Below are 113,328 nucleotides of genomic sequence, written 5' to 3' on the forward strand. Positions count from 1 at the left end.
ACTCCCTTGGTTTCAGGGGGTGGACAGCCTTCTGATCAAGTTACCGAGGTGGGCCGAGCTGGTGCCGGCCGCACCATCCATGTGATCGGACAAATCGAGGTCACGACACCACTGTGTGGGTCAGCGCGAGGTGGAGTCACGATCACGGGATGGAGAGGCCAACACCTACTCTGCCAGCCAGTCCCAGACCAGCCACTGTCAATACTCACAGCGCGAGGTTGCTGGGCCGCCGTCAGGCAGTAATCAGGGGGCGGTGCGGAGGGTTCTGGCCAGTTCGCGGCGCTCAGCCTGCTCCTTCGGGTCCGGGACCGGCAGCGACGCGATGAGACGCTTCGTGTAGTCGTTGTCCGGTGATCCGAGCACCTGCTCACCCGTGCCCTCTTCGAGCAGCTCACCGTGGAAGAGCACCCCGATGCGGTCGGAGAGCATATCGACCACGGCGAGGTCATGGCTGATGAACAGGGCCGCGAAGTCGAAGCGGTTCTGCAGCTCGACGAAGAGCTCGAGCACCTTCGCCTGCACCGACACGTCGAGAGCCGAGGTCGGCTCATCGGCGATGAGCAGCTCCGGATCGAGCGCCAGCCCACGCGCCAACGACGCCCGCTGGCGCTGACCGCCTGAGAGCTCGTGCGGATAGCGGGCCGCATACGCCTTCGGCAGCTGCACGGAATCGAGGAGTTCGAGCACTCGCTGCGACCTGTCGGACGGGCTCATCTCCCGCCGGTGGATCGCGAACGGTTCGGCGATGCACTCCCCGATCGTCAGGTGCGGATTGAACGAGGCCGCCGGGTCCTGGAACACAAACCCGATCCGTCGCCGGATCTTCGAGAACGCACGCTCCTTGAACCCGACCATCTCGTGCCCGAGCACCGCGAGGCTGCCGCCGCTGGCCCTGGTCAGGCCCGCGATCGCACGCCCGATCGTGGTCTTGCCCGACCCCGATTCGCCGACGAGTCCGTAGACCTCGCCGGCCTTGATGTCGAAGCTGACCTTCTTCACCGCGTGGAAGTCCGATTTGCCGATTCCGCCCGGATAGACGATGTCGAGATCGCGCGCGGTCACGATCGATTCGCGTGCATCTCTCTCCTTCGCCGAGGCGGTCCCGACCGAGGTCTCCCCCGCTGAGTCGGTGCGGCGTGAACCGGCACCGTCCGATGTCTCACCCGTCGACGACGGATCCCCCGCGGTCGCACCGGACCGGGGTTCCGCCTCGGCGGCGGCCGCCTTGCGACTGCCGGCCACGGTCGACCCGATCCGCGGCACTGCCGCGAGCAGCTCACGCGTGTACTGCTCCTGCGGATCATTGAAGAGCTGCTCGACGGACGAGACCTCGACGAGGTCGCCGCGCAGCATCACGGCCACGCGATCGGCGAGGTCGGCGACGACGCCCATGTTGTGGGTGATGAGGACGATGGCCGTGCCCGTCTCGTCCCGCAGTTCGCGCAGCAGGTCGAGGATCTCCGCCTGCACGGTGACGTCGAGGGCGGTGGTCGGCTCGTCGGCGACGATGAGCTTCGCGCCGAGAGCCAAGGCCATGGCGATGACGATGCGCTGCTTCTGCCCGCCCGAGAACTGGTGCGGATAGTAGTCGAAACGGCTTTCGGCATCGGGGATCCCGACCTGCTGCATGGCCGTGACGACGCGTGCCTTGAGGTCGGCCTTGCTCGCCTTCCTATCGTGGGCGCGCAGGCCTTCGGCGATCTGCCATCCGACCGTGTACACGGGGTTGAGCGCGGTCGACGGCTCCTGGAAGACCATCGCCACATCCCGGCCGCGCATGGCCCGCAGCTCATCGGCGGAGACGCTGAGCACGTTCTGCCCGGAGATGACGATGGCTCCGGAGCGCTGTGCTGTCTCCGGCAGCAGCCCGAGGATGGACCGGGCGGTCACGGTCTTGCCGGACCCCGACTCGCCCACGATCGCCAGCACCTCACCGGGTGAGACGCTCAGCGATACGTCTTTGACGGCGTGGACGTCCCCGCCGTCGGTGGAGAAGGTGACGTCGAGGCCGTCGACGTCGAGGATGCTGCCGGTCGCCGAGGCGGTCTGCTCGTGTTTCTGCTTGCTCATGCCGTGACCTCCGCGGACTTGGTGTTCTTGAGCTTGGCTTTGCGTCGCACGCGCAGACGCGGATCGTTGAGGTCGTTCATCGACTCACCGACCAGGGTGATTCCCAGCACCGTGAGCACGATGGCCAGGCCCGGGAACACCGCCGTCCACCACACGCCGGAGGTGACGTCCGGCAGTGCCTTGTTGAGGTCGTATCCCCATTCCGACGCCGAGGTGGGTTCGATGCCGAAGCCCAGGAACCCGAGTCCGGCCAAGGTCAGGATCGCCTCGGAGGAGTTGAGTGTGAAGATCAGCGGCAGGGTCCGCGTGGCATTGCGGAAGATGTGCTTGGAGATGATCCGCGTCTTCGACGCGCCGAGGACGATCGCCGATTCGACGAACGGCTCGGCCTTCAGACGCAGGGTCTCGGCACGGACGACGCGGAAGTACTGCGGGATGAAGACGACCGTGATCGAGAACGCGGCCGCGGCGATGCCGCCCCACGCACTCGACTGACCGCCGGAGATCGCGATCGACATGACCAGCGCCAACAGCAGGGTCGGGAAGGCGTAGACGGCATCGGCGACGACGACGAGGATGCGGTCGAGCCAACCGCCGATGTAACCGGAGATGAGACCGAGGATGACACCGGCGAAGATCGACATGACCACGGCCACGACGATGACGGCCACAGCCGTCTGGGCGCCCCAGACGACACGGGAGAAGACATCGTAGCCGCCGACGGTCGTGCCCCAGATGTGGGTTCCGCCGGGCGGCAGCTTCGAGCCGAAGTTGCCCTCGGAGGTGCCCAGCTGGTTGAACCCGTAGGGGGCGATGAGCGGAGCGAAGATCGCGCAGATGAGCACGATTCCGCACAGCACCAAGCCGGTGATGAGCATTCCGCGCTGCAGACCGACCGACTGCCTCAGGTGGGAGATGATCGGCAGGCGGGAGAACCAGGATTTCCTGGTTCGGTCGTCGAACGCCACTGCGGGGACACCGGAGCCGGGAGGCTCCTCGGCGAAGGTCTGGGCCGTCTCATCCGGGCCCGGGTTCTGTGGAGTCTCTGGAGTGGACATCAGTACCTCACTCTCGGGTCGATGAACGCGGCGATGACGTCGACAAGGAAGTTCGTGACCGCGACGATGACGGCGAGGAAGACGACGATTCCCTGGACGGCCACGAAGTCACGGGCGGTCAGGTATTCGGCGAGTTTGAAGCCGAGTCCCTTCCACTCGAACGTCGTCTCCGTGAGCACGGCGCCGGCGAGCATGAGCGCGATCTGCATGCCCATGACGGTGATGATCGGGATCAGCGCAGGACGGTACGCATGCTTGGTGACCAGGCGGTATTCGGAGATTCCGCGGGATCGACCGGAGTCGATGTACTGCTGTTCGAGCGTGCCGATGAGGTTCGTGCGCACGAGTCGGAGGAAAACTCCGGCGGTGAGCACGCCGAGCGCGATCGCCGGCAGCACCGCATGGGCGAGGACATCGCCGAGGACGGAGAAGTTGCCGATGCGCAGAGCATCGATGAGGTAGAACCTCGTCGGGCCGACGACACCGGACATGATGTACTCGGTCTCCGTGGTGCCGCGGCCGGCCACCGGCAGGACCGGCAGGAAGACGCCGAAGATGAGTTTGAGGATCATGCCGGCGAAGAACACCGGGGTCGCATAGCCGAGGATCGCGAGCACACGCAGTGCCGCATCCGGGGCCTTGTCGCGGTGGTAGGCGGCGAGCATGCCCAGCGGGATGCCGAGGATGAACGCGACGATGAGCGCGTAGAAGACGAGTTCGACGGTCGCCGATCCGTAGTTGAGCAGGATCGACGAGACGGGCTGGCCGTCGGAGACCGCGGTGCCGAAGTCGCCCTTGAGCAGGTTGCCCATGTATTCGAAGTACTGGACGAGGATGGGCCGGTCGTAGCCGGCGGCGTGGACGCGCTCGGCCAGCTGGGCCTTCGTCAGGCGTCCGCCCAGCGCTGCGGTGATCGGGTCACCGGTGATGCGCATGAGGAAGAACACCAGAGTGGTGAGGATGAAGATGGTGGGAATGATGAGGAGGAAGCGGATGAGGACATAGCGTCCCAGACCGCCTCCCGAGGGCTTCTTGACCGCGACCGAAGTCTCGGCGGCCTCTGCCCCTGGTTCGCTGATGGCAGCAGACATGTGTTCCTTATGGGATGTGTTTCGAGGCGCTCGCGGCGAGGGACGGGCAGAGGTCGCCTCGGTGAGGGGTCACTGCAGATGTACGGACCTCACCGCGAACGCGCCACGAGGTGCAGGCGAACCGGTCGGCTCACCTGCACCTCGTGTGGGTGATCACTTGCTCAGCAGCGGCAAACGGAACTGGAAAGCGGGGTCGAGGGTGTCGTCGACGCCCTTGACGTCCTTGCCGGACACGGCGATCTGGTTGCCCTGCAGCAGCGGCAGGGTCGGCAGTTCGTCAGCCAGCTGACCCTGGATCTTCTTCAGAGCCTCTTCGCGCTTGCCCTCATCGGCGATCGAGGACTGAGCGTTGAGCTCCTTGTTCATCGCCTCGTCACGGTAGTGGTTGGCGAGGAACGACGGAGTCTCATCCGTGTCGTAGAAGAACGGCACGAGGTAGTTGTCGGCATCCGAGTAGTCCGGGAACCAACCCAGCTGGTACATCGGGTAGACGTCGTCGGTGCGGTCCTTCGAGTACTGCACCCACTCGGTCGACTGCAGCTTGACCTTGAACAGCCCGGTCTTGTCGAGCTGGTCCTTCACCAGGGCGTACTCATCGCCCGAGGACGGACCGTAGTGGTCCGGGTTGTACTGCAGCTTGAGCTCGACCGGGGTCTTGACTCCGGCGTCCTTGAGCGCCTTCTTCGCCTTCTCGACATCGGCGCCGCCCTTGCCGTCGCCGTATTCGGACTTCAGCGGCTCGTCGGAGCCGGGCAGTCCGTCGGGCACGTGCGAGTACAGCGGGGTGAAGGTGTCCTTGTAGACCTGGCTGGCGATGGCCTGACGGTCGACGGAGTCGGCCATGGCCTTGCGCACGGCGAGCGCCTTCTTCTCATCGGCCTCATCGGTCTTCGCACCGAAGGGCATCGTGTCGTAGTTGAACACGATGTAGCGGATCTCGCCGCCGGGGCCCTTGTGGACCTTGAGGTCCTCGTTCTTGCCGAGGTCCTCGACGTCGGTGGCCGAGAGCGAACGCCAGGCCACGTCGATGGTGTTCTCCTGGACGTCGAGCTTCATATTGTTCGCGTCCGAGTAGTACTTCATCTGCACGGTCTCGGTCTTCGCGGGCTCGATGAAGCCCTTGTAGTCCGGGTTGGCCTTGTAGGTGATCAGCTCGTTGAACTTGAAGCCGTCGATCGTGTACGGACCGGCGAAGGCCTTGCCGTCGACGATGTCCTGATCCTTCGTGACCTTGTCGGCCGAGAACACGTCTTCGTCGACGATCGGTCCGGCGGCGCTGGCCAGCACTCCCGGCCAGGTCTGGTCGTTCTTGCGCTTGAGGTTGAAGACGACGGTCTTCTCGTCCGGGGTCTCCACGGACTTCAGTCCGCCCAGCAGCGAGGAGGGCCCGTTGGGGTCCTGGATCTTCAGCTGCCGGTCGAAGGAGAACTTCACGTCCGAGGACGTCAGTTCGTTGCCGTTGGCGTATTTGAGCCCGTCCTTGAGCTTGACCTCGTACTTCGTCGGCTCGGTGAAGTCAGCCGATTCGGCGATCGAGGGGTTGAGCTCGGCCGTGCCCGGCTTGTAGGCGAGGATATACGGGTAGATCTGCTGTTCGACGAGCGAGCTTCCGTTGTCGTACGCAGCAGCCGGGTCGAGAGCCACGACCTTGTCCGTGGTTCCGACCGTGAGCATTCCGCCCTTGTCGTCCCCGCCGCCGCCTCCGGTCGTCGAGGTCGAGCAGGCGGAGAGGAGCAGAGCTCCGGCTGCGGCGATGGCCACAGCCTTTGCACCGGTTCGTCGTTTCATGGTGTTCCTGTCGTTTCAAAAGTGCTCTTCGTGTCTTCTTTGCTCGAAGAGATCCGCACCACATCATACGGTTCCCGTCCCAAATAGTGAACTGACCCACATGAAGTGATCCAGTTCGCAATGACTTCGCAACAATTCGCCGAGGCGGCCCTGCCCGGCACAGCGAAACCTCTTTTGCCGGAACGGGAAACTGCGTCGGCGAATGCGATTTGCGTCACCGATGACAATCGGTTTGACTTATGAGGTGCATCACAGAGAACACATGGGAAACACTCGTGATACTGGCCGCTGAATCGCCGGCCGGCGCTCTGGCACAGACGCTAGATAAGCAACACCGTGTCGGCGATCCCGGCGCGGAAGAACGAATGGAGAAGCGTGTCCGCTTTCATCGACTGGCTCAACGGAGTTGTGTGGTCCTCCGCCCTCGTCTACCTGTGTCTCGGCGCGGGTGTCTATTTCACGATCCGCTCCCGCGCGGTTCAGATCCGCCAGATCCCAGCCATCTTCAGGCAGATGTACAGGGGCAAGAGCTCCAATGAGGGAGTCTCGTCCTTCCAGGCCCTCGCGATCTCTCTGGCCGGCCGTGTCGGCGTCGGCAATATCGCCGGCGTCGCCACCGCCATCGGCTTCGGAGGCCCGGGTGCCGTCGTCTGGATGTGGATCTCGGCCCTCCTCGGCGCTTCGACGTCCTACGTCGAATCCACCCTGGGACAGATCTTCAAGGAACAGGATCCCCGCACCGGTGAGTACCGCGGCGGCCCGGCCTTCTACATCGAGAAGGCCTACCGCCACACCAAGGCCCGCGGCCTGTTCAAGGTCTACGGCATGGTCTTCGCTGCCGTGACCGTCATCGCCATGTCCTTCATGCTGCCGGGCATCCAATCCAATGCGATCTCCGGCGCCGTCGAGAACGCATGGAGCGTCCCGACCTGGGGCACCGCCATCGCGCTCGTCATCATCATGGGCTTCATCGTCGTCGGCGGAATCAAGCGCATCGCGCACTTCGCTTCGCTGGCAGTGCCCTTCATGGCCGTCATCTACATCATTGCGGCCATCGCCGTGACGATCATCAACGCCGACCAGATCATTCCGGTCGTCCAGCTGATGTTCACCTCGGCCTTCGGCATCGATGCCGGACCGGAAGCGGCCTTCGGCGGCATCATCGGCATGGCCGTCCAGTGGGGCGTCCAGCGCGGCATCTACTCGAACGAAGCCGGGCAGGGCACCGGACCGCACGCGGCATCGGCCGCCGAGGTCTCGCACCCTTCGAAGCAGGGACTCGTCCAGGCCGGCTCGGTCTACATCGACACCCTGTTCGTGTGCTCGGCGACCGCGTTCATGATCCTCTCGACCGGCATGTACAAGGTCTTCGACGCCGACGAGACGACGATCATCGGCACCGGCCGCGGACAGATGGCCGAGGAGATCGCTGCGACTCCGGGCGAGAAGTGGCCGCAGGCGGGACTCGACTCGATGATCCACGGCTTCGGTGCCAGCTTCATCGCGATCTCGATCTTCCTCTTCGCACTGACCACGATCGTCGCCTACTACTACATGGCCGAGACGAACCTCGTGTACCTGCTGGGCAAGGTCAAGAACACCTTTGTGATCGCTGTCGGCAAGCGCGTGCTGCAGCTGCTCATCCTCGTCGCCGTCGCCGTGGGTGCGATGTCCACCGCGGGCAGCGCCTGGGCGCTCGGTGACATCGGCGTGGGCCTCATGGCCTGGCTGAACATCATCGGCATCCTCATCCTGCAGCAGCCGGCGTTCAAGCTCCTGCGCGACTTCGAACGCCAGACCAAGCACGGCCTGGACCCGGTGTTCGAGCCCGAGAAGATCGGCGTGCGCAACGCCGACTTCTGGGATCAGCGCGTGGCTCGGCTCAAGGCCGGCGAGGCGGTGCCGGAAGGCTGATGACCCTCGCGGTCGGCTGACGATTCGTCATCGCCGATCCGCGGGACACCACGAGGCCCGGGACAATGGCGTCCCGGGCCTCGTGCCATTCACAGTGGAATCTCGCCGAGAAACGGGCTGAGCGCCGAGACACGGGTGTGCACATGCGTTTCTCGACGCTTGGCCCGTTTCTCGACGGTTCACGGGGCAGGCTCTGCTGCCCGCCGGCTCACTTCTTCAGGCTGGTGCCTGCCGAGCCGAGGTTCTGGCAGGCTTCGACGACGCGTTCGGCCATGGCCTTCTCCGCCGCCTTGCCGTAGGAGCGCGGGTCGTAGAGCTTCTTGTCCCCGACCTCGCCGTCGATCTTGAGCACTCCGTCGTAGTTGCGGAACATGTGCTCGACGACAGGGCGGGTGAAGGCGTACTGGGTGTCGGTGTCGATGTTCATCTTCACGACTCCGTGGCGGACCGCCTCGGCGATCTCCTCTGCGCTCGAACCCGAGCCGCCGTGGAAGACGAGGTCGAAGGGATCTTTCTTGCCGACCTCGGCGCCGACCTTCTCCTGGATCTCACCGAGGAGCTCGGGGCGCAGCTTCACATTGCCGGGCTTGTACACGCCGTGGACGTTTCCGAAGGTGAGAGCCGTGAGGTAGCGGCCCTTCTCGCCGGTGCCCAGCGCCCGCGCGGTGGCCAGTCCGTCCTCGACGGTGGTGTAGAGCTTGTCGTTGATCTCGTTCTCGACGCCGTCCTCTTCGCCGCCGACGACGCCGACCTCGATCTCGAGGATCGAGTGCGCTGCCGCCGAGAGCTCGAGCAGCTCCTCGGCGAGGACGAGGTTCTCGTCGAGCGGAACCGCGGAACCGTCCCACATGTGCGACTGGAAGTAGGGCTCGCCGCCGTTCTTCACGCGCTCGGTCGACGCGGCGAGGAGGGGCTTGACCCAAGCTTCGACGGCGTCCTTCGGGGCGTGGTCGGTGTGCAGCGCGATGTTGACGTCGTAGCTCTTGGCCACCTCGGCGGCGAAGACGGAGAACGCGATCGCACCGCGCACACGGTCCTTGACCGTCGGCCCGGACATGTATTCGGCGCCTCCCGTGGAGATCTGCACGATGCCGTCGGAACCGGCTTCGGCGAAGCCGCGGATGGCGGCGTTGATCGTCTGCGAGGAGGTGCAGTTGATCGCGGGGTAGGCGAAGCCCTGGGTCTTCGCGCGGTCGATCATCTCGGCATACACTTCGGGGCTGGCAATGGGCATACTTGCTCCTTGGTCGGGGTCGGCCGTTTCTGCTGCCACCAGCCTACTCGTTCCGTCCTGCCCATGGCAGGAGGTCCCAACGGGACCTTCCCTCGCCGAGGATGCCCACCCCTGACATGGCCCGTGAACGTCGAAACCGCTCGACCGGTCGGTCGAGCGGTTTCGTCGGTGATGAGCCGCCTGGGCGAGAGACTCTGCCCGATGGGACAGTCAGGGTGTAAGCCTCGGACGGGCCGCCTCGGTGCGGGTCAGGACTCGGTGTCCGGAGGGGTCTCCGCCTCCCGGGTCGGGACCTCGCGGACGCCGCGCTTGGTCTCTCGGGAACCAGACTTCGATCGCTGTTTGCCAAGCAGACCCTGCGAACTGCTGAGGCGGTAGTCGATGCGTTCGTCGACCTTCTCGCCCAGGTATTCGTCGAAGTCGTCGGCCAGGTGCTCACCGACCGCACGGTAGCGAGCGGCCCGTTCGATCGCGGCGGTCCGCTTAGCCTCCTTTCCGAAGGCCTTGAGCGTGGACACACAGACAAGCAGCAAGATGATGGAGAACGGCAGAGCCGTGACCAGCGAACCCGCCTGCAGAGCGGTCAGTCCGCCGGCGACGAGCAGAGCGATGGCGATCGCACCCTCCATCACTGCCCACAGCACGCGCGACCAGATCGGCGGGTTCGGGTGTCCGCCCGAGGCGAGCATGTCGACGACAAGCGAACCCGAGTCCGAGGAGGTGATGAAGAAGATCGCCACGAGGATGATCGCGACGACCGAGAGGATCGAGCCCAGCGGCAGAGCACCGAGGACGTCGAAGAGTACACGTTCGGCGACGACGCCTTCCTCTGGATCGACGAGATCGCCGGCACCGAAGATCTGGCGGTAGATTCCGGTGCCGCCGAGCACGGAGAACCAGAAGAACCCGACGATCGAAGGCACGAGCAGGACGCCGGCGATGAACTCGCGAACGGTGCGGCCGCGGGAGATGCGGGCGATGAAGACACCGACGAACGGCGCCCAGGCGATCCACCAGCCCCAGTAGAACAAGGTCCAGCTAGAGTTCCAATCAGCGCCTTCCTGACCGGAGTAGGCTCCGATGTCGAAGGTCATATCGAGCACGTTGGCCAACCAGACGCCGAGCGATTCGACGAAGTTCTGGAACAGGAACAGGGTCGGCCCCAGCACGAGAACCGTGATCAGCAGGACGCCGGCCATCGTGAGGTTGATGTTCGACAGCCACTTGATGCCCGCACCCACACCCGAGACCACCGAGGCGGTGGCAAGGAAGGTGATGATGACAATGAGGATGATGAGGAACGTGTTGTCGTAGTCGCCGACAACTCCGATGTGCTTCAGCCCCGCGGAGATCTGCTGGACGCCGAGGCCCAGCGAGGTGGCGATGCCGAAGACCGTGCCGAAGATCGCGATGATGTCGATGAGGTCACCGACCCAGCCCTTCACCTTGTTGCCGAGCAGCGGTTCGAGCGCCCAGCGGATCGACAGGGGACGTCCACGACGGTGGATGGCGTAGGCCAGCGCCATGCCGAGCACGGCGTAGAGAGCCCAGGGGTGCAGTCCCCAATGGACGAAGGTCTGCGCCATTCCCATCTGCGCATTCTCGACCTCGCCGCCCGGCCAGCCGGGTTTCGGTCCGGTGGTGGCGTAGGTCAGCGGTTCTGCGACGCCGTAGAAGACGAGGCCGATGCCCATGCCGGCGGCGAAGAGCATGGCGAACCAGGACATGAGCCCGAATTCGGGCTGGTCGTCGTCTTTGCCGAGTTTGATCTTGCCGTACTTCGAAAAGCCGACGATGATCGCGAAGGCGACGAAGAGTCCGACGACGAGCATGTAATACCAGCCGAGCTGGGAGACGATCCAGTTCTGGACGGTCGAGATGACATTGCCTGTGCTCTCGGGCAGGGCCACGGAGAACACGACGATGGCAACGATGATGACCAACGCAGGCCAGAACACACGTGGGGCGATCATGCCCTTGCCGATGCGCACACCCTGACGCTGCAGCTTCTTCGTGATTGCGTCATCGGAGTCGGTGTCTCCGATGTGGTACTTCTCAGGCAGGTGCAGTTCGACGGGGTCGGGTTCGCCGAACAGCAGCTGCTCTTCTGGACCCGGGCCGAGCCCGTTACCCGGCTGGGAGTTCGTGTCGGAGTCGCTCACTTCGTCCTCCTGATCGAATGATGGGATTACCGCTTCACTCTGCCCCATTCCTCAGCCACCTTCAAGACAGCTTTCAGCTGGAACCCGCATGCCAGGGGTGTTATCCCTGGTCACGAATGGAGTTCATCAGTTCCGGAATCGGGAGACATTACTTAAGGGAATGAAAGTGCGAACGAGAGAATCAGCCCGAGATTGAGACCTCGTTTCGGACTCTGCATTCAGTACAGTGGCCTCATGGCCTCGACTCTGACTCCGCCCGGTTCGGGAACCGGTTCGGGCAATCGCCTGCGCATCTTCAACTGGGCTCTATGGGACTGGGGTTCGGCGTCCTTCAACGCCGTGATCATCACCTTCGTCTTCGCTCCGTATCTGACGAAGTCCGTCGCCGCCACCGAGGAGGCAGGCTCCTCGGCCTTGGGCTGGTCGATGGCCGCGGCCGGTTTCGTCATCGCCGTCATCGCTCCGGCCGCCGGCACCCGGGCCGATGCCGGAGGTCGGCATCGCCTGTGGCTGGGCGTGCACACGGCAATCGTCGTGCTCACGATGTTCGGGCTCTTCTTCGTCCGCGATTCCCCCGACTATCTGTGGCTGGGTCTGCTGCTCCTGGCCGTGGGCAGCGTCTTCTTCGAATTCGCCGAGGTGTCCTACAACGGCATCATGGTCCGCATATCCCACCCCGACAACGTCGGCAAGGTCTCCGGATTCGGTTGGGGCATGGGCTACGTCGGAGGGCTGGTCCTTCTCGTCATCCTCCTCGTCCTCGTCATCCAACCCGAGGTCGGCTTCCTCGGCGCCAGCGACGAGGAGGGACTGAGATTCCGCATCGTCGCGGTCCTGTCCGCCGTGTGGTTCGCGATCTTCGCGATCCCCGTCCTGTTCTCGGCACCGGGCGCGAAGGTCAAGGGCACCTCGGGCGGGCACCCGATCCGCGCGTTCCTCTCCGATTATGCGGGCCTCGTGCGTCGTCTCATCCGGATGTGGTCGAGCGAGCATCAGACGCTGCGGTTCTTCATCGCCTCGGCGGTCTTCCGGGACGGACTCGCCGCGATCTTCTCCTTCGCCGGTGTGCTCGCTGCCGGCAGCTACGGGTTCTCCGCCTCGGAGATCATCATCCTCGGCGTGGCCGCGAACGTCGCCGCCGGTGCCGGTGCGATGATCGCCGGCTGGTTCGATGATCGCCTCGGACCGAAGCCCGTCATCATCGCGGGCCTCGTCGTCATCATCCTCGGCGGGCTGCCGATCCTCTTCAGCGCCGAGGCGGCCGTGTTCTGGGTCTGCGCCCTGATCCTGAGCTTCTGCGTCGGTCCGGTCCAGGCGTCGAGTCGGTCGTTCCTGGCCCGCATCACCCCACCGGAATCGGCCGGGGAGAACTTCGGCCTCTACGCCACGACCGGTCGAGCCGTGAGCTTCCTGGGTCCGGCGATGTTCGCCCTGGCGATCATGATCTTCGGTTTCCAACGGGCGGGGACGCTGGGCATCCTCGTCGTCCTCGCCGTCGGTCTGGCCCTCATCATCCCGGTCCGACCCGACGCCCCGGCGCATTCCATGCAGGCGCGCACGGAGGCTTAGCCGGCGAGCAGCTCGTCGATCTGGTTGAGCGCTCCTGTCGTTCCTTCGACGGCACCCATCTCCACCACGGTGCGCAGTGCCTCGACGGAGTCGAAGATCGATTCATAGGTGGCTCGGGTCCCGTTCTCGGTCGCTTCGAAGCTGTAGACGCACCTGCTTCCGGGCATCGATTCGACGATGGCGAAGTTCTCATCGGCGAAGTAGTCGCGGAATTCCAGGCGCGTGGGACGATCAACAGCGGTCACCTCCCACAGTCCCCAGAACTTCTCACCTTCCGGGCTCGTCATGAAGTACGTGACTCTGCCGCCGGACTCGAGCGAATGGTCGACGACCGTGGCCGGGTACGTCGGAGGGCCCCAGATCTGCTCGAGCTGGCGGGGGTCGGCGTAGATCTCCCACACCCGGTCGAGCGGCGCCGCGAATTCGGCGACGATCGTCAGCGTCAGTGTCTCTTCGTCTGTGAAAGTGTCGATGACCGGCATTGCTGCTCCTCGAACATTGTGTTGGCTGGCTTCACGACCCGGCCTGGTGATCCCCGGCCAGAAGGTCGTCGATCCTCTGCACCCGGTCGACCCATTGGTCTTCGAGCTCGGCGAGCATGCTCCTGATGGCGCGAAGCGGACCCACCTCTGTGTGGGCGATCTGCGCTCGACCGACTCGGCGCTTCGTCACCAATCCTGCACGTTCGAGGACGGCGACGTGCTTCTGCACTGCGGCGAAGCTCATTTCGTAGTCGGCTGCCAGATCGGACACCGAAAGGCCCTCCCCCGCGACTCTGCGCACGATATCGCGCCGGGTCCGGTCGGCCAATGCCTGGAAGAGCGCATCCGCCTCGTCATCGAGAAGTCCTTTCATACAATCCATCATACAACCGAATGGTTGTATGTAAATAGAGGGAGCGGAATTTTCCGGCTGCGCCATTGACATCCACGATTGCACACGCGTTTAATATTAAACATGCGTTCAACGACTTCCGATTCCAGCCCGCGCCGCTCTCCGAACTCCTCCCCGGAGACGGCGCAGAAGATCCTCTCCGCCGCCGTCGCCGAGTTCGCCGCTCATGGGTTCACGAAGACAACTGTCCGCGGCATCGCCGCTGCGGCCGCGGTCTCCCCCGGGCTGGTCATCCACCATTTCGGTTCCAAGGACGGGCTGCGCAGCGCCTGCGATGATCACGTGTTCGACCTGATAACGAGCGCAAAGGCGCGCAATGCCGAATACGCCACCATGGCAGTGCAGATGATGTTCGACGACCCCGAACTGGCCACGGCAGTTGACTATCTCGTCAAGTCCCTGCTCGAGCCCAGCGACCACGGACAGCGCTACTTCGACCACTATGTCAACCTCGTCGAGTCCTATATCACCGAGGGATTCGCCGGATACACCTTCCGACAGAGCGAGGACTCCCACGGACAGGCGGCGACCATCGCGGTCATGGCTCTGGCACCCTCCCTGCTCGAACATCGTCTGCATTCGGTTCTCGGCACCGAAGACACTGCCGGAACGATGGCCCGACTCGCCCCGCATCTGCTCGATCTCTACCTGCATGGAGCGCTCGAATCCGTCCCCGACAACTCTGACCTAGGAGATGAGGAACCATGAGCACTGTGACCCGCACCCGTCGTACCGACGACAACCGAGCATCCGCCTCGGCGGCGATCTCGATGCACGAGGTCGTGAAGTCCTTTGGACGTGTCCGCGCACTCGACGGCCTCGACCTCGAGGTCGACCGCGGCGAGGTCCACGGCTTCCTCGGCCCCAACGGCGCCGGCAAGTCGACGACGATCCGGATCCTGCTCGGAATCCTGCGGCACAACGCCGGTACGGTGCGCCTCCTCGGCGAGGATCCCTGGTCGAAGGCGGTGCCCCTGCACCGCCGTCTGGCCTATGTACCCGGCGATGTCGAACTGTGGCCGGGGCTGACCGGCGGTGAGGCGATCGACCTGTTCGCCCGGCTGCGCGGAGGGGTCGACAGACGACGTCGCGATGAACTCATCGAACGCTTCGACCTCGATCCGCGGAAGAAGGGCCGGACCTATTCGAAGGGCAACCGGCAGAAGGTCGCGCTCATCTCCGCACTGGCCTCGGACGTCGAACTGCTGCTCCTCGACGAACCGACGGCCGGGCTCGACCCGCTCATGGAGGCGGTGTTCCAGGACTGCATCCGCGAGGCGAAGGACGCCGGCCGCACGGTGCTGCTCTCCAGCCACATCCTCGCCCAGGTCGAGGCACTGGCCGATCGGGTATCGATCATCCGCTCCGGTCGCATCGTCGAGACGGGAACTCTGTCCGAGCTGCGGCACCTGTCGCGGACGACGATCGCCGTCGGTCTCGAACACGATGCGCCCGCCCTGTCCGAGATGACCGGAGTCCACGACCTCGTCCGCGAAGGTTCGCGGCTGCATTTCAGCGCCGATACGGCGCAGCTGCCCCGTATCATGCGGGCACTCGGAGAGCATGATGTCGAATCGCTCACCGCGACCCCGCCGACCCTCGAGCAGCTGTTGCTGCGTCACTACGGCAAGGAGGAGTCATGAATCTGCTGGCCGCGCACACGGACGATGGGGATCGCCCCATCCACGGCGGTGGGCCCACAGCACCTCGGTCGTCGCGCCATCGTGGTGCACATGAACGCGAAGGGGCCGGCCGCCTCGGCGAGGGGAACCTGGCAGGGCTGGGCCATCTACTGCGGTTCATGCTGCGGCGGGACCGGCTGTGGCTGCCGATCTGGGTGCTTGCCCTGTCTGCGCTCACCGCGTATTTCGCGAATGCGATCGCCGTGGTCATGGACTCGGATTCGCTGCAGGCGATGACGGCGTTCGCGAAAAATCCGGTGATGGCGCTGATCACGGGTCCGGGCTACGGGCTCGACCAGGTGACCGTCCCGCGGTTCATCGTCGGCATGTACGGAGTGTTCCTCATGATCGGGGCGGCTCTGATGTCGATCCTCACGGTCTCTCGGCACACTCGCGCCGAGGAGCAGACCGGGCGGGCCGAGCTCGTCCGCGCGAGCGTCACCGGTCGGCATACTCAGCTCATTGCGGCCCTTGTGCTCACGGTGTTCATGAATCTCCTGCTCGCTGCTGGGATGGCGGCGGCGTTCGGATTCTCTCAGGCCGAACCGGATTCGTGGTCGGCGACGGTGCTGTTCGCGGTCGGGATCGGCGCGGTGGGCTGTGTCTTCGCGGCCGTCACCGCGGTCACGGTGCAGCTGAGTGCCTTCGCCAGGGCCGCCTCGTCGATGGCCGGCGCGGTGCTGGCGCTCAGCTTCGTCCTGCGCGGGATCGGCGATATGTCGCACGTTTCCGGAGGTTCGCTCGATTGGCTGTCGTGGTTCTCGCCCTTGGGGTGGGCGCCGCAGACGGCGCCGTTCACCCTCGACCGCTGGTGGCCGCTACTGTATTCGGCCGGTCTGTTCGCAGTCCTCGTCGTCGTGGCCGTGGTGCTGCAGTCCCGTCGCGATCTGGGTGCCGGGATCGTCGCCGAACGGCTGGGCCGGTCGCAGGCAGGACTGCTGCTGTCGACGCCGCCCAGTCTGGCACTGCGCCTGCAGGCATCGAGCCTGATCTGGTGGTCGCTGAGCATGCTGGTGATGGGGGTGGTGTTCGGTTCGTTCACCGGCCCCATGGACGAAGGCGCGGCGGGGATGCCGCCGGAGATTCTGTCGATCATGGGCGGACGGTCTGGCATCGTCGACGGGTACCTCGGCTATATGGCCCTGTACTTCGCGATCATCGTGGCCGCTTATGCGGTCATCGCCGCTGGCGGGCTGCGGTCTGAGGAGTCCGCGTTCCACACTGAGCCGGTGCTCGCCGCCGCGGTTTCCCGTGCTGGCTGGTTGGTGTCGTGGGCTGTGGTGACTCTGTTCGGGGCGGGGTGGCTGCTGGCTATGGCCGGTCTCGGCGAAGGGGTGGGGGCCGCGGTGTCGATGGACGATTGGTCCCTGCTGTGGCCTGCCCTGCTCGGACACCTCGCGCAGGCGCCGTCGATCTGGGCTCTGCTCGGCTTCGCCTAACTGCTCTATGGCCTCGCCCCGCGGCTGATGAGCCTGAGCTGGATCGTCTTCGGCGCCTCGGCGGTCCTCGCCCTCTTCGGCGGGCTGATGCAGCTCGACGATGCCATCCTCGATCTGTCCCTGTTCACCCATATCGGCCAATACCCGGCTCAGGATCTCTCCGCCGAGGCGGTGCTGTGGTTGGTCGGCATTACTGTGGTCCTCGTCGGGCCTGGGATGGTCGGGTTCCGGAGGCGGGACCTTGTGACGGCGTGAGAGCCGGGGCGGGTGCGTCCCGCCTGGTCTCAGGTATGCGTCTCCTCGGACTGAGAATCGGCAAGGAATCCGGAGGATCGGGCCCGGCGGAGGACCCCTGCACGGTTCGTCACCCCGAATTTGCGATACAGCGCCGAGAGTCGATTCTTCACGGTGCCAGTGACTTGGTTGAGTTCGGCTGCGATCTCCGCAACGGAGAGACCGCGAGCCAGGAGATCGATGAGCCGGGCCTCTCCGGCGTTGAGCTGCTGTTGATCATCGCTGCCGCATCGGCTTCGTCGATACCGTCCAGATCGATCCTGACGACACTTCCGGCCAGCCACAGCCCGGCGATGAGGTCGACCGGGGAGCGCACGGATTCTGCGGCGATGACGAGCTTGATCCTGCGCGCGTCCGTCAGTTGGGCCAGCACCGCCAGGGAGTGATCGTCGACGAGATCGGCATTGTCGACGACGACCAGAAAGTCTCCTCCCTCAGCTCGCCGTTCGAACAGATCACCGATCACCGACAGCGCTCGACCGGGCGGAAGGTCTGTGTCGATGCCTTCCCGGGACAGCAGGATTTCGAAGATTCCGAGGTTGCGCACCCGCGCGGTCTCCGATCCGCGCAGGCGGGTGACCGACAGATCGGGGTCGAGACGGGAGAGTGCGGCATTGAGCAGCGCGGTCTTCCCGACTCCCGCCGCGCCGACGATGAGCGCACCCAGATGCTTCTGTCCGGAGATCGCGTCGACGACCGTCGAGAGTTCGGATCCATAACCGAAGAGTCGTCGCGACGGTGCGACTTGGGGGATGCGCGTGGTCCTGCCTGACACGTTGCTCAGCTTTCCGTACCCCTGGGGATCTTCTGCGGCGGGGAATGCGGGGCCCAGCGGCACGGGGTCCGGCCGGAGGGACTCTCAATCGGATTCGACAATGGAATTCCTGAGTTAGTCTTACCACTCGCGATAGGTGTAGTAATACATTCTTGAAACAAAGTTAGCCGATTGTGATATGAACATCCGATCGGACAGGAGGGCCGCCTCGGCGAGGATCTCAGCCTCACCCACTTGTGAGCCGGAACACCGGACCGTACCATTGAAGGAAAGTTACTGAACGATCTATAAGGAGTTCACATGGACACACTACTGAATGCGGAAGAGCGCGATTTCGCGCAGCAGATGCGTCAGTTCTACCGCACGGAGATCCCTGAGGAACTCCGCCTCAAGGTCGCCACCGGCCAGGAGCTGACCAAGGAAGACATGGTCACCTCGCAGCGGATCCTCAACCAGCACGGCTATGCCGTGCCGAACTGGCCGGTCGAATGGGGCGGCCAGGACTGGACCCCCGTGCAGCGTCACATCTGGCTCGAAGAGATGCAGCTGGCCTGCGTTCCGCAGCCGCTGCCGTTCAACGTCTCCATGGTCGGTCCTGTCATCGCCACCTTCGGTTCGCAGGAGATCAAGGAGCGCTTCCTGCCCGCCACTGCGAACATCGACATCTGGTGGTCGCAGGGATTCTCCGAGCCCAACGCCGGTTCGGACCTCGCCTCCCTCAAGACCACCGCGGTGCGCAAGGGCGACAAGTACATCGTCAACGGTCAGAAGACCTGGACGACCCTGGGCCAGTACGGCGACTGGATCTTCAACCTCGTGCGCACCGATCCGGATGTGAAGAAGCAGGCCGGCATCTCCTTCCTGCTCATCGACATGAAGACCCCCGGCGTCACCGTCCGTCCGATCCAGCTCATCGACGGCGGGCATGAGGTCAACGAAGTCTTCTTCGACAATGTCGAGGTGCCCGTTGAGAACCTCGTCGGCGAAGAGAACAAGGGCTGGACATACGCGAAATTCCTCCTCGGCAACGAGCGCACCGGAATCGCCCGCATCGGCGGCTCGAAGGTCAACCTCGCCCGCGCCAAGGCCTATGCCGCGGTGACGAAGACCGCTCGCGGCACACTCCTCGACGATCCTCTGTTCTCCGCTCGTCTGACGAAGATCGAAGCCGAGCTCACCGCGCTCGAGATGACCCAGCTGAGGATCCTCTCGACCCAGGCCGCCGGGTCCGACAAGCCGGATCCGCGCTCCTCGGTGCTCAAACTCAAGGGCTCGCAGCTGCAGGAGGACATCTCCGAACTCCTCGTCGACGTGCTCGGCCCGCAGGGCCTCGACTTCGTCTCCGACCGCGTGCAGGGTCAGGGCCTGTCCGACCTGCCCAACGGCGCCGTCGATGCGCTGCCCGCCTACTTCAACACCCGCAAGGTCACCATCTACGGCGGTTCGTCAGAGGTGCAGCGCGGAATCATCTCGAAGGCACTGCTCGGTCTCTGAGATACCGACGCTCATCCGATCTCCCAAGAAGGACAACCATGGATCTTGAACTCAACGACATTCAGCAAGAACTCTCCAGCACACTGAACAAGTACCTGCGCACCGAGTACGACATCGCCAAGCGCGAAGAGATCCTTCGCAGCGACGAGGGCATCTCCCGCGAGAAGTGGCAGGCATTCGCCGAGATGGGACTGCTCGGACTCGCGATCCCCGAGTCCTACGGCGGCGCGGACATGACCTTCAACGAGGTGGCCGTGGTCGCCGAGGCGTTCGGGCGCTCGCTCGTCCTCGAACCGTTCCTGGCGACCGCAGTCCTCGGCGCCAATGCCGTCCTGCTCGGCGGCAGCGAAGAGCAGAAGCAGGCCATCCTGCCTGGTGTGGCAGAGGGCCAGACCTTCCTCGCTCTCGCAGCGCTCGAGCCCGGACTGCGCTACGCCGTCGACGCCCCGCAGACTCAGGTCTCCGGTGCCGACGGCAGCTTCACCCTCACCGGTGAGAAGAACAACGTGCTCGGCGGAGACGTCGCCGACCACTTCGTCGTGACCGCTTCGCAGAACGGCGAACTGGGACTCTACCTCGTCGCCGCCGATGCCGAAGGTCTGACCCGCGTCGCTCAGCGCCAGGCCGATGGCCTGGGCAGCGCGAACCTCAAGCTCGACGGTGTCGCCGCTCAGCGCCTCGACGCCGCCGATGCCAACGCCGTCCTGTCCGAGGTCCTCGACCTGGGCAACGCTGCGATCATGGCCGAGGCCGTCGGTGCACTCGAAGCCTCGCTGACGATGACCGCCGAGTACCTGAAGACCCGTGAGCAGTTCGGTGCTCCGATCGGTGCGAACCAGGCTCTGCAGCACCGCGCCGCAGACCTCTACGCCGAGCTCGAGTACGCACGCAGCATGGCGCTGTACTCGCGTCTGGCCGTGACCTCCGAGGTCCCCGGAGCCGAGAAGGACCGCCACCGCGACGTCATCGCTGCGAAGATCATCGTCGACCGGGCAGCTCGCAACATCAGCCAGGAATCGATCCAGATGCACGGCGGAATCGGTATGACCATGGAATACCCCATCGGTCACTACGCCAAGCGCCTGACGGTCATGACCCGCACCTTCGACGACGCGGATTCGCTGACCGCGGAGCTCGCCGAACTGGGCGGACTCATCGAGCCCCAGGCGGCCGACCTCAGCTGAGGCAGCGACCGAGTCGCTCCGGTTCCGCCGAGGACCCGAGCGACTCGGTCCGGCAGCACAGAAGCGCCGAGGCGGCACGAAATCATTCGTGCCGCCTCGGCGCTTCTTCGTGTCCGCTTCGCACAGTCAGCATCGTCCGTGTCTACTCCGCCCAACCCCGGCGAAGGTACAGCACCTTCGGCGCCTCACCCACCGGCTGATACGCTGCTGCGCCCGGCGGAGTTGGATTGTGGGGTCGATCCACGGTGATTTCCGCGCTCAGAACACCGTGGATCGACCCAACAATGGCATCAACCGCACCTGCCCGAGGAGGCCACAGCTTCCTCGGCGCGGGCAGCACCTCCGCCCCGACGAAACCGTCAGTTCACGGGCTGGTCGTACACGTGGCGGCGGACCCAGGAATGCATCGTGATCGCGGCAGCGGCTGCGGCGTTCATCGACCGCGTCGATCCGAACTGCGCGATCGAGAGCACGTCCCGACTCGCCTGATGCGCTTCCTCGCTCAGCCCCGGTCCTTCCTGGCCGAACAGGAGCAGGCAGCGCTTGGGCAGGTCGTAGGTTTCCAAAGGCACGGAGTCCGGGAAGTTGTCGATGCCCAGCAGCGGCACGTCGTTCTCGGCGCACCAGCTGAGCAGGTCGTCCACGCTCGGATGGTGGATGACGTGCTGGTATTTGTCCGTGACCATCGCCCCGCGCCGGTTCCAGCGGCGTTTGCCGACGATGTGCACGGCTGCGGCGTTGAACGCGTTGGCGGTGCGCACGACCGAACCGATGTTGAGGTCGTGCTGCCAGTTCTCGACTCCGACATGGAAGTCGTGCCGCGAGGCATCGAGGTCGGCCACGATCGCATCGTGCTTCCAATACCGATACCGATCGACGACATTGCGCCGATCGCCCTCAGCCAGCAGCTCCGGATCGAAGTGCTCTTCCACAGGCCAGGGGCCGGTCCACGGACCGACCCCCACCTGCGGTTCAGCGCTTTCGGTCACTTGTCGTCGCGGGACTCATCCGCCGACTTCGCGTCCTCTTCGTCCGTCGCGTCGGACTTCTCGTCCGACTTCTGGCTCGATCTCTTCGCGCCGGATTCCTTCGCCGAGGCGGCCGTCGACTCCTCATCGACCGCTGTGTCCGAATCATCGGTCGAATCCTCGGCGGTGTCCGAATCATCCGAATCGGCGTCGTCCGAGTCTGTCGCGGTCGAATCGGACTTCGCGGAGCTCTTCGGCGAGGCGACGGCACCGACCTTCTGTGCGCGCTTGCTCATCTTCACGGTCTTGCCGCCGCGTCCGCCTCCGGACAGCACCGAGCGCACGTACGCTCCCGAGGCCAGAGCGTGGAGGATGACGGCGAGGACGAGAGCGATGCCGGCGGCGACGAGGCCTTCCCACCAATCGGTCTGACCGGCGAAGGAGCGGCCGGCGATGCCCAGCGGCGAGGTGAACGGCGTCCACGACAGCACCTTCGCGACGGTGCCCGTGGGGCCGATGAGGACCGGGGCGAAGAAGCCCGCCACGGTGATGACGCCGATGATCGTGAGGAAGGTGGCACGTGCCTTGGACCCGACGACGGTCGACGCCCAGACCAGCAATGCGAAGACCGACCAGGCGGTGAGCAGCAGGGCCAGCGCGAACCAGCCGAGGCCCGGCAGCATGGCGAAGGCCAGAGAGGTCTTGCCCGACAGCGAGAGTCCGAGTTCGGTGATGACGGCCGCCACGACGAGGTGGACGATGACCAGGGTCAGCATGCCGGTGATCCGGCCCGAGGCCGAGGCGCGCGGCGGAATCGTGGCCGCGATGATCTCGGTGATCCGGTTGCGCTTCTCCAGGCGCAGGTTCTGGTACAGCGCGGTGCCCAGAGTGGCGACGACGAGGAGCGAGAGTGCGACCATTCCCCACAGCAGCGGAGTGGCCACGGCACCGTCGACGGCCGGGGTCTCGAGCAGCGTCGCCTCGGTCTTCGGCGCGAGCTTCTCGAGCAGGGCATCGGGCTGTTTGTCCAGCGCAATGATCGTCGGCTGTCCCTGACCGCTCGGGTCCTGGATGAATGCGGCGTCGACCTTGCCCTCACGCACGAGCTTCTCGGCTGCGGGCGCATCCTTCGCATCGGTGATCTCCACACCCAGCTGCTGTTCGTACATCTGAGCCTGCTCGCCGACTCCGACCATCGCCATGGTCGGGGTGCCCGAATCCTTCTGCGCATCGGCAACGATCCCGGAGACGATCGCGGCCAGTACGCCGAGGATGATCACAGCGGCGGTGACCAGGAAGTACGGGCCGCGCATGGCCGTGGTGCTCTCGCGATTCGACACGAGCCACGCGGCCTGGCGGCTGCCGACGTCGACGAATTCCGAGACCAGCCCGGTCTCCGGCAGTTCGTCAGGGTCGGGGGTGTCCTCGGCCAGTTCGAAGGGAACATCGTCGAGGCCGTCGGTGGCGTCGGACTCGTCCGCTTCCTTCGCGTCGGAGGCCTTCGCAGCTGGATCCTTCGCCTCGGTGCCCTGCTTCGCCGAGGCGGCCGACCCCTTGGTCGCACCGGTCGCGGTCGCCTCGTCGTCCGACTCGGCCTCGTCAGTGGTGGCCTCGTCTTCGATCACATCGTCGTCAACCGGAATACCGAGGTCGTCGATGCCTTCACCGGCAGTGCCCTTCGATACGCGCGGTTCCTGGGACTCGTCATTCGCACCATTGTCTTTGCGCGCCATTACAGAGCCTCCTTGTACTGCTCGGCCAGTGTCGGGCGGACACTTTCGAAGTTCTTCACACTCTTCAGCTCGGCCACGGCAGCGGCGGCTGTCTTCGCATCATCGGCACGGAAACTCACCGTGGAGCCCTCGCGCACGTCGCTGATTCCCGTCCGGGTCCTCAGCGCGGATGCGGCCGCCTCGGTGTCGGTCGTCTCGATCCGGTAGTGCGGGGCACCGAGCAGCTTCTCGACGCTGCCCGAGGCGGTCACCCTGCCCTGGCTCAGGATGATGACGTCGTCTGCGAAGGTCTGTGCGGCCTCCCAGTCGTCGGTGGCCAGGATGACGGGCGCTCCTGAGGATGCGTGGGCCCGCAGCAGGGCCGTGACCAGTCGCAGCGAGGCCGCGTCGAGGCCGGCGAAGGCATCGTCGATGACGACGACGTCCGGGTCGGCGGCCAGAGTCGCTGCGATGTCGACGCGGGCGACCTCGGCGCCGGAGAGGTTCTTCAGCGGAGCGTACCCGCGGTCGGCGAGTTCGAGGTGACCCAGCAGGGTCAGCGCATTGCGTTCTGCCGCACCCAGGGTGATCCCGTGCAGGCGGGCGAGGTAGACGATCTGGTCGAGCACGCGCATGTTCGGGTATCCGCCGCGTTCGGCGGGCAGATAGCCGAAGTTCTGCCGGTCGCCGAAGTCGAGTTCGAAGTCCTCGAGTTCGACGGTGCCCTCATCAGCGGCGATGAGGCCCATGATGATGCGCACCAGTTCGGTGCGGCCGGCCGAGCGGGTTCCCACGATTGCGGTGATCCGGCCCGCCTCGGCGGTGAAACTCGCCTCGTCCAGATATGTCCGCTTCCCTTTGCGCAGGGAAACCTCTTTCAGTGTGAGCACGCGTCATCCTTTACATCAAACAGTTCTTGGGGAGTGTCTCATCTATCGTGTTGAAATAAGAGACTTGTTTCAAACCACGCCCTCGATTTCGACAGAATTGCCAGTCGAGTCCCAGGTCGTGATCGGTGAGCCGATCCACATCGTGCAGGCCCACCTCGCCGAGGCGGGCCTCAGTCCAGTCCGAGATCCTTCGTCGACAGCGCGGTCAGGTACGGGATCCCCGTGGCTTCGACCCGTTCCTTGGCGCCGGTGTCCCGGTCCATGACCACGGCCACTGCGACCACCTCGGCGCCGGCTTCCTTGAGCGCGTCGACGGCGGTGAGCACAGAACCGCCCGTCGTCGAGGTGTCCTCGACGGCGACGACTCGCTTGCCGGCGACATCGGGGCCTTCGACGCGACGGGACATTCCGTGCTTCTTCGCCTCCTTGCGGACGACGAAGGAATCCAGCGGTGTGCCGCGCACAACCGAGCGGTGCATGACAGCTGTGCCGACCGGATCGGCCCCCATGGTCAGGCCGCCGACGGCGTCGATCTTGTCGAGCAGATCATGAACCTCGAGGAGGTCGAGGACGACGTCGCCGACGAGCGGGGCCGAGCGGTGGTCGAGGGTGACCCGACGCAGATCGAGATAGTAGTCGGCCTCCTTGCCGGAGGAGAGAGTGACTCTGCCGCGCACCACAGCGAGTTCGTCGATGAGGTCGAGCAGTTGTCGGCGAGTGTCAGAGCTGTCGGTCATGGTCTCCAGTCTAATGCGCGGGACGCGAGCCGCCGTTCAGCGCCGTCTCAGCGAGGGTGACCTGATCTGGAACGCGGTCGGAGTCGGTGCGGTCGGACCATGTGTGGCGGACCGCACAGATTGAGAGCGTGAGGATTCCGCCGTGGCCGCGTCCGTATAGATGTCATAAAGAATCAACGCAGGTTGGCACTTTCGGCCACAATGCGTTGTAGAGTGTCTACAACACCGTGCAACCCAGCCGGTCAAGTGCCTTCAGGAAGGACGTGAGCAACATGGGTTTCATCGCATATCTGATCCTCGGTCTCATCGCCGGAGCCATCGCCAAGGCGATTCTGCCCGGCAAACAGGGCGGCGGCATCTTCGCCACCCTCATCCTCGGCGTCATCGGCGCCATGCTCGGCGGCTGGCTCGGCGGCATGATCTTCGGTGCTGAGATGAATTCGTTCTTCTCACTGTCGTCCTGGCTGTGCGCCATCGGCGGCTCGCTGATCGTGCTCATCGTCTGGGGCTTCATCACCGGACGGTCGAAGAGCAAGACCGCCTGAGCCGGACTCCCCTGAGAGCTGCTTCGCGGCGGTCACCGTCACCGCCGCGAACGGCAGAGAAAAGGGCGAGCAGCTCCTGGTTGAAACCGGGCTGCTCGCCCTTTTCTGTGCCGTTGCTCGCCCTTTTCTGTGACGAAAGCACGCGCGCCCGCACCAGTCACAGCTGAAGCGGGTGTGTGGCACGCCCTTCTCTGAAATGCCCAGTTTCCTCAGTGCGCAATTCTGAGCAAGGTGTACCGAAAGTGGAATCCACTGTCTTCGGGTGGCCGCCGCGGGGCGGACCGGCCTCAGGAACTGCGGCTGACGATGCGGACGTCGATGTCGATGCCCCCGACGGGACCGTCGACCGCGGCCCGCAGGTCGACGGCGATGACGGCGAAGAGCTCATCGACGACCTCGGTCACGGCTCGACTGTCATCGAGGTGAGCATCGACCCGGATGCTGAAGTCCTCGTCCGTCCGCCATACCTCGACGCGCAGCGGTTCGGAACCGGACCTGCGCATCACTCGTGCAGCCGCACTGGCGATCATGTCGCGCAGCCCCGGCGCCAGACCGGTGACACCCTCGACTCCGGTGACTGAATCGGTCAGGCGGGCCGAGACCTCCGCCTCGTCGAATCCGCGTGGGGCCTCGTTCTCAGCCATCGGTTTCTCAGCCATCGGCGGCCTCCTCAGCAGCGAAGACGTCCTCGACGGTGATGTCGATCCGCATCGCGGGGATCCCCAGCTCCGCGGTCAGGGCATCGGCGACGCTGCCGCGGACCTCCTCGGCGGCGGGAACGAAAACCGTCCCCGCTCTCATCGCCACGGTCAGGGTGATGTCGACGGCGCTGCCCTCGGGATCTCCGGTCGGGGTGGCGGTGACGCTGCGGGCGCGGATTCCGGGCACGGCGTCGACGGCTCTGCGGACGATGCCGCGCACCTCGGCCGTCGAGATCCGAAAGGGGTTTCCGTGTTCGGTCGTCAGCTTCGTGGCCGGGGCCAGGGCGGCGTCCTCGCGCACGATCTGGAAGATGCGCTCGCGCAGAGCGACGGACTCTTCCGGGTCGGGCTCGAAGGCCCCCATGTATTCGTCGATGATGCCGCGCAGGTGGGCGTCCGTGGCGTCGACGGACTCGTCGCTCATACCCATCCTTCCATGCCCTCAGCGATGGCAGTCCGGGCGCGATGGATGCGTCCGCGCACACTGCCTTCGCTGATTCCCAAGGTCTCGGCGACCTCGGAGTAGCTGAGACCTTCCATCTGATGGAGCACCCACGTTACACGCTGCTCCGATGACAGAGTCTTAAGAATCTCGGAGAAGTGCTCGAGCGCCGTGCGGGCCTCGACGGAGCGTTCGACCGAGACGGCGCCATCGACGTGATGACCCAGCTCCTCGGGATCCGAAGCGTCGGAGGGCCTGGACGTGCGACGGCGCAGCACATCGGTGCAGCGATTCGAGGCCATCCGGTAGATCCACGTGCCGAACGCCGCGGGTTCGGTGAGGGCGTCCAGCGACTTCCACGCCTTGACGAGTGTGTCCTGAACGACGTCCTCGGCATCCTGTCGATCCCCGAGCGTACGCCAGGCGAAACGCAGCAGCTTCCGCTCGTATTCGTCGACGAGGGCTTCGAAGGAGGCGATATCTCCCTCGCGAGCACGCACGACCAGGGTGACGACGTCGAAACGATCATCTCCCCTGCTCATACCCTCATCGTAGGCCACTCAGAAAAATTTCTGCGAAGTCCGCGTGAGGATTTCACGACACCCGCGTCTGTACATATGTCAGCAACTGCGAAAGCAACGACGAAAGGGAAGAAGCAATGCCAGAAGCAAAGCAGTCACCGTCGAATCAGAACCCGACCGAAGACTCCGTGCGCAGCCCGCTCGTCACCGAGATGGGCACCACCACCATCGCCGAGAACGTCGTCGCCAAGCTCACCGGAATCGCCGCACGTGAAGTTCCCGGCGTCTTCGGCATGGGCAATGCCGCACGCCGCGCCTTCGACACGCTCACCGACCGCATTCCGGGATCGCAGACGAACGTCTCCGGCGGAGTGTCCGTGGAGAAGGGCGAGAAGCAGACCGCCATCGACCTCACCATCGTCGTCGAATACGGCACCTCCATCGTCGAGGTCGCCGAGGCGATCCGCCGCAACGTCATCCGCGCCGTCGAACAGGGCACCGGGCTCCAGGTCGTCGAGGTCAACATCGACGTCACCGACGTCCACCTGCCCGAGGACGACGAAGAGGCCCCGGACAAGGACTCGCCGGAACTCAACTGACCCTTATCCGCAGCACCACCTCGGCAGAAGGAATGCCATGTCGAAAACTCTCATCGGACTCCTCGTCGGCCTGACGCTGGGAATCGTCGCCTACTTCGGCGGCTTCCTCGCGTTCCTCGTCGTCGCCATCTGCGGCGGACTCGGCCTGGTCATCGGCCTCGTCCTCGACGGGCGCCTCGACCTCTCCGCGCTGAGCTCACGCTCGACGACGCAGAGGTAGCGCCGTGGCCCCAACACTCGACGACGCTCCCGCTCGCCGAGGCGGCCTGACGATCGCGGACAAGGTCGTGGAGCGCACCGCCGGGCAGGTGCTGAAAGATCTGCCCGGTGTCGGCGGCACGAGCTCGGGCCTCTTCGGAATCGGAGCGAGCTCCAGCCTGGACACCCGACCGTCCGTGGATGTCACCCTGTCCGGACGCAGCTGCACACTCGCCGTCCAGCTGGGCCTGGCCTACCCCACCCCCATCGCCGAGGCGACCGAACGGCTGCGCACCACGCTGAGTGCCGAAGTCGAACGTCTCACCGGAGTCACCGTCCGCCAGGTCGACATCAGCGTGCGGTGGCTCGCTCCGGATTCCTCCGGTGCGAATCGAGGAAGGAATCGCCTGCAATGAGCACACGCCTGCTGCGCAAGCGGCCCGCTCGCATCGGACCGGCCACGCTCTCAGCGATCGTGCTGCTGGCTCTGGCCGTGGGGCTCGGCTGGGCCGGCATCGCCGCTCTCGTCGCCACCGGATCCGCCGCTGCTCCACTGACCGGCACCTCCACCGCCGAGGCGGCAGGGGGACTGCATTGGAACTCCGCCCTGGTCATCGCCGTCGGGGTGGTCCTGGCTCTGCTCGGACTCGTCGCCCTCATCCTCGGCCTCTCCCCCGGAGCTCGCCGGATCCTGGGTGTGAGTGCCGACGGCTCCGACCACATCGATGACTTCGAGGTGGCCATGCCCACCTCGGCGCTGTCGCAGATCGCAGCGGCTGCCGCCGACGGAGTCGATGGTGTCAGCGGGGTCAAGGCATCGTCGAATGCGAAGTCGACGATCGTGACGTTCTCGACCCCGATCCGCGACTCTGAGCCGATCCGCGCCGAGGTCGAAGCCGCTGTGAAGGACCGCTTCGCCGCGATCTCGTTCGACCGCACCCCTGCGGTGAAGGTCCAAGCCAGAAGGAGCCAGTCATGAGACGCACGGCCGCCGCCGCGAACCGCACGGGGCTGATCATCCTCGGCCTCATCGCCATGGCTCTCGGGCTCGCAGTGCTCGCCATCGGCTTCGGTCTCACCGCGTCGATCGATCCTGCTCTGGAGGCGGGAGCCGATCTCGGTCCGGTCGCCTCGGTGCTTGCGCTGCCCTATTCGGCGCTCATCGCGGTGATCGCAGCACTCATCCTCGCCGTCATCGGACTCCGCTGGCTGAGTGCGCAGGTCCCGCGGAAGGACTTCGCAAAACCGTTCCGGATGCAGGCCGACTCCAGGACGGGCCTGACCACGGTCAATGCCGAAGTCATCGCCGAGGCGGTCGCCGCCGACCTCGAATCCGCCGACGGTGTCTCCGATGCCCAGGTGATTCTGCGCGGCACCGCACGCCGCCCGGAGCTGCTCATCCACGTCGCTGCCGATGAGCGCGCCGACATCGATGCGATCATCGCCGATACCGCGCAGCGCGCCGCCGGCAATGCGTCTCTGGCACTCGGTGCCCCGCTGAGCGCGGTGGCGCTCGAGATCGCCATCGCCCGCACCCGTTCGCGCCGCCAGCGCACCGTCAACATCCAGTAGCGGCCCGAATGCAGGTCACCATCGGATACTTTCCGACGTCAGAAATGTCCGTTCGCGACCCAGATTCGGGCGACGGTGTCCGATGGTGACCTGACGTCGGACAGAAGCCGCGAAGAACTGCTGTGAATGACAAGAACCCCGGGGCGCGTAATCGCGACATCCCGGGGTCCTCGCAGCACTCCCCTCGAGTACCCGGACGCATCCCCATACGTCCGTTATGTCCGCCCGATCCCCACCGGGCGAACATCATAATTTGACCACACTTTCGTGTCGCTTGTAAAGAATCTCACCTACTGTCTTGAATCCTGTCAAGACTCATAGCACAGAAGTGAACAGAATAAAACCCCTGGTCACAGGCTCAGACTCCGGTAGTTCAATCCTCAACCCGATTGAGCAGTGCTTGCGGGAAATTGCATATAGGTCACTTCTCGCGGGTGCGGGCGAAGGAGAATCCGTTCGACCCCCAGCGCATGAGCGGACGCGGCACTGCGGGGGCCACGAGTGCGGCCACGCGGTAGCCCCACCCCGGCACCGAGACGATCTTTCCCGCACGCGCATCACGCAGCGACTCCCGCACCACCTGATCAGCGCTGAGCCAGATCAGACCGGGCCCGGGACGCTCCACGCCGAGGCGGCTGTGGAATTCCGTCCGGATGAAACCGGGCAGAACTGCCGTGACCGTCACCGGCTCGTCCCTGAGCTCGCCGGCGAGTGCCTCGGTGAACACCAGCGTCGAGGCCTTCGAGGCTGCATACTGCCCCATCGTCGTCATTGCCGCCAGCGAGGAGACATTGACGATGCCACCGCGGCCGCGGGCCCGCATGCGCCTGGCCGCAGCCAGCGACAGCTCCCTCACTGCCCCGGTGAGCACCTGATCCTGATCGTTGAGTTCGGCGATATCGGAGCTCAGCAGGGTCTCCCGCAGACCATAGCCGGCGTTGTTGATGAGCACATCGATCCGCTGCTCCGCGATGATCTCGACGACGGCGTCGATGCCGTCACGGGTCGACAGATCGGCCACGGCCACCTCGGCGAGGATGTTCTGAGTGGCCCTCAGCTGCTCGGCCAGCTCCCTCAGCCGGGCTTCCTGCCGGGCGACCAAGACGAGGTCGTAGCCCTCAGCGGCCAGTGTGCGGGCATAGCCGCGCCCCAGCCCGGAGCTCGCCCCGGTGATGAGGGCACGCGGCCGCCGGCTCATACTGCTCCGCGGCCCCTGCGCACGGTCAGGGACTGCACCGCGGTGCCGACGGGACCGCCGGCGTCACTGAGCACGCTCGTCGTCTGGCCCAAGCCGGTCGGCCCGAAGGCGACCTTGGTGTCGAAGCCGATCCAGCCGGAAACGGGAAGGCGGGTGAGGTGGATGGAGAGGTCGACGTTCGGGAAGAAGGTCGTCTTCGGGTCCGCGCGGACGGCCAGACCGTTGGCGGTGTCGACGAATTTGACGAAGGCCGCGGTCGGCGGGTCGATCTCACCGTCGACCAGAGGGTAGGGGCTGCGCAGCCAGGACTGCGCGCAGCCGGGATGGGCGTCCGCTGCCTGACGGCCTTCGAGTGAAGCGATGTAGCCGCCTCCCCAACGGTTGGTGAACGGAATCTCGGGCACCTCGGACACGGGCGGCAGCGCCGACCATTCGTCGCCGGCGACCTCTTCTGTGTCCGAGGCCTGCAGTCGCCAGACTCGCGCGGTCACGCTGGTGCGCTCACCGTGGCGCATATGCGCTTCGACGAGTTCGATGGTGCGGCCGGGGCGGACGACGTTGACGTCGATGGTGAACTCACCGGAGTGGATGACGCCGAGGACGTCGAAGGTCACCCGGGAGATCAGCTTGTCACTGGGCAGCCGACGTTCGATCTCTGCGAGCACGATGCCGGAGGCCGGGGCCAGGTGCTGTTCGCCGGGCTGCCAGGCACCCTGGCTGTGCAGGGTCGAGATGAGGCGGTCCTCGGACAGGCGCACATAGTAGGAGTCAGGGCAGGCAGCCCCGTCGTGGCCGAGGTGTTCGTTGGGAGCTTCAGGCATGGTCCCAGCTTATCGATCCCGCACCGGTCGATTCTGCACAGGGGCCAGGCGATCGCCGGCACAGCCCACGAGGCAACTTCGCCCGCCGCGGCGTTTTCACCTCCGGCGCGGACGGCTTAGGGTGGGAGAGTGAGAATCGCTACGTGGAATGTGAACTCGATCCGCGCCCGCCACGACCGCATCGGGGCCTGGCTGGATCGTTCGGATGTCGATGTCCTGGCCATCCAGGAACTCAAGTGCAAGGACTCGCAGTTCCCCGAGGAGCTGTTCACCGAGCGCGGCTACGAGGTCAGCTATCACGGCCTCAATCAGTGGAACGGCGTGGCCATCGCCTCGCGCATCGGACTGGCCGACACCGGGATCGGTTTCAAGGACATCCCTGCCTTCGGCTCGGAAGAACCCGTCGTCGAAGCCCGGGCCCTGTCGGTGACCTGCAACGATGTGCGCGTCTATTCGCTCTATGTGCCCAACGGCCGCGAACTGGATCACCCGCACTACAGCTACAAGCTGGACTGGTACAAGGCTCTGACGGCCGATATCACCGCGCAGCTGAGCGCCGAGCCGGAGAAGAAACTCGTCCTCTGCGGTGACTTCAACGTCGCCCCGCTCGACGAGGACGTCTGGGATATGGCCGAGTTCGACGGCGCCACACACGTCTCGGATGCCGAACGCGCCGCCTTCGAGGACCTCCTCAGCGCCGGCCTGACCGAGGTCACCCGCCAGTTCACGCCCGGACCCGGCGTCTATACGTTCTGGGACTACCAGAAGCTGCGGTTCCCGAAGAGGCAGGGCATGCGCATCGACTTCCAGCTCGCCTCACAGGCACTGGCTCACACGGCGACAGCCGGCGAGATCGACCGCGAAGAGCGCAAGGGAAAGGGAGCGTCCGACCACGCCCCCGTCATCGTCGACTACGACGTCTGACTCACTCGTCTCACCCTTTGGCACCGGCGCGGCAACATTAGCGGCCAAGCCATAGACATCCTCGGCGTCTTCTGGTGAAGTTGAATCAGGAGCTAGGAAGGTGACGAGGATGTCAGCAACTGTCCGCGAATTGGTCGATGAAGCCTACGACCGGCGCGAGTCCACGTGGAGGGCCGCCCTCGAGACGGTCAACGACTGGGTCGAGTCCGCCTGCGCCGCATCGGCCCTGCTCTCCGGCGACCGGGTCCGCGTCGCCGACGGTCGGATCAAGGACCGACTGCGCACGGGCGAGAAGCTGCGGCGCAAGCTCGCCGATGCGAACGACGAGATCCACGAATCCGTCGAGGTCGAGAACCAGGTCGTCGACGTCGTCGGCGCCCGCGTCATATGCCGCACCGAACGCGAGCAGTCGGCCCTGTGGGATCTGCTCACCGAGGCGGGCGACGACGCGAACCTCTCCATCGCCGAGGTGCGCGACTACTCCGCGACCCCGAAGCCTTCCGGGTACCGTGGCCGCCACCTCATCGTCGAGGTTCCCTTCGACTCCGAGCCCTCCGTCCTCGTCGAACTCCAGCTGCGCACGATCATGCAGGATGCGTGGTGTGTCCTGGCCGAGGAGCACCTGTTCAAACCGGGCCAGGCCCTGAAATCCGATGCCCAGCAGGAACGGCTGTCTGTGATCCTCGCGGGCCTCATGGCGCAGGCCGATTCCGTGGCCGGCTTCATCGCCGACGATGTCGGCGCTTACCTGGGCATGGGCAATTCCGCTCAGCCCCGAGTCTTCAACGCGGCGGACGAATCGACCGATCCGGCCATCGAGGTCACGATCCGCGAACTCAACCACTCCTATGTCCTCGCCGCCGACGAGGTGGGTCGCCACGGAATCATCCGTCTGGAGACGCTCGGGCTGACTCCCGACAATCCGGAGCGCTCCGCCTTCCCTCATCCGGGCGACAAGCTGCAGGTGCGGATGGACGAGTCGAACACCACCCGGTACTTCATTCCTGTGGGGCGGCAGAGTTAGACGCGGGTGAGTCCGTCGAGCGTCCAGGCGAAAGTGTTCGGTCCGTCCCAGATCGTCACCAGCCACTCATCGGCGGTGAGGTCATAGCCGATATCGAGACGGTGCGCCTGCGTGTTCCTGCTGAGTTCGGATCTCACTTCGTCATGCAGCGCGGCCACATCGACATCAGGGAACTCGTCGGGGTCGAGCCATCTGTCCGACGGACTCTGATTCTCATCGGTTTCGACCGTCGGACGGTTGTCCCTGCGGAATCTGACGGTCATCCACTCGTCATTCTCATCCGACCCTTTGACGGCGAAGTCATCGCCCCCGCCCTCGATTCGTCGGATCATCGTCAGCCCCATCCCGCTCGCATGGTCGAGCGCGGTCGACACCGTGTCCTTCTGCCAGTTCTCCACCTGCACCAGATCGGTGGGAACGGACCTCCCGTCAGCTGTCTCCGGCGAAGGCGCGTCTCCAGCACCGGAGTCTGATCGTCCGGCCGCCGCGGCGTCGTCGTTGCCCTTCACCCACGTCCGGGTACCGGCCCAGGACGCGGCGGCGATTCCGAGCAGGGCGGCCCCGCCGAGGATGAACCGGCGACGGTCGGTCTTCTGCACTCTGTCGAGTTCCGCGTCATGCCATTCGAAGGGGAGGTCGGCGACGAGGCTGTCGAGGTCATCGAAACTGGTCGCCTCCTCGGCGCGGGCGATCCTGGTCTCGTGTTCCGCTGTCGTGAGTCGTTCGTCGGCGAGCGCTTGGTTGAGCGCGGAGAGATAGGGTGCGCGTTCGTCGCGGGAAGGGCGCCAGTCGTGCTTCTTCCTCAGCTCATTCATCTGTGTCTCTCAGCCCCCTTCAGCCTTCGTCCGACCGATAGATCGAGATGAGTTCCTGCCCGTCGCCGGTCCAGCGCAGGTAGCCCCCGTTCCTGCCGTATTCGCCGCCTTCGACGGTCACGGTGATCACCGGCTCCACAACCGGTTCGCCGCCCCCGTCCTGCCCGCGCGGTCCGCGCTCGACGCTCAGCTCGACCCTGCCGATCGTCGGACCGCCGAGCTCCTTCTGCGCCGCCTGCGACATCGCCGGGATGAGGTCGACAGCGAACTCGTCGAGCGTGAAGAGGTCGGTGTCCTTCGAGAGATGACCGGCATCGGCGATCCTGAGGTCCCCTTCCCCGTAGTCGGTGAGGCTGTCGACCCCGCTCGAGGTCTTCAGGCTGCGGGCCCTGGCTTCGAACACATCCGGGCCGATGGATACCTGTGTGAAATGGGTGTACCCCTTGTCCTCGATGTTCTTGAGCACGGCTTCGAGGGCAGCGGGGTCGTCGATGAAATCGGCTGCGGGCTCCGCCGGATCCGCGGACTCCGCATCGGCTCGGCCCCCGCCGAAGAGTTCGCCGAGTCCGCCGGCGACGACGAATCCGAGGGCCGCAGCGCCTCCTGCCAGCAGCAGTCGCCGGTTGAGTTTCGGGGAGTCCTTCTGTCCCTTCCGCCGCTGACGTCTGATCGCCTCGGCGCGGGTGAGGGTGGTCGGGAAATTCGACCTCGGGTCGGGGAAGATCCTCGAGCGCCTTCTGCAGATCCGAGGCGCGACTGCCGGTCTCGATGAGAGTGGAGCGACGCTCGAACTCCTCATCGTCGATGCGTCCATCGGCAAAGGCGTTCGACAAAGCAGTGCGGAAGGCATCACGTTCGACGAATGAGGGGCGCATTTCAGACACGACCCCATGATGCCACCGATGTAGTCGCGGGAAGCATCCGGCTCCCGCCGCGTGACGCCCGTCAGCCCCGAGTCCCTCTCATCCGCACCCCCGAACCCCACACCCATCCACACGCCCGCGGACCCGTCGGCCCGGCATCCGCTGCACCGACTAGACTTGCGTCCCATGGGAAAGAAGTCGAAGCGCTCCAAGGAAGAACTCATCGCCAAACGCCTCGCCAGGGCGCAGGCCACGGCATTCGTCGCACGTCCGTTCGCGGACCTGCCGTTCGAGGCCGACCTCATCTGCCTGCGCGAACTCGTGCCCGCGGCCACCGCGACCGCGAAGCTGAATGAGGAGTACGGCGGCCACGAGGTGACCATTGCGTCCCTGCTGCCCGCCGCGTGGCAGGCCTGGCGCCGCGACGACGGTGAGATCATGGCCGGAATGCAGGTGCCCGTGTCCTCGACCGACGCCTCCCGCGATGTCGCCCGCGGCATACTCGCCGCCGTCGACGCCGAACCCGGCACGTCGATCGAAGCGACGACCGAACCCGGTGAGGGTCCGCGTCTGCAGGACATCCTCGACACTTCGCACCCGTTCGAGGTCCGCGTGCTCGAGAACTTCGACTACTGGGCCCTGCCCGAGGCCGAGAACGACCCCGAGGTCGGCGCCGCCCTCCAGCAGGCCAACGACTCCGTGGCCCCGACCGAGAAGCTCGCCTCCGTCGACTCCGCCTACTGGACCGAGATGTCGGGCCGCACGTACGTGCGCTGGGCCCGTTCCGAAGGTGAGGACCGCATCGTCGACGCGATGGCCCGCCTGCAGGCCGAGAACGCCAACGACCTCGGCGGCATCGGCACCTTCCTCGGCTACTTCCGCGCACACGGGATCATCGTCCCCGCCTGGGAGCTCGAGTTCGGCACTCAGGTCGACGACGTCGAGGAGCCCATCGCCGCGTTCGGCAAGCGCATGGACGAAGCGCTGAACACGACCGAGCCGATGAGCACCGAGGCCCGCCGCGTCCGCTCGGGCATCGTGTCCCGCCAGCTGACCATCCACTGACATCCGCCGCCCCGCCGGCGGGGTTGGGCACGGAATCGTCGGTGCCCGGCCCCGCCTCGGTGCCGGTGACGGACAGGAGAACCCCCATGAGCGCACAGCCGCACCCTGCCCCCGAGGCGGTCGCCGCCGTCATCCCCGCGATGAACGAAGCCGACCGGATCGCTGCCACCGTGATCGCGGCCAAGCAGATCCCCGGCGTCGACATGGTCCTCGTCGTCGACGATGGGTCGCACGATGACACGGGAACCCTCGCTCGTCGGGCCGGCGCCGAGGTGATCACCCACCCGAAGAACAAGGGCAAGGCAGCGGCCATGATGACCGGGGCGTTCGCTCTGCGCAATCGGGAGATCTCCGACGCCGACCCGGGCGTAGAACCGCACCACCGGGCGCTGCTGTTCATCGACGGCGACCTTGAGGACTCCGCCGTGAACACCGCTCCCCTGGCCGCTCCCGTACTGGCAGGCGAGGCGGACATGACGATCGCGATCCTGCCTGCTCAGAAACGCAAGGGCGGGGGCTTCGGCTTCGTGGTGGGATTGGCGAAGAAGGGCATCGCCGAACTCTCCGGATTCGAGGCCACCCAGCCCCTGTCGGGAATGCGCTGTCTGTCACGGGAGGCCTTCGACGCGGCCCTGCCCTTCGCCGCCGGATGGGGTGTCGAGGCGGCCATGACCATCGACGTCGTCAACGCCGGACTGCGCGTGGCCGAGGTCGAATGCGACCTCCACCACCGGGTCACCGGCCGCGACCTCAAGGCGCAGCTGCACCGCGCCGCCCAATACCGCGACGTCGCCCGCGCAATCCTCGTCCGCCGCGTGCGCGCGAAGAAGGAGACCGGCAAGTGAGTCTGAACCGTTTCGCCTATCTCGGCCCCGAGGCCACCTTCACCGAGGCGGCCCTGCTCAGCTTCCTCGACTCCCGGAACCTACGCGACGGCGCATCCACGCACCCGATGCGCAATGCCGCCGCCGCACTCGACTCGGTGCTCGAGGGCGACTGCGATGCCGCCGTCGTGCCGATCGAGAACTCCCTCGAAGGCGGAGTCCCGGCCACGATCGATGCTCTGACCGAACACGGACGTCTCCAGATCATCGCCGAGGTGGTCGTGCCCGTCCGCTTCGTCCTCGCGGTGAAGCCCGGGACGACGAGGGAGGAGATCACCACATTCGGCTCCCATCCGCACGGTGAGGCACAGGTGCGGGCGTTCATGAACGAGAACTTCCCCGAAGCCGTCTACCTGCCGACCTCCTCGACCGCTGCGGCCGCCCGGGATCTGGCCAATGACGCCGGTGACCATGTGGCCGCAGTCTGCCCGGCCCTGGCCGCGCAGCGTTACGGACTCGACGTCGTCGCCGAGGACATCGGCGACCGCCAGGATGCTGTGACCCGCTTCGTCGTCGTCACCCGACCGGGTCCGCTGCCCACACCGACCGGCGCGGACAAGACGACCATCGTCGCGGCCCTGCGTTCGGACCGAGCGGGTTCACTGCTCGAACTGCTCGAACAGTTCTCCAGCCGCGGGGTCAATATGTCCCGCATCGAATCTCGACCGACCGGCGACGGACTGGGTCTCTATCAGTTCTCGATCGACCTGCTCGGACACATCCATGAGGCCCGGATGGCCGAGGCTCTGCAGGGCGTGCATCGGGCGGCGCTCAAACTGCACTTCCTCGGCAGCTACCCGAGCTCCGATGGTGCCGTGGTGCCGATCGATCCGACGACGTCCGACGAGTCCTTCACCGCCGCCGCCGACTGGCTGGAATCCACGCTGGGCGGCTGATTGCCTCCCTCACCGGGAGAGTCTGCGATACTGATTCCTACTGGCAAGTAAGCGACAGAGGAGTCGACGATGAGTTCTTTCGGCAGCACAGGCCCAGACAGCCGCACATCGCCCGATGCGATCATCGTCGGTGCCGGACTCGCCGGACTCGTCGCCGCTCATGAGCTCACTCTGGCCGGCAAGCGCGTGCTCATCCTCGACCAGGAGAACCGGGCCAACCTCGGCGGACAGGCGTTCTGGTCCCTCGGCGGACTCTTCCTCATCGACTCCCCCGAACAGCGGCGGCTGCGCATCCACGATTCGCTCGAACTCGCACGAAGCGACTGGGCCACCTCGGCCGGCTTCGACCGGGAGGATGATCACTGGCCGAGGAAATGGGCCGAGGCCTACCTCGAGTTCGCCGCCGGGGAGAAACGTCGGTACCTGCGTGACCTGGGCCTGCGCCTGACCCCGATCGTCGGCTGGGCCGAACGGGGAGGGTCCGGGGCGGGCGAACACGGCAATTCCGTGCCCCGTTTCCACCTCACCTGGGGCACCGGCCCCGAGGTGGTCCGGGTCTTCCGCGAGCCCGTCGAAGCCGCCGAGGATGCCGGCCTCGTTGAGTTCGGCTTCCGTCACTGCGTGGACGAACTCATCACCGAAGGCGGTGCCGTCGTCGGCGTCCGAGGGCGCGTGCTCGCGCCCTCCCCCACGGCGCGTGGGGTGGAGTCGAACTGCGACGAAGTCGCCGACTTCGAGCACCGCGCACCCGCCGTCATCGTCACCACCGGCGGGATCGGACACAATTTCGACCTCATGGAGAAGTATTGGCCGGTCGACCGCCTCGGCGAGTTCCCGGATACGATGCTCGCCGGTGTACCCGCCCATGTGGACGGACGGATGCTGCAGGTCGCCGAGGATGCGGGGGCGAGCCTCATCAACCGGGACCGTATCTGGGCGTATACGGAGGGCATCGAGAACTGGAATCCGATCTGGCCGGGGCATGGGATCCGCATCATTCCGGGGCCGTCGTCGATGTGGTTCGATGCCGAGGGCAACCGCTTCCCGGCGCCGAACTATCCGGGTTTCGACACGAACCGGACGATGAAGACGATTCTGGACACCGGGCACGACTATTCGTGGTTCGTGCTCAACGAGTCGATCATCCGCAAGGAGTTCGCGCTCTCGGGTTCGGAACAGAACCCGGACCTCACGGAGAAGGACATCCGGATCACCCTCGACCGCGTGCGGTCCTCGGATGCTCCGGGACCGATCGAAGCATTCAAGAAGTACGGTTCGGATTTCGTTGTAGCCGATTCATCCGAAGAACTCGTGACGGGGATGAACGAACGCTCCCGCGGACCTGTCATCGACCACGACCGGCTGGTCGAACAGATCGTTCAGCGGGACCGGCAGACCGAGCACGCCTATTCGAAGGACGCGCAGGTCCAAGCGATCCACAATGCGCGGGCCTACCTCGGCGATAAGATCGTGCGGGCCGTGAAACCACACAAGATCCTCGACCCGGACCACGGGCCGCTCATCGCGGTGCGGCTGAGCCTGCTCTCACGCAAGACACTCGGCGGGCTGGAGACGAACCTCGACGGGCAGGTCATTGCGGGCCGAGGCTCCGCCGGCGACGCGGACGGTGCGAGTGATTCGCGTGGCAGCGACGCGCCTGCGGGCGATGCACGTGCGGGCGGTCGCCGTGCCGGTGGCGGCACACCGATTCCCGGTCTCTATGCTGCCGGCGAAGTCACGGGCTTCGGCGGTGGCGGCATGCACGGGTACAACGCGCTCGAAGGAACGTTCCTCGGCGGGTGCATCTTCTCAGGCCTGCGCGCCGGGCGTGCGGTCGCAGCCGGTGAAGGATCGACGGGATCTGACGGGACAGCCGAGTCAGACGGACGCGGGACGGCCGCACGCGGAACGAGAGGAGAAGCGTGAGCACCGCGCAGGCAGATCTCACCGTCCTCGTCACCGGGGGCACCTCTGGAATCGGCAAAGCCGTCGCCGAGAAGCTGGCCGCGAAGGGGTGCATGGTGCTGGCGACCAGTCGGAATCCCGACCGCCTCACACCTGCCGACCGCATCCCCAGTGTCCGCTACCTGCGACTCGACCTGGCCGATCCGCGCGGCCCGGAGGCACTGGCCGAAGAGCTGGATGAACTGGGCGTGCTCGATGACATCGATGTGCTCGTCAACAATGCCGGAGAGAGCCAGTCAGGTCCCTTCGAAGAGCTTCCGGCCGAGGCGATCGAACGCCTGTTCCGCACGAACGTGTTCGGACCCGTTCGGCTGAGCCAGCTCGTGCTGCCCGGAATGCGGAATCGTCGACAGGGACGCATCATCATGGTCGGGTCGATGCTCGCGAGTTTCCCCCTGGCACACCGCAGCTCGTATTCGGCGGCGAAGGCGGCTCTGCGCGCCTTCGCCACGGCCGCCCGACAGGAGCTCTCCCCCTTCGGGGTGTGGGTGAGCACCGTCGAACCGGGATCGATCGCCACCGGCATCGGCCTGCGCCGGACGAAATACCTCGACGAAGGGTCGCCCTATACGGCGGACGTCACGACGATGCTCGAGCATCTCGATGCCAATGAACGTGGCGGCATTCCGGCGGAGAAGGTCGCTTCCACGATCGTCGATGCCATCGTCGCGCCCAGGCCGCGGGAGTTCTATGCCGTCGGCAGCCGGGCCCCGCTGCCGTTCCTGCTTAAGCGCGTCCTACCGAGGTCGCTGATGTCGAAGATCGTCGCCGCCCAACACGGCCTGAAGCGCTGAGCGGCAGGGCCGCCCGACGCCGAGGTGAGCCCTGACCGCCTACCCTGCTGGAACCAGGGCTCCTGCTGGAACTGGACCCTACTGGAACCGGGAGGGGATGAGATGCTGGGTCGTCGAGATCCCGAGCACCCGCTGCTGCCGCGTCAGGTTATAAGTCCGATCGGACTGCAGGTACGTGACGAGGAACAGCTTCGCCCGGTTCCCGCGCTTGAACATGCTCTTGATCTTCAGGCCGAGCTTCGCCGACACCAGCGCCTTGTCCTTCGCGACCCCCTCGATGACGACCTGGTCATAGCCCATCCGCGCAAAGTGTGTGACCACGGCGTCTTTGAGCCGGTACGGCATCGGGTCACCGATATTGAAAGGTCCCGCCGCCGACGGCACATCGAGGCAGGCGAGCGCGGCCCGCACCACATTGTCGACGTGGGTCAGGGTGAGTTTCTGCCGACCGCCACCGGGCAGACGCAGCACACCCTTCTTCGACAGTCTCGCGAGGAACGGCATCAGCATCGTCTCCCCCGGACCATAGACCGCCGCGGGCCGCAGGATCGCAGCATCGGGACGGATCCTCGCCACGAGCTGCTCGGCGAGAGCATGAGTGCGAGAGTACGCGTCGGAGAATTCGTTGGGATCCTTCGGCCCGGCTTCCTCCCACAGCTCGGAATGGGGTTCGGTCTCCGAATACACCGTCGTCGATGACAGGTGGACGACGCGCGCCTGCGGGAAGGCATCGAGGACATTGCGAGTGCCCGTCACCTTCACGTTGTAGAGGGCGTCATCATCGGCGCTGACCGACGCGATCCCCGCACAGTGGAAGACCGCTGTCACGTTCTTGGCCAACGAGGCCACCGACGCAGGAGCGGGTTCCAAGATGTCCCAATGTTGGAAATTCACCCCGGGAATCTCCGGGTCTCTCCGACACAGGGCATAGACCGTCTCATCCCGTTCGGCGAGCGCCCGTGCAATGGCACCACCGATGAAGCCGCTGGCTCCGGTCACTATCACCGCCACGACGGTCCCCTTCTCATCGTCACACCCACCGCCTCAGCGGCGGTGCTGCCACTGCGGTTCCCTCTTCGTCAGGAAGGCGTCGATCCCCTCCTGTGCATCAGCCGCGACAGCGTTGTCCGCCATCACCTGGGACATCCGCGCGTAGGCATCGGTCACAGGCAGTTCCCGCTGTTCGTAGAACGCGGCCTTTCCTAGGGCAACTGTAGCCGACGAGGCGGACGCGACCTTGAGCGCCAAGTCCAAGGTGGCGGACTCCAGGTCGGCATCGGCGACGACATCGGAGACGAGACCATACTTCAGCGCGTCCGCAGCGGTCACGAAATCACCGGTCAGCAGCATCCGCATCGCCTGCTTCGCCGGCACCGCACGCGACAGCGCCACCATCGGAGTCGAACAGAACAGACCGATCTTCACCCCGGGGGTCGCGAACCGTGCGGATTCGGCCGCGACGGCCAGATCGCATGTCGCCACGAGCTGACAGCCGGCTGCCGTGGCCACTCCCTGCACCTGCGCGATGACCGGCTGCGGGATGCGCTGAATGAGCTGCATCAGCCGTGCACAGACATCGAAGGTGGCCTGCTGGGACTCATGATCCGCCCCGCGGATCTCGGTGAGGTCATGACCGGAGCTGAACACATGACCCGCGGTGATGAGGATGACTGCACGCACATCCGTCCGGTCGGCCACCTCGGCGAGGGTGTCGATGAGGGATTCCATCACTTCAAGCGACAGCGCGTTGCGCGTGGACGGCCGATTGATCGTCACGGACGCGACCCCGTCGTCGAGCGGCGCGAATACAATTGATTCCGACATAGCCTCATTCTGCCAAAGGTCACCGGACCCGGCGCGGAATCTGCGCCAACATTTTCCGCCCGCCTCCGGACACATCCGTCCCGGTGGGAGCGGTTCGGAGGGACTGGCATGACCACGCTGCTGATGATCATCGGATTCGGTGCCGCCACCTCGGTGGTGGTCGGACTGGGACAGAAGCTCAGGCTTCCGTGGCCGGCACTCATGGTCCTCATCGGCGTCGCCGGCGCGTTCATCCCCACCTTCGCCGAGGTGGCCATCGACCCCGAGCTCGTCCTCCCCCTCTTCCTGCCGCCCCTGCTCTTCGCCGCCGCACAGAAGACGTCGTGGGCGCTGTTCGCGATTCGGTGGCGCACGATCCTCGGCATGTCCGTGGCCCTGGTCGGGGTCACCGTGGCCGCCGTCGCCGGGTCCGCGGTCTTCCTCATCCCCGGAATCACGATCGCCGCGGCCATCGCGCTCGGCGCCATGCTCGCCCCACCCGACCCCGTCGCCGTCGAGGCCGTGGCCAGCACCGTGTCGATCCCGCGCCGCATCATGTCGACCCTCCAGAGCGAGGGACTGTTCAACGATGCCGCCTCCTTGGTCATCTTCCAGACCGCGATGGCCGCGGTCCTCGCCGGCACCGAGGTGCACTACGCAGATCTGGCCGTGTCCTTCATCGTCTCCGCAGTCGTGGCGATCATCGTCGGCCTGGTTCTGTCCTTCGCCGCCTGGTGGGTGATGGAGAAGATCGACCATACGATCGCCCGGTCCTCGCTCATGCTCGTGCTGCCGTTCGGCGTCTACCTCGTGGCCGAGCACTTCCACGCCAGCGGAGTCATCGCCGTCGTCGTCGCGGCCCTCGAGGTGCGTCGCCGCGATGTCGAAGGCAACTCGGCGGAGCGGGTGACGCAGAATTCGACGTGGCAGGTCCTCGAGATGCTCATCACCGGAATCGCCTTCGGACTCATCGGACTCGATCTGCGCCTCATCGTCGAATCCGAACACGCCGACCTCGGGCGGGCGCTGCTCGTCGGCGGGCTCATCGCCGTTGTCGTCGTCGCCGTCCGTTTCGTCTGGCTGCTGCTGGGCACCGTCATCGAACGCAGGAGACGTGGGGAGGATCCCGACGCCGCGCCCCTGAGCGTCCGCGATGCGACCCTGATGACCTGGGGCGGGATGCGCGGCCTGGCCACGGTCGCCCTGGCCCTGTCGATCCCGGCCACCACGGGTTCCGGTGCCCCGTTCCCCGGCCGGTCCTATATCGTCGTCGCGGCCGCAGTCGTCCTGCTGGTCACTCTTGTGCTGGCCGGTCTGAGCTTCCCGACCGTCGTCGGCGTCCTCGGCATCGACGACGAAGCGGAGAAGGAGCACCAGGCGACGAGGGACATCGCTCTGCGCGCCTACAAGGCGGCGATGCGCGAGATCAAGAACGATGACAGCCTCCCCGACGAGGTCATCGAACCGCTGCGCGCGAGATTCAAAGTCCTTCACGACCAGCTCAGCGGAACCACCGACGAGCAGGCGAGCTCGGAGCAGGTGACGGCGTTCAAGGAACACCGGGAGCAGATGATGCAGGTGCAGAAGAAGGCCATGCAGTCCGCTCGCGCCGAGGTGCTCAAGGCGCGGCGTGAGCGCGGCACCGACCCCGAGATCGCCGATCGGGTGCTCCACCGCTTCGACCTCCAATCGGTCATCGCACGGTAAGCGCGGAACACGGGTCCGGCACCACAGTCCCGGGTCGGCAGGGCAACGGGGCTGGGCGGTCCCGGACACGGGTCCGGGCGGGCCGCCTCGGCGATATTCTTCCTCGAAACCCAAGGTTGAGTGGAATAGACTCAACTTTGTTGGTGTTGATCCTTTCGAGAGCTGAAATCAGCACAGATCTTCATGAAGGAGATGCGCATGGACGCACAGATGACAACGAAATCCCGGGAGGCACTGCAGACTGCGGTCAATGACGTCGTCGCCCGGAAGAACAACCAGATCGAACCGGCCCACCTCGTCGTCGCCCTGCTCGGCCAGCCCGATTCGCTGGCTGCGACCCTGCTGACGAAGGTCGGTGCCGACCCGCAGACCGTGCTGCGGTCCATCGGATCCGTGATCAGCGGGTTCCCCACCGTCAGCGGTTCCACCGTCAGCCAGCCGGGACTGTCCCGGGCCGGGCTCGAGATGATGAACCTCGCACAGGAGGAGATGACGGCGCTCGGCGACCAGTTCGTCTCGACCGAGCACCTGCTGCTGGCTGCCGCGGCCGGCAAGGACGGCACCGGTGAGGCACTGCGCTCGAACGGGGCGAACCGGGACGCGCTGCTCGCGGCCCTGCCCGAGCTGCGTGCCGGAAAGAAGGTCACCTCGGAGAACCCCGAGGAGACGATGCAGTCGCTGGAGAAGTACGGAATCGACCTCACCGCCGTCGCCCGTGAAGGCAAGCTCGACCCGGTGATCGGCCGCGATAAGGAAGTGCGCCGCGTCGTGCAGGTGCTCTCCCGCAGGACGAAGAACAATCCCGTCCTCATCGGTGACCCCGGCGTCGGCAAGACCTCCGTCGTCGAGGGCCTGGCCCAGCGGATCGTAGCCGGGGACGTGCCCGAATCGCTGCGCGACAAGACCCTCATCAGCCTCGACCTCTCCGCCATGGTCGCCGGTGCGAAGTACCGCGGCGAATTCGAGGAGCGGTTCAAGGCCGTGCTCGAGGAGATCAAGAACGCCGACGGGCGGATCATCACCTTCATCGACGAGCTCCACACGATCGTCGGTGCCGGTTCCGGCGGGGACTCCTCGATGGACGCGGGCAATATGCTCAAGCCCATGCTCGCCCGCGGTGAGCTGCGCATGATCGGTGCCACGACCCTGGACGAGTACCGCGAGAACATCGAGAAGGATCCTGCCCTGGAGCGGCGGTTCCAGCAGGTGTTCGTCGGTGAGCCCAGCGTCGAGGACACGATCGCGATCCTGCGCGGGCTCAGGGAGCGCTACGAGGCCCACCACAAGGTCACCATCAATGACGGCGCCCTGGTCGCGGCGGCGACGATGTCGAACCGGTACATCACCGGCCGACAGCTGCCGGACAAAGCCATCGACCTCGTCGACGAGGCGGCTTCCCGCCTGCGGATGGAGATCGATTCGGCTCCGGTCGAGATCGATGAGCTCCGTCGTGCCGTGGACCGCCTGAAGATGGAGGACATGGCCCTGGCGAAGGAGACCGACTCCGCGTCGATCGAACGTCTGAGCGCTCTGCGCGCCGATCTCGCCGACAAGGAGGAGGAGCTGCGCGGCCTCGAGGCCACGTGGGAGTCCCAGCGTGCCGGCCTCAACCGGGTGGGCGAGCTGAAGACGAAGCTCGACGAACTGCGTTCGGCCGCGGAGAAGGCTCAGCGCGATACCGACCTCGAGACCGCGTCGCGTCTGCTCTACGGGGAGATCCCCGCCGTGCAGCAGGAGATCGCCGAGGCCGAAGCCGCCGAAGCCCAGGCCGAAATGGGACAGAATTCGGATCAGATGGTCTCGGACAAGGTCTCGAGCAATGACATCGCCGAGGTGGTCTCCTCGTGGACGGGCATCCCCGCCGGACGCCTCGTCCAGGGCGAGGTTGAGAAGCTGCTCGGGGCGGAGAACATCCTCGGTCAGCGTCTCATCGGGCAGAAGAACGCCGTCGCCGCGGTCTCCGATGCCATCCGCCGGTCGCGTGCCGGTGTCGCCGACCCGGATCGTCCGACCGGTTCCTTCCTGTTCCTCGGGCCCACGGGCGTCGGCAAGACGGAGCTCGCGAAGTCGCTGGCGGACTTCCTCTTCGACGACGAGAAGGCCCTGATCAGGATCGACATGAGCGAGTACGGTGAGAAGCACACTGTGTCCCGCCTCGTCGGTGCCCCTCCGGGATACGTCGGATACGACGAAGGCGGCCAACTCACCGAGGCGGTCCGCCGGCGCCCGTACTCCGTCGTCCTGCTCGACGAAGTGGAGAAGGCGCACTCGTCCGTGTTCGACATCCTGCTGCAGGTCCTCGACGATGGTCGGCTCACCGACGGCCAGGGACGCACGGTCGATTTCAGGAACACCATCCTGATCCTGACCTCGAACCTCGGCTCGCAGTTCCTCGTCGACAAGAACCTCTCGACCGAGGAGCAGAGGTCCAAGGTGCTCGATGTCGTGCATTCGACGTTCAAGCCCGAGTTCCTCAACCGCCTCGATGACATCGTGCTCTTCGACGCGCTGAGTCAGACCGAGCTCGCGTCGATCGTCGATCTGCAGATCGAACAGATGTCACGCAGGCTTTCGGATCGTCGTGTCTCACTCGAGGTCACTCAGGGAGCCGAAGACTGGTTGGCCCTCGAAGGATACGATCCGGCGTTCGGCGCCAGGCCGCTGCGCAGGCTGGTCCAGCGCGAGATCGGCGACAAGCTGGCCCGCGCCCTGCTGGCCGGCGACATCGTCGACGGGGACACCGTGGTCGTCGACCTGCCCGAGGACCCCGAGTCGACCGGCCTGGAGCTGCGCCCCAAGCGGTGAGGCGCCCGGCTCGCCGCGCAGCGCGGGTTCTGAGCGCCCGGCCGCGGCGCGGCTCGGGTTCTGAGTCGCCCGGGTCGCTGCGCAGCGCGGGTACTAAGTCGCCCGCTCACTGCCCGACCCGGGTTCAGCCCAGTCTGAGGTGAGCAGCCCATGTTCAAATATGGGCTACTCACCTCAGACTGGGCTGTTTCGGTTTCGCCGGCGGCCGGCAGCGTGCCTGCGCAGCTCCGTCTGCAGCGTGCCGCCGGCGGCTGAATAACACAAAAGGTGTGGTGCATCAGATTCGGTTCTGATGCACCACACCTTTTGTGACGCTGGTCTGCACCAGCTGTGATGCGGTGTGTACGGAATGTGATGGGGTGTGCACGGAATGTGATGCAGCGCCGACAGCTGTGGCTGACTACTGTCTGCGCTGCTCGGATGAGGTCTTCGCTCCGGCCTTCGCGGCACTGCCCTTGGAACCACTGCCCTTGGAACCGCTGCGACCAGCGGAGCCGGACTTCGCCCGGGCGGACCCAGTCGAACCGGCCTTCGTCCCGGCACCGCGAGCGGTCGAACCGGACTTCTCAGCAGCCCCGGCGGCTGACCGCGGTGCCGACGACGCCCACCAGTGCCGCAGGTAGGCGCTGAGCTTCGCGAACGAGCGGTCGCGGATGAAGATCGCATCGACGGCGATCATCGTCAGCGAGAACCACGGCAGTCCCATGAGCAGCGCAATGCCCAAGTGGAAGGAAAGGATGCCCAGCAGCGCGATGATACGGGTGTAGCGGTTGAACAGCATGAATGGGAAGGCACACTGGAAGAGGATCGATCCCCACGAGATCGCCACGACCATCGGCCCCCACGCCGTCATCAGATCGGACAGGACCGGCCACGTGCCGAACTGCTGAGTGTGCAGCGGGTTGTAGACGGCGAAACCGTGCTGCCAGGCCGAGCCGCCGGCCTTGTACAGCCCACCGGACATGTAGATCGCGCACACCTGGAATGCGAGCACCACGATCGCTAAGTTGTTGGCCATGATGAGGGCCCAGCGCCACTGACCGCCGTCGTTGTCCGGGAACTCCGGATTCCGCGCCCGTCGTCGGGCGTCGAGGGACCACCTGCGGGTCGTATCGGCGAAGAGCATCGCGATCATGAACATCCGGTAGGCATTGTCACCCTGATCGCCGGCACCGTCGTTGAGCTCGATGAAGCTCACCCACAGCACGAGGTAGACCGGCAGGACGATCCGGGTGCGCCAACCGAGGATGATGACGATGGCCAGCAGGGCGAGTCCGATGATCATCGCAGTGAACAGCGGCGGGGTCGTCACCGCCTGGTGGAAGAGGGAGAAGAGCCAGATGGTCGGGAAGTCGCTCTTGGGTTCGGCGATCTCCCCGTTCCAGGCCGAGCCCACCCCGAACGCGTAGTGCCGAGCGCTGAAGTTCGTGAGGATGAGGCCGAGCCCGGTGAATCCGATGAGGATCCGCGTCACCGCGAGCCCGTACGTCGCGTGATACCGGCCGGTGAGCATCTCTTCGAGCCAGTTCCACCCGCTCGCGAGCTTCGTCCGCACCAGGGTCGTCACCGGGACGAGCCCGATTTCAGGAGCAGAGTCCTTCGCCGAGGCGGCCCTGTCGTTCTCGAGTTCGGCAGAGTCCGTCGCCGAGGCGACCGTGCCGGACCCCTGGTCCGTGACCTCTGCGTCGCGATCGTCACCGTCCCTGCGGTTCGTATCGTCACTGTTCACCGATGCACCTCACTTCATCGGAGGCGCAGAAGTACTTCGTGAACTCCTCCTGGGACTGATGATCCTCCACGACGAGTGCGCGCCACCCCACGGGGACGGGCTGGATCTTCGGACGCTTCGCGTCTTTGTCGTTGCGTTCGGCGAACGGCACGACATTCTGACGGGCGGCTTGGTATTGGACGCGCTGGACGTCGTCACCCCAGATGGCCTTCGCCACCTGCGTCGCATACGCCGTGGCCAGGTGTTCACTCTCCAGGTACTCAGGAATCGCGTTCTCCGGGTCCTCGTACTCCTCCAGCTTCGTCTCCAAACGGTCGACGGAATCGTCGCCCTTGAAGTAGTCGAGCTTGACGATGGCCTTCTGATCATCGGGCAGATCATCCCAGGAGCCCTTGATGTCCGAGGCCACACCGATGCCCAGTCCAGCCGACCGCGGTGGGAACAGCTTGTAGGTGGAATGATCGAGTTCGACGTCGGTGGCTCGCACCCATTGGGTGATCTCCTCGCCGCTGTCGGTCGTGATCACCGCACGCACGTCGAAGTAGTAGTCGCCATTGATCGGCTCCGGGGCGAACACGCTCCACGACTGCCCCCACATCGGGATCATGTACTTGGAGAGGAGGTCACCGGGAATCACCTCCCGCATCGTCGAAGCAGGGGCGATCCACAGGAAGCTGGCGAAGATATGGAAACCCGTGATCGCCATAGCGATGACCATCAGGGTCCGTTTCACCGCCGAACGTCGCCGAGGTGTGACCTCGGTCGGCTCATTGTCCATCTCGGTTCCGGAATTCTCTTGGGAATACGACTGCCGTCACCGCGGGTTCCACGCCTGGCAGGTCGCTCTGGAGATCCCCACGGTGACAGCGCACAGTGACTAGCGTACTTCAGCTGTGGGACCGCCTGCCCGGGTGTCAGCAGAATCATTCGCGGACACAGGGCCTGCGATGACTTGCCGCTTCGCGACGTACGGCCGAGGTCCGCACAGCCTCCCTCAGCCGGGTCCGCTCAGCCTCCCTCAGCCAGGTCCGCACAGCCTCCCGCAGCCGGGCCTGCTCGGCTGCCCGCAGCCAGGTCTACTCGGCTGCTCGCAGCCAGGCTTTGACCGCGTCGGTGGACTCGCCGAGCGTCGGCGGAGCCAATTCGTAGCTGGTCGGGGTCTCGGACAGCCGGATCGGGTTGGCCACGGTGGGGATGACGCGGTCTCCTGCGCCCGCCTCGGCGACGGGTTCGAGTCCCAGCGACGAAGCCAGGTCCACGCCTTCGGCGATCGAGTTGATCGGCGCACAGGGCAAGCCAGCCTCGGTAAGGATGTCGAACCATTCCTGGTTCGTCTTCTCACTCAGCGCGGCGATGAGTTCGGGCTCGAGCTCATCGCGGTGGACATTGCGGTCGGCGAAGTTCGCGAAGCGATCATCGGCAGCCCATTCGGGATGGCCGAGCACCTCGGCGAGGCGGGCGAACTGCTTGTCATTGCCGCACGCGATGATGATCTGCCCCTCAGCGGTGGGCATCGGCTGGTACGGGTAGAGGCTCGGATGCTTATTGCCCATAGCCTGCGGAACCACACCACCGGCCACATACGCCGAGGTCTGGTTCGCCAGCCCCGACAGGGCCGAGGACAGCAGGTTCGTCTCGACGAGCTGGCCGATTCCGGTGTCCTTGCGGTGGGCGAGCGCGCCGAGGATGCCGACCGCCGTGTGCAGCCCCGTGATCACGTCGACGACGGCGACACCGGCCTTGACCGGACCCGATTCCTCGGAGCCGGTGACGGACATGAACCCGGACAGGCCCTGGATGAGCAGATCGTAGCCCGGCTGCGGATTGTCCCGCCCGAAACCGGTCACCGAGGCGTAGACGATACCCGGGTTGCCGGAGCTGACGGTGTCAAAGTCAAGGCCGTACTTCGCCAGTCCCCCGGCCTTGAAGTTCTCCACGAGCACGTCTGCCCGCGCGGCCAGCTGCTGGGCCAAGGCGAGGTCGTCTTCGTCCTTGAAATCGAGGACGACCGAATGCTTGTTCCGATTCGCCGTGAGGAAATACGTCGCATCATCCCCTCGCCGAGGCGGTGCCCAGTGCCGTGTGTCGTCCCCGGTCTTCCCCTCGACCTTGATGACCGTGGCCCCGAGGTCCGCAAGCATCATCGTCGCGTAGGGTCCGGCGAGAACTCGGGAGAAGTCGGCCACGATGGTGCCGGCCAGAGGCCCCGTCCCCCGCCTGCCGAACATCTCCTGCAGATCCTGGTCTTCCACTTCCTGCCTCCTTCGCACACGATCGAACACTGACTCCATGACCGGCGGTCCGGTGTCCAGCTCCAGTGCCCCGTGTCCGGCCCGGTGCCAGATCTATGACTCCCTGCCAGACTATACGGACTCTCGTGACCGCCGACTGTCCCAGATGACTACGTGGACTCCCCTGGCAGGCACGGCCCCGGATGACGTCGGGCACGGGCACCGATGACTACGTGGACTCCCCTGGCCAGCCGGTGCGCAGATGCCGTGACGGACCTGCGAAATCCGTCGACCGCCTCGGCGACATTCTGGCTACACTCGGGGTCAGTGACAGGCCAAGCGAAGGGACGAACAATGACGTTGCACATGCCGGCGGAGACCGCCGCCCAGGATCGAGTCTGGATGGCGTTCCCATCCTCCGGCTACGCCCTCGGCGACACGGAGCCCGAAGCGGAGGCCGCACGTGCCACCTGGGCCGCTGTTGCCCGCGCCACCAGTGAATTCACCCCCGTCACGGTCGTCGTGACCAGTGCACAGACCGAGCATGCCAAGCGCCACCTCGGCGAGGGGATCGCGCATTCGATCACGCTCGTCAATGCCGAACTCGACGATGCGTGGATGCGCGATATCGGGCCGAGCTTCGTCGTCGACGAGGCGGGGGCGCTGCACGCAGTCGACTGGGTGTTCAACGGCTGGGGCGCCCAGGAGTGGGCGAGTTGGGATCACGATGAGCACATCGGGGAATTCGTCGCGGACCTCGCCGGAACACCCGTGGTGTCCTCGGATCTGCGCAACGAAGGCGGCGGATTCCACGTCGACGGGAAGGGCACGGTGCTCGCGACCCGCAGCGTCCAGCTCGATCCCGGACGCAACCCGGAACTGACCGAAGCCGATGTCGAGGCCGAGTTCGCGCGCACGATCGGGGCGAAGAAGGTCATCTGGCTCGACCGCGGACTGCACCGGGACAACCAGACCTTCGGCACTCGGGGACATGTCGACATCGTCGCCACCATGCCCAGCCCCGGGGTCGTCCTCGTCCACGATCAGCGAAATCCCGAACACCCGGACTTCGAATTCAGTCGCGCACTCAAGGAGCAGTTCGCGGCTGAGACCACGGCCGACGGCATCCCGTTCGAGGTCGTGCCGATTCCCGCCCCCGAGGTGCTGCGCGACGAGGAGGGCTGGGTCGACTACTCGTATGTCAATCATCTCGTCACCAACGGCGGGGTCATCGCATGCACCTTCGACGATCCGATGGACGCCGAGGCGGTCGCCGTGCTCGAGCGCGTCTACCCGGGCCGGAAGGTCGTCGGCGTCGATGCGCGCGAACTCTATGCTCGCGGAGGCGGAATCCACTGCATCACGCAGCAGCAGCCGAGCATCGACGATGCCCGCTGAGGACTGCGCGAATCCATACCCGCACGGGCCCGACACGGTATAAGCTGGGGCCGAGGGCACAATTCCCGTGCAGCTGCCACATCGTTGCCCGGACCTGTGCCGCACAGCAGAGCCGAATACGGTGACGTCTAGTTGCGAAGAGGAGCATGACCATGAAGAAGAGATTGATTCTCCTGGCCGGTCTCGGAGTCGGATTCATTCTGGGATCACGCACCGGGCGCCAGAGCTACGAACGGCTGAAGGCTCAGGCTCAGGATCTGTGGACCGACCCGCGCGTCCAGGACACCGTCGAGAAGGCCAACCAGTCGATCCGCGAGAAGTCACCTGCTGTCGCCGATGCTGTGCAGACCGCGGCCGACAGGGTCAATGCCGCCGCTGCCACGAACGATCCCGTCTCCGAATTCGACGGTGACGAGGATTCGGCCGCGGCGACGACAGCGGACGGTGCGGACGAGCAAGCGCCGTCGCCGAAGGCACAGGACTCGATCGCCGACCCCGAACGTCACCTCGATGACGAAGGACCGGCGGGAGTCGCCGACGATGACTGACCGTCTGCCGCGTCTACAGCAGTGAGCTCGTCAGTCGGGCCACGTTCTCCAGGTACTTCTTCAGCAGCGGCCGCGCCTGCCACTCCTCGACATTGAGTTCGACGGAATTCGGTGCGTAGCGTTCGGCTTCGAGGTCGTACATGCGCTGCGTGAATTCCTTGTCGACGATGAAGAGAGTGACCTCGAGGTTCATCGCGAAGGACCGTTCGTCCATATTCGACGAGCCGATGATCGAGACGTCGTCGTCGATCATGAGGAACTTCGAGTGCAGCACCGTCGGGGCGTGATACATGAAGATCCGAACCCCGGCCCGCACCAGTTCGTCATAGTAGGACTGCTGAGCTTTGTGGGTCAGCCAGTGGTCGCTCGTCTCACCGACGTAGAGGCGCACATCGACACCCGATCTGGCCTCTGTGGTCAGCGCGTGCAGCAGTGACTCATCGGGCACGAAGTACGGTGAGCAGACGACGACGCGGCGATTCGCGTTGTAGATGAGGTGGTTGAACAGGCGCAGATTGTTCTCGTCTTCGAAGCCCGGGCCGGACGGCACGACCTGAGCCTGGATGCCGCCGAATTCCGGGACTTCGAGCTCGAAGCTGTCGGGCTCCTCGAGGATCTCGTCGGTCTCCGAATACCAATCGGTGGTGAACACAGCATCGAGCTCTTCGACGACCGGACCGCGGCATTCCACCGACAGGTCCTTCCATTGGAAGCCCTTCCGGCGGTTGCGGGCCTTGTTGTAGGTGCGGTCGATGATGTTCTGCGAACCGGTGAATGCGACTTCGCCGTCGACGACGATGATCTTGCGGTGATTGCGCAGGTCAGGCCGCTGATATTCGCCCTTCCAGGGTCGGATCGGCAGGGCTCGGCGCCAGCTGATGCCCGATGAGTCGAGCCGCTTCACCAGGTCCGAATAGCCCGGGTAGCCCAGCGATCCCACATGGTCGATGAGGATCCGCACGCTCACCCCGCGCCGATGCGCGGCCAACAGCGATTCGAGCAGCCGCCTCGTCGTGTCATCGATGGCGACGATGTAGAACTCGAAGTGGACGTACCTCTGGGCCCGGTCGACGGCCTCGGCCATCGCGTTCATGCACTCATGGTTGTCGACGTGGAGGTCGAAGGAGTTGCCGTGGACCATCGGCAGGGCCCCGAGGTCGAAGTTGAGCTGCGCGGCGGTGCTCAGCGGTTCGGGCATATGGTCCTTCCGCCCGAGAATCGCCTGGTGGCGGATCTGATCGCGGAAGAGGTCGTTCATCTTCGCCTGCTTGTCCCGCCGCCGCTTCGGCAGCTTCGCCGATCCCAGAAGGAGGAACGCCGCAATGCCCACATAGGGGATGAGGAAGATCGCGAGCAGCCAGCCGAGCGCGACCGAGGGTCTGCGATTGTGCGGAATCCATCCGAGCGCGATGATGCGGATGATCAAGTCGATCAACAGCAGGATGATGATCAGCCAGTTCGGCCAGGCCTGGTCGATCGTGAAGAACGGATAGATCCCGAAACTGCTCATAACTTGCCCGTTCAGCCCCGTCCTGTTCGTCATCGGTCGGGTTGTCGGCCTCAGATGGAGGATGTCAGATTGTCCCCATCGTATCCTGCTCACCCCGCGTGCACGCGGCCCACCCCGCTGTCGGTCGCCGGCTCGAGTCCGGGCATACTGGAAGATGACATCAATTGCTGAGAGCGAAGGTGCTGATCGTGATTCGAGATATCAACCCCGAGGGCTCCGACCGTGCGGACACGGCCGACAGCGCGAGCCGCGGTCCCGATATCGCCGACCCCGAGTCAGTGCCGATCAGGCCCGCCGTCAGCGTGCTCATGCTCCGCGACGGGGACGAGGGACTCGAGGTCTTCGTCCAGCACCGCGTGTCGACCATGGATTTCGCCGCCGGTGTCGTCGTCTTCCCCGGCGGTCGCGTCGACCCCGTCGATTCCACGACCGCTGCCACCATCACCGTCCCCGAACCGCAGGTGCACACCTCCGCATGGTCCCGATCGACCATCGCCGAGGATGCCGAGGGCTGGCGCGTCCTGCTCGCCACCGCGGTGCGCGAGGTCGAGGAGGAGACCGGCGCGGTCCTCGATCCCGCCGGTCTCCTGCCCTGGGCGAATTGGGTGACTCCCGTGGGTCGACCCAAACGCTTCGACACGTATTTCTATACGATCGCGGCCCCGGAGCTCGACTCCGCTCACCATCAGACGACGGAAGCCCACACGAGCGAGTGGCGCTCAGTGACCGGAATCCTCACTGATGAGGGAGCCGGACGGCTGAAGCTCATGCGCCCGACATTCGTCCTGCTGCGTGAGCTCACCGAGTTCTCCACCGTCGCCGAGGCGATCGCCTCCGAGCGGATCATCGATCCAGTCCGACCGGAGTTCCCTTCCCAACGCGGTTCCTGAGTTCGGACCGCCGGTCACTGCCTGCGCAGCACGATGCGCGCGAGACCGACCTCAGCCCTTCGCGCGGGTCTTCATCGCAGCCAGGCGGGCAGCGACGACCTGTTTCTGTTCGTCGGTGCCCAGCAGCTCGGCGAGCGCTTCCTGTTCGGCGTCGAGTCCGGTGCTCAGCTCGGAGTCGTACGAGAGGTCGACGAGGCGTTTGGCCCACACCAGCGCCGACCGAGACTGTCCGGCGATCTGCCCGGCCAGGTCGAGAGCACGAGCGAGGGAATCCTCGACGACCTCGTCGACGAGGCCGATGCGCAGCGCTTCTTCGGCACCGATCGTATCGGCGGTGACGATGAGCTTCTTCGCCTGTGCCGGTCCGACGAGTCGCGGCAGCAGCTGAGTGCCGCACATATCGGGGATGATTCCCCAGTTGAGTTCCATGAGCGAGAGCTTCGCATCGGGGCCCGCCACGCGCATGTCCGCTCCCAGGGCGATCTGCAGTCCGCCGCCGAGCGCTGCCCCACGCAGAGCTGCGATGACCGGCACCTCGACCAGTGACCACACGTGCACGGCCTTCTGCGCCAGGGCCCTGGCCGAACCGAGTCGCTCTCCGACATCGACGACGGTGGCCACGGAATCCGCCGCACCCGACTCACCGGCAGCAGGGGCGTCCACGGCGGCAGTCTCAGCAGCCGCTTCCTCAGCCGACGAGCGGGTCGCGGCCCCCGCCTCGGCGATCCGCGCGAGTTCGGTGAAGTCGAGACCCGCGCTGAAGGCACGACCGCGGCCGGACAGGACCACGGCCTTGACCTCGGTCGCGTCCTTGAGCGCCAGCCCCGCCTCGACGAGGTCTTCGAAGACCTCTCGGGTGAGTGAATTGAGTGTGTCGGCACGGTCGATCTCGACGTGGGCGACGCCGTCGGTGATCGAGTAGACGACGGTGGAGTGCGTGGTCTGGGTCTGGGTCTGGGACATGGGCGGACCTTTCGGTGGCGGTGCCGGCGGGGTGGCGACCGGCGTCAGCGTGGCACCGACCGGCCGGAGCCCCGGGCGAGGCAAGGCAGCCCGGAATCCCTGAACGACCGATCAGTTGCGTTTCCTGAACCCTATCGGAGCTCCAGTCAGCGTCAAGACCAAGACCGCGATCAGGGACGCCGCGCACATGCCGACGACGCCGGGCCAGGCGAAGTCGGCGAAGAGTACCGCCGAGAGCCAGGCGCCGAGGCTCGTGCCGAGGTAATACACCGTGAGGTAGATAGCCGCCGATCGGGTCGAATCCACTCCCGGACGGGCGGCGCTGGCAGCCGCGGAGGCTCCCGTGTGTCCGAGGAAGAATCCGGCGGTGAGCAGCGACATGCCGAGGATGATCACCCCGAGCGAATCGACGAGCGTCAGTCCCGCACCGGCGAGCGCGATGACCATTCCGGCCAGGGTGATCCGGGTCCGCGGATACTTCGTGGCCAGGCGTCCGTAATACGTGGTGACGACGGTGCCGACGAGATAGATGAGGAAGAACAGGGCGACCGCGCCCTCGCTCAGGTGCCACGGGTCCTGCTGCAGGCGGGTGCCGAGCATCGTGAATGATCCGCCGAAGACGATCATGCACAGGAATCCGGTGAGGTAGATCCGCCACAGTCCGCCGCCCAGTGGAATCGCGCGCCGAGGCGGCTGTGCACTCCCAGCCCCATCGTCGCCGGCAGGGTGAGTGTCACCGTCATCGCCGTCCGCGGAAGCGTCAGCGACGTCGTCGCCCGCGGTGACAGCGTCACGGTCGGCCGCCTCGGCGATGGTGGGATCCGTGTCCGTCGGCTCGGGGACGCCGGGATCCGTGTCGAGGACGGCGCGGCTGCGGGAGGTGGGGAAGAGATCGTGTCGCAGCAGCCAGACGACGATGAGGCCGAAGACCAGTGACACGACCGCGGTGAACGCGAGCCCGCCGTGCCAGCCGAGGAATTCGGAGGCCAGACCGGTGAGCAGCCTCGAACACAGTCCGCCGATCGTATTGCCGGCGATGTAGACGCCGATCGCTCCGGGCAGGGCGGCGGGCGGCAGCCGCAGGGACAGGTAGGCCATGGCCGTGGCCGGCACCGAGGCGATCGCCAACCCCTGGAGGAACCGGACGGCGATGAGCAGCTCCGGGGTCGGAGTGAAGGGAAGGACGAGCGCGAGGATCGCCGCGACGATCACTCCCGCACCGATCTGCCGGGCGTGGCCGATGCGCGGGGCGAGCATGGAGAACGGGATGAGGAAGCAGGCCATGGCCACGTTCGTCGCGGATACGGTCAGGCTCGCGGTCGGGCCGTCGATTCCGTAGGCGTCCCGGATCGCCGGCAGCAGGCCCTGGGTCTCGTAGAGGACGAGGAAGACCGAGACTCCAGCGAGGAAGACCGCTGCGACGGTGCGCCGAGTGCTCGTCGGACTCGGCTCACCTGTGCTCATGCTCCCAACGCTATGCCTGCGACGAGCTTCGGCCCAAACGATTCCACGCTCCGGACCGTGTGAGACCGGACACCGCGGATGCGGCGCTGAGGCCGACCGCACGGTCGCACGGTCGATCTGCTGCGCGGATGCGGAGGATAACCCCATCGCCGAGGCGGCCCGCCGCTTCATAGGCTGAGACCATAAGTTCGACGAGCAGTGAATGGAAGACCACAGCGATGACGGCGACCAGCGAGATCCCCGTACCCAGCGAAGCTCCCGCGAACCGTCCTGCCGCGTCGCTTGAGTCCCCTGTGGAACACAGTCCTGCTGCTCCCTCCCCCGCTGTCTCCGCCTCGTTCCTCGAGTCCCTCGCCCCGCTCGACGATCGTGACAGGGACGCATCCGGTAACCGCTCCTTCGTCATCACGTGGCTGCTGTCCCTGCTGCTGGGCTTCCTCGGTCTCGACCGGTTCTATACCGGCCGGTACCGCACGGGCGCACTCAAGCTGGTCAGCCTCGGCGGGTTGGGGATCTGGTGGATCATCGATCTCGGCATCGTTCTGGCGGGCGGTCTGCGTTGTGGGCGGGGTCCGCTGCGCGGCTTCGCTCAGGACAAGGAGATCGCGTGGATCGCCACCGGATTCACCCTCATCGTCGCCTACTCGCTGCAGGTCGACGAACTGGTCGGGGCGCTGCTCACCACCCTGTTCTGAGTCTGCTTCCCAACGGTTCGCCGCCTCCTCAGGGCTGCCTTTCCTGAAATCTGTGCCGTCCAGGTCTACGCTCGAAGCAGGGACAGTTCAAGGAGGCACAATGAAACGGCAATTCCCCATTGTCCGGATGGTCAGCGGTGACTCGGCGGGCAACAGAATCGCTGGGGTGGCGGCGGCCGTATCGGCGCTCGGGCTCGGCGCACTCGCCGCGTGGGATCTCACTCAGAAGAAGCATTCGATCCTGCGCAACTATCCGATCGCCGGACACGCCCGGTTCCTGCTGGAGTCGATCCGGCCGGAGATCCAGCAGTACTTCATCGAACGCAACTGGGACGGGCGCCCCTTCAGCCGCGACACCCGCACCACCATCTACGAACGTGCCAAGGGCACCCACTCCGAGCACGCATTCGGCACCGAACGCGATGTCGACCGCACCGGCTACGAGGCGCTCATGCACTCGAACATGCCGATCCCCAATCCGCCCAGGCCGCCGCGAGTGCGCATCGGCGGCGACGAATGCACGCAGCCGTACGACATCTCGCTGCTCAACGTCTCGGCGATGAGCTTCGGATCTCTCAGCAACAACGCCGTCCGGGCCCTGAACAAGGGCGCGGCGATGGGCGGATTCGCCCACGACACCGGCGAAGGGTCCATTTCGCCGTATCACCGTGAACACGGCGGTGACCTCATCTGGGAGCTCGGCACCGGTTACTTCGGTGCCCGCACCCCGGACGGCCACTTCGATCCGGAGGTCTTCGCGGAGAAGGCGCAGGATCCGCAGGTGAAGATGACCTCGCTCAAACTCTCCCAGGGCGCGAAGCCGGGCATCGGCGGTGTGCTGCCGGGGCCGAAGGTCACCGAGGAGATCTCACAGATCCGCGGAATCCCCGTCGGTCAGACCTGCATCAGCCCTCCCGGGCACACCGTGTTCTCGACTCCGATCGAGCTGCTCGAGTTCATCCGGAGAATGCGAGAGCTCTCCGGCGGCAAGCCCGCCGGCTTCAAACTGTGCGTGGGTTCGCGCACGGAATTCCTCGCGATGGTCAAGGCCATGGTCGAGACGAACATCCTGCCGGACTTCATCATCGTCGACGGCTCCGAAGGCGGCACGGGTGCGGCCCCGCTGGAGTTCGAGGACAATGTGGGGCTGCCGCTGACCCAGGGGCTGACGATCGTGCACAATGCGCTCGTCGGGGCGGGACTGCGCAAGAAGATCAAGGTCGGAGCCTCGGGCAAGGTCGCCACGGGCACCGACATCGTCAAACGCCTCATCCAGGGTGCGGACTTCACGAACTCCGCCCGGGCGATGATGATGGCCGTCGGCTGCATCCAGGCCCAGGCCTGTCACACCGGAAAATGCCCCGTCGGCGTCGCCACTCAGGATCCGCGGCGAGCGCGCGCCATCGACGTGCCCACCAAGGCCGATCGTGTGCGCAACTACCACGACGGAGTCGTCGCCGAGGCGGTGCGCCTCATGGCGTCGATGGGCGCCGCCGCGCCGGACGAACTCGAACCGACGATGCTGCGACGCAACATCTCGGCTTCCGAGTCCTGGTCGTATGCTCGCCTCTACGATTGGCTGAAGCCCGGCGAGCTCCTCGACGACGCTCCCACGGAGTGGGCCGACGACTGGGCCACCGCCCGAGCCGACACCTTCACCATCCCCCACGGCCACAGCCGCTGACCCACCGGCCGGCCGCTGCGGCGCCGACCCCGATGTCCCTTCGAAAGGAATTCTCATGAGCACTCTCATTCTTCTCCACTCAGCCCTGGGGCGGACGTCCGGAATGGACGCCGTCGCCGAACGCTTCGCCCTGGCCGGCCATGCCGTCCATACACCCGACGTCTACGCGGGCAAGACGTTCGACGCCGCAGAGCCGGGAGTCGCCCACGCCCAGGAGGTCGGGTTCTCGACCCTCGTGGATCGGGTGAAGGACGCATGCGAAGACCTCGGCGACGACCTCGTCTTCGGCGGATTCTCGCTGGGGGCGGCGCTGGCACAGCAGATGGGCAAGAACGATCCGAGGGCCCGAGGAGTCCTGCTCTTCCACGGCGGCGGCTTCCCGAAGCCGACCCGCTGGCAGGCAGGGGTGCCGGTGCAGGCTCATTTCGCCGTCGATGACTCCTGGCGCACCCCCGGCACGATCGAGACCCTGATGGAATCCGCGGCAAAGGCAGGCACGCAGGCCGAATACTTCCTCTACCCCGGCGATTCCCACCTGTTCAGCGACCCGACGACCCCGGACTACCGCGAGGACAGCGCGGAACTGCTCTACGAAAGGGCCTTGGCCTTCCTCGACCGCTTCTGAGCGGTCGACACTGAGTCGAGCGGTCGTCGATTCAAGCGCCTGGGAATCCCAGCGCCTGTCGGCGGTCACAAGCCAGTTCATGACGCGGTTGGCGGTCGCATGCACCCTATGACGAGGTTGGCGAGCTTTCTCAGCTCATGACGCGGCCGTTGTCGACGATGAGGTTCTGGCCCGTGACCGCCCGGGAGGCCGGGGAGGCGAAGAACACCACCGCCGAGGCGAAGTCCTCCGGAGTGGTCACCCGTCGCAGCGCACTGGAGGCGGCGATCTGGTCGAAGACCTCTTCCGGAGTCGCCGACGAGGCATCCGTGGTGCGCAGCAGTCCGCCGGAGACCATGTTCACCCGCACCCCCGCTGGCCCGAGATCCTTCGCAAAGGTCCTGGTCAGCGACAGCAGAGCCGCCTTGGCCGCGGTGTAATCGTGATAGGGGACGACCGGGTCCTGGAACAGGTTGGTGCCGATGTTGATGACGCGTCCGGAACCGAGCTCACGGAAACCGTGCATGGCGGCCTGGATCGTGTTGAGCGCGCCCTCGACCGAGCCGCGGAACTGACCGGCGAAATCCGCATAGTCGATCTCATCGGCCGGTTGGCGCTCATCGCCGTTGAACGAGAAGTCCACGAGTGCATTGTTGACCACAGCCGACACGGGCGCCCCGAACTCGGCGGCCGCCTCCTCGAACATGGCGTCGACGGCGCGGGAGTCGGTGACATCGGCCCCGATGGCCACCGCACGCCCACCGCGAGCGCGGACCGCCTCGGCGAGCTCTTCTGCGGCTTCGGCCGAGTATCGGTAGTTGATGACCAGCGCCGAGCCTTCCGGGGCGAACGCCTTCGCGATCGCAGCACCCAGGCCGCGCCCGGATCCGGTGACGAGCACAACCTGCTCATCAAGAGGCAGTGCCTCGGAGGTGAAAGCCTGTGGGTTGCTCATCGCGTGTCTCCTTCGGACGTCGGTGGGCGGATCCTGTCCCCACCATACCCAGGAACCGCAGGTGCCGGGATCGAACAGTACCGGGGCAGACCGCGAGACCTCGAACGTACCGGGTTCCGCCCCCGCGGACCTCGGACGTACCTGGGCAGCCCACGAGACCTCGGACGTACAGTGTTCTGCCCCCGCGGACCTCGACGAGCCCGGATATGCGCGCTTTTCGACTCGCGGGACCGTCGAACAGGCAGCTGCGGGCGATTTGCTGGTCGATCCACGTGGTTCTGGGCCCGCTGAACACGGTGGATCGACCAGCAAATCAGCTCCGAACCGCGCGCCCAAGCGCCATAGAACGTGCTCTGAGCGACATGAGTCCATAGACTGAAAGGAAGACCACCGTTGTCCATCCCCAGGAAGTCACCCTTATGAACGAGCTCGGCGCCGGCATCTCCATCGGAGTCCTCGCGGCTCTCGTCGTCTTCGTCATCTACTTCATCGGAGCGAAGATCGGGCGATGGCAGCCCCGGAACCCCGCAGTCGGGCCGGGCGCTCAGGGCGGCTACCCGCAGGCTCAGGGCGGCTACGGCCAGAACCCCTACACCCAGTCCGGCTACGGCCAGTCGGGCTACACCCAGTCCGGGCGCCCGTGGAGCAGCGAGGATGAGACCCGTGTGCTTCCCAGCAGCGCCCAGGGCTATGACGACGTGGACGGTGAGACGCCGCGGGCGAAGAAGAACGAACTCGCCGCCAACATCCAGCATTCCGGGCAGATGATCGAAGCGAACCGGCGGGCTGCCACCGCGGCCAACGGCGACACCGTCGCAGTGTTCACCTACATCCTCGGGGCGGCACTCATCGCCGTCGTCGCCTTCGTCTTCTTCAACAATCTCCTGCTGCCGGCCACCATCGGGGCGCTGACGGGCGCCATCATCTGCGTCGCTCTCTCGGCGACCTATACGATCAAGCACCTGGACTTCTGGCCGGACAATGCGACGATCTCGATCATCAACCTGCTCGTCGCCCTCGCCGCCTCGATCTTCATGTACATCGGCTCCGTGCAGACGGTTCGCGACAACATCAGCCTGTCCACGATCACGGACTCGTTCGATGCCCTGCCCTTCAGCGACGGCTTCTCGGCCTTCGCCGTGGCCATCGGCGACCGGGTTGTGACATTCTTCAAGGACTTCGGCTTCTTCGGCTTCGTGTTCCTGCTGTTCATGGGCATCGGCTGCATCATCGTGTTCACCCTCGCCGCGAAGTCGCTCATCGACGTCATGGACTGGCGGATCTTCGCCCAGTTCGGCCATAACGTCACCGATCGCCCCATGTCGTATTCGCGTGCCGTGCGCTTCCAGACGAACAAGGTCTCACACACTGTGACCTCGCTCGTTCTTGCGGCCATCGCCGTGCTCGCCGCCACAGGATTGCTCTACGACGGCTTCACCTGGTTCACGCGCTGAGGGACATCTCAGAAACCGGGCGGTAAGATAGGTCCGGAATTCCCCCGTCGTGACGCGTCACGCGCGCGCCCCTGCGGCCAATATCGACACCGACGAACGACCCGAAAAGGGATGAGTACCTCAATTGGCGAACGGCAACGCAACATTTCGGCACTCGAACGTGGCCCTGCTCGGCCTGACCGAGACCCTGGCCCCGAACGAAGTGACCTCGCAGGAATTCGACGAGCGCCTCGCCGATACGCTGTCATCCCTCAACCTGCCGCAGGGTCTGCTCCAACGCGTCGCCGGCGTGTACGCCCGCCGCAACTGGGATGAGCCCCACCAGTTCGCCGATGGTGCGGTCGCAGCCGGAAAGAAGGCCCTCGCCGAGGCGGGGGTCCCTCCCGACGCCATCGGACTGATGGTCAACACCTCCGTCACCCGTGAACACTTGGAACCGTCCGTGGCCGTCGGTGTCCACGCCGGAATCGGCCTCGGCCCGCAGGCGATGAACTTCGACATCGCCAACGCCTGCCTCGGCTTCGTCAACGGCATGACCCTGGCCGCGAACATGATCGACGCCGGGCAGATCGAATACGCGCTCATCGTCGCCGGCGAAGACGCCTCCCGCGTCCAAGAGGCCACGCTGCGCCGCCTCAACCGTCCCGACATCACCCGCGAGGAATACCTCAACGAATTCGCCTCCCTGACACTGGGATCCGGGGCCGCTGCCGCCGTCCTCGGCCCCGCGGACCGACATCCGGAAGGCCACCGCATCCTCGGCGGCATCACCCGCGCGGCCACCCAGCACCACGAACTGTGCGTCGGCGACCACAATGGAATGTTCACCGATACGAAGGGGCTGCTCTCCGGCGGAATGGAACTCGTCGTCGCCGCGTGGGAGGAAGCCCACGAGACCGGTTGGGACTGGCGGGAGATGGACCGCTACGTCATGCACCAGGTCTCCGATGTGCACACGAATTCGATCACGAAGGCCGCGAACCTCGACCCCGACCGGATCCCCGTGAGCTACCCGGAACTGGGCAACGTCGGCCCCGCCTCCCTGCCCATCACCCTGTCCCGTGAGGCCGAGAACCTCAGACCCGGCGACCGCATCCTGTGTATGGGCGTCGGCTCCGGCCTCAACACCGCAATGACCGAGATCGAGTGGTAGAGACCTTCATGAAATTTCCTGCACGGCCGGCCACGATTCCCCCGCAGCTGCCCGAGTGGGACCCCGCCTGGTCCCGAATCGTCGAGGCGAGAACCTCCGACGGGACACATGCGTTCCACGTGCTCGATACCCTGCCCGCCCTGACCGCGGCCGGTGTGGAGCCGGCGGGCACGATCGTCGCCCTCCACGGCAACCCGACCTGGTCGTATCTGTGGCGTCGGCTGGCCCGCGCCACCGTCGACGCCGCCCAGTCCGGCGGTCGCGCCTGGCGGCTCATCGCCCCCGACCAGCTCGAGATGGGCTTCTCCGAACGGCTGCCCCATTCGGCGATGCCTGACCCGAGGTCCGCCGAGGTGCGTCGGATCGCCGATCGCATCGCTGATTTCGATGCCGTGGTCTCCGACCTGTTCGCCGAGGTGGGCGACAGCGGATCTGCCACCCACCCGATCGTGACGATCGGTCACGACTGGGGCGGGGTCCTCTCGCTCGGCTGGGCGGCCCGCAACACGGATCTCGTGTCCGCCGCGATCAGCCTCAACACGGCCGTCCACCAGCCCGACGATGCCCCGGTGCCCGCACCGCTGCGCGCCACTCTGACCGGCCCCATGCTGCCGACAGCCACCGTGCTCACCGACTGGTTCCTCAAGGTCACCATGTCCCTCGGCGATCTCGATGCCGAGACCAAGGATGCGTTCCGCGCCCCGTACCGTACGGCTGCGGACCGCTGGGCGATCGGCAATTTCGTCGCCGATATCCCCGTCGATGCGAACCATCCCTCGGACCCCGAGCTCCAGCGCATCGGAAAGGACATCGAGGCCTTCGACAAGCCCGCACTCCTCGTCTGGGGCCCGAAGGATCCGGTGTTCCTCGAACGCTATCTGCGGGATCTGCGTCAGCGCCTGCCACAGGCCGATGTGCACCGATTCGAAAAGGCCTCCCACCTCGTCAGCGAAGACCACGATGTTTCCGGCGTGGTCCTCGACTGGCTGAACGCTCAGTTCGATTCGCCGGACACCGTGAACACTCCCACCGAGGCGGCCCCGCCCCCGTCCGAGCGCTCGAGCACGGCCGCCTCGGCGCAGGAATCCGGCCCCGCATCACCCATCCGCGCTGTGACGGCGATCCTTGATGCCCGCAGTGACGACGAGGCGATCGCCTCGGTGGACTTCGCGCAGAACCCGGCGCAGCAGATCACGTGGCACCACCTGTGGCACGTCACCACGTCGATCGCGAACGGCCTGCTCGACCTCGGTGTGAAGCCCGGGGATCGCGTGTCGATGCTCGTCCCGCCCGGCAACAATCTCACCGCCGCGCTCTATGCGTGCCTGAAGATCGGTGCGGTCGCCGTCGTCGCCGATGCCGGCCTCGGTCCGAAGGGGATGACCCGGGCGATCACTTCGGCGGATCCGCAGTGGATCATCGGCGAACTGCCCGGACTCACCCTGGCACGCGCCTTCGGCTGGCCGGGGAAGCGGATCTCCGTCAGCCCGCTCGGGCCCGTCCGCTCCCGGATGTTCAAGACCGAAACGAGCCTCACCGAGCTCTCCCGCACACCGCACAGGGACGAGCTGCCGACCCCGGCAGCGGATGCCGATGCGGCGATCCTCTTCACTTCCGGCTCGACGGGACCGGCGAAGGGTGTGCGCTACACGCATGCGAATATCTCCGCACTGGCAGCGGTGCTGACCAGGGTCTTCGATGTCCGCGAGGGAACCGGTCTGGTGGCCGGCTTCCCACCGTTCGCTCTGTTGGGCCCGGCCATCGGGGCCACCTCGGTGACTCCTGACATGTCCGTGACGAAACCGAAGACGCTGACGGCCACTGCGATCGCCGATGCGATCATCGCCGGCCGGGCGACCATGGTCTTCGCCTCCCCCGCCGCGTACCGGAATGTCGCCGCGACCGCCGCGGACCTCGATGCGCAGCAGCGGGCAGCGTGCGCAGGGGTCGAACTCGTGCTCTCCGCCGGCGCACCCGTGCCCCTGGAGCTCATGGACTCCATCGCCGAAGTGTTCCCGAACGCGTCCATCCACTCCCCCTACGGCATGACCGAAGGTCTGCTGCTCACCGACATCGACCGGGCGGGAGTGGCCGAGGCCGAGGCGACCGGCGGGCTCGGAGTCTGCGTGGGGCGGCCCATCGACGGCGTCGAACTCGCACTGGCGCCGATCGATGAGTCGGGCGAGTCATCCGCTGAGCTGCTGCAGGGAGATGCCGCGCGGAGCCGCCTCGGCGAATTCGTCGTCAGCGCCGCCCATATCAAATCCGGCTACGACAATCTCTGGCGCACCACCGCGGATTCGTCACGCGATGACCTGCACGGCCTGACCTGGCACCGGACGAACGACATCGGCCATATCGACGATGCCGGTCGGGTGTGGCTCGAGGGTCGCCTGCAGCACGTCGTCACAACTGTCCGGGGGCCCGTCGGCCCGGGCGGTCTCGAGGCGCTCGTCGACACCGACGCGCAGGTCAGCCGCAGCGCCGTCGTCGGCATCGGTCCGGTCGGCACGCAGGCACTGGTGGTCGTGCTCGACGCCGAGGGCACAGAGCTCTCACCCGGTCTGGCGCCCTTGGAGCTGACGACACGTCTGCGGGAGAAGGTCGCCGAGGAGGGTGGTCACGATCTGACCGCGGTGCTCGTGGCACCCGTGTTCCCCACCGACATCCGCCACAATTCGAAGATCGACCGTTCCCGCCTCGCCGCCTGGGCCGACAGCGTCCTGGCTGGTGGGCCGGTGCGGGGAAACGTCTGAGGAGCGCAAGTGAGAATCACCGTCACCGGAGCCTCCGGGCTGCTCGGTTCGTCCGTCGCCCACGCCCTCGTCACCGCCGGTCACGAGGTCACGACTCTGCAGCGTCGCCCCTCCGGAGTCGCCGGGGCCACCGATGTGCTGGGTTCGGTGACCGATGCGGAATCGGTAGAGCGGGCAGTCACCGGCGCCGAGGCGGTCGTGCACTTGGCCGCGAAGGTGTCCATGATGGGCGATCCCAAGGATTTCGAAGCCGTGAACATCGGCGGCACCCGCACTCTCGTCGATGCGGCTCGGGACTCCGGTGTGCAGCGTCTGGTCCATATCTCATCGCCGTCGGTGGCGCATACCGGTGATTCGATCATCGGCGACGGTGCCGAACCGGCGTCTCCGGAATTCGCACGCGGTGAGTATGCACGGACGAAGGGGGCCGGTGAGCGGATAGCTCTGGGGGCGGATGCGCCGGACTTCCGCGTGCTGGTCCTGCGTCCCCACCTCATGTGGGGGCCGGGTGACACTCAGCTCACGGAACGGGTCATCGACCGCGCGCGTGCCGGTCGGATGCCGGTGCTCGGATCGGGTGCGGCGCTGGTCGACACGCTGTTCGTCGACAATGCCGTTGAGGCGATCGCTGCTGCGGTGACCGCTGTCGACTCCACCCATGGGGAGGCGCTGGTGGTGACGAACGGTCAGCCGCGCCCCATCGGTGAGCTGATGTCACGCATCGCGATCGCCGGCGGCGCTTCGCAGCCGAAGCTGCGCGTTCCGGTGGCTCCGGCGCTGGCCGCAGGAACCGTGGTCGAAAAGGTGTGGGAACTCGGAGAGCATGATGACGAGCCCCCGTTGACCAGATTCCTCGCCGAGCAGCTGTCGACCGCACATTGGTTCGATCAGCGGCGGACTCAGGAAGTCCTCGACTGGACTCCGCGCATCAGCATCGAAGAGGGTCTGCAGATCCTCGCCGACCACTACGCCTGACCAGATTCGCAGGCCGGAGAGCCGGCAGTGGCTCAGAGCCGGTACTGGTTGTTCTCTTCGGTTGAGGGACCCTCGCGTTGAGGATCCTGAGCATCCTCGGCTCTGTCCTCGGCAGGCTCTTCGTCTGCCGAGTCCGCGGATTCGTCGGCCTCTTCCGGCAGTTTGCCGGCGAGCGCGTCGGCTGACATTCCGGGCTCACCGGTCGGCGGCGCCTCGAGCGAGGAACCGCCGGCGGATTCGTCGAATTCCTCCGGATCGAGCGTCGCCGGATCCTCTGCCGGCCCTTCGAGGCCCGGGTCGGACGACGAGGCAGAGGCAGAGACTCCGGCTTCGTCGTTGTTCAGCTCCGGCGTTGCCGTGCCGTCGTCGTTCTTCGCATCAGCGGCACCGGCCTGCGGGGCGATGGTGGGCCGGGCAGGGACCGACGGCGGCATCGGCGGAGGCGGTGGCACCACTTCAGATGACGTGTCCCCATTCTGCTCCGCTGTCTGCTCGGCTGCGTCTGCCTCGGGAGCGTCTGCCTCGGCCGCGTCTGCCTCGGGTGCATCTGCCTCGGGTGCATTCCCTTGGGCGGATTCCCCGCCCGCGGTCGTCGCCGCAGCCTCAGCCGGGTCCTTCCCTTCGGAAGACTCGCCTTCGGAAGCCTTCCCTTCGGAGGACTCGCCTTCGGAAGACTCACCTTCGGAGGAATCCGCCTCGGCGGCGGTCTCATCGGAGGAGTCCGCCTCGGCGGGTTGGGTGGTCGATCCCGGCAGTGCGCCGTCGATGCCTTCGAGACTCACTCCCGCCTCGGCGGCCAGTCGGGCACGCCTTTCGGCTCGGGCACGGGCCCGCTCGTCTTCGCTCTTCTGCGCCTTCTCCTTGGCCTTCGCCGATTCGCCCTTCGGCGGGGTCGGGCGCACGGCCTCCCAGATGAGCAGGACGATGAGCATAGTCAGTCCGACGATGACACCCATGAGGATCGAACCCCACGGTCGCGCCATCGCGAAGAAGTCGAAGATGGCGTTGAAACCGAACATGACTGCCAGGCCGAGGATCAGTGCAACCAGGAATCTCATATCCCCATTGTGCCCTCTCCTGGCTCGAGTGCAGGGAATTGGGTCCACTTTCGTGCCGCCTCCGCTCCGCCGAGGATGTGCCCCCACCTCGGCACGAGACTGTGCCATGCGTCACAATGGGATCATGAATGCCACCACCGAGAACCCCACCCCCGGCTACGACGACGTCGTGGCCCGCATCGACTCGGACCCCGAGGGGTTCTGGCTCGACCAGGCCACGAGCCTCATCGATTGGGTGAAGGAGCCGACCCGCGCGGTCGATGACTCGAACGCCCCGATCTACCGCTGGTACCCCGACGGCGAGCTCAACGTCTGCTACAACGCGATCGACCGCCATGTCGAGAACGGCCGCGGCGACCAGGCCGCGCTCATCTACGATTCGCCGGTGACCGACACGGTCCGCTCGATCACGTACGCCGAACTCCTCGACGAGGTCTCCCGCTTCGCCCGCGCCCTGTCGGACAAGGGCGTGACCAAGGGTGATCGTGTCGTCATCTACATGCCGATGATCCCCGAGGCGGCCGTGGCGATGCTCGCGTGTGCCCGCCTCGGTGCGATCCACTCGGTCGTCTTCGGCGGCTTCGCCCCGAACGAATTGGCCGTGCGCATCGACGACACCGCGCCGAAGGCCGTCATCTCCACCTCGTGCGGCGTGGAGAAGAGCCGGGTCCTCGAATACAAGCCGATGCTCGACGAGGCCATCGACATCGCGGAGAACAAGCCCGAGTTCACCGTCATCGTCCAACGCGACGAACACCGCTGCGAACTCGGCGAGGCCGACGTCGACTACGCCGAACTGCTCGCCCAGACGCCCGAGGGCATCGCTCCGGTGACGGTCAAGGCCACCGATGAGCTCTACGTTCTCTACACCTCCGGCACCACCGGGAAACCGAAGGGCATCGTCCGCGATTCCGGCGGCTACGCCGTGGCCGGTGCGTTCTCGATGCCGGCGATCTTCGGCCTCCACCCGGGCGACACGATGTTCACCGCCTCGGACGTCGGCTGGGTCGTCGGGCATACCTACATCGTCTACGCACCGCTGCTGGCCGGCGTCACCTCGGTGCTCTACGAGGGCAAACCCGTGGGCACACCCGACGCGGGCGCATTCTTCCGCGCCATCGAGCAGCACGGTGTCAACGTCCACTTCACCGCCCCGACGGCCATGCGCGTCGTGCGCAAGGAGGACCCGAACGGCGAGCTGATGAAGAAGTACGACCTCTCCAGCCTGCGTGCGGAGTTCCTCGCCGGCGAGCGGCTCGACCCGGATACGTACGAATGGACGACGACAACCCTCGCCGAGGCGACCGGACGTGACATCCCCGTCGTCGACAATTGGTGGCAGACGGAGACCGGGTGGCCGATCGCGGCGAATCCGCTGGGTCTGACCCGGTTCCCCCTCAAGCCGGGATCACCGACGAAGCCGGTGCCCGGGTATCGGATCGAGGTCGTCGACCCCGGCGGCACACCCGTCAGAGCCGGGGAGGAAGGACTCATCGTCATCAGGCTGCCGCTGCCTCCGGGCACGATGGCGACTGTGTGGGGTGATGACGAGCGGTTCATCTCCTCGTATCTCGCCGCCTTCGACGGTTACTACCTCACCGGCGATTCGGGTTATCTGGACGAGGACGGCTACGTCTACGTCATGGGACGCACCGACGATGTCATCAACGTCGCAGGTCACCGCCTGTCCACCGGCATCATCGAGGCCGTGGTCGCCTCCCATCCGGCCGTCGCCGAGGCGGCTGTCATCGGTGTCCACGATGAGGTCAAGGGGCAGTCCCCGCGTGCTCTCGTCGTGCTCGGCGACTCCGCCGAGGCGGCCGATCCCGCCACCGTCACCGACGAACTCGTGGCGCTGGTGCGCAAGGAGATCGGTCCGGTGGCCGCATTCAGACGCGTCGACATCGTGGCGGGGCTGCCGAAGACCCGTTCGGGCAAGATCCTGCGCAAGACCATGCGCGAGATCGCCGACGGCGCCGAGAATCCGGCAGTTCCGTCGACGATCGAGGACCGCGCAGTGCTCGACGACCTCTCATCGGTGCTCTCGCGCGGCTGAGAAGTCGGAGGCTTGCGCGTGCAGATGCAGACGCAACCTGGTCGAACCGTGGCGGCCGGCCGTTTCGGCTAGGAGCTGCGTCCTTGTTCGAAGCCCGCGGCGAATCCCCGCTCGAAGGCCTCCTGGACCTCCTGCTCGCGGCTGCGACGCTCATCGGCCCAACCGAAGGGGTCGAATCCTCGTCGGCCCGGACCGAATCCGGGACCGAAGTTCGGGCCGAACCCGCGTCGTCCGCGGCCCCCTGAACTGCGGCCGTCACGATCGCCGCGCCCTCCGTGGGGCCCGTGAGCCTCGTGACGGTCAGAACCGCCTCGGTGGCCGTCATCATCATGGGGGCGTCTGCGGTCATGCGGTCCGTCGTGGCCATCCGAGTCGTCTCCGCATCCCTCGGGGCCGAAGTTCTCAACGATCTTCGACAGCGAGGCCTTGAGGTTCTCGAACTCTTCGGAGGTGAGCACCTCTTCGATGCGATCGCCGACTCCATCGCGCATATCGCGGAAGCGCTGGCGCAGCTCTTCGCGATCGATGTTCTTCGACGGCCCCCATCCGCCCCGGCCGCGCGGCGGGCCATAGGTCACCGGCTCTTCCGGGTAGGCGGCGCCGTCGGCGACCACCTCATCGGCATCCCAGCGGCGGCGGCCTCGCCGCAAGCGCCCGAGGTCGCGAGGGTCGAAACCGGAATCGGCAGCGGCTGAGCGGAACTCGCGGCGCAGCACGTGGCTGAACTCGCGAAGCAGCTGCGGCAGATCGGCATCGGAGTCATCGTCCTTACCTGCGCGGGCATCGTCATCGCTCGCGGGGTCTCCGCTTACGGCCGTGTCATTCTCCGTCGCATCGCCCTGATTCGCTCCCTCGGCACGATCGGCATCGAGGCCCGAGGCATCGTCTGCGTCTGTGTTCTCGCCAGTGTTCAGTGAGCCCTCCTGGTGGTCCGCACCTGGTGCGTCGGCGCCTGCGGGCGGGGTGGTGACGTCGTCATTGTCATCGTTGAAGTCGTTGTGGGCAGTCATGTCATCTCCTTTAGTTGTCATCTGACATGTACATGCAGAATGACATGCAATAGAGGAACATGTCAAGTAACATGTAAAATCGAATCATGAGCACGAACGATGACATTCAGGCGATCGCCGAAGCGCTCACTCGCCTGCAGTGGCGGCGCGGCTCCGGCGGTCCGCGGGGTTTCGGACCTTTCGGAGGTTTCGGTGAGCACGGCGAGCGCGGGGGCTTCGGTGACCGCGGAGGCTTCGGGGGCGGTCGGCACTCGGAGGACTTCCCTTTCGGCGGCAAACGTCATCCCGGCGGACCGTTCGCCGCTCACGGTCGCGGGCGTGCGCTCATCCGTCTGCTCATCTCCCTCGTCCAGGCAGGCACGGCGCTGGGGGTCAGCGCTCTCGGTGATGCGATCGGCGTCGACCAGCCGCGCGCGTCCCGACTTGTGTCCCAAGGTGTCGAGCTCGGATTTCTGCGTCGCGAGGCCGACCCTGATGATGCGAGACGCACCCTCATCGCGCTGACGGACAAAGGTCGTGCAATCACCAACAGGTTCCGCGGTGCTCAGCGTGAGAACGTCGATCAGGCGCTGAGCGCATTCACCGAGGACGAGAGGGCGCAGCTGGCATCACTGCTCACGCGTTTGGCCGACGCTTGGCCGAAGTGACCCGGCCGCTCGGGTCTTCGATGGTGAGGCTCGGGCTGCGGCTCAGCGTTCGGCGAGCTGTTTGAGCCTCTTGAGTGAGGCGAGCAGATTCGCCACCGTCGTCGACTGCGCCCGAGACAGGCGCTGCGGATCGCGCAACTTCGTCCAGTCGTAGATATGGCGAACGAGGACTGAGTCTCCTCCGATCGGTTCGATCTGCCACACCCACTTCTGTCCGAAAGGCTCTCCCCCGACCTCGGAGGGCTTCCAGGCGATGAGCCGCCCCTCTTCGAAGTCGGCGATGTGGTTCTCCCGGTCGACGCCTTTGGTCAGGGTCGTGATGAAGGAACCGCCCGTCCCACGCACTCGCTGCCCCTCGACGGCTGTACCGAGGTTGTCATTGCCGTCCCATTCCGGCTGCCGCTGCGGATCGGCGATGAGTTCAAACACCGCTTCGGCCGGCGCTGAGATTTCGATCTCGGCGGTGACGACCTTGAGTGCCGGGTCGATCGAATCGAAGACGGAGGCATCGGGGATCTGGTCGGTCATGGAGTCCTGCCTTCGTGAGTGTTCCGACCTCGGCGTCGAGGTGAGATGCGGAGTGGTTCGGACACGGTCAGAATACACGGGACCGCAGCGTCAGTCCTCGAGGGCTCGGTCCTGCCGTTCTGCGCGGAGTGCGGCCGTGCTGAAGCGGGTGAACATCCGGGAGGAGTCGCTCGACAGCGCCAGCAGCACTGCCACCTGCATGGCGATCGTCGTCAGCGCATACATGTTCGTCGCCAGGTCGCGGTCCCCCGTGAAGTAGTTCGTCATCGACACGATCACGGAGATCGTCGAGAGAGTGAGGATCCACAGTCTGGCCCGGTTGCTGCCGCGGAACACCGACGCCGAGGCGACGACCTGCAGACACCCGATGAGGAGGCTGACCCCGATGAGCACCCCGGCGACGATGCGTGTGGCCGTGTCGTCGCTCAGCGCCGCAATGTCCGAGCTGTAGCCGACGACTTCGGTCCGCAGTCCGTTCCAGTCGAGGAGTGTGCTGGTCACGTCCCATGCCTGGAAGATCAGGAGGATGAGCACGAGCGCCGCCCCCACGACGGTCTGCAGCGGTCGCTGCCGCCACAGTGTCTTCGTCACCTCGGACACGGTTCGTGACTCGGAGTAGATGCGGGTGGCGTCGAGGGCCAGTTCCAAGCGCTCGGGGTGGTCGGCGTCGTCGGCGACCACCTCGGCGACGTCGACGATCGGCAGGTGCCCATCGGTGATGATCGCGTCGCCGCCGCCGTTGCGGGAGTGGTAACCGGTGGAGAAGTCCTTGATCCGATCGACCGAGATCGCGTCATTGACGGCGGTGACGGTGTCGACGATGTGGTCGCGTTCGACGTCGGTGTTCTCTTCGATCTTATGGGTGAACTGGAGAGTGAACAGGGAGATGCCGACGGCTTTGTCGTAGGTTCCGGCAGCCAGCCAATCGGCTTGGTGTCCGCCGGGCAGCAGCCAGCCGTGCGGGCATTTCCAGAACCGCACGTGGTGACGCTGACCCGGATCGCCGTCGACTTCCTGCTGGTAGGCGAAATCCTGACGTCTGCCGAACAGCAGCAACGGGGACACCGGAGCCTGCGGGTAGCTGCGCTTCGTCACCGTCGACCGGATGATCTCCCACGTCGATGCGGGTGTGATGCTGTCGGCGAGGATCCAGCCGGCCTCCCGCATCGCGTGGTGGATCTGCGCCTCCTCACCGCGCCAGGCGAGGTTGACCGGATCACCGAGCAGACCGTCGGAGGTGCGGGTGCGACCGATGAAGTAGTTCGGCACGTAGATCTGGGACAGGATGCGATGCAGCCTGGGCAGAGCGAGATAGGACAGGACTGCCCAGAACACGAGCAGCGTCAGCACCTGCCACCAGCCGAGGCTGAACCCTTTGAGCAGAATCAGCAGCGCCAGCCAGGTCGATGCCGCACCGGCGAAGAGGAAGAACAGGTAGTCGAGCACCCCGGTGGGTGTGAAGTGGTGTCGCCGATAGACGAACGGCTGCCTCAGCCGCCGTTTCTGCTCACCGCTCACAGTCATGGGTGCCAGTTTAGTCAACCGCAGGCAGCGGCCGGAATGCGGATTCCCCGCCGTTGGCTCACCGAGGTGGCCCGACCGGATTCGGTCAGGTTCGCCCCCTGCGCGGTGCCTGTTCCCGTCGGCGGCGGTGGAGTGCGACGAGTGCTGTGGCCGCGAGTTCCGGACTGTCGTCGCCGCTGAGTTCAGAGATGAAGTCATCGCTGTGTTCTCCGGGGATTTCGACGAGGACTTGGAGCACCCGAAACCGTATCGTCGTATCGCCGGAGGCCGCCCGCCGGCGCAGCTCGGTGAGGATCTGGTCGCCGATGCCGGCGTCCGGTCCGTCTGCGACGACGAATGCGGCGAGTGTCTCTGCCGCTTCGATGTCCTTCGGCCCGTTCATTGCCATGTCGAGCAGTATGGGCACGGCCTTCGCCTCGCCTGAGTGGCCGAGGGTGAGAGCGGCGAAGCTGCGGATCTCTGGGACGTCATCGTCGATCCCGCCCAGCAGCGCCTGCCGGATCATCGACTTCGCGCGTGAGCCGAGTTCGTCACCCGAGGAGGTTCTGCGGATCTCGTCGAGGGCGAGCAGCGCATTGCGGCGCACGAGCGCAGATTCGTCCTCCATGCCCTTCATCACATGAGGCACGGCTTCGGCGCCGGCTTGGGCGAGCGCCCATCGCATTGCTCCTGCGGCGTTGAGCATTGGTTCGTGCAGAACCGCCTGCACCAGAGTCTCGACCGGAACTCCGCCGTCGACTCCGCTGCCGAGTGCGGCTTTGTGCCGTTGGATGACGTCCCCGGATTCGATGGAACGCATGAGATCGATGGTGTACAGGAGCGACTCACCGTCGGTGCGGCAGAGCCTGTCGACGGCCCGGAGGTGGTCGAGCAGGCGTTGTTCCGCAGCGATCCGAGCTCGAGCCTGGTCGATGAGGTCTCCGAGCACACTGCTCGGGTCGAAGTCCGCGTCGGACAGCACCCGGCCGACTTCAGTCAGAGACATGCCGAGTTTGCGCAGGCCCTCGATGTGGAAGATGCGGCCGATATCGGCATCGGAGTATTCGCGGTAGCCGCCCGGCGTCCGCTGGCTGGGTGTGACGAGGCGCAATGATTCGTAGTGACGCAGCATGCGTGCGCTCACGCCTGAGCGCCGGGCCACCTCGCCGATGAGCATTGCCACCTCTTCTCTGCTGTCAGCCACTCTATGCCGCCGTCCCCGCCCGGCGGCATCATTGCTCCGAAACTCTTCGCGATCGCAGACACTCCGGACTCTGCACAACGACCGAAGAAGAGGTCCATGCACGCACTGGAGGAAGGGATCCGAGACCTCGGCCGTGTGTCGGCGGGCTTGCCCCACCCGCCGACACACATGATCAGACCTTCCCTGTACCGATCTGGACCGAGGTCTCGGGTCCCAGTGCGACCACACGCTTGGCTGCGTCCAAGGCGTGAGCGAAGCCGGCGTCCGGGTCATCGAACATACCCCGAGTCGCCATGGCGTGAGCCCGCACTGTGTCGTCCTCTGCATGAAGCCTCTCATCGACCACTGACACGAGGTCCTCACCGAGGGCCACGAGCGCCCGGCTGAGGCTCTTCTGCATCTCGATGTCTCCGCGGCCCAACTGTGTCACCAGGGACGATGCCAACTCTTCACGGCTTTCACCGGGCACCACGGCAACCGCGGCTCTCCACGCACTGCGGGCCACCTCGGCGTCGGAATGGGCGATGAGAGCCGTGCCGATCCGGGTCGGGTCCATGGCCGGCCAGGCACGGACGTCGCCGATCTTCGACAGGGTGTGCAGGGATTGGCTGATCGCCTGCGGCAGCGTCGAGTCGAGTTCGGCGATGAGGCGCGGGACGGCGTCATCGGCGGGCAGGCGGGTCAGCGCCCAGGTGAGCATGTCCCGGACGAAGAAGTCCGGTTCGACTCGACACCGGGCGATGAGCACGTCGAGGTCACGGGCCTCGGCGCGTGTGCCGACCGTCATCGCCGCCTGCAGACGCTGCTGCGGGTTCGATGCGCCCAGTGCCTCGATCAGGCGGTCGTCGTCCTTCCGACGGTCGACCCCGGCCGGCAGCTCCGGTTCTCGAGCCTGATGGTGCTTGAGTGGATGTGTCATGGTCTCCACCTCCTTGCCATCCAGTGAAGACCTTGTCATCGTGTCAAGGTCAAGGGGACTAGACTCGTTTCATTCCCACCCCTGGAGCGGAGCCGTGAATGGACAAGGTCGATTTCAAGAGATCGCTGCCGAGCTTTCGCGCGAAACAGGGACGGTTCGATCTCATCGAGGTGCCGGATTCGCAGTACCTCATGATCGACGGCCGCGGTGATCCGAACACTTCTCCGGCTTTCGCAACGGCGCTGACCAGCCTCTATCCGCTCGCCTATGGGCTGAAGTTCTTCAGCAAGCGCGAACTCGGTCGGGACTATGTGGTGCCTCCGCTCGAGGGGCTGTGGTGGGCCGACGATATGGCGGCGTTCACGAGCGCCCGAGACAAATCCGCGTGGGACTTCACGCTCATGCTGTTCGTCCCGGACTGGTTGGACGGCGACCACGTCGACGGCGCGATCGACACGGTCCGGGCGAAGGGGTCGGCGCCCCGCCTCGGCGAAGTCCGGTTCGGTGCGCTGCGGGAGGGAACCTGCGTCCAGACCCTGCATATCGGCGCCTTCGACGACGAAGGGCCGGTCCTCGAGCGCATGCACACCGACATCATTCCCGGCGCAGGGATGACGATGACGGGGAAGCATCACGAGATCTACCTCAGCGACGTTCGCCGCACCGCCCCGGAGAAGCTGCGCACGATCCTCCGTCAGCCGGTGGCTCCCGCGGCTGGTCCGGAAGGGTGGTCCCCGGACTCAGCCTCCGCTCGACCAGCCTCCGCTGACCGGGGCGGTGGTTGAGCCGCCGTCGGCGCCGGCGTTCGGGGGTGGGGATCCGACCGACGAGGAGTTCTCGGTCGGCGATGAGTCTGACGAGTCCGCGGAGAGGAAGACGAGGGCGATGACGATGCCGGCGATGGTCATGATGCCGACGGCGACGAATGCGAAGACCACGATGAGGCAGGTCATCAGAGGCGGACGGTTACTGCGCTGAACGATTCTCACCATGGGTCTAGACTAATGGGCGCCGCTGACAACGCACCGCCGTGACCTTGCTGTGACAAAAACCTCGGCATGGTCCCATGCACTCTTAAGTTTGTTGCATTATCGTTATATTCATGCCTCGTCTGACATCATCTCGCAAGGGCCGCCGGTCCGTGCTCACTGGTGCCCTGATCGGGCTCGGGGCGGCGGTGATGGCACTGGTCGTGGGCGCCGTCGTCGTCCTCAATTCGCCCATCTCTTTCGGCTCCACGAAGATCAGGCAGATGCAGATGGCTTCGGTCAATCAGCTCAGCGAACAGCAGATCGACAATGCTCGGCTCATCATCGGCGTCGGTCGCGGCGGTGACTTCGACGACTATGCGATCCGCATCGCCCTCATGACGGCTCTGCAGGAGTCTTCGCTGCGCAATCTGGATTCCGGCGACCGCGATTCGGTCGGTCTGTTCCAGCAGCGGCCCTCTCAGGGATGGGGCGAACCGCATAAGCTCACCGACCCCGTCTACGCGACCAAGGCCTTCTACGGGATCAATCCCGAGGTCGAGAACCCGGGTCTCAACCAGATCGAGGGCTGGGATGCGATGTCACCGACCGAAGCCGCACAGTCGGTACAGCGGTCGGCGCTTCCCGATGCCTACGGGCAGTGGGAATCCTTGGCCGACGACCTCCTCGGCTCGCAGGCCGACGTCGAAGCCCTCGACTGACGCTGATCACTCCGGTTGTCCGGTAATCTGCACTCATGGCTTCCGTTCCCGATTCCGTTCCCGTCAATGACGAGGTCGAGCAGCTCCTGCTCAACCCCGAGGACCATCTCGAGGCCATCACCGAAACTGCGGACCTCTTCAAGGCACTCGCCACACCCTCTCGCCTGAAGATGCTGCTCGTCCTCACCCACGGCGAGGCCACGGTCACGCACATCGTCGAGGCGACCGGACTGTCCCAGCCGCTGGTGTCCCAGCACCTGAAGTTCCTCCGCGGGCTCCACCTCGTCGGAGTCAATCGGATCGGCCGCGAAGCCTACTACTCACTCAAAGACGACCACGTCGCCCACATCATCGTCGACGCCATCGCCCACACGATCGAAGCCCACGAGCACTGATCAGCACCGAGGTGGCCCGCCGCAGCGATCGACGCGCGGAGTTCGCCTCCGCGCCCTTGATCAGCGCCGCCTCTTCTTCGTCAGTGCCTCCGGCCCGCCGCCGACGACCCAGACGATCAGGGCCACGAGCACGGCACCGATCCACTGCGCCGTCTGCAGCCTCTCACCTGCGATGAGGGATCCGAGCACCACCGCTGACAGCGGCTGCAGCAGCATGAGCGCAGCCGTCGTGGGCACCGGCACCAGCGGGCTGGAGATGCTCAGCAGCACCCATGACAGCGCCTGGCCGCAGACGGCCAGGGCGATCATCCATCCCCAGCCGTCCCAACCGAGGTCGAAGTCGAGTCCGCCGAGGGTCAGCCCGGCCACCGCGGTCATCACACCGGCCGCGATCGTGCCCACCTGGACCGGGGCGACGATGAAGTCTCCGGCGACCTTCCGGCTGTGGTGGATGCCGAAGATGTACACGCCGTAGAGCACACCGGAGAGGACTCCGAAGATCGCTCCTCGCGTCGGGTTCGCCGCCGTCTCGTCGGCACCGAACACTCCCCCGGTCAGCAGCATGCCGATGATCATGATCGGCACGCAGCCGATGAACAGCCACCCGGGCCGGGATCCGCCGAACGCCCAGACCAGTGCCGGGAACACGATCACCTGCACACTGATGAGCACGGTGGACACACCCAGACCGGCGTCGAGGACACTCTGGGCCCACAGCACATAGTCGATCCCCAGCGCACCGCCGGAGACCGCGGCGATGAGGATCGCCTTCGGCGGGAACCGTCCGTGCCGACGCAGCTCGAGCACGGCCAACGGCGCGAGCACGACGACGGCGATCCAACACCGCAGGAAGGCAGCGGTGGGGGCGGTCGCCTCGGCGAGGATGACGAACAGACCGGCCGATCCGAGCAGGACCGCGGCCAGGATGACGCCGAGCACCGGCAGGGGCCTCGGCGCAGGAGGCGGCCCTCCCGCCCGCGACTGAAGTGAGCTCATCCCATGAAGTCGAGGATGCGGTCGATGGCCTCCGCCGTCCGGTCCGCCCCGACCGCCAGCGACAGGCGCACCGAACGGGAACCGTCGACGGAATCGAAGTCATCACCTGGGGCGAGCGCGACGCCGGTGGCCTCGAGCACCTGCTCACACCACTGACCGGCGGTCTCGAGCCCCGCTCGGTCGAGGATGTCGTCGACGCGGGCGTACATGTAGAAGGCGCCGTCGGGTGGGGCCATCTCGCCGAAGCCGAGGTCGGCGCGAGCGCCCAGCACATGATCGCGAGCTCCGGCGAAGGAGGCCACTGCGGCCTCACATTCGGCATATGACTCCGTCGTGAAGGCCGCGACCGCCGCGTGCTGCGCCGGCACCGGCGCACACAGCGACAGGTTGCCCGTGACGTTCTGTGCCGGAGCGACGAGCGCTTCGGGCAGGATCGCCCAGCCCAGGCGCCACCCGGTCATGCCCCAGTACTTCGAGAACGAGGAGATGACGATCGCTGAGTCGTCGTGGGCGAGCGCGCACTCGCCGCGAGTCCCGATATAGCTGATGCCGTGGTAGATCTCATCGGAGATCACCTGCACCCCGTTGTCTCGGCACCAGTCGACGAGTTCGCCGAGCGCCTCGGGCCCGATCATCGTGCCCGTCGGATTCGCCGGGGACGCGAGCATGAGGCCCTTGAGCGGCGCCTCGGCGTGGGCGGCTGCCAGCAGGTCGACGCTGGGTTGGAAGCCCTCGTCGGGTCCGCAGTCGAGTTCGACGACCTCGCACCCCAATGCGGCGAGGATGTTCTTGTACGCCCCGTAGCCGGGCCGGGCCAGGGCAACCCGGTCGCCGACGTCGAAGCAGGTGAGGAACGTCGTCTGGAACGCGCCCGAGGAGCCGGTGGTCACGGCGATGCGTTCGGGTGGGATGTCGAGCCCGTACCAGTCGCGGTAGTGGGAGGCGATGGCCTCGCGCAGTTCGGGGATGCCGAAGATCGGCGAGTAGCCGAGTCCCGTGCCGTCGCGAGTGACCTCGGCGGCGCGGGCCAGTACGGGGCTGGGCGCGCCCTGAGTCGGTTCGCCCAGGCACATGGCGATGGTGTCGCGGCCGGCGCGCTGCATCTGTCCGACCGTGGCGACGATGCCCATCGCCGCAAAGGGCCGGACGAGCCCGGACCGGGCGGAGGCGGCAGGGGTGTGGGCAGTCATCGTCTCACTTCTTCTCACGCGGGACGCGGCCGAGTGTGTAGAGCTCCGGGTTCGGGACCATCCCGGAGATGTGGGCCATACGGTTGGACAGGCCGAAGAAGCCGGTGATCGCGGCGATGTCCCAGGCGTCCTCGTCGTCGAAGCCGTGTTCGGCAAGTGTCGCGTGGTCGGCGTCGGTGACGGCCCACGGCTCTTCGCAGACCTTGACGGCGAAGTCGAGCATCGCCTTCTGACGTGGGCTGATATCGGCCTGGCGGTAGTTCGTGGCGATGACGTCGGCGATGAAGGCGTCCTTCTGGAAGATCCGCAGCATCGCGCCGTGCGCGACGACGCAGTAGAGACAGTGATTGATCGCCGAGGTGGCCACGACGATCATCTCCCGATCGGCCTTGGTCAGGTTCCCCGTCTCCTTCTCCATCAGCGCGTCATAGTAGGCGAAGAAGGCGCGGAATTCGGCAGGGCGGCGAGCCAGGGCGAGGAAGACGTTGGGCACGAAGCCCGACTTCTCGGCCACCTCGAGGATCTGTGTGCGGATGTCATCGTCGACGTCGTCGATATCAGCAAGTGGGTATCGCATATCCCTCATGCTAGCCCGGGAAGTTCGAGGCGCGTCGAGCAGTTCGTCCACACCTGTCGAGTGCACGGTGAGCGCGGGCTCGCGAGCGCGGAGTGCCCGGCGGTCAGCGCGCGTGCGCGCTCGACACGTGCGGGCGATACAGCTCGACACGTGCGGGCGATACAGTGAGATCGGTACGTTCGTTCACGTTTCCACGCGAGCATCGAAGGAGATCACCATGACCGCAGACAGTGCAGCAGACACCGGCTCGACCGGCGAGGTCCAGCTCGACAACGGCATGTTCCGAGTGACTAAATGGACGATCCGCCCCGACGGAGTCATCCCGATGCACAAGCATGAGCACGAATACGTCGTGGTGCCGATGGTCACCGACACGATGCACGTGCGCAATGCGGACGGCACCGAGATCCACGCCGAGCTCGAGGCCGGAGTCTCGTACACACGTCCGGCAGGGTCCGAGCACGAAGTCTCGAACCCAGGAGGCAGCGCCGATGTCGTCTTCGTCGAGGTCGAACGCCTCTGAGGCTGTGGCCGCGGCGCACAGGTGGCTTGGGTGGGTGAAATGGTCACGTCCGCAGCGAGAATCTGTGACCATTTCGACCTTCTGAGGCCGGGCATTCTGCCCGCGGACGGTGTGGGCAGACCTGCGAGGAGAAGTCAGCCTCGGGTGGGGATCTCCCAGGTGTGGACGGGCTTCCCGGTCGCCTGGTTCGCGAGGTAGGCGTCCATCATCGCCCTGATGCCCTCGGCACGTTCGGGGGAGTCCTGTCGGCTGTCGGGGGCGAGGCTCTCGAGGGCCTGCAGCTGCCAGGTCGCGCCGTTGACGCGGCTCTCCGCCCGGCCTTCGATGATCGACATGAATTCGTCGATGACGTCCTTGTCGATGTTCAGCCGTGAGAGCCCGCGCCTGGCCTGGGGTGCGAGCACATCGGTGACGAGGTCGGCCACGCCGATGCGTCCGATCTTCGGCCACGTCACTCGCGCCTCGATGCCGTCCTTGGCGCAGGCGTTGAAGTTCTCCTCCGCCTCGGCGAATGACATCCGCGACCACACGGGGCGGTTCTCTCCGACGAGGAACTCGGCCAGGCCGTAGTAGAAGGCGGCGTCTGCGACCATATCGACCGGGGTCGGCCCGGCCGGCAGCAGCCGGTTCTCGACACGGATGTGTGCACCGCCGTCACCGGAGTTGTAGATGGGCCGATTCCAGCGCCAGACGGTGCCGTTGTGCAGGTTGAGCTCGAAGAGCTTCGGGGCGTCGGCGGCGCGGAATTCGACGAAGTCCTTGATCTCGGGCAGCAGCGGCGGGAAGTAGCGGACGTTCTCCTCGAAGAGGTCGAAGACGCTGGTGATCCACCGTTCGCCGAACCACACACGGGGCCGCACACCCTGGTGACCAGTTCGGGCGTGCGGGTGTCGATGGACTGCGCGAAGATCGGGATCCGGGATTCGTGCCACAGCTTGCGACCGACGAACAGCGGCGAGTTCGCGGCCATCGCCACCTGCGCCCCGGCGATCGCCTGCGAAGCGTTCCACGCATCGGCGAACCGGTTCGGCGCCACCTGCAGGTGCAGCTGCATCGACGTGCAGGAGGATTCCGGGGCGATATCGGCGAACTCCGCCTTGTAGCGCTCTTCACGGCCGAACTCGATGCGGACGTACTCGCCGCGGGCGTCGATGACCGAGTTGCTCAGCGCCTCGTAGCGGTTCTCCTCGGTCATCCATTTCTCGTCGGTGAGGAACTCGGTGGTCAGCGTCGGCAGCGTGCCGATCGACACCACCTTGAGTCCGTCCTCCTCGGCGGCCTTCTGCGCTTTCTCCAAGCGCTGGGCCACACCGGCTTCGAGGGTCTTCAGCCCACGTCCGGCCACCTGGAGCACCGGGTGGTTGAGCTCGAGGTTGAAGGCGCCGATCTCGGACTGATAGTCGTCATCGAGGCGGGCGAGCACCTCCTTGTTGCGCGGGCTGGGCTGATTGCCCTCGCCGACGAGGTTGAGCTCGAGTTCGAGCCCGATCGTGCCCGCCGATTTGAAATCCGCATGACGAAGGTAGGTATCGAAGAGCTCGAGATTCTCCGCGAGCTTCTCCCGATACAGCGTGCGTTCCTCCGGCGTGTACCGCTTCGAGCTGACTGCCTCACCCATAGGACTAGCAAACCACAGACGACCGGGTTTGTGCGCGGACGCCGCCCACAGCACCATCCGGACACCTCCGCCGGCGGCAACCGGCCTTCCGTAGACTCGCCCTATGACTTCGACCACAACACCTGCCGCCCGGCCCGCTGACTACGTCGAACAGGCGAAGCGACGCCTGCCCGACATGCTCGCCGACATCGAACGTGTCATCTCCCTCGAGACACCCTCACACGACAAGACGGCCGTGGCCGCCGGGGCACGGGACTTCGCCGCGCTCCTGAAGGACCGCCTCGGCGCCGAGGCGGAGCTGATCGACATCGACGGCACCTCCCACCTGCGTCTGCGCTTCGGCACCGGTCCGGCCCGGGTCGTCCTCCTCAACCATCAGGACACGGTGTGGCCGCACGGCACGCTCGAGCGTCTCCCGTTCTCCACCGCGGACGGCATCCTCCGTGGTCCCGGCAGCTTCGACATGCTCACCGGGGCGATCATGAGCGTGCACGCGACCGCGATCGTGGCCGACCACCTCGGCGAGGGCGGGCTCGACGGTCTGTCGATCCTCGTCACAGGTGATGAGGAGATCGCGTCGCTGTCGTCGTCGGATCTCATTCGCGCCGAGGCGGCCGCTGCGAGGGCCGTGTTCGTCATGGAGGCGAGCGCCGACGGTGCGCTCAAACTCGAGCGCAAGGGCACGAGCAACTACGTCCTCAAGTTCACCGGCAGGGCCTCGCATGCCGGCCTCGAGCCCGAGAAGGGGATCAATGCGGGCATGGCTCTGGCCCTGACTCTGCCGCTGGTGGCCGACCTGGCCGACGCTGATGCCGGGACGACGGTGGTGCCGACCGTGATCAGCGCGGGGACGACGTCGAACACCGTTCCGGCCGAGGCCCGGGTGGACATCGATGTGCGCGCCCGCACCGCTGCCGAACTCGAACGCGTTGATACGCAGATCCGTGAGCTGGCCGCGAATCCGCAGGTGGCAGGCTCGACGATGGAGGTGCTCGGCGGGATCAATCGGCCCCCGTTCGAACGGGAACGGTCGGCTGGGCTCTTCGACCGGGCGACTGCTCTGGCCGGGGAGCTCGGGCTGCCCGCACCGCAGGGAGTGTCCGTCGGTGGGGCCTCGGACGGAAACTTCACGGCCGGCGACGGAATCGCCACTCTCGACGGTCTGGGTGCCGTCGGCGATGGGGCGCATGCCGAACACGAGCACGCCGTCATCGACGAGATCGCTCCGCGCACCGCTCTGCTCGCCGCCCTCATCGCCGATCAGCTGCAGACCTGACGCCGCCGGGGACGCACTTCAGTCCACGGGGTACCCGGCCGCCCGCATCTCGTCCGGAGATCTGAGTGTGAACAGCCAGTCGCGCAGCCGCGCATCGGGCCGGATCGTCGTCTGCGCGTACAGCCGATCTTCGCCGATGAGGTAGTAGTGGTAGCCGTACTCGCCGAGGTGGCCCATGAGTTCTCGTGGTTTCGCGCGGTCCTCGAGCACTTCGCACAGAATGTCCGGGTGGATCGCGGCGAGGAACTCCTGGCCGTGGGCGAAGACGTCGTTCTCCCCGCCTTCGACGTCGATCTTCACCGTCACATGCGGGGCCTCGCCTCGACCTGGTGCGCCGGGGAGGCCCTCCCCCGGCTGCGACTGCCCGTCTGCGTCCGACGTCTCACCGGACGTCTCGCCGAGCACTTCGGGCAGGAGGGCGTTGAGAGAGGTGAAGCGCACCTCGGCGTCGGAGTCGAACTGCATATCCGAGGAGTAGAACGACGGCAGAGCCGATCCCCCGTCCCCGATCGGCACATTCATCCAGGTGTCGGGGCTGCCCACTCCGGTCGGGTGAATGGTGACGCGTCTGTTGAAGCCGTTGCGATCGACGTTCTTCTCCACCCCCGCGACCACTGCGGGGATGATCTCGAAGACGTGGGCGCGCACGTCCTCATTCGCTGCGAGGACGGCCATGGTGAAGACCCCGGTGTAGGCGCCGATGTCGATGAAGACATCGGCATCGGCGCTGAGTGCGACCATGAGGTCGAGGGCGAACGCGTCTTCGGGTTCGGTCCGACGGCCCTTCCCCCAGTAAAACTCCTTGGCGATTTCACACCGGAAGGGTTCGACGAGGATGAAGTCCGCTCCGCCCGCCCTGCCGCGGATTTCGGTGAGTTCGATCGGTGCGGGCAGGCGGCCGATCTTCAGGCCCTTGATCCGGGGCGCGATCGTGCGCAGCAGAGGATGGAGCATCGGCTGTGCGAGGGCGGTCTTGACCGGCAGCTTGAGGCCGAACCAGGACTGTCTGCGCGCGGTCAGTGTGCGCAGGTGATCGTTCACGACGGTGGCCCCCTTGCTGACAGGAAAGCTTTTGTTCACACTATCAACAGCTGGGCCGCCGCTCCAGAGTTCTGGCCTAAGCTGAGGGAAAGAAGCAACTGCGGCAGTGCGGATCACCTGCGCAGGAATTGTGCAGAAGGAGTCATGATCATGAAGCTGAAGTCAGTCACTCTCCACCAGGTGTCGATCCCGCTGGTCACTCCCTTTGAGACATCGTTCATGAAGGAGACCGAGAAGGACTGCTACCTCGTCGAGGCCGTGTTCGACACTCCTCGGGGCGAGATCACCGGATGGGGTGAGTCAGTGGCGATGATCGCTCCCCTGTATTCCTCGGAGTACGTGGCCGCGGGCATCGACGTCACCCGCAGGTGGCTCGCGCCGCTGCTCTTCGACGTCGAGGAGCTGACCGCTGAGACCGTCGGCTGGCACCTGCGCCATGTCATCGGCCATCCGATGGCGAAGTCGGCGCTGGAGATGGCCGTCATCGAGGCACAGCTGAAGATGCACGACCAGTCGTTCAAGGACTACCTCGGCGGAGTCGTCGACTCCGTGCCCTCAGGCGTGTCGGTGGGCATCCAGGATTCCGTCGAGGAGACCGTCCGGGTCATCGGCGGCTACCTCGAAGAGGGGTACGCCCGGATCAAGCTGAAGATCAAGCCGGGCAAGGACATCGCCCCGGTGGCCGCCGTGCGCAAGACCTTCGGCGACGATTTCGGCTTCCAGGTCGACGCGAACGCCGCCTACACCCTCGTCGATGCCGCACACCTGCGTCGCCTCGACGACTATGGCCTCCTGCTCATCGAACAGCCCCTCGGCGAAGCCGATATCCGCCAGCACGCCGAACTCGCGAAGCTCATGGACACACCGATGTGCCTCGACGAATCGATCGTCTCCGCCGAGGCGGCAGCTGATGCGATCATGCTCGGGGCCACCTCGGTGATCAACATCAAACCCGGACGTGTCGGCGGGTTCATCGAGGCGAAGAAGATCCATGATCTGGCCGCCGCCCACGGTGTCGCCGTGTGGCACGGCGGAATGGTCGAAACCGGCCTGGGGCGGGCGGCGAATGCGGCGCTGGCATCACTGCCGGGCTTCACTCTGCCCGGCGACATCTCCGGATCGAACCGGTTCTTCCACGAGGACATCACCGAGGAGATCGTCATGTACGACGGCAAAGTCGATGTGCCCGCCGGCGTCGGCTTCGGCGTCTCGATCGACCCGGCCAAGCTCGAACGCTTCCGCACGGATTCGGTGGAGATCCTGCCCGGGCAGTGACCCGGCCTCAGTCGTGGGTATGGGTCTCCTCCGCGGCGTCCTCGGCTCGGTCGAACTGGAAGGTCGAATGCTCGATCGCGATCTTGTGGTGCTCGGTCAGGCATTCCTGCAGGGCCTTGAGGATGCGCGGGGCGTGCCCGTCATAGAAGCACTCATCGGCAAGCACCACGTGTGCGGTGAGCACCGGCAGGTTCGAGTCGATGCGGGTGATGTGGAGGTCATGGACCTCCTGCACATGCTCGACCGCCTCGAGATGCTCGCGGACCTTGTCCAGATCGAGCTCCTTCGGTGCCGCTTCGAGCAGGATCGACCCGGTCTCGCGCAGAATCGCGAACGCCCTGGGAACGATGAGCGCCGCGATGACCAGGGCCGCCACCGCATCGGCGCGCTCCCAGCCGAAGAGCCAGATCGCCAGAGCGGCAAAGATCACGGCCACCGAGCCGAGCGCATCGGCGATGACCTCGAGGAACGCCGCCTTGAGGTTGAGTGAGTCTTCCTTCGACGAGCTGAGGATGGCGATGGAGACGAGATTGCCCACGAGGCCGATGGCCCCGAAGAGCAGCAGCCCCGGTCCGGGCACCTCCGGCGGGGCGAAGAACCGACGAATGCCTTCGATGAGGCTGTAGACGCCGAGACCCAGCAGCAGGGTCGCTTGGGCTCCGGCTGCGAGCACTTCTGCCCGGCGGAATCCCCAGGTCTTCTGTCCCCCCGTCGGCTTGTTGACCAGCGTCGCCGCGAAGAGCGCGATGCCGATGCCGATGAGGTCGACGGCATTGTGGCCGGTGTCGATGAGCAGCGCAAGACTGCCAGTGACGACGGAGCCGATGAGCTGGAAGACGAAGATCGCCGCGACGATGCCGAAGACGATCCTCAGCTGCCGCCGCGAACCCGAACCATGCGCATGATCATGAGCCATAGAAACCTCCTCGACTCAATACATTAACATATGCACATTCGTTTATGCATCATCGCGAAGATTCTCTGGGCGATCCACGGCGTTTTTCACGCCTGGATCACTCTGGATCGCCCAGAGAATCGCACATTCCGCTGCTAGTCCGCGGCTTGCGGCTCCCTACAAGGTCCGGATCACGCAGGCCTGCGAGGTCCGCGACCAGCGGGGAGGGCCGTAGCCCTCAGCTGTCGGTGTTCGGGGCGCCCCCGTCGCTGCTATCGGGGTTCGGGGCGCCCCCGTCGCTGCTGTCGGTGTTCGGGTCTCCTCCGTCGCTGTCACCGTCCGGGCCGTCTGCTTCGCCCGAGTTGCCGCCCTGGTCGTCGAGGCGGCGCTTCGCCTCGTCGATATAGGACTGCACATCGAAGCCGGTGGCCTTCTTCACCTCATCACCGATCCGGTCGAGGTCGACCCCGCTGTCATCGAGGAAGGCCTTCGGGTCGAAGCCGGTGCGGTTCGCACGCGGTCCGGCAGACGTGCCGTCCGCGACGATCCCGTCAACGACATCGTCGGATCCCGCGTCCGCAGACGAAGAATCGGTCGGCCCTCCACCGTCAGATCCGCCGGAATCTGCAGGTCCTCCGGGCTCGCCCGAGGCGGGGCCACCGGATCCCTTCGCCTTGGCGACCAGGTCCGTGAGGTCGACGCCGGTCGTTCCGCGGACCACCTCGAGGACCTGCGAGAGGTTGTTCGACACGGAGTTCGCGAGCTTCGATTCTCCGTCGGTGGACACGATCGAGAGGTCCTTGATGTTCGCGTACGGCGCGACGAGCTCTCCGGCCACGGACGGCAGCACTTCGAGCACCTTCGACAGGACGGCCGCGTCGTTGAACTGCTTGTAGGCCTCGGCCTGCGCCCTCAGCGCCTCGGCCTCCGCTTCACCGCGAGCCTTGATCGCGTCGGCCTCGGCTTCACCCTCGAGACGGATCGCCTCGGCGTCCTTCGACCGACGATGCAGTTCGGCGGCCGCCTCGGCCCGACCCTGTGCCTCGATCTCGTACGCCCGGGCATCTGCGGCGGCCTGCTGGCGGTAGCGTTCGGCGTCGGCGGGGCGACGCACCTCGGCGTCGAGCTGCTCGGCACGCAGCTCCGCGGCTTCCTTGGCCACGACCCGGTCCTTCTCAAGCAGCTTCTGCTTCTCCGCAGCTGATGCCAGCGGGCCGGAGTTGTCGGCGGTCGCCTGCCGCTGATCGGCCTCTTCCTTCAGCGCCGCGCGCCGCAGGGCCAGCTGCTGCTGCTGTTCGGCGATGGCCTGATCGGTCAGCGCCTGCTGCTTCTGGGTCTCCTCGTTCTGCTGGGCCTCCTCGACGGCCGAGGCACGACCTGCGTTCGCCTCGGCGATGGCGGCGTTCTTGGCCACCTCGGCGGCCTGCGGGCGACCCCAGTCGCGCAGGTAGCTGCCTTCGTCCTCGACCGCGGAGATCTGGAACGTGTCGATGATGAGGCCCTGGTTGTTCATCGAGTGCGCGGATTCCTCCTGCACCTGCGCGGCGAAGGACGCGCGGTCTTGGATGATCTGCTCGACCGTGAGCGTGCCGACGACCGCGCGCAGCGTACCGGAGAGGATCTCCTTCGAGTAGTGGTCGATCTGCTCCTGCTGATCGAGGAAGCGCTGTGCGGCCTTGCGCACATCGTCCTCGGTGCCGCCGACCTTGACCTGGGCGACGCCCTTGAGGCGCAGCGCGATGCCGTTGATCGAGATGCCGTCGATCTCGACCTGGATCTGTCGCGAGGACAGCGAGAGGATGAAGGCCTTCTGCACGATCGGATAGACGACTGCGCGTCCGCCGATGACGATCCGCCCCGAACCCGGCGCTCCCGACGCATTGCGGCCGGTGATGATCAGCGCCTCCGAGGGTGCGGCGATCTTGTAGGAGCGCAGGATCACGAACAGCGCGATCAGGATGATGACAACGAGGACGCCGATTCCTCCGACGCCGAAGAGCAGGTCCATCAGGGGCCTTTCATCGCGGGTGGGATGTGCAGTCGGCCGATCATCGGCCGACCCCCTTCATCTTAGGCGAGCACCCGGACGCAGAACAGGGCGGGTTTCCTCCAATGAGAAAATCCGCCCTGTGTGACGATTCGCCGTTCCGGGCGAAGGGTCAGACCCTCGCCGAGGCGGCCCCGACGTTCACTTGCCCCATTCCCATGGCGGTCCGGCCACGAGCAGGCCCGAGAAGACGACGATGACGAAGACGACACCGATGCCGATGGCCAACCACGGGTAGCGGATGCACCATGAGGTGAACTTCTCGAACCAGCCGGAGGGCGTGCGTCCGTTGCGGCCCAGACCCCAGTCGCCTTCGAGGGATCCGGTCTTCTCGACCGAACGTTCGAAGGGGATGGTGGCGTAGGGGATGATCGCCGAGCCGAGACCGGTCGCGATGCGGCGGGCACTCCACTGCTGCGAGGTGCCGACGCCGATGACGGCGATGACGAAGCAGATGAAGATGAAGCCGTGGATGCCACCGCCGATGCGCACCCCCACCTCGGTGGTGTGGGTGACGTATTTGAGGAACATGCCGATGATGAGCAGAGACCAGGTCACGGTCTCGGCTATGGCGAAGAACTTGAAGAAACGTTTGGGAGTCACAGTGACTATTGTGCCTGGTGCAGGTGGGTGGGCGCTGAGTGCCGCCGACAGGCGAATCGCTCGGTCTCACATCTGTTTCACGGCAGACTCAGCTGCGTCATCCGTCCGCCGTCGACCGTAAAGACCTGCCCTGTGACGAAGCCGGCCTCCTCTGCGGCGAGGAAGGCCACCAGCGCAGCCACCTCTTCGGGCCGACCAGCTCTGCCGACCGGATGGATGTCTCCGATGCCCGCTTTGAAGGCCTCCGGGTCCGACAGGGAGTCGATGAAGGACAGATTGAGGTCGGTGTCGATCCACCCCGGCGCGACAGCGTTGCACCGAATTCCCTCGTCACCATGATCGACAGCCACCGCACGGGTCAGCCCGTGCAGTCCGGCCTTCGACGCCGAATACGCCGCGTGGCCGGGATTCGAGCCGAGTCCCTCGATCGATCCGACGTTGACGATGGATCCCTGAGTCTCTCGCAGATAGGGAAGAGCCGCCCTGATCATGAGGAAGGGGCCGGTGAGATTGACAGCGAGGTTCCGCTGCCAGTCTTCGACGGACATGTCCTCGACTTTTGATTCCTGCATCATTCCGGCGCAGTTGACGAGGATGTCGAGGGCTCCGGAACGCTCAACCACCTCGGCGACGGCGGATTCCGCACTCGCGGGATCGGAGAGATCGACGGCGATCGACGGGAATTCCTCGTCGGCACCGCGCTGAGCGGTGTAGACCTCGGCCCCTTCATCGTGCAGCCGACGCGCGATCGCCCGGCCGATGCCCGAGCGACCGCCGGTGACAAGCGCGACCTTCTGTTTGAACCGGTTCATGCCACTGCCTTTCCGCCGTTGACCTCGACGAGAGCACCGCACATGTATCGGGATTCCTCTGAGGCGAGGAAGAGGATGACGTCGCGGATGTCCTCGGGTTCGGCGATGCGCCCGAGGGGAACTGTCTCGCCGAGCTTCCCCACGGCTTCGTCGGGGTCGAAGCCGCGTTTGGCGAACCCGCTGCGCAGCATCGGGGTGTTGACCTCGTTCGGGCAGACGGCGTTGATGCGGACTCGCTGGTGGGCGTGGTCCATTCCCATGCACTGGGTGAGCGAGGCGATCGCTGCCTTCGTCATGCAGTAGAGGGCATGGTTCGGTCCCGGCGCCTTTCCGCCCCAGCAGGAGGAGACATTGACGATGGTTCCGCCTCCTGCATCAGCCATCAACGGGATTGCCGAACGGCAGAGGCGGAAAGGCGCCTCGACGTTGACGCCGAGCGAGCGCGACCAATCGGCGTCGGACGTCTCGGTCACCGGTCCGCGGGTGATGACGCCCGCATTGTTGATGAGGATGTCGAGGCCGCCGAGGCCATCACGGGCCGCCTCGGCGAGGCCGTCGGCGTATTCGGCTTCGAGAAGGTCCCCGGGAAGGTGGGCGTCGGCGATGATGCCGGCGACTTCCCGGTCGGCCACCGCGACGCGTGCGCCTTCGGCCCTGAACCTCTCCACGAGGGTGGTGCCGATTCCGCCGGCGGCCCCGGTGATGAGGACCTTCTTATCAGTGAAACGCATGGGTGCTCCTTTGCTGATCTGTGGGGTGTCCGCGGATTCTCATGCGTCTCCAACGGACGAATCGTTCACTTCGTCATCTGCTTCCGATTCGATTCCGGCAGCCGAGAGGATTGTTCGAGCAGCGGCTAACGCCGTCCCCGCGACTCGCTTCCGGCCCCATAGCTGCGCATTCTGCGTCATTCCCTCGTGAAGCATGAACAGCTGCTCGGCGAGGGGTTGGTTGTCCTCGCCCGGACGCACCCGGTCGAGGCGGCTGAGGAACTCCTTCGCCAAACGCTCCTTGTGCGTATGCACGACGTCGCTGACCGCTGCGCTCTCGGGGTACTCGGACAGAGCGTTGGAGAAGAGACATCCCGTGTTGGCGACCTCGGCTAACCAATCGCCGAGGCGGCGGAGCAGGTAGAGGACATGCTCAGCGCCGTCGTCAGGTCCACCCTCATACCAGGCAAGGTAAGCGCGATCGCGGTACTCCAGAGCACCGACGATCATCGCTTCCCGGCTGGGAAAGTATTTGTAGAGTGTGCGCAGCGAGACGTCTGCCTCGGCCCGCAGCGCCTCGACACCTTGCTCGGCGAATCCCTGTTCGGCGAAGCTGCGTTCGATGTCTCGCGCTATCTGCTGACTCGTCTTTGTCGCCATAACCCCACAGTAGAGTGATCGCTCTACCCAAGTAAAGCGATCACTCTACCTCAGTGAATCGAACCGTGAATGGGCACGTGGGCCGGCGAGCTTTCTCAGTCGCCGGCCCACGTGAATCAGGGCCTCACCTCAGGGGCACCATCCGGGAATCGATCTCGATGGCGCCCCGCTTCGGCGATGGTTCCTCTTCGGACGCTCAGCGCTTGCGGCGGCGCGAACCCAGAGTCATTGCCAGACCGAGCACGATGAGCGCTCCGGCCGAGATGACCAGCGGCAGGGCTTCATTGCCGGTGCGCGGCAGGTCTCCTCCGCCGCCACCGTTGCCTCCGTCACCGGCTCCGGGCCCGTCACCCTCGGCGACGACCTCGAAGGATCCGGTCAGCGGATCTCCGCCTTCGCAGTCGACGGAGACCTCATAGGTGCCGATGTAGCTGTCGACCATCGACGCGTCGAGTCCGCGGACTCCGAATCGCGCAGTGCCCTCGGCTCCGACCTCGGCGTCCTGTTCGAACTCCTCGATCTTCCCGTTGTTCGGCGTCACCGTCATCGTCGCTGCGGTGTCGGCGGTGCAGCCGGTGGCCGAGACCTGAACTCCCTGCTCACTGACGAAGTCCGGAGCTTCGATCGTCGTCGGATCGATGCTCAGCGCTCGTTCGGCAGGAGTCTCGGTCGGCGTCTCCGTGGGTGGATCGGTGGGGTCCGTGGGCGGAGTCGTCGGATCGGTCGGCGGATCCGTCGGGGCATCAGCGAGCTCATAGGCCAGCGCGTGGACGGCGAAGCCGATGGCGGGAGCGAAGATGTCGACGGATTCCCTGCTCACATTCTCGATCGTGTCCGTGGCCTGGTGGTAGTTCGTATCGTGCTTCTCACCGACGGTGCCGCCGAACATCTCGGCTTCCTCGGCGGTCTTCGTGCCGTCGGCACCGGAGAACAGGCCGCTGGCTGGGATGCCGTTGTCGATGAACGCCTGATAGTCCGAACGCCCGGAGAAGTCGGTGCCGACGTTGGGCTGATCGATATCGGCGAAGTAGTCGGTGAAGATCTTCTCGAGTTCTGCTGACCCTTCGGGAACGTTGACGCCGTCGGGGATCGGCACATCGGAGCCGTCGGAGTCGAGCGTGCCGACGATGTAGTTGTCGGAGCCGATCATGTCGAAGTTCATATATGACTTGACCTTGCCCAGCTCAGCATTGTTGAGGCTCGCGACGTATTCCGTGGATCCGACGAGTCCGACCTCTTCTGCGCCCCACCAGCCGAAGCGGATGGCGTTGTCGACTTCGCTCGGCTGCTCGGCGAGCGCCTCGGCGCTGGCCAACAGTGCGGCCGTGCCCGAACCGTTGTCGTTGACGCCGGGGCCCTCTTCGACGCCGTCGAGGTGGGCGCCGAACATCTGGACGTTGTCATGGTCGCCGGCCTTGGTCTCGGCGATGACGTTCCAGGTCTTCTCGGTGACGAACTCGGTCTCAAGCGTGAAGTCGGCAGTCAGGGCCGCCGCTTCGGCTTCGGCCCCGGCTTCGGCGTTGCCTTCGTCGGTCTCTTCGGCTCCCTGGCCGAGTCCTGCCTGACTGCCGGCTTGCGAGCCTGCGGCCTCGACCTTTTCAAGGAGGTCGGTGCCGACGTTGTAGGTGGCCGTCACCGTCGGAGCGCTGTTCTCCATGCGACCGCCGAGAGTGGCGTTGAGTTCCTCGTCGGGGTTGTCCTTGTCGTTGTTGTAGATGATGACTGCCGCCGCACCTGCTTCGGTGGCGGCCTTGGTCTTGTCGCCGAAGGCGCATTCGCCGCGGGCCACGAGCACGAGCGCACCCTCGGCGCTGTCCTCGAAGTCACCAGCCTGGCAGCCGAGCTGCCCGCCGGCCATATCGCTGTTGTCGTCATCGACCGGCAGCGCCACGGGCAGATCGGTCAGCGGCTCCGTCGTGCCTTCGGTGTATTCGGCGGTGGTCACGTCGACCTTCTCACCGTCAACGACGACCTCGACGGTGCCGAAGTCCTGACTCTCGACGTCGAACGCCTGACGCTTCACATCGAAGGCGCCGGTCGCCTCGAGGGTGGATTCGACGTATTCCACGGCTTCTTCGTAGCCGGGCGTACCCAGCGCGCGGAAACCTTCATCCGCATGCGAAGTGGAGATGTCGGAGATCTTCTGCAGATGCTCCATCACGGCGTCACCGTTGACGCCCATATCGGTGTGTTCGCTCGGCCCCGCGGTGCCCGCCGCCAATGCCGGGCTCACCCCGCCGAGGACCAGGCCGGCCGTGGCGGTGACCGCCAGCCAGCTCTTCGTGCGCAATTTCATGGAGTTCCTTTCGCTCCTTCGTCCGTGTCTGAGGAATCGCACATGACGGCGCAACGGAAGTGACCGCCACGGTATGACAATTCGTCCATACCGGTGTCGGCCTCTCTACGACTGCACTTGCGGGGAAGCTCGATTCTGACGTTCCGCTGTGACCCGCCATAGGTAACGAATCACATGCTTCTATAACGAAACGGTGACACAACTCACATTGGTCATTAATCTAACGCACCCCGGCCGGCTTTAATGTTACGAATTGATAACAACCGGTCACTGACCGGTTTCCCACCCACGGTCAGCGTCCGCTCCTCATGCAGCTGTTTCAACCGCGACCTCCCGCGTCCCCGCACCACACACCGCCGCCCACCCCGTGCCGAATCCGCACCGCCGGATTAGACTTGGACCAGTGATGACCAACGACTCCGCCGGAGGGACCCAGCCCGTCTCCCCCGACAGACGGACCATTCGCCGCTGGCAGCGCTACCTCGCCAACGAACGGCTCGAGGAACGTGTGTATCGCAACCTCGCCGAACGCCGCAGAGGCGAGGACCGCGAGATCCTGCTCAGCCTCGCCGCCGCGGAATCCCGCCATCAGGAGCATTGGATCACCCTCCTCGGCGAACATGCGCACAAGCGCCGCTCCGCCGATCTTCTCACCCGCTGCCTGGCCTTCCTCGGCGGAATGTTCGGCTCCGTGTTCGTCCTCGCCCTTGCCCAGCAGTCCGAGACGAGCTCGCCCTACGATGAGGACGAAGCCGCCTCGGCGGAGATGGCCGCCGACGAACGCATCCACGCCGAGGTGGTCCGCGCCCTGGCCGCCCGCTCCCGCGCCCGCCTGTCGGGAAACTTCCGTGCCGCCGTCTTCGGCGCCAACGACGGCCTGGTCTCGAACCTCGCCCTCGTCCTCGGTGTCGGTGCTGCAGGCGTGTCGAACACCGTCATCCTGCTCACCGGCGTCTCCGGCCTGCTGGCCGGCGCCCTGTCGATGGGAGCCGGTGAGTACATCTCGGTGCGCTCCCAGCGCGAACTGCTCGAAGCCTCCACCCCGGACCCCGAATCCCGGCACGCTCTGGCCGATCTCAACATCGATGCCAATGAGCTCGCCCTGGTCTTCCGCGCCCGCGGAATGGAGGCGCGCGAGGCTGAGGCCCGCGCCAACCGCACGATCGCGGCGGCGAAGAACAGACAGGCCCCGAGACTGCCGAACATCGATTCCGGAGTCGACCGTGACGAACTGGGCACCGGCATCGGCGCTGCCCTATCGAGCTTCTGCTTCTTCTCCTCCGGCGCGCTCATCCCGATCCTGCCCTATATCTTCGGCATGTCCGGGCTGGCCGCCGTATTCCTGTCCGCCGGCCTGGTCGGAATCGCGCTGCTGATCACCGGCGGTGTCGTCGGCCTGCTCTCAGGCAAATCGCCCGGCCCCCGAGCCCTGCGTCAGCTCGGCATCGGCTTCGGCGCCGCCGCCGTGACCTACGCCCTCGGCCTGCTCTTCGGAGGTATCGCATGACCGATCTGCTCATCCTCGTCGACCCGACCGCGGGCACGTTCGAGTTCACCGATCTCAGTGCCGCCCAACTGCCGGTCACCGATCTCTCCGCTCATCGTGGTGACGGGATCTTCGAAACCGTGCTGGTGAGCATGGGGGCGCACGGCGCCACCGTGGTGTCGAGACAACGGCACTTCACCCGGTTCCGTGCTTCCGCTTCGGCGCTGGATCTGCCCGATCCCGACCAGGGGCTGTGGGATCGGGTCATCGATTCCCTCATCGCCGAGGTGGCCGCCGCCGATCCCGAGACCGTCGAGTTCGGGATCCGCTACGCCCTCTCCCGTGGGGAGCAGAGTGGACACGGCGGGTTCCGCGCCCGGGGGTGGGCGTTCCCCGTGCCAGTGGACGACCACATCCACAGCGCCCGTGAGCAGGGCGTCACCGCCGTCAGCCTCGACCGCGGATTCGATGCCTATATCGGCAGCAAGGCTCCGTGGCTGCTCATCGGCGCGAAGACTCTGTCCTATGCGGTCAATCAGGCCGCCGGACGCTACGCCGGTCAGCGCGGAGCCGACGAGGCGCTGTTCGTCTCGCACGACGGCATCGTCCTCGAGGGGCCGACCGCAAATCTCATCATCCGCCGAGGCGACCGCCTCCTCACCCCGAATCCGGACGCGGGTCTGCTGTCGGGAACGACGCAGCGCCTGATCTTCGATCATGCCGAGAATTTGGGGCTGCGGGCCGAATATGCCGATCTTCGCCTCGAAGACGTCAAGATGGCGGATGGGGCCTGGTTCGTCTCGTCGATGCGCAGCGCAGTCGCACTGCGCGAACTCGACGGGAACGCGATATCTGTTGATCAGAGGCTGACCGAACGGCTCCAGGAGATCATCCGCGGTCGGTGACCAGCCGGCAAGGCTGTGGCTGTGTCCGCACAGGCTCAGCTGCCCGCAGCCGGTCTGTGGGGATGCGCCGCCCCGAGAACTCAGGCTCGGGGCAGGGCGCCGGCGGGTTTCGCCGAGGGGAGAGTGAAGGCGAGAACGAGCCCGAGGATGCAGGCGGCGCAGCTGATCAGCCACACCGGCCAGAAGACGCCGGACATTCCCGGCAGCAGCGCAAGCAGGAATCCGAGGGCGCCACAGACGAACAGTCCGGTGACGACACGCGTCTTCCACTTCCTCAGCATCGTGTGCCTTTCTCTTCACGTTCGGACTCGGACCTTCCCTTGCCCGGCCGAAGCGCAGTCTCACGCTATCGCCGTCCTTCTGCCCGGCACATCCCCCAAAAGTATGAAATGAGCGAACTTTCTTCAGCCTCGTTCAACAGCGGGTGGCCTCGTGGGCAAGGACCTGCGTTAGTGTTGTGACGGAATACGTTCCAGCGGCTCTAGAGAGCCCTGGGACCCGAGGTTCAAGGAAAGGACACGAGCATGGGAAAGCTCGCTTGGCAGATCATCGGCGTGGGAGCGCCCATCGCAGCCGCGTTCGTCGCTCGCAAGACCCTGACCTTCGCGTGGGAGAAGTCGACGAAGCGCCCGGCGCCGTCGAACCCCGTCGATGACGAGATCTCGATGTCCGAGGCTCTGGCCTGGACGATCGTCTCCGGTGTCGGTGTGGCCGTGGCTCAGCTCGTCGTGCAGCGCATCGCCGCGAACACTGTGCGCAACAACTTCGGCGATGAGGCCCTGCCGAAGAAGTTCCGCAAGCAGGTCGACGAGGTCACCGACTGAACCTCTGACCTCCGCGAATGAAATGACCCGCGAAGCTCATGCTTCGCGGGTCATCTGTGTCTTCGCAGCGCTGCCGGTCAGCCGGTGACGCGGTCGAGGATCTCCGCGAGGACGACGGCGTCGATCTGTCCCGGGGCCGAACCCTGACCGATCTGGGCGAATGTGGCGCAGCTGCCGAAGTCGGCACCCATGATCCGGCTCGTCCGGCCCGATGGCCCCATCGAGATCCCGATAACCGGAATCTCCGACGAGGCGTCCGCCGCGGCCGTCGCCTCCAGGAGGCGGAGAACATCGGACGGCGCCTGCGGCATCATCGCCACTTTGGCCACGTCCGCGCCGGCTTCGCTCATCGCAGCGAACGTCGCGAGCAGACGTCCGACAGAGTCCGTGGCCTCGAAGTTGTGGTGTGAAGCGACGACGGGGACGCCCGCTTCCCGCGCCGAGGCGATGAGGGAGCGGGACTCCGACCGGTCGATCTCGACGTCGACGGCGACGGTAGCGCCCGACGCGCCGGTCTCGACGTCAGCCTCGGTGCCGTCGACGGCATCGGATCCGGTCGCTTCCGCGACCTCGATGTCAGCGACTCCGGCGATCAGCGCGCGCACCGCCTCGGCGTAGTCGTCTTCCGTGATCTCCACCTGCCCGCCTTCGAATCCGGTGCGCACGGTCAGCAGGATCGGCAGCCCTGGCCTCAGCGCATGGGGAAGCAGACGCAGGGCCGCCTCGGCGCGGGTGAGCGCAGAGCCCGGAAAGGCGGCGAACAGCGGATCGATGCGCCATTCGATGGCATCAACGATCCCCGTCGCAGCGGCTGCGGTGGACTCGGCGGTGAGCTCCTCGGTGTCGATGGCCTGTGTCGGCACGATGACGGCCGGCCGTCCTGGATTGCGTACGGCTGGCGATCCTGCGGCAGGATTGAGGAACGGCAATGGTTTCATGGGTCAAGCGTAGGCGGTGACGCGGCGCGCGGACAGGAGGACACGGGTGGAGACGATGCAGGTGGTCAGGATCAGCGCACGCGATGGCTTCCCGCTCGAGGTCCAGGTCAGCGGGCCGGAAGACGCTCCAGCACTGCTCCTGCTGCAGGGCCAGTCGAACTCTCATGAGTGGTGGGACGATCTGCGCGGGGACTTCGCATCGGACTTCCGCACGATCACTTTCGACTATCGCGGAACGGGCAGCAGCCGCGGCGAGCTCGGCGAACTGTCGACGGCGAGTTTCGCCGACGATGCCGCGGATGTGCTCGACCACCTCGGTGTGGATCGCGCCGCGGTCTACGGCACCTCCATGGGTGGGCGCATCACGCAGATGCTGGCGCTCAATCACCCCGAGCGGGTGAGCGCGATTGTCCTCGGATGCACGTCTCCGGGCGGGCCGAATGCAGTCAAGCGCCCGCGCGAGGTCGGTCAGAACCTGGCCAAGCTGCGCGGCGAGGAGCACACTCAGTACCTCTTCGACCTCTTCTACACCCCTGCATGGACGGTGTCAGCCGAGTACAGCAAGATGCTCGGCGATGACACGATGACGGCGGCCGAGTCATCCGCCCATCTGCGCATGAGTGCCAATCACAATGCGTGGGACCGGCTTCTTGAGATCAAAGCGCCGACCTTGATCATGCACGGCGATGCGGACCGGATGAATCCGGTCGGAAATTCCCGCATCCTCCACGATCGCATCCCCGGTTCTCAGCTGCTCATCCTGCCGGAGGGCCGGCACGGATTCTTCGAAGAGTTCGCCGAGGTGGTCATTCCGGCCGTGATCCGCTTCCTCGACGAATCGCTCGGCTGAGACGCTGAGGACAAGGACTCCTCCTGCATCAAAATCCCATATCCGGTAGCAAACCCATTAACGCCATATCTACATGACCCAACTGATGATTATAACAATCAAGTAACGTAAGAATACTTGTTTTCCCAGGTCAGAGCACCAGTCAAGAGTGCCACACCGGATACTCGGGATAAAATCTCTACCGAAGTTCCTGAATAAAACTACAATGGTGTCTCAGATATCCGTGTGCGGTGAGGCCTGCTCGCAATCGAACCATTGGGATCTGTGACCACCGACCCGTGCAGACGGGGGCGGGACCTCTCGTTCTTGCGGAGTGCCAAGAATGCAAGGAGGAAGCACATGAGCGTTGTCGTCAAGGCATCGCATGTCTACAAGGTCTTCGGCAAGCGGCCGAATGAAGTCATCAAACGCCTCGAAGAGGGCGCCGATCGCAAGGATCTCACCAAGTTGGGAACCGCTGCCGTGATCGATGCGAGCTTTGAGGTCGAAGAGGGCGAGATCTTCGTCGTCATGGGCCTGTCCGGCTCTGGAAAATCGACGCTGATCCGCACGCTCAACGGACTCTGGGCTCCGACGGCCGGCTCGGTCGAAGTGCTCGGCACCGACATCTCGAAGGCCGATGCATCAACGCTGCGGAAGGTTCGCGGCAAGCACGTGTCAATGGTGTTCCAGCACTTTGCTCTGCTGCCGCACCGCACGGTGCGCGAAAACGCTGCCTATTCCCTCGAGATCCAGGGCGTTCCGAAGAACGAACGCGCCGATAAAGCAGAGGAATGGCTCAAGACCGTGGGACTCGACGGCTGGGGCGACAAGTACCCGCAGCAGCTCTCGGGCGGTATGCAGCAGCGTGTCGGGCTGGCCCGTGCGCTTGCGGCAGAAACTGACATCCTGCTCATGGATGAAGCCTTCTCCGCCCTCGACCCGCTGATCCGTCGCGAGATGCAGGAACAGCTCGTCGAGCTCCAGTCGAAGCTGAACAAGACCATCATCTTCATCACCCACGATCTCAATGAGGCGATGTTCCTCGGCGACCGCATCGCAGTGATGCGCGATGGCCGCATCGTTCAGATCGGCACCTCCGAGGAGATCCTCACGCAGCCGGCCGATGACTATATCGCTGAGTTCGTCCAGGATGTCGACCGCACCCGCGTCCTCACGGCATCATCGATCATGCGTGAGACCAATGCCACGATCAGCATCGAGGCCGGCCCGCGACTGGCGATGCGCACTCTCGAGGACAGCAACTCTTCGGGCCTGCTCGTCCTCGACGAGAACCGCACCGTCGTCGGCATGGTCAGCGACCGCAATGTGGTCAAGGCCGCCCGCGAAGGTCAGCACACGATCGCCGACATCGTGGAGAAGACAGACCTGTTCACAGTGCGCCCCGAGACCCCGATCTCCGAACTCTTCGCACCGAGCTCGACGGCCAAGGTGCCGTTGACCGTCGTTGACGACAATCAGCGCCTGCTCGGCATCGTGCCCCGAGTGGCACTGCTCAATTCAATGGCCGATCCGGGGCCCGCGACAGGCGAGATCCCGCCAGTCAGAGAGGAGTCCGAGCCCGTGGTCGTCTCACCCGGTGCGGCTGAGGCCGACAGCGAGAACGGTGCCGCCTTCACGGAGGAGCAGGTGGCCCCGACGGAAGTCGCTGCGGCGACCAACGGTGCGAGCGCTGACGCGACTGCCGCTGAAGACGGATTCGGAGAGGACACCGGATCGCCTGTCCGAGGCGCCGATGACGTTGAAGGAGGTAAGCACTGATGGACTTCATGAATCCGCGTCTGCCGCTCGGTGATTGGGTCAATGACTTCCTCACCTGGTTCACTTCGGCCTTCCAGTGGCTGCTCGACTTCATCAACCTCGTCCTGGGCGGTCTCTACGACGTCCTCTACCTGGTCTTCTCGTCGCCGATCTACCTCGTCATGATCGTCATCTTGGCCGCGATCGCCTTCTTTGCCGCCGGCTGGAAGGTCGCAGTATTCACTCTCATCGGGTTCTACTTCGTGCGAGCTCTCGACCAGTGGGACAACACGATGTCGACACTGGCCCTGGTCCTCGTCGCCGTCATCGTCGCGCTGATCATCGCCATTCCGCTCGGAATCCTCGCCGCCAAGGTGAGTTGGGTGTCGACGGTCGTCAAGCCGATCCTCGACTTCATGCAGTCGATGCCTGCTCTGGCATACCTGGTGCCTGCGATCCTCATGTTCGGCATCGGTCAGACTCCCGGTGCGATCGCGACGATCATCTTCGCTCTGCCCCCCGGCGTGCGACTGACTGAGCTCGCCATCCGCCAGGTGAACACCGAGGTCGTCGAGGCCGGCCAAGCCTTCGGCGCCAGCTCCGGACACATCCTGTCGAAGATCCAGATCCCCCTGGCCATGCCGACCATCATGGCGGGCATCAACCAGGTCATCATGCTTGCGCTGTCGATGGTCGTCCTCGCAGGTATGGTCGGTGCCGGCGGACTCGGTGGTGCCGTCGTCGGCGGCATCAGCTCCCTCGATGTCCCCCTGGCTGTTGAGGCCGGCCTGGCCGTCGTCGTGGTAGCGATCTTCCTTGACCGAGTCACAGCTGCTCTGGGCAAGAAGACGCCGATCGAACGGGCCCACAAGGCCGCAGCCGCCTGATCCGAAACCTAACCATCCGAGTACCAAAGGAGAGTCAGATGAAAAAGACAACCTTGACCAAGCTGGGAGGCATCCTCGCAGCCAGTGCGCTGGCCCTTTCGGCTTGTGGAGCGTCGAACTCCGGCGGCGGTTCTGCCGGTGGCGACGAAGACGCGAGCGCTGGAGGCAAGGACTGGTCTTCATGCAAGCCCGGTGAAGGCTCGGAGGACGTCGCCGACACCGAGGACGACGAGAAGAAGGTCTCTCTCGGCATCTTCAACGGCTGGGACGAGTCCTACGCCACCGTCTACCTCATCAAGAATGTCCTCGAAGAGGACGGCTACGAGGTCGAAACCAAGGAACTCGACGCCGGACCGATGTTCACCGGTGTGGCCAAGGGAGATATCGACTTCTTCACCGACGGTTGGCTGCCGCTGACCCACGAGAGCTACATCGAGCAGTACGGTGACCAGCTCGTCGATCACGGCTGCTGGTACGACAATGCGAAGCTGACCATCGCCGTCAACGAGGATTCACCGGCCAAGACCATCGGCGACCTCAAGGACATGGGCGACGAGTACAACAACACGCTGTACGGAATCGACGCAGGCGCTGGTCTGACGAAGACGACGAAGGAAAAGGCGATCCCCGACTACGAGCTCGACAACCTCGAGTTCAAGATCTCCTCGACCCCAGCGATGCTCGCTCAGCTGCAGAAGTCGACTGATGCAGATGAGAATGTTGCAGTGACGCTGTGGCGCCCGCACTGGGCCTACGATGCCTTCCCGGTCCGCGACCTTGAGGACCCGAAGGGTGCAATGGGCGAGGCCGAGCGCATCTTCAGCTTCTCCGGCAAGGACGCAGCTGAAGAGCACCCCTACGTCTCCCAGCTGCTGCAGAACCTCGTCCTCGACGACGATCACCTCGCCAGCCTGGAAAACCTCATGTTCTCCGACGATAACTACGGCGGCGATGACCATGAGAAGGCCGTCGCCGAATGGCTGGAGGACAACCCGGACTTCGTCGACCAGTGGAAGAAGGGCGAACTCGCCGAGTAGTCCGCTGACGCATAACACCAGCCGCCAGAGATCGCTCGCCACTGAGTGAAATCGCAATAGCGGCCGGACACGGACGGGGCAGGTTCACAAGCTCATGAGTTTGCGATCCTGCCCCGCTTCCATGCGACGACAGCGCGAGAAATACGATCACATCTGAATAGAGGAAACATCATGATATCGACACGCAGCACCCGTATCGGCGCGATCCTCGCCTGCGCTGCTCTTGCCCTCTCGGCCTGCGGGGCATCGAACTCCGGCGGAGGAGACAACGAAGACGCTCAGGGCAGTGGTGACAAGGACTGGTCGAACTGCACCCCGGGTGAAGGATCGGAGGATGCCACCGAGGTGGCTGATGACGACAAGGACGTCTCCTTCGTCATGTTCAACGGCTGGGACGAGTCCTACGCCACCACCTACCTCATCAAGAACGTGCTCGAAGAGGACGGATATACGGTGGAGACGCAAGAACTCGATGCCGGTCCCGCATACACCGGGCTGACCAAAGGCGACGTCGACTTCGTCACTGACACCTGGCTGCCGCTGACTCACGCGAGCTACCTCGAGCAGTTCGGTGACAAGATGGTCGATCACGGCTGCTGGTACGACAATGCGAAGCTGACCATCGCCGTCAACGAGGATTCACCGGCCAAGACCATCGGCGACCTCAAGGACATGGGCGACGAGTACAACAACATTCTCTACGGCATCGAAGCCGGTGCCGGTCTGACGAAGACGACCAAAGAGGCGGCAATTCCCGACTACGAGCTTGATGATCTCGACTACAAGATCTCCTCGACCCCGGCGATGCTCGCCCAGCTGAATAAGTCGACCGCGGCCGACGAGAACGTTGCAGTGACCCTGTGGCGCCCGCACTGGGCCTACGATGCCTTCCCGGTCCGCGACCTTGAGGACCCGAAGGGTGCGATGGGTGACGCCGAAGGCGTGTACAGCTTCTCGGGACTCGATGCAGCGGATGAACACCCCTACGTCTCCCAGCTGCTGCAGAACCTCGTCCTCGACGACGATCACCTCGCCAGCCTGGAAAACCTCATGTTCTCTGAAGACCACTACGGCGGCAACGACCATGAGAAGGCCGTCGCCGAATGGCTTGAGGACAACCCGGACTTCGTCGACCAGTGGAAGAAGGGCGAACTCGCCGAGTCCTGATGATGGCCTTGGTGCTCATCGGCTCTGAGCCGATGAGCACAGGGGACCGCCTCGGCGGACGGAGCAACAGAGAATGATGAGGGAGGCTGTGCAGCGACCTTAGGTCTGCAGCACAGCCTCCCTCGTCTTCTCACGAAGAATCAACTACCGATCTCCGGTCGCGGCCAAGAGAGCGAACCGGGGAACACACCACGGAAGAGGAATCTCATGAAACGCTCATCAACGTTGAAGTTCGGCGCTGCGATCGCTGCAGTTCTGCTGACGCTGTCGGCCTGCGGGGCAAGCAACAGCGGCGGTTCCGGAAGCGATGACGATACTGCTGCGGGAGACAGGGACTGGACTGACTGCAGACCCGGGTCGGAATCCGGCGACCTCGACTCCTTGGAACCCGATGATGACAAGACGGTGAACTTCGCGGTCTTCAACGGGTGGGATGAGACCTACGCGAGCGTCTACGTCCTCAAGAGTCTTCTCGAAAGAGACGGCTACACCATCAACATCAAAGAGTTGGAAGCGGGGCCCGCCTATCAGGCAGTGGCCAAAGGCGACATCGACTTCCATACGGACATGATGATGCCGACGACTCATGCTTCTTACTTCGACCAGGTCAAGGACGACATCGACGTCCAGGGCTGCTGGTACGGCGCGGCGCAGAACACCATCGCCGTCAACGAGGATTCCCCAGCCAAGTCGATCGCCGACCTCAAGGACATGGCTGACGACTACGACAACACGCTCTACGGTATCGAAGCTGGGGCCGGGCTGACCAAGGCAACCAAGGAAAAGGTCATCCCCGACTACGGGCTCGAATCCCTCGAATACAAGATCTCGTCCACTCCGGCGATGCTCGCGCAAGTGAAGAAGTCGACGGATGCGGGAGACAACATCGCGGTGACGCTCTGGCATCCGCACTGGGCTTACAGCAAGTTCCCCATGCGCGATCTCGAGGACCCCGAGAACTCCCTCGGGGAGAAAGAGATTCTCTACAACGTCGGCAACAAGGAGTCTGTCGAGAAGTTCCCATTCGTCTCGCAGGCGGTGAAGAATCTTGCTATGTCCGAAGACGCCCTGGCCGACCTCGAGGCACTCATGTTCTCCGAGGACGAATACAACGGTGAGAACCCTGAGAAAGCCGTAGCGGAATGGCTCGATGACAATCCTGATTTCGTCGATGACTTCCGAACCGGAAAGCTTGAAGGCTGAGCTCCACGCTGCGGTCGGTCTGAACGATTCTCCGTGAGGTCGGTCTCTCCGTGGAAGCGACTTTCCACTCTCATCGGACAACAGGGGCGGAGGCCGGAGCATGGGCCTCCGTCCCCGCATTCTTTGGTCTGCACCCGCCGCACCCCACCCCATGCAACGCGGGGACTTTCTACGATTCTCGTCGACCCCTTGTCAGTTTGTGATCACAAAAGTTACACTGGTGAAGAGCGGCTCTGCCGAGCATGTTGCGTTGCTCGAGACGGCACCGATCGACAGGTAGCTTCAACGAAGAGGACAACTGTGAAGACTCGAAATCTCGCTTCATTCGTCAGCTCATTGGCGGCAGCGGCGTTGGTGCTCTCGGCCTGCGGAGCGTCGAACTCCAGCGGAGGCGACGGAGGTGACGCGGAGGCCGGTCAGTCGGTCGACAAGGACTGGTCCGACTGCACACCGGGCGCGGAATCCGCCGATGCCGCCGATGCCGCCGATGCCGCCGATATCGGCGCCGACGATGACAAGAACATCACGATGGCCGTGTTCAACGGCTGGGATGAAACCTACGCCACGGTCTATCTGCTCAAGAATGTCCTGGAGCAGGACGGATATACGGTCGAAGTGCCCGAACTCGAAGCAGGACCGGCTTATCAGGCGCTGGCCCGAGGCGACGTCGACTTCATCACCGACGCGTGGCTGCCGCTGACGCACTCGAGCTACATCGACAAGGTCGGCGACAAGATGTCCCCTCAGGGCTGCTGGTATGACACGGCGCGCAACACGATCGCAGTGAATGAGGATTCTCCAGCGAAGTCGATCGAAGACCTCAAGGAGATGGGCGACGAATACGACAACACCATCGTCGGAATCGAAGCCGGTGCAGGGCTGACGAAGGCCGTCAAGGAGCAGGTCATTCCCGACTACGGACTCGGCAGCTATACCCATAAGATCTCCTCGACCGCGGCGATGCTGGCCGCCCTCAAGAAGGCCACTGACGGCGGGGAGAACATCGCGGTCACCCTCTGGCGTCCGCACTGGGCTTATGATGCCTTCCCCGTCCGCGACCTCGAGGACCCGAAGAAGGCGCTCGGTGAGAACGAGGTCATCTACAACTTCGGCAACAACGATTCGATCGAGGAGTACCCCTATGTCGGGCAGATCCTCAAGAACTTCGTCTTCCCCGACGAGGATCTCGCAAGTCTCGAGAACATCATGTTCTCCGAGGAGCACTACGGTGGCGAGAACTACGACGAGGCCGTCGCAGAGTGGTTGAAGGACAACCCCGACTTCGCCGACGAACTGCGTCAGGGAGAACTCGCTGAGAAATAGGAGCACACTGATGCTCCGCTCTCCGCTGCTCAATCCGAAGCGGGAACGAGACGCCTGCGGCCCGGTCGATTCGTCGACCGGGCCGCTTTCGTAGGCTAGCGTGGTGCCAACAGACTCGGCAGACGGAGGACGGACATGATGACGTCGGCTGCGATCGACACCCCGGTCGGTCCTCTGAACGTGACGAGCGATGGCCAAGCGATCGTCCGCCTCGAATGGGTTTCCCCTGCCGAAGCGGCCATAGGCTCTGGCCCCTCCCTCGAGATCCGGCAGCACCGCGGCGAGGAGGCCGAACCCGACGACGGCGATCCGATCCTCACCGAAGCGCTTGCACAGCTGCGCGCGTACTTCGACGGCCGCCTCGGCGATTTCGATCTTCCGGTCGATTTCGGTCGGATCTCCGATGTCGCTCGGACTGTCCTCACGGCTCTCGCCGGAGAGGTTCCGACAGGGACCACGATCACCTACGGCGAACTGGCCGACCGCAGCGGAACGGGGGTTCCGGCCCGCGCGATCGGCGGAATCATGGGTCTCAACCCGATTCCGATCATCGTCGCCTGCCACCGGGTGGTCGCAGGCGACGGCCTCGGCGGGTATTCCGGGGGACTGCCCGGACACGAACTCGAGACGAAGCGTCGGCTGCTCGAATGGGAGAACGCGCTGCCGCAGCCGCTGTTCTGAACAGCTACGAGGCGGCCCGCCCGGCCCCTCTCACCCCTCGAACAGCTCCTGCCCGACAAACCCGTCCTCGGTCGCTCCGGGCGGGATCGCCCACACGGTCGACCCGATCGGGGTGGTCCATTCGTTGAGCAGGTCCACCTCGGCGAGGCGGCGCTGGATCGGCAGGAACTGCCGCTCGATATCCGCCTGGAAGGACGCGAACAGCAGACCCGAATCCCCTCCCGCGCCGGTCTCATAGTTGAACGTGCGCCGATGGATCTGTACCTCCGGGCCCAGCCCGTCACGGGCCCGAGCGATATGTGCGACCTTCGAGATCTTCGTCAGCCCGCGCTCATCGACGGCGGTGAAATCCGGGACATCGAACTCGTCCTCACCCGACAGCGGTGCCCCGGTGTCCATGGTCCGCCCGACCGAGAACTCCCGTGCCGGACGGTCGGCGTGGTCCCAGGTGTCGAGGTTCATCGCGATATCGCGCAGAACGAGCGTCGTTCCCCCGCGCATCCACGACGGCAGATGTGCGCCGAGGTCGGCAGGCGGCGCCCCGCGTGCGGAGAAGACCGGGTCGGCGGTCTCGGTGCCCCGCCCCCAGATGATCCGCGCGAAGTCCTCGGACCCCGGCCCCGGATTCGCCGTGCCGTCGAGCTGACCGAAGAGGTTCCTTTGGGTCTTCCCCTCCCCCGTGCTGCCGTAGGCGCGTCGGAATCCGTCGCGCTGCCAGGCCACCTCGGCGAACGAGCGCGAGTCCTTGAACAGCATGCGCCGGGCGTGTGCCAAGGTCAGCGGATCATCGCCGCAGATCTGCAGGAGCAGGTCACCTCTGCATCGGTCCTTATCGAGGCGATCGATCGAGAACGCCTCCAAGGGCTTCAGCCAGTCAGGGACGTGCTTCTTACCGGCCAGCGCCACCAGATTCGATCCGAATCCGAAGGTCACCGTCAACCGGGCAGGGTCGACGGCGAGCTCGGATTCGGAATCGGCCAATGGCGCCTGCCCCTGGGTCAGCGCGGCCGCATCGGCGGTGAGCAGCCGCAGCCAGCGCACCGCCTCGGCGACCTTGATCCCGGGCTTGAGCGTGAACGCGATGAAGTGCGCATAGGCCTGCGCCGGGGTCTCGACCCCGGATTGGCGAGTGCCGTAGAACGGCTCGGTCTGCGGCCCGTTCGCCCCGTCCAGATCTCGCCGAGGCTGCCCGCCCTCGCGGGCTGCTGTAGCTTCAGAGCCGGGGCCACGGCCGAGTGCGAACCCGGCCGTGGCGCCGACGATTCCTGCACCGCCGGCGGCCGCCGAGGTCAGGAGACCTCGGCGGCTGAAGCCGGCGCGACTGGGCTCAGTGGTCACCGTGGTCTCCGTGATCGGAGTCCTCATGATCTTCGTGCTCGCCGTGGTCGTCATGCTCTGCGTGGTCGTCGCTGGAGCCTTCGGCTTCACCGGGCGCGTAGTCTTCCTGCGCTCCGGAGTACTCCTTGGCCACGGCCGTGACCTCGACGGTCTCGTCGTCGGCGGTGACGAGGTCGAGGCTGATCTTCTCGCCCGGCTTGATGGCCTTCTCCAGACCCATGATCATGATGTGATCGCCTCCGGGCTCGAAGTGGAGGCTCTCACCGGCCGGGATGGTGAAGCCGCCCTCCTTCTCCTGCATCGACATTCCGCCCGAACCGTCGCCTTCGGTTTCGTGGAGTTCGACCATCTTCGCGTCCGCGTACTTCGCTTCGACGAGGTTGATGTCGTGGTCGGTGTTGTTATGGAGTTCCCCGAAGACTGCGGTCATCCCGTCGTCGGCGGCCTTGACCCAGGCGCCCTCGAGGCTGAGCGCCTCGGCGTCGACTCGGCTTTCCGAGGAATCCGCCGAGGCGGAGCTGTCGCCTTCTGTCTGAGCTGATCCGGCGGCCTTGCTGTCGTCTTGACCGCAGCCTGCCAGGCCGATGGTGACGGCGATGGGCAGGGCGAGGGCCAGAGTGATGTTCTTTCGCATGATGTCTGTACTTTCGTGTCCAGGTGCAGTCGAGCATGCGCCGGTGCGCGCGACTCTGTGCACAGATGGCGCGGGCGGTCCCACGGGGTACCTGCCGTCAGACTGCGCGGGCGGTCCCACGGGGTACCTGCCGTCAGACTGCGCGGGCGGTCCCGCGAGGTACCTGTCGTCAGACTGCGCCGGCGTGCGGCCGCAGCGCATTCGCGTGCCCATACGCGGGGAGCCGGCAAGTGCACTGACGCGCAGGGCACGCGCTGTTCTGTGCGCACCAGTGTGCGCGGACGTGTTCGACTGTCACCGATGGTCGGTGCGCCGCCGTTGATTCGGCGGTCGCCCGAAGATGGATGGTCACCCGGAGTTCGGGTGTGAGTCGGCGGTGCAACCGCCGAGTGAGGTATCAGACCAGCGCGGGTGGTCCGCGACGATAGTTCGGACCGACCACCGCCGAGGTGACCGGCTGCGGCAGCCGGAACTGAGCGCAGACCTTACGGAACGGTTCGTCGGCCAGGACTCCGGCCGCCTCGGCGAGGGCACGCAGTGCGCCGATCACCGGGCCCAGGGCCAGCTGCAGAATGCTGAGGACGATGTCCTCACCGCGTTTGAGGATCACAGCGGTGATGAGGACGGCGGCGAGGTGGGCGACGATCATCCCCGCCGAGGTGGCGCCGTGGTTCGCGTGTCCGAGCGCGGATGCGGCCGGACCGAGATCAAGAGAGCCCGAGGCCGGGACGATGTGTCCGGCGTGGGGGTCGAGGGCTGCCTCGGCGGAGGTGGACCCGGCAACGGGGATGCTTGCGGCTCCGGCCTGCCCGGCCCCGGCTTGGGCGGTTCCGGCGTAGGAGCCCGCATGGGCGAGGGTGTGTGCGGACCAGCTCATCGTCAGGTGCATGAGCACCTGCCCGAGACCGAGCAGTCCGGTCAGAGTGAGATAGCCCAGGCGCCTGCCGGCAAAGATCATCGCCGCCCACAGGACGAAGACGAAGACGACTGCGGTGCCCGGAATCGAGGCTCCGCCACCGGCCCCGAGATGCATCACCAGGGCGAGGAGAGTCGTGAAAAGGGCGGCGAAGAGTGCACGCACGGACTTCGTCCATCCGGTCATGGGCCCTCCTCTCAGCTCGCACCCACATTCTACTCAATGTAGAAACATTTCGGGAAGGCGGCTGCGCTCACATCCGAAGCCAGGTGTCGGCGGTCTTCTTGACCATGGCTCCCGCGTTCGCAGCGACATCACCCCAGGTGACGAGCTCGCCGTCGGGGTCAGTGGTGGAGTCGGCGAGGATGATGACGTCGAAGTTGCATACGAGGGCCGCCATCGCCGAGGCGTAGACGGCTCCGGGCGCGCCCACCGAGGGAGCGCTGTCGTCGGCGGCCGCGGTTGTGGCATCCGCGCCGGCGATGATGACCCGGTCGACGGACAGGTCGTGCAGACCGGCGGCGAGATCGTCGATGCCCTCGAAAACATCGGGGATCTCGGACCGGAGCACGAGGTCTTCTTCGTCGGGAACGAAGATGCTCAGTTCCTCGTCCGGGGTATCGACGAGCTCGTCCTTCGTCGAGACGAAGATGAGTACGCCCCCGACAGCGCGGGTGCGGGTGACGATATCGCCCAGGGTTTCCATGGCGTCGTCGCTGGGGTAGCTGGCGTCGTCGGTGTCTATGAGGAGCAGGGCATCCATACCCCCATCGTGCCACGTCGGGCCTCTGCATTCGAGGCCGGAGGCGACGGCAGAGCCAGCAGGGGCCGAGCAGGCGGCGGGCCGCGCCAGCCATCCCCCGGCGGTGGGCCCAACCGCATAGGAGCAACATGTCTTGCTATTACGTCCGAACATTTGGGAATACGATATTTGTGTTCGAAATTCTTTTCGAGCATCTATAGACTTTTGTGGACTATGCAAGTAGACTGGATCTCAACAACAACGATGTTGGTGAACGGAAATCATCCCCATGACCCTCACTCCCGAACGCAGCTCCGATCATTCCGATCGGAACGTCGACAACTCCCCTCAGACCAGCGGTCACCCCCTGCTGGCCGACGAGGAGTGGGCAGATCTCAGCCGCTTCGCTCCCGAGGTCACCTCTGCCATCACCCAGCTGATGAGCCTCAAGGATCAGCTGCGCACCTTCGACCGGCCCATGGGACCGGACCAGGCCATCATGCTCGCCGACGGGGTCGAGGCGATCACACGCATCAATGATGCTCTGTCGACTCTTGCACTCTCCGTCTGCGAACGCGTCGGCACACCCAGCGACTTCGGCGCCAAGTCGACGAAGTCGCTCATCGAGAACCGATTCAACCTCACCGGCGCGGAGGCCAATCGCCGGACCGAGATGGCCAAGAACCTCGGTGGACGCGTCGACATGTCCGGACAGGCACTGCCACCTCTCTACCCGATCGTCGCGGATGCGCTCCATGCCGGCACCATCTCAGCCGCTCAGGCATCCGTCATCGAAGACTGCATGCGGAAGCTTCCCTCCTGGATCAGTCAGGCGATCCGCAATGATGTCGAGTCGCGTCTGGTAAACAACGCACCCAAGGTCCGCCTCAAGGACCTACGGGAGATCTTCGGCAAGCTCATGGGATACATCGACCCGGACGGCGAGGAGCCGAAGGACTCGGCTGACCGTGCTGCGTACTGCATGTCCATGCGCGCCAAGGCCAATGGTGATTGGGAGCTGC

108 protein-coding genes (1 of these 108 only partly in view) are annotated in these 113,328 nt (G+C 65.4%); 54 read left to right on the forward strand and 54 right to left on the reverse strand.

The features are described 5' to 3' along the window. Positions 1–243: 243 nt before the first annotated feature. From EB835_RS07390 to EB835_RS07405, 4 genes are all read right to left on the reverse strand, one after another. On the reverse strand, positions 244–2,070 hold the full coding sequence (locus EB835_RS07390; protein ID WP_135808834.1) for a dipeptide ABC transporter ATP-binding protein: 1,827 nt from the start codon (positions 2,068–2,070) through the stop codon (positions 244–246). Continuing rightward, a complete protein-coding gene (locus EB835_RS07395) occupies positions 2,067–3,128 on the reverse strand; it encodes an ABC transporter permease (protein WP_240688618.1) in 1,062 nt (353 codons plus the stop codon). Before EB835_RS07395 ends, EB835_RS07390 begins: the two co-directional genes overlap by 4 nt. Continuing rightward, positions 3,128–4,219 carry an ABC transporter permease gene (locus tag EB835_RS07400; RefSeq protein WP_135808835.1) on the reverse strand — a complete coding sequence of 364 codons (1,092 nt, stop codon included), beginning with the start codon at positions 4,217–4,219 and terminating at the stop codon, positions 3,128–3,130. The genes EB835_RS07395 and EB835_RS07400 overlap by 1 nt, the downstream gene beginning before the upstream one ends. Positions 4,220–4,372: 153 nt before the next feature. After that, positions 4,373–6,007, reverse strand: coding sequence for an ABC transporter substrate-binding protein (locus EB835_RS07405; RefSeq protein ID WP_135808836.1), 1,635 nt, complete (start codon positions 6,005–6,007; stop codon positions 4,373–4,375). A 375-nt stretch (positions 6,008–6,382) separates the two neighbouring features. Here EB835_RS07405 and EB835_RS07410 point away from each other — a divergent pair, with 375 nt between their 5' ends. Next, entirely contained in the window at positions 6,383–7,921 is a 1,539-nt protein-coding gene (locus EB835_RS07410; RefSeq protein WP_135808837.1) for an alanine/glycine:cation symporter family protein, read from the forward strand. Positions 7,922–8,129: 208 nt separating this feature from the next. Here the strand turns inward: EB835_RS07410 and fbaA are convergent, their stop codons facing one another. Beyond that, on the reverse strand, positions 8,130–9,155 hold the full coding sequence (fbaA, locus tag EB835_RS07415) for a class II fructose-bisphosphate aldolase (RefSeq protein ID WP_062240792.1): 1,026 nt from the start codon (positions 9,153–9,155) through the stop codon (positions 8,130–8,132). 248 nt (positions 9,156–9,403) lie between these two features. Beyond that, a complete protein-coding gene (locus tag EB835_RS07420) occupies positions 9,404–11,254 on the reverse strand; it encodes a BCCT family transporter (protein ID WP_240688631.1) in 1,851 nt (616 codons plus the stop codon). 297 nt (positions 11,255–11,551) lie between these two features. Here EB835_RS07420 and EB835_RS07425 point away from each other — a divergent pair, with 297 nt between their 5' ends. Next, positions 11,552–12,886 carry an MFS transporter gene (locus EB835_RS07425; protein WP_135808839.1) on the forward strand — a complete coding sequence of 445 codons (1,335 nt, stop codon included), beginning with the start codon at positions 11,552–11,554 and terminating at the stop codon, positions 12,884–12,886. Here EB835_RS07425 and EB835_RS07430 read toward each other — a convergent pair. Both EB835_RS07430 and EB835_RS07435 read right to left on the reverse strand, forming a co-directional pair. Next, positions 12,883–13,368: an SRPBCC family protein gene (locus tag EB835_RS07430; protein ID WP_135808840.1), complete on the reverse strand. Its 486-nt coding sequence runs from the start codon at positions 13,366–13,368 to the stop codon at positions 12,883–12,885. The genes EB835_RS07425 and EB835_RS07430 overlap by 4 nt on opposite strands. Positions 13,369–13,399: 31 nt before the next feature. Continuing rightward, positions 13,400–13,741, reverse strand: a complete 342-nt coding sequence (locus EB835_RS07435; protein WP_135808841.1) for an ArsR/SmtB family transcription factor — start codon at positions 13,739–13,741, stop codon at positions 13,400–13,402. Positions 13,742–13,843: 102 nt separating this feature from the next. On the opposite strand from EB835_RS07435, the gene EB835_RS07440 reads away from it, so the two are divergent. Genes EB835_RS07440 through EB835_RS20595 form a run of 4 tightly spaced genes read left to right on the forward strand, consistent with a single transcriptional unit; the run spans position 13,844 to position 17,156 of the window. Further along, positions 13,844–14,488 (forward strand): TetR/AcrR family transcriptional regulator, encoded by a 645-nt coding sequence (locus EB835_RS07440; RefSeq protein ID WP_135808842.1) that lies wholly within the window; start codon positions 13,844–13,846, stop codon positions 14,486–14,488. Then, positions 14,485–15,423: an ABC transporter ATP-binding protein gene (locus tag EB835_RS07445; RefSeq protein WP_135808843.1), complete on the forward strand. Its 939-nt coding sequence runs from the start codon at positions 14,485–14,487 to the stop codon at positions 15,421–15,423. Before EB835_RS07440 ends, EB835_RS07445 begins: the two co-directional genes overlap by 4 nt. Further along, complete coding sequence (locus tag EB835_RS07450) at positions 15,420–16,901, forward strand: ABC transporter permease (protein WP_240688619.1); 1,482 nt, start codon at positions 15,420–15,422, stop codon at positions 16,899–16,901. Before EB835_RS07445 ends, EB835_RS07450 begins: the two co-directional genes overlap by 4 nt. A 27-nt stretch (positions 16,902–16,928) precedes the next feature. Further along, a complete protein-coding gene (locus tag EB835_RS20595; RefSeq protein WP_240688620.1) occupies positions 16,929–17,156 on the forward strand; it encodes a hypothetical protein in 228 nt (75 codons plus the stop codon). Between the two features lie 148 nt (positions 17,157–17,304). Here the strand turns inward: EB835_RS20595 and EB835_RS07460 are convergent, their stop codons facing one another. Further along, positions 17,305–17,970, reverse strand: coding sequence for an ATP-binding protein (locus EB835_RS07460; protein ID WP_168216657.1), 666 nt, complete (start codon positions 17,968–17,970; stop codon positions 17,305–17,307). A gap of 300 nt (positions 17,971–18,270) precedes the next feature. On the opposite strand from EB835_RS07460, the gene EB835_RS07465 reads away from it, so the two are divergent. Then, positions 18,271–19,464 (forward strand): acyl-CoA dehydrogenase family protein, encoded by a 1,194-nt coding sequence (locus EB835_RS07465; RefSeq protein WP_135808845.1) that lies wholly within the window; start codon positions 18,271–18,273, stop codon positions 19,462–19,464. 38 nt (positions 19,465–19,502) lie between these two features. Next, positions 19,503–20,648 (forward strand): acyl-CoA dehydrogenase family protein, encoded by a 1,146-nt coding sequence (locus EB835_RS07470; RefSeq protein WP_135808846.1) that lies wholly within the window; start codon positions 19,503–19,505, stop codon positions 20,646–20,648. Between the two features lie 359 nt (positions 20,649–21,007). Here EB835_RS07470 and EB835_RS07475 read toward each other — a convergent pair whose 3' ends face one another. From EB835_RS07475 to pyrE, 4 genes are all read right to left on the reverse strand, one after another. Then, positions 21,008–21,637 carry an RNA methyltransferase gene (locus tag EB835_RS07475; RefSeq protein WP_135808847.1) on the reverse strand — a complete coding sequence of 210 codons (630 nt, stop codon included), beginning with the start codon at positions 21,635–21,637 and terminating at the stop codon, positions 21,008–21,010. Then, positions 21,634–23,349 (reverse strand): ABC transporter permease, encoded by a 1,716-nt coding sequence (locus EB835_RS07480; protein WP_135808848.1) that lies wholly within the window; start codon positions 23,347–23,349, stop codon positions 21,634–21,636. The genes EB835_RS07475 and EB835_RS07480 overlap by 4 nt, the downstream gene beginning before the upstream one ends. Then, positions 23,349–24,218: an ABC transporter ATP-binding protein gene (locus tag EB835_RS07485; protein ID WP_135808849.1), complete on the reverse strand. Its 870-nt coding sequence runs from the start codon at positions 24,216–24,218 to the stop codon at positions 23,349–23,351. The genes EB835_RS07480 and EB835_RS07485 overlap by 1 nt, the downstream gene beginning before the upstream one ends. Positions 24,219–24,388: 170 nt before the next feature. Next, positions 24,389–24,955: an orotate phosphoribosyltransferase gene (gene pyrE / locus EB835_RS07490; RefSeq protein WP_135808850.1), complete on the reverse strand. Its 567-nt coding sequence runs from the start codon at positions 24,953–24,955 to the stop codon at positions 24,389–24,391. A gap of 272 nt (positions 24,956–25,227) precedes the next feature. Between pyrE and EB835_RS07495 the strand changes: the two genes are divergently transcribed. Then, on the forward strand, positions 25,228–25,500 hold the full coding sequence (locus EB835_RS07495) for a GlsB/YeaQ/YmgE family stress response membrane protein (protein WP_135808851.1): 273 nt from the start codon (positions 25,228–25,230) through the stop codon (positions 25,498–25,500). 287 nt (positions 25,501–25,787) lie between these two features. Here the strand turns inward: EB835_RS07495 and EB835_RS07500 are convergent, their stop codons facing one another. The 3 genes from EB835_RS07500 to EB835_RS07510 are packed head-to-tail and all read right to left on the reverse strand — an operon-like array spanning position 25,788 to position 27,185. Next, positions 25,788–26,159 carry a hypothetical protein gene (locus tag EB835_RS07500; protein ID WP_135808852.1) on the reverse strand — a complete coding sequence of 124 codons (372 nt, stop codon included), beginning with the start codon at positions 26,157–26,159 and terminating at the stop codon, positions 25,788–25,790. Then, positions 26,152–26,625: an alkaline shock response membrane anchor protein AmaP gene (locus tag EB835_RS07505; protein ID WP_240688621.1), complete on the reverse strand. Its 474-nt coding sequence runs from the start codon at positions 26,623–26,625 to the stop codon at positions 26,152–26,154. Before EB835_RS07505 ends, EB835_RS07500 begins: the two co-directional genes overlap by 8 nt. After that, positions 26,622–27,185 carry an RNA polymerase sigma factor gene (locus EB835_RS07510; protein ID WP_135808854.1) on the reverse strand — a complete coding sequence of 188 codons (564 nt, stop codon included), beginning with the start codon at positions 27,183–27,185 and terminating at the stop codon, positions 26,622–26,624. The genes EB835_RS07505 and EB835_RS07510 overlap by 4 nt, the downstream gene beginning before the upstream one ends. A gap of 116 nt (positions 27,186–27,301) precedes the next feature. On the opposite strand from EB835_RS07510, the gene EB835_RS07515 reads away from it, so the two are divergent. From EB835_RS07515 to EB835_RS07535, 5 genes are read left to right on the forward strand one after another with little or no spacing between them, the layout of a single operon-like run. After that, positions 27,302–27,763, forward strand: a complete 462-nt coding sequence (locus EB835_RS07515) for an Asp23/Gls24 family envelope stress response protein (protein WP_135808855.1) — start codon at positions 27,302–27,304, stop codon at positions 27,761–27,763. Between the two features lie 37 nt (positions 27,764–27,800). Continuing rightward, positions 27,801–27,983: a DUF2273 domain-containing protein gene (locus tag EB835_RS07520; RefSeq protein ID WP_135808856.1), complete on the forward strand. Its 183-nt coding sequence runs from the start codon at positions 27,801–27,803 to the stop codon at positions 27,981–27,983. 4 nt (positions 27,984–27,987) lie between these two features. Then, a complete protein-coding gene (locus EB835_RS07525; RefSeq protein WP_135808857.1) occupies positions 27,988–28,377 on the forward strand; it encodes an Asp23/Gls24 family envelope stress response protein in 390 nt (129 codons plus the stop codon). Continuing rightward, on the forward strand, positions 28,374–28,940 hold the full coding sequence (locus EB835_RS07530; protein WP_135808858.1) for a DUF6286 domain-containing protein: 567 nt from the start codon (positions 28,374–28,376) through the stop codon (positions 28,938–28,940). The genes EB835_RS07525 and EB835_RS07530 overlap by 4 nt, the downstream gene beginning before the upstream one ends. After that, on the forward strand, positions 28,937–29,533 hold the full coding sequence (locus EB835_RS07535) for an alkaline shock response membrane anchor protein AmaP (protein WP_135808859.1): 597 nt from the start codon (positions 28,937–28,939) through the stop codon (positions 29,531–29,533). Before EB835_RS07530 ends, EB835_RS07535 begins: the two co-directional genes overlap by 4 nt. Positions 29,534–29,954: 421 nt before the next feature. On the opposite strand, the gene EB835_RS07540 is transcribed toward EB835_RS07535, so the two are convergent. After that, entirely contained in the window at positions 29,955–30,731 is a 777-nt protein-coding gene (locus EB835_RS07540; RefSeq protein WP_135808860.1) for an SDR family NAD(P)-dependent oxidoreductase, read from the reverse strand. Then, positions 30,728–31,552 carry a thioesterase family protein gene (locus tag EB835_RS07545; protein WP_135808861.1) on the reverse strand — a complete coding sequence of 275 codons (825 nt, stop codon included), beginning with the start codon at positions 31,550–31,552 and terminating at the stop codon, positions 30,728–30,730. Before EB835_RS07545 ends, EB835_RS07540 begins: the two co-directional genes overlap by 4 nt. A 129-nt stretch (positions 31,553–31,681) precedes the next feature. Between EB835_RS07545 and EB835_RS07550 the strand changes: the two genes are divergently transcribed. Continuing rightward, entirely contained in the window at positions 31,682–32,476 is a 795-nt protein-coding gene (locus EB835_RS07550) for an exodeoxyribonuclease III (RefSeq protein WP_135808862.1), read from the forward strand. A 109-nt stretch (positions 32,477–32,585) separates the two neighbouring features. Beyond that, a complete protein-coding gene (locus EB835_RS07555) occupies positions 32,586–33,500 on the forward strand; it encodes a GTP pyrophosphokinase (protein WP_135808863.1) in 915 nt (304 codons plus the stop codon). Here EB835_RS07555 and EB835_RS07560 read toward each other — a convergent pair. Together EB835_RS07560 and EB835_RS07565 are read right to left on the reverse strand one after the other, a co-directional pair. Beyond that, entirely contained in the window at positions 33,497–34,315 is an 819-nt protein-coding gene (locus tag EB835_RS07560; protein ID WP_135808864.1) for a DUF1707 SHOCT-like domain-containing protein, read from the reverse strand. The genes EB835_RS07555 and EB835_RS07560 overlap by 4 nt on opposite strands. A 19-nt stretch (positions 34,316–34,334) precedes the next feature. Continuing rightward, positions 34,335–35,114, reverse strand: a complete 780-nt coding sequence (locus tag EB835_RS07565; protein ID WP_240688622.1) for a hypothetical protein — start codon at positions 35,112–35,114, stop codon at positions 34,335–34,337. 250 nt (positions 35,115–35,364) lie between these two features. Here EB835_RS07565 and EB835_RS07570 point away from each other — a divergent pair, with 250 nt between their 5' ends. The 5 genes from EB835_RS07570 to EB835_RS07590 all read left to right on the forward strand — a co-directional run bounded on the left by EB835_RS07570 (position 35,365) and on the right by EB835_RS07590 (position 40,782). Beyond that, positions 35,365–36,243, forward strand: a complete 879-nt coding sequence (locus tag EB835_RS07570) for a DUF5926 family protein (RefSeq protein ID WP_135808865.1) — start codon at positions 35,365–35,367, stop codon at positions 36,241–36,243. Positions 36,244–36,329: 86 nt separating this feature from the next. After that, complete coding sequence (locus EB835_RS07575; protein ID WP_135808866.1) at positions 36,330–37,088, forward strand: glycosyltransferase family 2 protein; 759 nt, start codon at positions 36,330–36,332, stop codon at positions 37,086–37,088. Further along, positions 37,085–38,023 carry a prephenate dehydratase gene (pheA, locus tag EB835_RS07580; protein WP_168216656.1) on the forward strand — a complete coding sequence of 313 codons (939 nt, stop codon included), beginning with the start codon at positions 37,085–37,087 and terminating at the stop codon, positions 38,021–38,023. Before EB835_RS07575 ends, pheA begins: the two co-directional genes overlap by 4 nt. 69 nt (positions 38,024–38,092) lie before the next feature. Then, entirely contained in the window at positions 38,093–39,949 is a 1,857-nt protein-coding gene (locus EB835_RS07585) for an FAD-binding dehydrogenase (protein ID WP_135808868.1), read from the forward strand. After that, entirely contained in the window at positions 39,946–40,782 is an 837-nt protein-coding gene (locus EB835_RS07590; RefSeq protein WP_135808869.1) for an SDR family NAD(P)-dependent oxidoreductase, read from the forward strand. The genes EB835_RS07585 and EB835_RS07590 overlap by 4 nt, the downstream gene beginning before the upstream one ends. Before the next feature lie 78 nt (positions 40,783–40,860). On the opposite strand, the gene EB835_RS07595 is transcribed toward EB835_RS07590, so the two are convergent. Both EB835_RS07595 and EB835_RS07600 read right to left on the reverse strand, forming a co-directional pair. After that, the gene (locus tag EB835_RS07595) at positions 40,861–41,793 is read right to left on the reverse strand and encodes an NAD-dependent epimerase/dehydratase family protein (protein ID WP_135808870.1); all 933 of its coding nucleotides are present in this window, start codon (positions 41,791–41,793) and stop codon (positions 40,861–40,863) included. 33 nt (positions 41,794–41,826) lie between these two features. Further along, positions 41,827–42,606, reverse strand: coding sequence for an enoyl-CoA hydratase (locus EB835_RS07600; protein WP_135808871.1), 780 nt, complete (start codon positions 42,604–42,606; stop codon positions 41,827–41,829). 108 nt (positions 42,607–42,714) lie between these two features. Here EB835_RS07600 and EB835_RS07605 point away from each other — a divergent pair, with 108 nt between their 5' ends. Both EB835_RS07605 and clpB read left to right on the forward strand, forming a co-directional pair. After that, positions 42,715–44,292, forward strand: coding sequence for a Na+/H+ antiporter (locus tag EB835_RS07605; protein ID WP_135808872.1), 1,578 nt, complete (start codon positions 42,715–42,717; stop codon positions 44,290–44,292). Between the two features lie 198 nt (positions 44,293–44,490). Continuing rightward, complete coding sequence (gene clpB, locus EB835_RS07610) at positions 44,491–47,097, forward strand: ATP-dependent chaperone ClpB (RefSeq protein ID WP_135808873.1); 2,607 nt, start codon at positions 44,491–44,493, stop codon at positions 47,095–47,097. Positions 47,098–47,497: 400 nt separating this feature from the next. On the opposite strand, the gene EB835_RS07615 is transcribed toward clpB, so the two are convergent. From EB835_RS07615 to EB835_RS07625, 3 genes are all read right to left on the reverse strand, one after another. Then, on the reverse strand, positions 47,498–48,826 hold the full coding sequence (locus EB835_RS07615; protein WP_240688623.1) for an HTTM domain-containing protein: 1,329 nt from the start codon (positions 48,824–48,826) through the stop codon (positions 47,498–47,500). Beyond that, on the reverse strand, positions 48,816–49,604 hold the full coding sequence (locus EB835_RS07620; protein WP_135808874.1) for a DUF5819 family protein: 789 nt from the start codon (positions 49,602–49,604) through the stop codon (positions 48,816–48,818). Before EB835_RS07620 ends, EB835_RS07615 begins: the two co-directional genes overlap by 11 nt. Positions 49,605–49,902: 298 nt before the next feature. Continuing rightward, a complete protein-coding gene (locus EB835_RS07625) occupies positions 49,903–51,078 on the reverse strand; it encodes a CaiB/BaiF CoA transferase family protein (RefSeq protein ID WP_135808875.1) in 1,176 nt (391 codons plus the stop codon). Between the two features lie 333 nt (positions 51,079–51,411). On the opposite strand from EB835_RS07625, the gene EB835_RS07630 reads away from it, so the two are divergent. Together EB835_RS07630 and EB835_RS07635 are read left to right on the forward strand one after the other, a co-directional pair. Continuing rightward, positions 51,412–52,455, forward strand: a complete 1,044-nt coding sequence (locus EB835_RS07630; protein ID WP_135808876.1) for an agmatine deiminase family protein — start codon at positions 51,412–51,414, stop codon at positions 52,453–52,455. 152 nt (positions 52,456–52,607) lie between these two features. After that, positions 52,608–53,003 carry a YtxH domain-containing protein gene (locus EB835_RS07635; RefSeq protein ID WP_135808877.1) on the forward strand — a complete coding sequence of 132 codons (396 nt, stop codon included), beginning with the start codon at positions 52,608–52,610 and terminating at the stop codon, positions 53,001–53,003. Between the two features lie 13 nt (positions 53,004–53,016). On the opposite strand, the gene cls is transcribed toward EB835_RS07635, so the two are convergent. Next, on the reverse strand, positions 53,017–54,513 hold the full coding sequence (gene cls, locus EB835_RS07640; protein ID WP_135808878.1) for a cardiolipin synthase: 1,497 nt from the start codon (positions 54,511–54,513) through the stop codon (positions 53,017–53,019). A gap of 188 nt (positions 54,514–54,701) precedes the next feature. Between cls and EB835_RS07645 the strand changes: the two genes are divergently transcribed. Then, positions 54,702–55,403, forward strand: coding sequence for an NUDIX hydrolase (locus EB835_RS07645; RefSeq protein ID WP_135808879.1), 702 nt, complete (start codon positions 54,702–54,704; stop codon positions 55,401–55,403). Positions 55,404–55,454: 51 nt separating this feature from the next. Here EB835_RS07645 and EB835_RS07650 read toward each other — a convergent pair whose 3' ends face one another. Together EB835_RS07650 and EB835_RS07655 are read right to left on the reverse strand one after the other, a co-directional pair. Beyond that, positions 55,455–56,366: an enoyl-CoA hydratase-related protein gene (locus tag EB835_RS07650; RefSeq protein ID WP_135808880.1), complete on the reverse strand. Its 912-nt coding sequence runs from the start codon at positions 56,364–56,366 to the stop codon at positions 55,455–55,457. A 111-nt stretch (positions 56,367–56,477) separates the two neighbouring features. Further along, complete coding sequence (locus EB835_RS07655; protein WP_135808881.1) at positions 56,478–57,830, reverse strand: MFS transporter; 1,353 nt, start codon at positions 57,828–57,830, stop codon at positions 56,478–56,480. 218 nt (positions 57,831–58,048) lie between these two features. Between EB835_RS07655 and EB835_RS07660 the strand changes: the two genes are divergently transcribed. The 3 genes from EB835_RS07660 to EB835_RS07670 all read left to right on the forward strand — a co-directional run bounded on the left by EB835_RS07660 (position 58,049) and on the right by EB835_RS07670 (position 60,834). After that, positions 58,049–58,525 carry a TM2 domain-containing protein gene (locus tag EB835_RS07660; protein ID WP_135808882.1) on the forward strand — a complete coding sequence of 159 codons (477 nt, stop codon included), beginning with the start codon at positions 58,049–58,051 and terminating at the stop codon, positions 58,523–58,525. A gap of 100 nt (positions 58,526–58,625) precedes the next feature. Then, on the forward strand, positions 58,626–60,209 hold the full coding sequence (locus EB835_RS07665) for an FMN-binding glutamate synthase family protein (protein WP_135808883.1): 1,584 nt from the start codon (positions 58,626–58,628) through the stop codon (positions 60,207–60,209). Positions 60,210–60,264: 55 nt separating this feature from the next. Beyond that, positions 60,265–60,834 (forward strand): dienelactone hydrolase family protein, encoded by a 570-nt coding sequence (locus EB835_RS07670; protein ID WP_135808884.1) that lies wholly within the window; start codon positions 60,265–60,267, stop codon positions 60,832–60,834. A 130-nt stretch (positions 60,835–60,964) separates the two neighbouring features. Here the strand turns inward: EB835_RS07670 and EB835_RS07675 are convergent, their stop codons facing one another. After that, entirely contained in the window at positions 60,965–61,768 is an 804-nt protein-coding gene (locus tag EB835_RS07675; RefSeq protein ID WP_135808885.1) for a 3-oxoacyl-ACP reductase, read from the reverse strand. A 419-nt stretch (positions 61,769–62,187) separates the two neighbouring features. Here EB835_RS07675 and EB835_RS07680 point away from each other — a divergent pair, with 419 nt between their 5' ends. The 4 genes from EB835_RS07680 (at position 62,188) to EB835_RS07695 (ending at position 68,106) form a co-directional block, all read left to right on the forward strand. After that, a complete protein-coding gene (locus EB835_RS07680; RefSeq protein ID WP_135808886.1) occupies positions 62,188–63,222 on the forward strand; it encodes a hypothetical protein in 1,035 nt (344 codons plus the stop codon). A gap of 124 nt (positions 63,223–63,346) precedes the next feature. Beyond that, entirely contained in the window at positions 63,347–64,375 is a 1,029-nt protein-coding gene (locus tag EB835_RS07685) for a 3-oxoacyl-ACP synthase III (RefSeq protein WP_135808887.1), read from the forward strand. Between the two features lie 8 nt (positions 64,376–64,383). Further along, positions 64,384–67,131 (forward strand): alpha/beta fold hydrolase, encoded by a 2,748-nt coding sequence (locus tag EB835_RS07690; RefSeq protein WP_135808888.1) that lies wholly within the window; start codon positions 64,384–64,386, stop codon positions 67,129–67,131. Between the two features lie 9 nt (positions 67,132–67,140). Further along, positions 67,141–68,106 carry an NAD-dependent epimerase/dehydratase family protein gene (locus EB835_RS07695; protein ID WP_135808889.1) on the forward strand — a complete coding sequence of 322 codons (966 nt, stop codon included), beginning with the start codon at positions 67,141–67,143 and terminating at the stop codon, positions 68,104–68,106. A gap of 32 nt (positions 68,107–68,138) precedes the next feature. Here the strand turns inward: EB835_RS07695 and EB835_RS07700 are convergent, their stop codons facing one another. Beyond that, positions 68,139–69,164: a hypothetical protein gene (locus EB835_RS07700; RefSeq protein ID WP_135808890.1), complete on the reverse strand. Its 1,026-nt coding sequence runs from the start codon at positions 69,162–69,164 to the stop codon at positions 68,139–68,141. Between the two features lie 124 nt (positions 69,165–69,288). Between EB835_RS07700 and EB835_RS07705 the strand changes: the two genes are divergently transcribed. After that, positions 69,289–71,220, forward strand: a complete 1,932-nt coding sequence (locus tag EB835_RS07705) for an acetate--CoA ligase (protein ID WP_135808891.1) — start codon at positions 69,289–69,291, stop codon at positions 71,218–71,220. Positions 71,221–71,288: 68 nt separating this feature from the next. Here EB835_RS07705 and EB835_RS07710 read toward each other — a convergent pair whose 3' ends face one another. Continuing rightward, positions 71,289–72,230: a hypothetical protein gene (locus EB835_RS07710; protein ID WP_135808892.1), complete on the reverse strand. Its 942-nt coding sequence runs from the start codon at positions 72,228–72,230 to the stop codon at positions 71,289–71,291. Between the two features lie 86 nt (positions 72,231–72,316). On the opposite strand from EB835_RS07710, the gene EB835_RS20600 reads away from it, so the two are divergent. Beyond that, positions 72,317–72,877, forward strand: a complete 561-nt coding sequence (locus EB835_RS20600; RefSeq protein ID WP_240688624.1) for a MarR family winged helix-turn-helix transcriptional regulator — start codon at positions 72,317–72,319, stop codon at positions 72,875–72,877. Between the two features lie 42 nt (positions 72,878–72,919). Here the strand turns inward: EB835_RS20600 and EB835_RS07720 are convergent, their stop codons facing one another. The 4 genes from EB835_RS07720 to EB835_RS07735 form a co-directional block, all read right to left on the reverse strand. Next, on the reverse strand, positions 72,920–73,405 hold the full coding sequence (locus EB835_RS07720) for an SRPBCC family protein (protein WP_135808893.1): 486 nt from the start codon (positions 73,403–73,405) through the stop codon (positions 72,920–72,922). A 90-nt stretch (positions 73,406–73,495) separates the two neighbouring features. Beyond that, complete coding sequence (locus EB835_RS07725) at positions 73,496–74,929, reverse strand: LssY C-terminal domain-containing protein (RefSeq protein ID WP_127365059.1); 1,434 nt, start codon at positions 74,927–74,929, stop codon at positions 73,496–73,498. A gap of 85 nt (positions 74,930–75,014) precedes the next feature. Then, positions 75,015–76,112 (reverse strand): MerR family transcriptional regulator, encoded by a 1,098-nt coding sequence (locus tag EB835_RS07730; RefSeq protein WP_240688625.1) that lies wholly within the window; start codon positions 76,110–76,112, stop codon positions 75,015–75,017. 172 nt (positions 76,113–76,284) lie between these two features. After that, on the reverse strand, positions 76,285–77,031 hold the full coding sequence (locus EB835_RS07735) for a HEAT repeat domain-containing protein (protein WP_240688626.1): 747 nt from the start codon (positions 77,029–77,031) through the stop codon (positions 76,285–76,287). Between the two features lie 98 nt (positions 77,032–77,129). Here EB835_RS07735 and EB835_RS07740 point away from each other — a divergent pair, with 98 nt between their 5' ends. Next, positions 77,130–77,816 carry a GyrI-like domain-containing protein gene (locus EB835_RS07740; protein WP_135808894.1) on the forward strand — a complete coding sequence of 229 codons (687 nt, stop codon included), beginning with the start codon at positions 77,130–77,132 and terminating at the stop codon, positions 77,814–77,816. Here the strand turns inward: EB835_RS07740 and EB835_RS07745 are convergent. Next, the gene (locus EB835_RS07745; protein ID WP_135808895.1) at positions 77,772–78,023 is read right to left on the reverse strand and encodes a hypothetical protein; all 252 of its coding nucleotides are present in this window, start codon (positions 78,021–78,023) and stop codon (positions 77,772–77,774) included. The two genes, EB835_RS07740 and EB835_RS07745, sit on opposite strands and share 45 nt — an antisense overlap. 110 nt (positions 78,024–78,133) lie before the next feature. Between EB835_RS07745 and EB835_RS07750 the strand changes: the two genes are divergently transcribed. Beyond that, positions 78,134–78,721 carry a peptidoglycan-binding protein gene (locus tag EB835_RS07750; protein WP_240688627.1) on the forward strand — a complete coding sequence of 196 codons (588 nt, stop codon included), beginning with the start codon at positions 78,134–78,136 and terminating at the stop codon, positions 78,719–78,721. A 35-nt stretch (positions 78,722–78,756) separates the two neighbouring features. Then, positions 78,757–79,116: an ArsR/SmtB family transcription factor gene (locus EB835_RS07755; protein ID WP_127365062.1), complete on the forward strand. Its 360-nt coding sequence runs from the start codon at positions 78,757–78,759 to the stop codon at positions 79,114–79,116. 60 nt (positions 79,117–79,176) lie between these two features. Here EB835_RS07755 and EB835_RS07760 read toward each other — a convergent pair whose 3' ends face one another. From EB835_RS07760 to EB835_RS07770, 3 genes are read right to left on the reverse strand one after another with little or no spacing between them, the layout of a single operon-like run. Next, complete coding sequence (locus tag EB835_RS07760; RefSeq protein ID WP_135808896.1) at positions 79,177–80,112, reverse strand: DMT family transporter; 936 nt, start codon at positions 80,110–80,112, stop codon at positions 79,177–79,179. Then, the gene (locus EB835_RS07765) at positions 80,109–81,302 is read right to left on the reverse strand and encodes a pyridoxal phosphate-dependent aminotransferase (RefSeq protein WP_135808897.1); all 1,194 of its coding nucleotides are present in this window, start codon (positions 81,300–81,302) and stop codon (positions 80,109–80,111) included. Before EB835_RS07765 ends, EB835_RS07760 begins: the two co-directional genes overlap by 4 nt. Before the next feature lie 4 nt (positions 81,303–81,306). Further along, on the reverse strand, positions 81,307–81,879 hold the full coding sequence (locus EB835_RS07770; RefSeq protein ID WP_135808898.1) for a peroxidase-related enzyme: 573 nt from the start codon (positions 81,877–81,879) through the stop codon (positions 81,307–81,309). A 217-nt stretch (positions 81,880–82,096) separates the two neighbouring features. On the opposite strand from EB835_RS07770, the gene EB835_RS07775 reads away from it, so the two are divergent. Next, positions 82,097–82,402 (forward strand): cupin domain-containing protein, encoded by a 306-nt coding sequence (locus EB835_RS07775; protein WP_135808899.1) that lies wholly within the window; start codon positions 82,097–82,099, stop codon positions 82,400–82,402. Between the two features lie 134 nt (positions 82,403–82,536). Here the strand turns inward: EB835_RS07775 and EB835_RS20830 are convergent, their stop codons facing one another. Further along, a complete protein-coding gene (locus tag EB835_RS20830) occupies positions 82,537–83,250 on the reverse strand; it encodes a hypothetical protein (protein ID WP_346763143.1) in 714 nt (237 codons plus the stop codon). A gap of 77 nt (positions 83,251–83,327) precedes the next feature. On the opposite strand from EB835_RS20830, the gene EB835_RS20835 reads away from it, so the two are divergent. Both EB835_RS20835 and EB835_RS07785 read left to right on the forward strand, forming a co-directional pair. Further along, a complete protein-coding gene (locus tag EB835_RS20835; protein ID WP_346763144.1) occupies positions 83,328–84,161 on the forward strand; it encodes a hypothetical protein in 834 nt (277 codons plus the stop codon). Continuing rightward, on the forward strand, positions 84,124–85,296 hold the full coding sequence (locus tag EB835_RS07785; protein ID WP_135808900.1) for a M20 family metallopeptidase: 1,173 nt from the start codon (positions 84,124–84,126) through the stop codon (positions 85,294–85,296). Before EB835_RS20835 ends, EB835_RS07785 begins: the two co-directional genes overlap by 38 nt. A gap of 18 nt (positions 85,297–85,314) precedes the next feature. Here EB835_RS07785 and EB835_RS07790 read toward each other — a convergent pair whose 3' ends face one another. After that, positions 85,315–86,337, reverse strand: coding sequence for a class I SAM-dependent methyltransferase (locus tag EB835_RS07790; RefSeq protein WP_135808901.1), 1,023 nt, complete (start codon positions 86,335–86,337; stop codon positions 85,315–85,317). A gap of 150 nt (positions 86,338–86,487) precedes the next feature. Between EB835_RS07790 and menC the strand changes: the two genes are divergently transcribed. Further along, positions 86,488–87,612 carry an o-succinylbenzoate synthase gene (menC, locus tag EB835_RS07795; RefSeq protein WP_135808902.1) on the forward strand — a complete coding sequence of 375 codons (1,125 nt, stop codon included), beginning with the start codon at positions 86,488–86,490 and terminating at the stop codon, positions 87,610–87,612. A gap of 7 nt (positions 87,613–87,619) precedes the next feature. Here the strand turns inward: menC and EB835_RS07800 are convergent, their stop codons facing one another. The 7 genes from EB835_RS07800 to EB835_RS07830 form a co-directional block, all read right to left on the reverse strand. Next, positions 87,620–88,528: a cation diffusion facilitator family transporter gene (locus EB835_RS07800; protein ID WP_135808903.1), complete on the reverse strand. Its 909-nt coding sequence runs from the start codon at positions 88,526–88,528 to the stop codon at positions 87,620–87,622. Positions 88,529–88,745: 217 nt separating this feature from the next. Next, positions 88,746–90,515: a flotillin family protein gene (locus EB835_RS07805; protein ID WP_135808904.1), complete on the reverse strand. Its 1,770-nt coding sequence runs from the start codon at positions 90,513–90,515 to the stop codon at positions 88,746–88,748. A gap of 180 nt (positions 90,516–90,695) precedes the next feature. Then, a complete protein-coding gene (locus EB835_RS07810; RefSeq protein ID WP_135808905.1) occupies positions 90,696–91,157 on the reverse strand; it encodes a DUF3817 domain-containing protein in 462 nt (153 codons plus the stop codon). 77 nt (positions 91,158–91,234) lie between these two features. Further along, positions 91,235–91,969: an SDR family NAD(P)-dependent oxidoreductase gene (locus EB835_RS07815; protein WP_135808906.1), complete on the reverse strand. Its 735-nt coding sequence runs from the start codon at positions 91,967–91,969 to the stop codon at positions 91,235–91,237. Then, entirely contained in the window at positions 91,966–92,700 is a 735-nt protein-coding gene (locus tag EB835_RS07820) for an SDR family NAD(P)-dependent oxidoreductase (protein ID WP_135808907.1), read from the reverse strand. Before EB835_RS07820 ends, EB835_RS07815 begins: the two co-directional genes overlap by 4 nt. Before the next feature lie 39 nt (positions 92,701–92,739). Further along, positions 92,740–93,339 carry a TetR/AcrR family transcriptional regulator gene (locus EB835_RS07825; RefSeq protein WP_135808908.1) on the reverse strand — a complete coding sequence of 200 codons (600 nt, stop codon included), beginning with the start codon at positions 93,337–93,339 and terminating at the stop codon, positions 92,740–92,742. Positions 93,340–93,535: 196 nt separating this feature from the next. Further along, positions 93,536–95,635, reverse strand: a complete 2,100-nt coding sequence (locus EB835_RS07830) for a M28 family peptidase (RefSeq protein ID WP_135808909.1) — start codon at positions 95,633–95,635, stop codon at positions 93,536–93,538. A gap of 406 nt (positions 95,636–96,041) precedes the next feature. Here EB835_RS07830 and EB835_RS07835 point away from each other — a divergent pair, with 406 nt between their 5' ends. Both EB835_RS07835 and EB835_RS07840 read left to right on the forward strand, forming a co-directional pair. Continuing rightward, positions 96,042–97,142: a VIT1/CCC1 transporter family protein gene (locus EB835_RS07835; protein WP_135808973.1), complete on the forward strand. Its 1,101-nt coding sequence runs from the start codon at positions 96,042–96,044 to the stop codon at positions 97,140–97,142. Beyond that, a complete protein-coding gene (locus EB835_RS07840) occupies positions 97,139–98,026 on the forward strand; it encodes an aminotransferase class IV (protein ID WP_135808910.1) in 888 nt (295 codons plus the stop codon). The genes EB835_RS07835 and EB835_RS07840 overlap by 4 nt, the downstream gene beginning before the upstream one ends. An 80-nt stretch (positions 98,027–98,106) precedes the next feature. On the opposite strand, the gene EB835_RS07845 is transcribed toward EB835_RS07840, so the two are convergent. Next, the gene (locus EB835_RS07845) at positions 98,107–98,307 is read right to left on the reverse strand and encodes a hypothetical protein (protein WP_135808911.1); all 201 of its coding nucleotides are present in this window, start codon (positions 98,305–98,307) and stop codon (positions 98,107–98,109) included. Positions 98,308–98,550: 243 nt separating this feature from the next. On the opposite strand from EB835_RS07845, the gene EB835_RS07850 reads away from it, so the two are divergent. Next, positions 98,551–98,850 carry a DUF4235 domain-containing protein gene (locus EB835_RS07850; protein ID WP_135808912.1) on the forward strand — a complete coding sequence of 100 codons (300 nt, stop codon included), beginning with the start codon at positions 98,551–98,553 and terminating at the stop codon, positions 98,848–98,850. Positions 98,851–98,927: 77 nt separating this feature from the next. Here EB835_RS07850 and EB835_RS07855 read toward each other — a convergent pair whose 3' ends face one another. After that, complete coding sequence (locus tag EB835_RS07855) at positions 98,928–99,788, reverse strand: type I 3-dehydroquinate dehydratase (protein WP_135808913.1); 861 nt, start codon at positions 99,786–99,788, stop codon at positions 98,928–98,930. Between the two features lie 55 nt (positions 99,789–99,843). Here EB835_RS07855 and EB835_RS07860 point away from each other — a divergent pair, with 55 nt between their 5' ends. The 8 genes from EB835_RS07860 to EB835_RS07895 all read left to right on the forward strand — a co-directional run bounded on the left by EB835_RS07860 (position 99,844) and on the right by EB835_RS07895 (position 108,676). Then, positions 99,844–100,638 carry an alpha/beta fold hydrolase gene (locus tag EB835_RS07860; RefSeq protein ID WP_168216663.1) on the forward strand — a complete coding sequence of 265 codons (795 nt, stop codon included), beginning with the start codon at positions 99,844–99,846 and terminating at the stop codon, positions 100,636–100,638. A 339-nt stretch (positions 100,639–100,977) separates the two neighbouring features. Beyond that, complete coding sequence (locus EB835_RS07865; RefSeq protein ID WP_135808915.1) at positions 100,978–102,399, forward strand: quaternary amine ABC transporter ATP-binding protein; 1,422 nt, start codon at positions 100,978–100,980, stop codon at positions 102,397–102,399. Continuing rightward, positions 102,399–103,265, forward strand: coding sequence for an ABC transporter permease (locus tag EB835_RS07870; RefSeq protein ID WP_135808916.1), 867 nt, complete (start codon positions 102,399–102,401; stop codon positions 103,263–103,265). Before EB835_RS07865 ends, EB835_RS07870 begins: the two co-directional genes overlap by 1 nt. A 38-nt stretch (positions 103,266–103,303) precedes the next feature. Next, a complete protein-coding gene (locus tag EB835_RS07875; protein ID WP_135808917.1) occupies positions 103,304–104,302 on the forward strand; it encodes a glycine betaine ABC transporter substrate-binding protein in 999 nt (332 codons plus the stop codon). A gap of 171 nt (positions 104,303–104,473) precedes the next feature. Continuing rightward, positions 104,474–105,469: a glycine betaine ABC transporter substrate-binding protein gene (locus tag EB835_RS07880; RefSeq protein ID WP_135808918.1), complete on the forward strand. Its 996-nt coding sequence runs from the start codon at positions 104,474–104,476 to the stop codon at positions 105,467–105,469. Between the two features lie 207 nt (positions 105,470–105,676). Then, complete coding sequence (locus tag EB835_RS07885; protein WP_135808919.1) at positions 105,677–106,672, forward strand: glycine betaine ABC transporter substrate-binding protein; 996 nt, start codon at positions 105,677–105,679, stop codon at positions 106,670–106,672. 300 nt (positions 106,673–106,972) lie between these two features. Then, positions 106,973–107,995, forward strand: coding sequence for a glycine betaine ABC transporter substrate-binding protein (locus EB835_RS07890; RefSeq protein WP_135808920.1), 1,023 nt, complete (start codon positions 106,973–106,975; stop codon positions 107,993–107,995). 135 nt (positions 107,996–108,130) lie between these two features. Beyond that, on the forward strand, positions 108,131–108,676 hold the full coding sequence (locus EB835_RS07895; RefSeq protein ID WP_135808921.1) for a methylated-DNA--[protein]-cysteine S-methyltransferase: 546 nt from the start codon (positions 108,131–108,133) through the stop codon (positions 108,674–108,676). Between the two features lie 30 nt (positions 108,677–108,706). Here the strand turns inward: EB835_RS07895 and EB835_RS07900 are convergent, their stop codons facing one another. The 4 genes from EB835_RS07900 to EB835_RS07915 form a co-directional block, all read right to left on the reverse strand. After that, positions 108,707–110,041: a Dyp-type peroxidase gene (locus tag EB835_RS07900; protein ID WP_135808922.1), complete on the reverse strand. Its 1,335-nt coding sequence runs from the start codon at positions 110,039–110,041 to the stop codon at positions 108,707–108,709. Next, the gene (locus EB835_RS07905; protein WP_135808923.1) at positions 110,004–110,648 is read right to left on the reverse strand and encodes a copper chaperone PCu(A)C; all 645 of its coding nucleotides are present in this window, start codon (positions 110,646–110,648) and stop codon (positions 110,004–110,006) included. Before EB835_RS07905 ends, EB835_RS07900 begins: the two co-directional genes overlap by 38 nt. 397 nt (positions 110,649–111,045) lie before the next feature. Next, the gene (locus EB835_RS07910) at positions 111,046–111,750 is read right to left on the reverse strand and encodes a hypothetical protein (protein WP_135808924.1); all 705 of its coding nucleotides are present in this window, start codon (positions 111,748–111,750) and stop codon (positions 111,046–111,048) included. A gap of 67 nt (positions 111,751–111,817) precedes the next feature. Then, on the reverse strand, positions 111,818–112,327 hold the full coding sequence (locus EB835_RS07915; RefSeq protein WP_135808925.1) for a hypothetical protein: 510 nt from the start codon (positions 112,325–112,327) through the stop codon (positions 111,818–111,820). A 268-nt stretch (positions 112,328–112,595) separates the two neighbouring features. Between EB835_RS07915 and EB835_RS07920 the strand changes: the two genes are divergently transcribed. After that, positions 112,596–113,328 carry the start of an HNH endonuclease signature motif containing protein gene (locus EB835_RS07920; protein WP_135808926.1) on the forward strand. 950 nt of this gene lie beyond the right edge of the window, so the window shows 733 of its 1,683 coding nt (coding positions 1–733); it begins with the start codon at positions 112,596–112,598; its stop codon lies off the right edge, out of view.

This window comes from Brevibacterium sp. S22, assembly GCF_004745485.1.
In the GTDB taxonomy this organism is placed as follows: Bacteria; Actinomycetota; Actinomycetes; order Actinomycetales; family Brevibacteriaceae; genus Brevibacterium.

Excerpts from the sequence above, each read along its gene's own strand:
- EB835_RS07430 (WP_135808840.1), bottom strand. The coding sequence starts at position 13,368 with ATGCCGGTCATCGACACTTTCACAGACGAAGAGACACTGACGCTGACG.
- EB835_RS07600 (WP_135808871.1), bottom strand. The coding sequence starts at position 42,606 with ATGTCGGAATCAATTGTATTCGCGCCGCTCGACGACGGGGTCGCGTCC.
- EB835_RS07520 (WP_135808856.1), top strand. The coding sequence starts at position 27,801 with ATGTCGAAAACTCTCATCGGACTCCTCGTCGGCCTGACGCTGGGAATC.
- EB835_RS07425 (WP_135808839.1), top strand. The coding sequence starts at position 11,552 with ATGGCCTCGACTCTGACTCCGCCCGGTTCGGGAACCGGTTCGGGCAAT.
- EB835_RS07820 (WP_135808907.1), bottom strand. The coding sequence starts at position 92,700 with ATGCGTTTCACTGATAAGAAGGTCCTCATCACCGGGGCCGCCGGCGGA.
- EB835_RS07505 (WP_240688621.1), bottom strand. The coding sequence starts at position 26,625 with ATGAGCGACGAGTCCGTCGACGCCACGGACGCCCACCTGCGCGGCATC.
- EB835_RS07750 (WP_240688627.1), top strand. The coding sequence starts at position 78,134 with ATGCCTCGTCTGACATCATCTCGCAAGGGCCGCCGGTCCGTGCTCACT.
- EB835_RS07605 (WP_135808872.1), top strand. The coding sequence starts at position 42,715 with ATGACCACGCTGCTGATGATCATCGGATTCGGTGCCGCCACCTCGGTG.
- EB835_RS07850 (WP_135808912.1), top strand. The coding sequence starts at position 98,551 with ATGGGAAAGCTCGCTTGGCAGATCATCGGCGTGGGAGCGCCCATCGCA.
- EB835_RS07690 (WP_135808888.1), top strand. The coding sequence starts at position 64,384 with ATGAAATTTCCTGCACGGCCGGCCACGATTCCCCCGCAGCTGCCCGAG.
- EB835_RS07555 (WP_135808863.1), top strand. The coding sequence starts at position 32,586 with ATGTCAGCAACTGTCCGCGAATTGGTCGATGAAGCCTACGACCGGCGC.
- EB835_RS07665 (WP_135808883.1), top strand. The coding sequence starts at position 58,626 with ATGAAACGGCAATTCCCCATTGTCCGGATGGTCAGCGGTGACTCGGCG.
- EB835_RS07470 (WP_135808846.1), top strand. The coding sequence starts at position 19,503 with ATGGATCTTGAACTCAACGACATTCAGCAAGAACTCTCCAGCACACTG.
- EB835_RS07800 (WP_135808903.1), bottom strand. The coding sequence starts at position 88,528 with ATGGCTCATGATCATGCGCATGGTTCGGGTTCGCGGCGGCAGCTGAGG.
- EB835_RS07480 (WP_135808848.1), bottom strand. The coding sequence starts at position 23,349 with ATGGCGCGCAAAGACAATGGTGCGAATGACGAGTCCCAGGAACCGCGC.
- EB835_RS07700 (WP_135808890.1), bottom strand. The coding sequence starts at position 69,164 with ATGAGATTCCTGGTTGCACTGATCCTCGGCCTGGCAGTCATGTTCGGT.
- EB835_RS07895 (WP_135808921.1), top strand. The coding sequence starts at position 108,131 with ATGATGACGTCGGCTGCGATCGACACCCCGGTCGGTCCTCTGAACGTG.
- EB835_RS07745 (WP_135808895.1), bottom strand. The coding sequence starts at position 78,023 with ATGGTGAGAATCGTTCAGCGCAGTAACCGTCCGCCTCTGATGACCTGC.
- EB835_RS07650 (WP_135808880.1), bottom strand. The coding sequence starts at position 56,366 with ATGTCCCAGACCCAGACCCAGACCACGCACTCCACCGTCGTCTACTCG.
- EB835_RS07765 (WP_135808897.1), bottom strand. The coding sequence starts at position 81,302 with ATGACTGCCCACACCCCTGCCGCCTCCGCCCGGTCCGGGCTCGTCCGG.
- EB835_RS07495 (WP_135808851.1), top strand. The coding sequence starts at position 25,228 with ATGGGTTTCATCGCATATCTGATCCTCGGTCTCATCGCCGGAGCCATC.
- EB835_RS07445 (WP_135808843.1), top strand. The coding sequence starts at position 14,485 with ATGAGCACTGTGACCCGCACCCGTCGTACCGACGACAACCGAGCATCC.
- EB835_RS07450 (WP_240688619.1), top strand. The coding sequence starts at position 15,420 with ATGAATCTGCTGGCCGCGCACACGGACGATGGGGATCGCCCCATCCAC.
- EB835_RS07880 (WP_135808918.1), top strand. The coding sequence starts at position 104,474 with ATGATATCGACACGCAGCACCCGTATCGGCGCGATCCTCGCCTGCGCT.
- pyrE (WP_135808850.1), bottom strand. The coding sequence starts at position 24,955 with ATGACCGACAGCTCTGACACTCGCCGACAACTGCTCGACCTCATCGAC.
- EB835_RS07510 (WP_135808854.1), bottom strand. The coding sequence starts at position 27,185 with ATGAGCAGGGGAGATGATCGTTTCGACGTCGTCACCCTGGTCGTGCGT.
- EB835_RS07735 (WP_240688626.1), bottom strand. The coding sequence starts at position 77,031 with ATGACACATCCACTCAAGCACCATCAGGCTCGAGAACCGGAGCTGCCG.
- fbaA (WP_062240792.1), bottom strand. The coding sequence starts at position 9,155 with ATGCCCATTGCCAGCCCCGAAGTGTATGCCGAGATGATCGACCGCGCG.
- EB835_RS07840 (WP_135808910.1), top strand. The coding sequence starts at position 97,139 with ATGACCGATCTGCTCATCCTCGTCGACCCGACCGCGGGCACGTTCGAG.
- EB835_RS07705 (WP_135808891.1), top strand. The coding sequence starts at position 69,289 with ATGAATGCCACCACCGAGAACCCCACCCCCGGCTACGACGACGTCGTG.
- EB835_RS07910 (WP_135808924.1), bottom strand. The coding sequence starts at position 111,750 with ATGACCGGATGGACGAAGTCCGTGCGTGCACTCTTCGCCGCCCTTTTC.
- EB835_RS07885 (WP_135808919.1), top strand. The coding sequence starts at position 105,677 with ATGAAACGCTCATCAACGTTGAAGTTCGGCGCTGCGATCGCTGCAGTT.
- EB835_RS07655 (WP_135808881.1), bottom strand. The coding sequence starts at position 57,830 with ATGAGCACAGGTGAGCCGAGTCCGACGAGCACTCGGCGCACCGTCGCA.
- EB835_RS20595 (WP_240688620.1), top strand. The coding sequence starts at position 16,929 with ATGAGCCTGAGCTGGATCGTCTTCGGCGCCTCGGCGGTCCTCGCCCTC.
- EB835_RS07515 (WP_135808855.1), top strand. The coding sequence starts at position 27,302 with ATGCCAGAAGCAAAGCAGTCACCGTCGAATCAGAACCCGACCGAAGAC.
- EB835_RS07845 (WP_135808911.1), bottom strand. The coding sequence starts at position 98,307 with ATGCTGAGGAAGTGGAAGACGCGTGTCGTCACCGGACTGTTCGTCTGT.
- EB835_RS07870 (WP_135808916.1), top strand. The coding sequence starts at position 102,399 with ATGGACTTCATGAATCCGCGTCTGCCGCTCGGTGATTGGGTCAATGAC.
- EB835_RS07435 (WP_135808841.1), bottom strand. The coding sequence starts at position 13,741 with ATGAAAGGACTTCTCGATGACGAGGCGGATGCGCTCTTCCAGGCATTG.
- EB835_RS07865 (WP_135808915.1), top strand. The coding sequence starts at position 100,978 with ATGAGCGTTGTCGTCAAGGCATCGCATGTCTACAAGGTCTTCGGCAAG.
- EB835_RS07670 (WP_135808884.1), top strand. The coding sequence starts at position 60,265 with ATGAGCACTCTCATTCTTCTCCACTCAGCCCTGGGGCGGACGTCCGGA.
- EB835_RS07720 (WP_135808893.1), bottom strand. The coding sequence starts at position 73,405 with ATGACCGACCAGATCCCCGATGCCTCCGTCTTCGATTCGATCGACCCG.
- EB835_RS07635 (WP_135808877.1), top strand. The coding sequence starts at position 52,608 with ATGAAGAAGAGATTGATTCTCCTGGCCGGTCTCGGAGTCGGATTCATT.
- EB835_RS07760 (WP_135808896.1), bottom strand. The coding sequence starts at position 80,112 with ATGAGCTCACTTCAGTCGCGGGCGGGAGGGCCGCCTCCTGCGCCGAGG.
- EB835_RS07500 (WP_135808852.1), bottom strand. The coding sequence starts at position 26,159 with ATGGCTGAGAAACCGATGGCTGAGAACGAGGCCCCACGCGGATTCGAC.
- menC (WP_135808902.1), top strand. The coding sequence starts at position 86,488 with ATGAAGCTGAAGTCAGTCACTCTCCACCAGGTGTCGATCCCGCTGGTC.
- cls (WP_135808878.1), bottom strand. The coding sequence starts at position 54,513 with ATGAGCAGTTTCGGGATCTATCCGTTCTTCACGATCGACCAGGCCTGG.
- clpB (WP_135808873.1), top strand. The coding sequence starts at position 44,491 with ATGGACGCACAGATGACAACGAAATCCCGGGAGGCACTGCAGACTGCG.
- EB835_RS07900 (WP_135808922.1), bottom strand. The coding sequence starts at position 110,041 with ATGAGGACTCCGATCACGGAGACCACGGTGACCACTGAGCCCAGTCGC.
- EB835_RS07440 (WP_135808842.1), top strand. The coding sequence starts at position 13,844 with ATGCGTTCAACGACTTCCGATTCCAGCCCGCGCCGCTCTCCGAACTCC.
- EB835_RS07680 (WP_135808886.1), top strand. The coding sequence starts at position 62,188 with ATGAACGAGCTCGGCGCCGGCATCTCCATCGGAGTCCTCGCGGCTCTC.
- EB835_RS07755 (WP_127365062.1), top strand. The coding sequence starts at position 78,757 with ATGGCTTCCGTTCCCGATTCCGTTCCCGTCAATGACGAGGTCGAGCAG.
- EB835_RS07835 (WP_135808973.1), top strand. The coding sequence starts at position 96,042 with ATGACCAACGACTCCGCCGGAGGGACCCAGCCCGTCTCCCCCGACAGA.
- EB835_RS07395 (WP_240688618.1), bottom strand. The coding sequence starts at position 3,128 with ATGTCCACTCCAGAGACTCCACAGAACCCGGGCCCGGATGAGACGGCC.
- EB835_RS07775 (WP_135808899.1), top strand. The coding sequence starts at position 82,097 with ATGACCGCAGACAGTGCAGCAGACACCGGCTCGACCGGCGAGGTCCAG.
- EB835_RS07465 (WP_135808845.1), top strand. The coding sequence starts at position 18,271 with ATGGACACACTACTGAATGCGGAAGAGCGCGATTTCGCGCAGCAGATG.
- EB835_RS07565 (WP_240688622.1), bottom strand. The coding sequence starts at position 35,114 with ATGAGGAGTTCGAGCGTCGCTCCACTCTCATCGAGACCGGCAGTCGCG.
- EB835_RS07405 (WP_135808836.1), bottom strand. The coding sequence starts at position 6,007 with ATGAAACGACGAACCGGTGCAAAGGCTGTGGCCATCGCCGCAGCCGGA.
- EB835_RS07575 (WP_135808866.1), top strand. The coding sequence starts at position 36,330 with ATGAGCGCACAGCCGCACCCTGCCCCCGAGGCGGTCGCCGCCGTCATC.
- EB835_RS07805 (WP_135808904.1), bottom strand. The coding sequence starts at position 90,515 with ATGGACCTGCTCTTCGGCGTCGGAGGAATCGGCGTCCTCGTTGTCATC.
- EB835_RS07860 (WP_168216663.1), top strand. The coding sequence starts at position 99,844 with ATGCAGGTGGTCAGGATCAGCGCACGCGATGGCTTCCCGCTCGAGGTC.
- EB835_RS07400 (WP_135808835.1), bottom strand. The coding sequence starts at position 4,219 with ATGTCTGCTGCCATCAGCGAACCAGGGGCAGAGGCCGCCGAGACTTCG.
- EB835_RS07570 (WP_135808865.1), top strand. The coding sequence starts at position 35,365 with ATGGGAAAGAAGTCGAAGCGCTCCAAGGAAGAACTCATCGCCAAACGC.
- EB835_RS07390 (WP_135808834.1), bottom strand. The coding sequence starts at position 2,070 with ATGAGCAAGCAGAAACACGAGCAGACCGCCTCGGCGACCGGCAGCATC.
- EB835_RS07815 (WP_135808906.1), bottom strand. The coding sequence starts at position 91,969 with ATGAACCGGTTCAAACAGAAGGTCGCGCTTGTCACCGGCGGTCGCTCG.
- EB835_RS07620 (WP_135808874.1), bottom strand. The coding sequence starts at position 49,604 with ATGGACAATGAGCCGACCGAGGTCACACCTCGGCGACGTTCGGCGGTG.
- EB835_RS07915 (WP_135808925.1), bottom strand. The coding sequence starts at position 112,327 with ATGGATGCCCTGCTCCTCATAGACACCGACGACGCCAGCTACCCCAGC.
- EB835_RS07585 (WP_135808868.1), top strand. The coding sequence starts at position 38,093 with ATGAGTTCTTTCGGCAGCACAGGCCCAGACAGCCGCACATCGCCCGAT.
- EB835_RS07630 (WP_135808876.1), top strand. The coding sequence starts at position 51,412 with ATGACGTTGCACATGCCGGCGGAGACCGCCGCCCAGGATCGAGTCTGG.
- EB835_RS07540 (WP_135808860.1), bottom strand. The coding sequence starts at position 30,731 with ATGAGCCGGCGGCCGCGTGCCCTCATCACCGGGGCGAGCTCCGGGCTG.
- EB835_RS20600 (WP_240688624.1), top strand. The coding sequence starts at position 72,317 with ATGAGCACGAACGATGACATTCAGGCGATCGCCGAAGCGCTCACTCGC.
- EB835_RS07545 (WP_135808861.1), bottom strand. The coding sequence starts at position 31,552 with ATGCCTGAAGCTCCCAACGAACACCTCGGCCACGACGGGGCTGCCTGC.
- EB835_RS07710 (WP_135808892.1), bottom strand. The coding sequence starts at position 72,230 with ATGACTGCCCACAACGACTTCAACGATGACAATGACGACGTCACCACC.
- EB835_RS07660 (WP_135808882.1), top strand. The coding sequence starts at position 58,049 with ATGACGGCGACCAGCGAGATCCCCGTACCCAGCGAAGCTCCCGCGAAC.
- EB835_RS07905 (WP_135808923.1), bottom strand. The coding sequence starts at position 110,648 with ATGCGAAAGAACATCACTCTGGCCCTCGCCCTGCCCATCGCCGTCACC.
- EB835_RS07535 (WP_135808859.1), top strand. The coding sequence starts at position 28,937 with ATGAGACGCACGGCCGCCGCCGCGAACCGCACGGGGCTGATCATCCTC.
- EB835_RS07875 (WP_135808917.1), top strand. The coding sequence starts at position 103,304 with ATGAAAAAGACAACCTTGACCAAGCTGGGAGGCATCCTCGCAGCCAGT.
- EB835_RS07770 (WP_135808898.1), bottom strand. The coding sequence starts at position 81,879 with ATGCGATACCCACTTGCTGATATCGACGACGTCGACGATGACATCCGC.
- EB835_RS07785 (WP_135808900.1), top strand. The coding sequence starts at position 84,124 with ATGACTTCGACCACAACACCTGCCGCCCGGCCCGCTGACTACGTCGAA.
- EB835_RS07560 (WP_135808864.1), bottom strand. The coding sequence starts at position 34,315 with ATGAATGAGCTGAGGAAGAAGCACGACTGGCGCCCTTCCCGCGACGAA.
- EB835_RS07675 (WP_135808885.1), bottom strand. The coding sequence starts at position 61,768 with ATGAGCAACCCACAGGCTTTCACCTCCGAGGCACTGCCTCTTGATGAG.
- EB835_RS07855 (WP_135808913.1), bottom strand. The coding sequence starts at position 99,788 with ATGAAACCATTGCCGTTCCTCAATCCTGCCGCAGGATCGCCAGCCGTA.
- EB835_RS07530 (WP_135808858.1), top strand. The coding sequence starts at position 28,374 with ATGAGCACACGCCTGCTGCGCAAGCGGCCCGCTCGCATCGGACCGGCC.
- EB835_RS07740 (WP_135808894.1), top strand. The coding sequence starts at position 77,130 with ATGGACAAGGTCGATTTCAAGAGATCGCTGCCGAGCTTTCGCGCGAAA.
- EB835_RS07830 (WP_135808909.1), bottom strand. The coding sequence starts at position 95,635 with ATGAAATTGCGCACGAAGAGCTGGCTGGCGGTCACCGCCACGGCCGGC.
- EB835_RS07725 (WP_127365059.1), bottom strand. The coding sequence starts at position 74,929 with ATGACTGTGAGCGGTGAGCAGAAACGGCGGCTGAGGCAGCCGTTCGTC.
- EB835_RS07825 (WP_135808908.1), bottom strand. The coding sequence starts at position 93,339 with ATGGCGACAAAGACGAGTCAGCAGATAGCGCGAGACATCGAACGCAGC.